Origin of the sequence: Microbacterium karelineae, assembly GCF_009745985.1 — a bacterium.
In the GTDB taxonomy this organism is placed as follows: domain Bacteria; phylum Actinomycetota; class Actinomycetes; order Actinomycetales; family Microbacteriaceae; genus Microbacterium; species Microbacterium karelineae.
The window spans coordinates 1-115,343 of sequence record NZ_WFIX01000171.1 but is presented as its reverse complement, the minus strand read 5'-3'; the positions used below and the strand labels follow the sequence as shown (position 1 = coordinate 115,343).

Sequence of the window (115,343 nt, the reverse complement as noted above, 5' to 3'; positions counted from 1 at the left end):
CTCGCCGCGGGGCGCGACGCCGCGTCGCCCGAGCAGACGCACGTGCTGTGCGCCCGCGTCACGGCTCGAGAGTGGGACGCGGCGGCGGAGATGGCCGACGGCGACACGTGCCTGTCGGTGCGCATCGACGGAGCCCATTGGTACGGCGCCGAGGTCGTGGGAGGCCGGATCCGCGCCCGCGCCGTCTCGGATCCCTTCGACGCGATCCTCGCCGAGTCCGAGCTGCCGGACGGCGCCCGCCCCGCGCTGCGCGCCCGCACGGCCGACGGGTTCCACGCGGGCGGCGTAGGCCCCGACACGATCGAGATCGGCTGGGACCTCGGGGGCGCCTTCACCTCGATCGCCGCGGTCGACGGCCGCTACGTCTCGACGGAGGTCGCCGGCGGCTTCACGGGGCGCATGATCGGCGTCGAGGCCCTCGGATCCGCGGCGCGCGTCGCGGAGGTGGCGTTCCGGCCACACGCCTGATCACATCGCGAACCGTGCGCGCCCTCGAGGTCCGCACGGGCGCGAGATGAGGCGAGATCGCCGACAGAAGGACGATTCCGCGCGGAGGTGCGAATCTCGGTGATTCTGCCTTGCGCCGGGACCCTGGCCGCACGACCGGCGCCGTTGCGCTCGGATCCGCAGCGCCCCTCAGCCCGAGGATCCCCGGATGACGAGCCGCGGCACCGCGACCGTCCGGGCGGGCGCGCCGCCGCGCAGCATCGCGAGAGCCAGGGTCGTCGCCTCCCCGCCCATGGCCGGGCGCGGCTGGTCGATGGTCGTGAGCCCCGGCCGCACGAGGTCGGCGAGCTCGGTGTTGTCGTAGCCCACGACGGCGAGATCGCCGGGCACGCGCAGCCCGCGGTCGCTCGCGTCCGCGACGATCTGCGCGGCGAGGCGGTCGTTCGCCGCGAACACCGCGCTCACGTCGCCGGCCGCGACGGCGTCGAGGAGATGCGCGATCCCGGAGGCGTCCGCGTCGAACTCCCGCGGATCCGCGACGAGCGAGCGGTAGGTGTCGCGGCGCGCGCGGGTGGCGGGCCGGGAGGATCCGTGCAGGAACGCGATCCGCTCGTGTCCGCGCTCGTGCAGATGCGCGAGGGCGAGGCGCGCCCCCTCCTCGTCGTCGTTGCGGATCCAGCCCGCCGCATCGGGCACGGATGAGGGGCGCCCGACGACCACGATGGGCAGCTGCGCCGCCGCGGCCTCCAGGTCGTCGGCGTCGAGGTGCCCCGTCACGGCGATCACGGCGTCGACGCCGAGGTCGATCAGCCCCTGCAGGCGCGCGCGGAGCAGGCCGCGGTCGCGCCGTCCGTGGCTGAGGATGACGTCGAAGCCCGCGTCGCGCGCCGCATCCTCGATGCCGTTGACGATGTCGGTCTGGTAGGCGTTGCGCAGGTCGGTCAGCAGCACGCCCACGAGGTCGCTGCGCCCGCTCACGAGCCGCTGCGCCCAGCCGTTGGTGCGGTAGCCGAGCTCATCGGCGGCCGCGAGGATCCGCTCGCGGCTGTCGGCGCCGACGCCCGCCTCGCCGCGCAGCGCGGCCGAGACGAGCGACTTCGAGACCCCGGCGGCGCGCGCGACGTCCACGATCGTCGGTCGGCGCGCGGTGCGGGTCATGGCTCCAGTCTCCCCCGCGCGCGGGGGAGAGGGCGGGATCCGGTCGGCGCGCCTGGAACGTTCCGGATATGTTCACCTTCGCGTCTCGTGGCGGCCACCGAGCCCCCATAGCGTCGACGCCGTGACTGACCATCTGACATCCGCTGCCGCCATCCGGAACGTTCCAGAAGCGCTCCTGCTCGACTTCGGCGGCGTGATCTTCGAGACCGAGAAGGATCCGGCGGGCAAGCGGGTCCTCGCCGAGCGATTCGCCGCGCGGATCCGCCGCATCGGGCTCGATCTGCCCGTCGACGCCCTCGAGCGCTCCGTCTCCTCCGGGCTGACGGCGCTCAAGCACTGGAAGCACGCGCAGAGCCGCCGCCCCGAGCCCGCCGAGCTCGCGCCGCGCGAGATCGTGGGCGAGTTCCTCGCCGCCGATCTGCCGGACGCCGCGCGGTCGCTCCTCGTCGCCGAGGCGAGCGATGTGCTCGTCGAGGTCACGACGACGCTCTCCCGGCACGTCGTGCGACCGGGCATCCCCGAGCTGCTCGACCTCGCCGACGCGCGCGGCATCCCCGTCGGGATCGTCTCGAACGCGCACTCGGGCCGCAGCCACCGGCAGGTGCTCGCCCGGCACGGCCTCGACGAGCGCTTCGTCGTGCAGTGCTACTCCGACGAGGTCGGCCTGCGCAAGCCGCACCCCGGCATCATCGCGCTCGCCGCCGAGGCGTGCGGCACGACGCCCGATCGGTGCTGGTACGTCGGCGACACGCAGGACCGCGACGTCGTGGCGGGCCGTCGCGCGGGCGTCGGCGCCGTGATCCTCACCCGCAGTCACCACACCGACGACCCGCCCTTCGCCGTCGCCGACCGCGCCGACGCCGTCTTCGACACGCCCGAGGGCCTCGTCGAGGCCCTGCGCGCCGCGGACGCCCCGGACACAACGACGCCAGAACTGCATTCAGACCCACGACACGCCGCAGATCCGGCCCCGAGCGACGGAATTGGCGTCGTCGTGCAGGGGGGAGGGCGGGCTCTGCTCATCGACCACGGGGGCGTCATCTCGTCGTCGACCCCGGATCCCGAACTCCTGCGCGCGTTCTGCGCCTGGCTCGCCCGCCTGCTCGCCCCGCCGCGCGCAGACTCGGCCGAGCCGACCCTCGACGCCGATGAGGTCGCCGTGCTCATCGAGCGCGCACGCGACGCGCACCGCGCATTCAAACGCGCCGTCGTCCTCCGGCACGCCGAGCGGGACGAGCCGCTCGCCGAAGCGGATCCCGTCGAATTCTGGCGCGACTGGTTCGGATCCGCGCTCGGCGCCCGCCGACGCGCCGTCCTCGCCGCCGAGGCGCACGACCTCATGGCCCGCTACGGCCGCGCGAAGTCGCGCCGCGTGCTGCGCGAGGGGGTACGCGAGCTGCTCGAGGCATGCCGCGACGAGGCCGTCCCCGTCGTCGTCGTGTCGAACACCGTCAGCGGCCTCGCTGTGCGCGCCGCGTGCGCCGAGCACGGCATCGCCCACCTCATCGCCGCGAGCGTCTGCTCCGACGAGGCGGGCGTGCGCAAGCCCGACGCCGCGCTCATCGACGAGGCGCTGCGCATCGCCGGCGCCGACCCTGCGCTGACCGTCTTCCTCGGCGACAAGCCGCAGAACGATGCCGCCGCGGCCCGCCGCGCGGGCGTCGCCGAACGCGTCCTCGTGCGCGGCGGATCCACCGCGGACGCCGAGCTCGAGGCGGCCGTCTCCTCCGGCCTCGCGACGCGCGTCGTCGACGAGCCGGGCGACCTCGTCGCCCTCGTCCGACCCCTTCCCGCAGTTCCCGCTCTCTGACCCGAAGGATCCCTCATGACCCTCCCCCAGATCGACGAGCGCCGCGGCGAGCTCCGCGGCGGCGGCTCGCCGTCCGCGTCCACGCCCCAGAACCTCATGGTCTTCGTGCTGTCGATGGCCCTCTTCGGGCTGTCGAACATCATCCTCGAGATCATCCCCGACATCACGATCGGGCCCGTCGACTTCTCCGTCAGCTACTTCGTGTTCGTGCCGCTCACGCTCGCGGCCCTCGTGAGCCCGTTCTGGGTCGCGCTCGGTGCGCCCCTCGGCGAGATCGTGTTCACCGACCTGCTCATGGGCGACTTCTCCGGCCTCGCCGAGGTGGAGGGCTTCATCCAGATGTTCCTCGCGATCTACATCGCCGGATCCGTCATCCGCAACCCGCTCAACCGCGTGCAGATCGTCCTCGGCTCGCTCCTCGTCGTGGGGATCGACAAGTTCCTCTCGGCCGCCGTCGACCTCGGCAAGGTGTGGGTCGGCGTCGAGGACGCGGAGTTCGTGCAGGGCCTCCCGGAGTCTGTGCTGCTGCTCGAGGGAATCGGCTTCGTCGTCGACCTGCTGATGTCGGGCATCCTCTTCGGCGCGATCCCCGCCCTGTGGCTCGTGCCCGCGCTGTACCGGAAGATCGAGCCGATGCTGGGCCTGCAGCCGCGCGAGCCCGGCAGGAAGATCCCCGGATCCGTGCCGAAGGCCGGCTGGTTCGTCGCCGTCGCGATCCTCGCGGCGATCGGATCCTTCTTCTTCGCCTTCCTCGAGGCGTGGGACGTGTCGATCGGCGCCGTCGAGGGCGAGTACCGGGAGCAGTTCGGCGACCAGTTCCTCTGGATCGGCGTCGGCGCGATCGTGGTCGTGCTCGCCCTCGCGAGCATCCTGTTCGCCGTCTGGCGCAAGAGGAAGCGAGACCGCTGATGACGGATCCGATCATCGAGGTCCGCGACCTCAGCTTCCGGTACCCCGGGGCGGATCGCGACACCCTCCGCAACGTGAACCTCACGATCGAGCGCGGCGACTTCGTGGCCGTCGTCGGCGGCAACGGATCCGGCAAGACGACGCTGTGCAAGACGTTCAACGGGCTCGTTCCCCACTACTGGTCGGGCGAGTTCGCCGGATCCGTGCGCGTCGCGGGCTCGGACACGTGGGATTCCTCGGTCGCGCGCCTGTCGTGGTCGGTCGGGTACGTGTACCAGGATTTCCCGAACCAGCTCGTGCGCCCGACCGTCCGCGACGAGGTCGCCTTCGGGCCGATCAACTTCGGCTTCGACGACCACGCCGAGCGGACGCAGGACGCGCTCGAGGCGGTCGGCATCGCCGATCTCGCCGACCGCTTCGTGTGGCAGCTGTCGGGAGGGCAGGCGCACCGGGTCGCGCTCGCGTCGGTGCTCGCGCTGCGGCCCGAGGTCATCGTCGTCGACGAGCCGGTCGCCGAGCTCGACCCTGCGGCCGCGCACGACGTGTACGAGCGGCTCACCCAGCTGAATCGAGAGCGCGGCATCACCGTGATCACGATCGAACACCACGCGGAGTTCATCGCGCAGTACGCCCGCTCCGTCGTCCTGATGAGCGACGGGGCGCCCGTCTGGCACCTCCATGCGGGCGAGGCCCTCGCTCGCGCGGGCGAACTCGCCGAGCACGGGATCCCCGCCCCGCAGGTCGTCGATGCGCTGCGGCGGATCGACATCGCGGGAACGCCCCGCTCGGTCGCCGACGCCGCGGCGCTCGTGCGCGCCGCGGACGCATCGCGGGCGTACTCCGGCGAGGCGGACGCCTGGTCCGATGGCGCGGCACACGCATCCATCGGCGAGGTGGACGAGCTGGCATCCGGCGCCGCGGCCGCCGACCTCCGGCCGATCGTCGCGCAGGCACGCGCCGTGAGCCACGGATTCCGCAGCGTCTCGGGTGAGATCGAGCCCGTCATCGACGACCTCGACCTGTCCCTGCGCGCGGGCGACCGCGTCGCCCTCATCGGCGGCAACGGATCCGGCAAGACGACGCTCATGCGGCTGCTCGCCGGGATCCACGTGCCGCGCTCGGGCGACATCGAGCTCGAGGGAGCGAACACGCGGAGCAAGCGCGCGGGCCGCCTCGCCGAGCGCGCGGCGTACCTGTATCAGCACCCCGAGCGCATGTTCCTCAAGGCCAGCGTGCGCGAGGATGTCGCCCTGTTCCCGGAGAGCCGGCGGGATCCCGTCGCCGAGGAGGTCGTCGACCGGATCCTCGAGCGCGTGCGGCTCACCGAGTTCGCGGGCCGCGACGGCCGCACCCTCTCGGGCGGTCAGCAGCGGCGCGCGACCCTCGCGATCGGGCTCGCGATGCGGCCCGGCCTGCTGCTGCTCGACGAGCCGACGGCGAGCCTCGACGTCGCGAGCCGCGACGACGTGATCGACATGCTCGCCGACCTGGACGGCGAGATCGCCTGCACCGTCATCGCGACCCACGACATGCACCTCGTCGCCGAATGGGCCACGCGCGTCATCGCGCTCGAGGCCGGCCGCGTGCTCGCCGACACGACACCGCGCGAGCTGTTCGCGGCGGACGAGATGCTGGAGGCGGCGCGCCTCGTGCCGCCGCAGGTCACGCAGCTCGGCCGTGCGCTCGGCATGGATCCGCCGCCCCTCACGGTCGACGAGTTCGCGGCCGCGCGCGCACGCACGGAGGCGGCCGCATGAGCGTCGCCCGAAAGCAGCGCGATGTGCTGAGCGTCGAGTGGGTCAAGCTCGAGCTCATCCGAACCGCGTATTCGACCCGCGGCGGGCTCTTCGCCGCGATGGATCCGCGCGCCGTGCTCGCCTGGTACGTGACGCTCGCGCTCGCGCCGTGGTTCACGCACAACCTCACGACGATCGGGTGCCTCTTCCTCGTCGGCACCCTGTCGGTCGCCTTCGCGCGGGTCGGTCCGCTCGTGCTGGGCCTGTTCGTCATCGGGCTCGGATTCGAGCTCGTGTACCTCGTGCTCGCCGCGACGGTGTTCGGGGGCGACTTCTCGACCTTCGTCGCTCTGACGGAGGTCACGGCGAAGATCGGTGTGGTGTCGCTCGCGAGCCTCGCGGCGTTCGTGTCGCTGGATCCCGAGAAGCTCTCCGATGCGCTGCTCGCGCTGCGCTGCCCGCCGACGCTCGCGTTCGCCGTGTCGTATGGGTACCGCATGATGCCGATCCTCGTCGAGGAGTTCTCGACCGTCATGGAGGGGTACCGCCTGCGGCAGGCGGGCCCGGCGAAACCCGGGCTGTTCGGCTGGCGCCACCTCGTCCACTGGGGGACGCTCGTCGTGAAGGCGTTCTACCCGATCTTCCTCAACACCGCGAAGTCGGTGCGCACGACCGTCGAGGCGCTCGAGGCGCGCGGCTTCACCTTCGCCACGATCGACGGCCGCGGGCGGCGGATCCGCATCGGCGGCCTGCGCTTCGGCTGGCTCGACCTCGGCGTCGTCGCAGCGACCGCGGGCCTCATCGTCGCGAGCTATCTCGCCGGGAGCCAGTGGCCCGTGCACCGGATGTGAGGCGGGGCCGCCCGCGGCGCCCCGAGGTCGCGATGTTCCGAGATGAGGCGATATCACCGAGAGAAGGCCGCTTCCGGCCAGGGACGCGATTCTCGGCGACATCGCCTTCTCTCGGCGCGGGTATGCGGGCGGTATGAGCCGCTCAGGCGCCGCAACGCGTGAGCGCATCCACTGCCAGGATCCGTCGCGCGGGGGAGGCGCGTCGTGACGCGGCGGCTTACCGTGGCGGCATGAGCGACGAGGAGAAGGGATCCCGCCAGCCCAATTGGGGCCTCGGCGTGGCGGTCGGCATGGGCGGCGGCGTCGCGCTGTCGGTGGCGCTCGACAACTGGGCGTTCCTCGCGATCGGAGCCGGTCTCATGGTCGCGTTCGCCTTCGCGTTCGGATCGTCCGAGGGGTCCGGCGGCGGCGAGGGCGCGGGGCCTGGCGCGGGCGGAGGGCCTGGCGAAGACGAGGACCCCGATGCGCCGGGCCGCCTGGGCTGACCCTGCGCCTGCCGTGAGGGCATGCGCGCCTATGGTGAGAGCATGACGGAGGGGAAGCGCGGACCGCGGAGGCGGTTCAACTGGGGCCTCGGCATCGGGCTCGGCGTCGCCGTGGGCGTCGGGATCTGGGTCGCCACCGACGACCCCATGTGGCTCGGGATCGGAGCGGTGTTCGCCGTGATGTTCGCGGTCGCGTTCTCGACCCGCGGCGATTGAGGCCCCGAAGGATCGGCGCGTCCGGCCCTGCGAAGGGGTGGTACCGAGGGAGGCGGCCTGCATACCGTGGGGACGTGAGCGGCGACGCAGAAGACGGCAGGCGCACCCCGAACCCGGGAGCGGCGGTCGGGCTCGGCGTCGGGCTCGCCCTCGCGTTCTCGGGTACCTTCGACGTCTTCGCCCTCGTCGCGATCGCCGTGGTGGTGGCCGTCGTGTTCGCCTACGCGCTCGCGGATCCGCCGGACGACCCCGACGACGCCGGCGCTCCATGATCATGCCGGTGTCGCGCTGGGCGTCTCGCTCCGCGCCGCCGCATCGCCCCGATCCTGAGAATCGCCTTGACGCGCCTGAAACGTCTCACTATGTTCAGGGATAGCGCTTTCCCCTGCGCGTGACCCGTGGTCACGACGGTGGTCGGCGTGCCCTCGCACGGGTGACGCATCGGCGACGACGTCGATGCGCAGCGATCAGAGAGGATCGGATGTCCAGCGCATTCTGGCGCGCCGGCGGCTCCCCACAGAGCCCGCGGCGCGCGACCACACGACTCATCAGCGGATCCGCGGCGGCGGCGCTCGTCGTCAGCGGACTCGTCGTCACGGGAGGCGCGGCGTCCGCCGGCGTCCCCGTGCGCCCCGCGGCGACCGAAGCCGCGCCCGAGGCGGTGCGGTTCGACTTCGGCTCCGGCGCGACCGCCGACGGCTACACCGCCGTCGCCGCCGACACCGCCTACACCCCCGAGGTCGGCTTCGGCTTCGTCGAGGGCGGATCCGTCACGGCGACCGATCGCGGCGGCGACGCCCTGCGCGGCGACTTCGTGACGCCGAAGGAGGCGAGCTTCGTCGTCGACCTCGAGAACGTCGACTACACCGTCTCGCTCATCGCGGGCGACACCGGCGGGCCCACCGACATCGCCATCGCGAGCGAGTTCATCCAGAAGGTGCAGCCGACGCAGCGCGCGACGGGTGAGTTCCTCGAGATGAGCTACGACATCGCGCTCGTCGACGGGCAGATGACCTTCACCTTCACGGGCGAGACGCCGAACATCGCCGCGCTCGAGATCACCCCGCAGCCCGCACGCGACGCGGCCACCGTGCCGACGGCGTACCTCACGGGCGACTCGACGATGCAGACCTACGACCCGTACTGGGAGCCGCAGGCCGGCTGGGGTCAGGTCTTCGACCGCTTCCTCACCGACGACGTCGCGGTCGACAACCAGTCGATCGGCGGCCGCAGCTCGCGCTCGTTCGTCGAGCAGGGCCGCCTCGACAGCGTGCTGCGCAGCGTGCGCCCCGGCGACTACGTCTTCACGCAGTTCGGCCACAACGACGCGACCGCGTCGGTGCCTGAGCGCTACACGAGCCCCGAGGACTTCCGCGACTACCTCAAGATCTACGTCGAGGGCACCCGGCAGCGCGGCGGCACCCCGGTGCTCGTCACGCCCGTCAACCGCCTCGACTACGACGGTGACGCAGGCGTGTTCAACGAGAGCTTCCCCGAGTACGTGCAGGCGACGAAGGACGTCGCGGCCGAGCTCGACGTGCCGCTCGTCGACCTGTCGGCCTCCAGCCGCGCGTACCTCGACGAGATCGGGGTGGAGGACGCGAAGTCGGTCTTCCTGCACGTCCCCGCCGGCGTCTACCCGAACCGCCCCGATGGGACGCAGGACAACACGCACTTCCAGGAGTACGGCGCGATCCAGGTGGCGCGCCTCGTCGCCCTCGACGTCGCCGAGCTCGGACTGCCGATCTCCGACGCCGTCGATGTGTCGACGCCCGACGCCGTCCCCGCCGCCCCGACGGGGCTGTCCGTCGCGGGCACGACCGGCGCCTCGGTGAACCTCGTCTGGGACGAGACCGCCGAAGCCGACATCTATCGCGTGTACCGCGCGTCGTCCGGATCCGACGACTTCACCCTCGCGGGCACGTCGACGATCCCGCAGGCTCCCATCACGGGCCTCGACGAGGGCGCGGCATACGACTTCCGCGTCGCGGCCGCCAACGGCCTCGGCGAGGGCGAGCCCAGCGCGGTCGTCACGGCGACGACGCGCGTCGCGCAGCACCGCTACGACTTCGGGCCGGTCGGATCCGTCGTCGCCGACGGCTTCGAGGAGGTCACGCGCGAGACGATCTACGACGCGGAGCGCGGCTTCGGCATCGTCGACGCGAGCGAGATGATCGACCGCGACCGCGGATCCGAGCTCGGCGACGTCGAGCGCGACTTCGTCGCGTACTTCGGCGGCTCGTACGACTTCGTCGTCGACGTTCCCAACGGCGACTACTCCGCGAGCGTCACGGTCGGCGACCTGCTCGGCACCGTCCGCACGAACGTCGAGATCGAGGGCCGCGACCACGGCGGCGTCTCGGTCAGCCGCGGCGCGACCGAGAAGGTCTTCGAGGGCATCGTCGTCGAGGACGGCCAGCTCACGCTGACGATCACGGGGCAGACGGGACACCTCAACGGCTTCGAGATCACGCCGATCCTCGTCGCGCCCGAGGCCCTGACGGTCGACGCCGTCGAGGTCGGCGGCGCGACGGGATCCGTCTCCCTCAGCTGGCGGGAATCGGCCGATGCCGACTCCTACCGCCTCTACCGCACGGCGCCCGATGGCACCGTCGAGCTCGTCGCCGAGACCGACGAGCTCACGGCGACCGACGATGAGGCCCAGGCCGGTACGACGTACTCGTACGCCGTCGCCGCCGTGTCGGGATCCGATGAGTCGGTGACATCGCAGGCCGTCGAGGTCGACGTGATCGACCCCGACGTCGCGGTTCCCGCGGCGCCCACGGGCCTCGTCGCCGACGACGTGCAGGCACGCGAGGTGAGCCTCTCGTGGGACGACACCGAGGGCGCGCTGTTCTACCTCGTGAGCCGCGCGGAGAGCGCGGACGGCGAGTTCGGGGTCATCGGCCGCACCGACGAGGCGGCGTTCGTCGACGGCGATGTGCTGACGACGGTGCCGTACTTCTATCGCGTGCAGGCGGTCAACGCCGGCGGCGCGGGCGAGGCGTCCGATGCGCTCGAGACGCCCGCCGACACCGTGCTCGCGCGCGACTCCGAGCGCATCGGCCGCCAGCCGGTCGCGGTCGCGCAGGACGGCGGCGTGTACCTGGGGTGGCGCATGAACGGCGACGACCCGGACGACGTGGCCTTCCACGTCTACCGCGACGGCGAGCGGCTCACCGCCGAGCCCGTCACGGGCAGCACGAACTTCGTCGACGCCGGCGGAACCGCCGAGTCGGCCTATCGCATCTCGCTCCTCGGCGACGACGGCGAAGTCTGGGCGACCGACGAGTTCGCGGTGTGGGGTGACCAGTTCCTGGACGTGCCGCTCGACAAGCCCGCGGGCGGCACCACGCCCGACGGCCAGCCGTTCGAGTACACGGCGAACGACGCGACCGTCGGCGATGTCGATGGCGACGGCGAGTACGAGATCGTGCTGCTGTGGAACCCGACCAACGCGCACGACAACTCGCACTCGGGCTACACGGGCAACGTGCTCTTCGATGCCTACGAGCTCGACGGCACGCGGCTGTGGCGCATCGACCTGGGCCGCAACATCCGCGCCGGCGCGCACTATTCGCAGCCGATGCTCGCCGACGTGAACGGCGACGGCCGCGCGGAGCTGTTCCTGAAGACGGCGGACGGCACGGTCGACGGCACGGGCGCCGTCATCGGGGATCCGGACGCCGACTGGCGCGCGTCGAACGGCTACATCCTGCAGGGTCCCGAGTACCTCACGGTGTTCGACGGATCCACGGGGGCCGCGGTCGACACGATCGACTACATCCCTGCGCGCGGCGACGTCGGATCCTGGGGCGACACGTACGGCAACCGGGTCGACCGCTTCCTCGCGTCCGTCGCGTACCTCGACGGAGAGCACCCGAGCGTCGTGTTCAGCCGCGGCTACTACACCCGCGCGGTCGTCGCGGCCTTCGACTTCGACGGAGAGAACCTCATCAGCCGCTGGGTGTTCGACTCCTCGGATCCTGGCAACGGCGACTACTACGGCCAGGGCAACCACAACATGAACGTGGCGGACGTCGACGGTGATCAGAAGGACGAGATCATCTTCGGATCCGCGACGATCGACGACGACGGCACCGGGCTGTACTCGACGGGCCTCGGCCACGGCGACGCGCTGCACGTGAGCGACTTCGACCCCTCGCGTCCGGGGCTGGAGCTGTTCGCCGCGCAGGAGGACATGGGGCGCTCCGATAACCGCGGCGCGACCTTCCGCGACGCCGCGACGGGCGAGATCCTGTGGGACATCCCCGCAGAGCGCGACACGGGCCGCGCGGCGATGGCCGACATCGACCCCCGCTACGAGGGTGCTGAAGGCTGGGCCGTCGGGGGCGACGCCGCATGGAACTCGCCCGTCGGGCAGCTGAAGAGCGTCTCCGGCGAGCTGATCTCCGAGTCGATTCCGGCGGCGAACTTCACCGGCCTCTGGGACGGTGACCTGCTCAGCGAGATCGTCGACCACGACTACGACAGCGAGGCCGGATCCGGTGCGCCCGTCGTGTCGAAGTGGGACTACGAGAACGGCGCGCAGGTGCCGATCTTCTCTCCGGAGGGCGTGCTGACCAACAACAGCACGAAGGGCAACCCCGCGCTGCAGGCCGACCTGTTCGGCGACTGGCGCGAGGAGATCATGTACCGAACGGCCGACTCGTCGGCGCTGCGCATCTTCACGACGGTCGACGAGACCGAGCACAAGCTGCGTACGCTCATGTCGGATCCGGCGTACCGGGTCGCGGTCGCGACGCAGCCGTCGGCCTACAACCAGCCCCCGCACACGAGCTACTTCCTCGGCGAGGGCATGGAGCAGCCGGCCGCGCCGTCCCTGCGCTACACGACGGAGGCTCCGGAGGTCGAGCCCGTCGAGGTCTCGCCCGTCACGGCCGAGGTCGGGTCGCGGAACGTCGGCGGGAACATCATGCTGACCATCTCGGTGACCAACGGATCGGACGGCTTCGTGACCGTCGTTGTCTCGTCGGAGTTCGGCGAGAAGACGATCCGGAGGCTCCGCGCGGACGGTACGCGATCGGTCGCGTTCCAGACGCGGGCGCCCGAGATCGAGGCCGGATCCGTGGAGATCACGGTGACGGACGCGAACGGCGACGTGACCACGTCGACCGTCGCCTACGACGCGGTCAGCGCCGAGTAGCGGTCTGGCGGAGGCGGGCGGCGCGATGCGCCGTCCGCCTCCGGCGTGCGCGGGGCGTGCGCAGGGGACGGTCTACAGCCGCTTGCGCAGGAAGGTCGCCACGTCGTCGATCTCCTGTGGGGAGACGGCGTGCGCGAGCCCGGGGTAGATGCTCCCCGCGAGCTCGCTGTGGCCCGGCAGCCAGTCGATCGTGTTCGCGACGGCGGCCTCGGGGATCACCTCGTCGGCGGATCCGCGGCCCCAGAACACGGGCGGGCGGGCCTCCTCGAGGGCCTCGTCGCCCGGCAGCTCGCCGCCGGGCGCATAGCCGGAGAGGTTGACGACGAACGCGACGCGCTCGGGATCCAGCCGCAGCGCCTGCAGCGCCACGGCGCCGCCCTGCGAGAAGCCGAGCAGGCCGATCGAGTCCGCGGCGGTCGCGGCGGTGTCGAGCCACTCGAGCACGCGCCGCGCGGCGTCCGTCACGCGCGCGGGGTCGCGTGAGTCGAGCCCCTCGATCGGGTACCAGGAGTACCCGCCCATCGGGAACGGCGGCTCGAGCGGCGCCCGGACAGCGGCGATCGCGAACTCGCTCGGCAGGTGCTCGCGGAGCGCGAACAGGTCGCGTTCGTCGGATCCGTAGCCGTGCAGGAGGACGAGGAGCGGGCGGCCCGCGGGCTCGCCCTGCCACAGCACGGCGTCGTCGTCGAGTTTCGGCGTCTGCATGGATCCATCATGACGCCCACGTCCGACATCGACGGAATCGGTCGCGCCAGGAATACCCCATGGGGGTATGCTGTTGTCGTCGGCGAGGAGAGGAACCCACATGTCAGATGACACGCACGCACACGGCTACATCGAGAGCAAGGACAAGGTGCTCGCGCGCCTCCGGCGCATCGAGGGCCAGGTGCGGGGGCTCCAGCGCATGGTCGATCAGGACACGTACTGCATCGACATCCTCACGCAGGTGTCGGCGGCCAAGAAGGCGCTCGAATCGGTCGCCCTCGGGCTGCTCGACGACCACCTCTCGCACTGCGTGGCCGACGCCGTCCGCGAGGGCGGCGCCGTGGCCGACGACAAGATCACCGAGGCGTCCGACGCGATCGCACGCCTGGTCCGTTCATAAGGAGAAGACGATGACCACGAAGACCTACACCGTCCAGGGGATGACCTGCCAGCACTGCGTCAGGAGCGTGACCGAGGAGGTGTCCGAGATCGCCGGCGTCGAGAAGGTCGACGTCGACCTCGCGTCGGGCCGCCTCGAGGTCACGGCGCCCGCGGTCGACGACGCGGCCGTGGCGTCCGCCGTGAAGGAGGCCGGCTACGCGCTCGCCGCCCGCGGCGACCTGGGGCTCTCCCCGGCCTGACCCGCGCATCCGTCCGCCGCCCACTCGCACGGGAGGGCGGCGGACATGCCCGACACACCACGACGAAGGAGGAACGCGAGATGAACACGACAGAGCTCGACCTCGACATCCGCGGCATGACGTGCGCCTCGTGCGCGAACCGCATCGAGCGCAGGCTCACGAAGCTCGACGGCGTCTCGGCGCAGGTCAACTATGCGACCGAGAAGGCGCACATCGCGTTTCCCGACACGACGACGCCCGACGAGCTGATCCGCGCGGTCGAGGCGGCGGGATACGGCGCCGCGCTGCCCGAGCCCGACGCCGACGACGACCGCGAGGCCCACCTGCGGCAGGTGCGCACGCGCCTCGTGTGGAGCACCGCGCTGAGCACCCCCGTCGTCGTCCTCGCCATGATCCCGCCGCTGCAGTTCCCCGGCTGGCAGTGGGTGTCGCTCGTCCTCGCCGTGCCCGTGGTGGTCTGGGGCGGGTGGGGCTTCCACCGCGCGGCCTGGGCGAACCTGCGCCACGGCGCCGCCACGATGGACACGCTCGTCTCCGTCGGCACGATCGCCGCGCTCGGCTGGAGCCTCTACGCCCTCGTGTTCGGCACGGCCGGTGAGATCGGCATGTCGCACGGCTGGTCGCTGCTCGCGCGGCACGCCGACGGATCCGGATCCATCTATCTCGAGGCCGCCGCCGGCGTGACGACGTTCATCCTCGCGGGGCGGTTCATCGAGGCGCGCAGCAAGCTGCGGGCGGGCGACGCGCTGCGGGCGCTGCTCGACGTCGGCGCGAAGGACGTCGCGGTGCGCGCATCCGACGGATCCGAATCGCGGATCCCGGTCGCGCGCCTGCGGGTCGACGACGCGTTCGTCGTGCGCCCCGGCGAGCGGATCGCGACCGACGGCGTCGTCATCGAGGGATCCAGTGCCGTCGACCAGTCGATGGTCACGGGCGAGCCGGTGCCGGCCGAGGTCGCGCCGGGCGACACCGTCGTGGGCGGCACGATCAACGCGGGCGGCCTGCTCGTCGTCCGCGCCACGCGGGTCGGATCCGACACGCAGCTCGCGCAGATGGCGAAGCTCGTCGAGGAGGCGCAGACGTCGAAGGCGGGCGCGCAGCGGCTCGCGGATCGCGTCGCCGGGATCTTCGTCCCCATCGTCTTCGTGATCGCGACCGGCACGCTCGCCGCGTGGCTGCTCCTCGGCCAGCCGGCGGCCGCTGCGTTCACGGCCGCCGTGGCGGTGCTCATCATCGCCTGCCCGTGCGCGCTCGGGCTCGCGACGCCGCTCGCGCTCATGATCGGCACGGGTCGCGGGGCGCAGCAGGGGATCCTCATCAAGGACTCCGATGCCCTTGAGCGCGCGCGCCGCATCGACACGATCGTCCTCGACAAGACGGGCACGGTCACGGCCGGTGAGATGACGCTGTCGCGCGTGATCCCCGGCTCGGGCGAGTCCGCGGACGAGGTGCTCCGCATCGCCGCCGCGCTCGAGAGCGGATCCGAGCACCCCATCGCCCGCGCGATCGCGGCCGCAGCGGCGAATGGGTCGCCACGACACGCCCCATCTCCCGACGACGGCAGGGCGCGTCATGGCGAGTCGCCCGGGGTGTCCGACTTCCGGAACCTCGAGGGGCTCGGGGCGCAGGGCATCGTCGACGGGCACGCCGTCGTGATCGGCCGCCCGCGCCTGCTGGATGAGTGGGGGGCGAGCCTGACGGACGAGCTGCGCGCGGCGTTCGACTGGGCCCACGCCGTGCGCACGGGGTCCCCGATCGACGCGTCAGCGGCGAGCGGGGCGCACAGCGGGGACGAGCAGAGCACCGGCGCGACCGTCGTCGCCGTCGCCTGGGACGGGAAGGCGCGCGGAGTGATCGCCGTCGCCGACACCGTGAAGCCGACGAGCGCCGAGGCCGTGGCCGCGCTGCGGGATCTCGGGCTCGAACCCGTCCTCGTCACGGGCGACGCCGAGGAGCCGGCGCGCGCCGTCGCCGCCGAGGTGGGGATCGACCGCGTCATCGCGGGCGTGCTCCCGCACGAGAAGGTGTCGGTCGTGAAGGACCTGCAGGCCGAGGGGCGCCGTGTCGCGATGGTCGGCGACGGCATCAACGACGCCGCGGCCCTCGCCCAGGCCGATCTCGGGATGGCGATGGGCACGGGGACCGACGTCGCGATCGAGGCGAGCGACCTCACCCTCGTGCGCGGCGACCTGCGCGTCGCGGCCGACGCGGTGCGTCTCTCGCGCCGCACGCTCGGCATCATCCGCGGCAACCTGTTCTGGGCCTTCGCGTACAACGTCGCGGCGATCCCCGTCGCGGCTCTGGGGCTGCTCGCACCCATGCTCGCGGGCGCCGCGATGGCGTTCAGCTCGGTCTTCGTCGTGCTGAACAGCCTGCGCCTGAAGCGGTCCCGGTAGCAGGGCACGGGGCGGTAGCGTGATGCCATGGCGGTACGCACACCTGATCCCGATCCGGACGACCTTCCCGAGCGCGACCTCGCGAGCGATCTCAGCGGGCTCGGCGGTGTGCCGGGCGGATCCGCGAATCCGGCCTGGCTGAGCGAGGTCGAGCTCGCCGAGGCGCGGCGCCGACTGCCGATCCTCTACGTCGAGGCCGTCCCCGTGCGCACCGACGGCACGGGCCAGGTCACCGAGGTGGGCATCCTCCTGCGCTCGACGAGCGTGGGCGAGCTGACCCGCACGATCGTGTCGGGGCGCGTGCGCCACGGCGAGACCGTGCGCGACGCGCTCTACCGGCACCTCGAGAACGACCTCGGGCCCATGGCGTTCCCGCAGGTGCCGCCGCAGCCCGTGCCGTTCACGGTCGCCGAGTACTTCCCGATCCCCGGCATCACCCCGTTCCATGACGACCGCCAGCACGCCGTCTCGCTCGCGTACGTCGTGCCCGTCACCGGCACGTGCGAGCCTCGGCAGGACGCCCTTGAGGTGACGTGGATGACACCGGACGAGGCGGCGACCGACGCTCTCTCGGCTGAGATGGAGGGCGGGCGCGGCTCGCTCATCCGCCAGGCGCTCGCGAGCGTCGGCGCCCTGCGCTGACGCGCACCGCGCGAATACACCTCCAGGGGGACGCGCCGCGCGGACGCATCTCCTACCGTGAGAGGGTGCCCCGCTCGACATTCCGCCGGATCGGGAAGGTCCGGCTCGCGATCGACATCGTCCTCGCGGTCATCTTCTTCGCTCTGACGAGCGTCATCGGCGCGTTCGATTTCGACTCTGTCGCGTTCGTTCCGCTCATCGCGGCGTTCATGTCGGCCGCCCTCGCCGTGCGTCGCCTCAACCCGGCGCTGTCGCTCGCGATCGCCTGGGCGGGCGCGATCCTGCAGATGGCGCTGGGCCTGTCGCCGCTCGCGACCAATGTTGCGATCTTCGGCGTGCTGTACGTCACGGCGGCATACGGATCCCGCCTCGTGATGTGGATCGGCCTCGCGTCCGCTGGCGTCGGATCCGTGACGATCGCGGTGTACGTCCTCGCCATCGGGTGGCTGTTCACCGAGCAGGAGTGGTGGCGCACGATCCTCATGCTCATCCCGATCTTCGGGACGGCGCTGTTCGGGCTCGCGCTGTCGTGGACGGCGGGCGCCCTCGTGCGCGCCCTGCGCCGCGCGCGGGAGAACCGCGAGGCGCAGTCGGTCGCCGAGGCCGAGGCGCGCGCCGAGCACGAGCGGGTGCGCATCGCGCGCGACATGCACGACGTCGTCGCCCACTCGCTCGCGGTCATCGTCGCGCAGGCCGATGGCGCCAGGTACGCCGCGGCCGCGGATCCGTCGATCGCGACCGATGCGCTCGGAACGATCGGGAGCACGGCGCGCTCCGCGCTCTCGGACGTGCGGATGCTCCTCGCGCAGCTGCGGCATCAGGAGGCGCAGGGGCCGCAGCCGACGATCGCCGACATCGACCCGCTGCTCGCGCAGGTGCGCCAGGCCGGGGTGGAGCTCGTCGTCGACATCGATCCGGCTCCGCAGGGCGATGTGCCCGCCGCCGTGCAGCTCGCGGTGTACCGGATCCTGCAGGAGGCCCTCACGAACGCGCTGCGGCACGGCGACGGCGGCGCCGTCGACGTGGCCCTCGCATGGCATCCGGGATCCGTGAACGTGATGATCCGCAACGGAACCGGCGCGCGCCGCGAGCAGGAGCACCAGGGACACGGCATCATCGGTATGCGCGAACGCGCACAGCTCGCCGGCGGAACCCTCGAGGTCGAGCACCTCGAACGCCAGTTCGTCGTGCGGGCGCACATCTCATGGGCGGACCTGCGCCGTGAGCAGGAGGTCCCCGGCCGGGGCGAACAGCGAGGGACATTCTCTTCATGACCGAGGCACCGGTGCGCGTCGCGCTCGTCGACGACCAGGAGCTGTTCCGCGCGGGCGTGCGCATGCTCATCAGCTCGCAGCCCGATATGGAGGTCGTCGGCGAGGCGGGCGACGGGCTGCAGGCCGTCGCCATGGTCGCGCAGACGAAGCCCGACCTCGTGCTCATGGACATCCGCATGCCCGTCTTGGACGGCCTCGAGGCGACGGCGGCGATCCTGCAGCGCGACGATCCGCCGCGCATCGTCATGCTGACGACGTTCGACCTGGACGAGGCGGCGGCGCGAGCGATCCGCAACGGGGCGAGCGGCTTCCTGCTCAAAGACGCGCACCCGGAGTTCCTCCTCGCGGCCGTGCGCGGCGTGCACGCCGGATCCTCTGTGATCGCGGCGGGGGCTACCCGCGAGCTCTTCGAACAGTTCACGGACGAGACGCGCCCCGTGCCTGCCGAATTCGAGCGCCTGACCGACCGCGAACGCGAGATCTTCGCCCTCGCGGCGCGGGGCCTGAACAACTCCGAGATCGCGGCGCGCGAGTTCCTCAGCGAGGCGACGGTGAAGACGCACGTCAGCCGGATCCTCGCGAAGCTCGCCCTGCGCGACCGCGTGCAGCTCGTCGTCTTCGCCTACGACCACGGCCTCGCGGGTTGAGATCGGGCCCGGCCCTCCGCCTGCTCCCACATAATGCAGTCGATCGCGGCCCGAGACCGCCGCCGAACCGGTCTCCTGGGTCGATGCCGCCAGAATCGACTGCATTGTGTTGGAGGGGAGGATCATCCCGGAGTCGTACGCGGATCAGCCTGCCGCCCGATGACGGGGGAGCCCTCCGGTCCATAGCGTCGGGGGTATGGAGATCAGCACCAGTGAGATGGGCCTCGCGGCCCGCGTCATGCACCTCACGAGGACGTACGGGTCCGGCGACGGATCCGTGCGCGCCCTCGACGACGTCAGCGTCGGGATCCGCCGCGGCGAGTTCACCGCGATCATGGGGCCGAGCGGATCGGGCAAGTCGACCCTCATGCACATCATGGCCGGCCTCGACGAGCCGACGAGCGGCCGCGCCTGGATCGGCGACACCGAGATCACCGGCCTCGGCGACCGCGAGCTCACGCTCCTGCGGCGCCGCCGCGTGGGCTTCGTATTCCAGGCCTTCAATCTCGTGCCGACGCTCGATGTGCGGGCGAACATCCTGCTGCCGTTCGACCTCGACGGGCGTCGCCCGACCGACGAGGAGAGCCAGCGGATCCGCGACCTCGTCGACGCGCTGGGCCTCGGCGACCGGCTCACGCACCGCCCGCACGAGCTGAGCGGCGGCCAGCAGCAGCGCGTTGCGATCGCGCGCGCCCTCGCGACGGGACCGGATCTCGTGTTCGCCGATGAGCCGACGGGCAACCTCGACTCGCGCACGGGCCGAGAGGTGCTCGACCTGCTGCGCCGCGCGAGCGCGGAGCGCGGCCAGAGCATCGCGATGGTCACGCACGACCCGATCGCGGCGAGCCACGCCGACCGCGTGCTGTTCCTCGGCGACGGTCGGGTCGTCGCCGACAAGCCGCGCCAGAGCGCGGACGAGATCTCGGCGCACATGCTGCGCACCGAGCAGGAGCAGGCGGGGGTCGCGGCATGACCGCCGCCCTCCTCGACGCGCCCGTGCGGCGCGTCTCGCTCGGCTTCCTGCGCGAGCGCGGGATGGGCGCGAGCGTGCTCGTCGCGGCGCTGTCGTCGGCGTTCGGCGTCGTCCTGCTCGCGGCGACGGGATACATCGGCTTCCTCGCCGAATCGACGCTCGCCGGTGACTCCGTCGCGCTCTACGTCGGCATCCTCACCATCCTGCTCATCGCCATCGCGATGTATGTGGGGGCGATCGTCACGGCGAACACGTTCTCCACGATCGTCGCGGGGCGCACTCGCCGGATCGCTCTCATGCGCCTCATCGGCGCGACGGCGCGCTCCGAACGCACGCGCGTCGCGAACCAGGGGCTCGTCGTCGGCCTCATCGGCGCCGCGATCGGATCCGCCATCGGCGTCGCGCTCGCGTTCGCAGGGACGGCGATCGCTGGGAACGTCCTCGATGCCCCCGGCTACGGCGCCGTCCTGCAGCCGTCGATGATCGCGCCGTTCGTCGCGGTCGTGCTGACGACGTGGGCGGCCGCGTGGGCGGGATCCCGCCGCGTCCTGACCGTGACGCCCAGCCAGGCGCTCGGCGGATCCGTCGAGCGCTCGCGCGAGGAGGTCACGCGCCGGTCGGCGCGCGGCGGCTTCGCGATCGTCTTCGCCCTGCTGGGGGTCCTGCTCCTGACGGGCGGGCTCATCGCGGGGCTCTTCACGCCGCTCGCGATCATGATCGGCTTCGTCGGCGGTCTGCTGTCGTTCACGGCGCTCGTGATGGGATCCACGGCCGTCATGCCGCCCGTGCTGCGGCTCGTCGGCCGTATGTTCGGCGGATCCGCGACGTCGCGCATGGCGGCGGAGAACGCGCTGCGCTACCCCGAGCGGTCCAGCCGCATGGCGATCGGCGTCGTCGTCGGCGTGACGCTCGTGACGATGTTCGCCGTCGCGTCGGAGTCGGCCCAGACGGTGATCTTCGAGGGCCTCACGCCGCAGCAGATCTCCGAGTACGGCTACGACGTGTTCTTCGACACCTTCACGGGCGTGATGATGGGGCTCGTGGCGATCTCGGCGGTGATCGCGGCGGTCGGGCTGGTGAATCTGCTGACGATCGGCGTCGTGCAGCGGCGCACGGAGCTCGGCCTGCTGCGCGCCCTCGGGCTGTCGTCGGGGCAGATCCGCCGCATGGTGCTGCTCGAGGCCGCGCACATCACGATCGCCGCGACCGCGCTCGGGCTCCTGCTCGGGATCGCGTACGGCTGGGTGGGGGCGCAGTCGCTCCTGGGATCGGTGCCCTCGGGCGGGATCCTCGTCGCGCCGGCCGTGCCGTGGGAGCCGGTGCTGATCGTCGTCGCGTCGATGGCGATCCTCACGCTGCTCGCGGCCGTCGCCCCCACACGCCTCGCTACCCGCGTCTCGCCCGTCGAGGCGCTCGCCGTGGCGTGAGGCGTGGGCGGGCCGAGGCGACGATACCTGCTCGCGTGTGGGTCGTCCGGTCTGTCCCGATCACGCTCGAGGTGCCAGCATGATCGTGTGAAGCGCATTCGACTGGGCAGCGGACTCACTGTCCTTGTCACGGCTGAGAAGCGGGGTCGAGGCGTCCGTGTCGTCGCCGTCGCCGAATCCAGCGCCATCACGGAGAAGTGCGACAGGGAGTATCGACGGGAACTGGCGACGTTCTTGAAGGACGTCGCGGTGGGCGACGCGCCCCGTGACGGGTTTCCACTCACCGGGGCCGAACGTCTGATGACCGGTCTGAAGCTGAGTGCCGAGGATGGTGGGCTTCCACCCCATGGTGTGATCAGGAGCGTCGGCGGTGACGGATCGGAATGGACCGTTGTGTGGCGCGCTGAACACTGGTCTCCCGTCGCTGTGCGCGTCGGGGAGTCTGATGGAGATTCTCTGGTTCTGCCCCTCGCCTGACGGCTGGTGAGACGCAATCCACGGAGCCCGGATCTGTGTTCTCTCGCTGCTCGGGCTGCCAGATCGGGCAGACGGCGAAGCCGGATCTGCCCAGAGAGGCAATTGAATCTTCTCGCCCCTCTGGCGAGAAGATCGGGCAGACGGCGAAGCCGGATCTGCCCAAAGGGGATATTGAATCTTTTCGCCCTATTGGCGGAAAGATTCAATCGATGTGCGGCATCGCGTTCGGATCCTCGAAGACGGCGGTGGCGTCGTGGAAGGCCTGGGCGAGGGCGTCGCGGACGGCGATGATGCCCTTGGCGTCGCTGGAGGACTCGCGGGCGGCGGTGAAGATCTCGCGGCTGGGGGATCCGGGGAGGTCGATGAGCCGTACGGGGCTCTCGTCGCCGGCGAGGAGCTGTTCGGGCAGCAGGCCGACGGCGTGGCCGGAGGAGATGAGGCGCACCTGTGCGAGGAGGTCGGCGGCGCTGTAGCGCACATCGGGTTCGAAGCCGACGTCGCGGCACTGCTGGACGGACCAGGTGCGCACGGCGGTGCCGATGGGCTCCATCACCCACGGCTCGTCGGCGGCGTCGGCGAGCGTGCGGATCGGCGAGTCGGGGCTGACGGCGAGGCGGATCGGATCCTTCCCGAGCGTGACGCGGTCGAGGCCTGCGCGGTGCTCGCGGGTGTGGCCGGGGTACTGCTCGGCGATGACGAGGTCGAAGCCGCGGGCCTCGACCTCGAAGAGCCCCTCTTCGGGCGGCAGCACCCATGCTTCGACGCGCATGCCGGGGTGGGTGACGGCGAGCATGTCGAGCATGCGGGGGAGCAGCGCGCGGGCGGAGGTCTGCAGGGCGGCGATCCGCACGGGGGCGGGCATGGGGTTGTCGACGTCGATGTCGGCGCGGGCGCGCTCTTCGAGGGCGAGGACGTTGGCGGCGTGTGCGGCGACGGTCTCGCCCTGCGCGGTGAGGCGCACGCGCCGTCCGTCGGCCTGCAGGAGCGGGGCGCCAACCTCGCGCTCGAGCTGGGCGAGCTGCTGGGAGACGGTCGATGGGGAGTAGCTGAGCGCGGTCGCGACGGCGGTGATCGTGCCGCGCAGCTGGAGCTCCCGCAGCAGCAGGAGCCGGTGGGTGCTCCAGCCCGTGCTCATCCTTCGACAGTAGCGAACGGATCCGTTCGACCTCAGGGGGTGTTTCCGGCGCGTCCGCGGGAGCACCATGGGTGCACCGCGTTCGCGAAGGAGGGAGCGCCATGAGGGGCTTCACGCATCACCGGCGTCCTCGCCCTGAGGGCCGCCGTAGCACCGCCGCGCAACCATTCGAAGTTTCCGAACGGATCCCTTCGAAACTGTCTGCTTTACCTGAAGGTTTCGAGCGCTCACGATGGAGAGACCGAGACCGGAAAGAGGTGAACTTCATGACCATCGAGCCGCGAAACCACGCGCAGTTCCAGGCCCCAGACACGACAGGAGCCGCCGTGCATACAGGCGTCGACCAGGCGCTCGCCGATCAGGCGATCGCACAGGTGCGCACGTGGCTCGAGGCCGCCCGCGGCGAGAAGGTCGACGCGGCCGCGAAGAACCTCGCCGGCGTGCTCAGCGACCCGAAGGGGCTCGACTTCGCGGTCGGCTTCGTCGACGGTGTCGTGCAGCCCGAGGACCTCCACGTGGCGGCCCGCAACTTCCGCCGCGTCTCGCAGTGCGTGCCCGCCTTCCTCCCCGCGCCGCTGCGCGGGCTCGTCCGCCTCGGCGGATCCGTCGCGACGACCTTCCCCCAGATCGTCGTCCCGATCGCCCGCCGCGTGCTGCGTGAGATGGTGCGCCACCTCATCGTCGACGCGAGCGAGACCAAGCTGGGTCCGGCGCTCGCGAAGATCGGCGGCGAGGGCACCCGCCTCAACGTCAACCTGCTCGGCGAGGCGATCCTCGGCCAGCGCGAGGCCGACAAGCGGGTCGCCGGCACGATCCGCCTGATCGAGCGCGACGACGTCGACTACGTCTCGATCAAGGTGTCGTCGACGGTCGCCCCCCACAGCCTGTGGGCGCACGACCAGGCCGTCGACGAGGCCGTCGAGGCGCTCGCCCCCGTGTACCGGGCCGCGCGCGAGCACGACACGTTCCTCAACCTCGACATGGAGGAGTACAAGGATCTCGACCTGACGCTCGACGTCTTCCAGCGGATCCTCGATCGCGACGAGTTCCAGGCGGTGCGCGCAGGCATCGTCCTGCAGGCGTACCTGCCCGACAGCCTCGGCGCCATGATTCGCCTGCAGGAGTGGGCGGCGGCGCGCGTCGCGAACGGCGGGGCCCCCATCAAGGTGCGCGTCGTCAAGGGCGCGAACCTGCCGATGGAGCAGGTCGACGCCGAGACCCACGACTGGCCGATGGCCACGTGGCCGACGAAGCAGCACACCGACGCCGGCTACAAGCAGGTGCTCGACTACGCCCTCACGCCCGAGCGCATCGCCAACGTCCACATCGGCATCGCGGGCCACAACCTCTTCGACATCGCGCTCGCCAAGCTCCTCTCGGAGAAGCGCGGCATCCGCATCGAGCCCGGCTCGGGAGTCGAGTTCGAGATGCTCCTCGGCATGGCGACGGCCCAGGCCGCCGTCGTGCGCCGCGACGTCGGCGAGCTCCTGCTCTACACGCCCGTCGTGCACCCCGACGAGTTCGACGTGGCGATCGCCTACCTGATCCGCCGCCTCGAGGAGGGAGCGAGCTCCGACAACTTCATGTCGGCCGTGTTCGACCTCGACCGCGACGAGCGCCTCTTCCAGCGCGAGAAGGAGCGCTTCCTCACGTCGATCGAGATGATGCCGACCGAGGTGCCGACGCCCAATCGCGTCATGGACCGCGCGCAGCCGCAGCCCGAGGGGCCGCGCGGCGAGTACCACGGTACGCCCGACACGGATCCGGCCGTGAGCGCGAACCGCGACTGGGCCGCGGGGATCCGCTCGCGCATGGAGGGCTCCGAGCTCGGGAAGAAGGCGCTCGAGGACGCGACGATCCGCGAGGCCGCCGAGCTCGACGCCCTCATCGACGGCGCGCTCGCCGCGGCCGACGCCTGGACGGCGCTGCCGCTCGCCGAGCGGGTCGAGATCCTGCACCGCGCGGGTGACGCGCTCGAGCGGCACCGCGCCGACCTGCTCGAGGTCATGGGATCCGAGTGCGGCAAGGTCGTCGAGCAGGGCGACCCCGAGGTGAGCGAGGCGATCGACTTCGCGCACTTCTACGCCCGCAGCGCCGAGCTCCTCGCGGAGGTCGACGGCGCACAGTACGCCTCCGCGAAGGTCACCGCCGTGATCCCGCCGTGGAACTTCCCCGCCGCGATCCCCGCCGGCGGCGTCCTCGCGGCGCTCGCCGCCGGATCCGCCGTCGTCTTCAAGCCCGCCCGCCAGGCGTCCCGCACGGGCGCCGTCGTCGCTGAGGCGCTCTGGGAGGCCGGCGTGCCGCGCGAGGTCCTGCGCCTCGTGAAGCTCGAGGGGCGCGAGCTCGGATCCCAGCTGCTCGCGCACTCGTCGGTCGACCAGGCGATCCTCACGGGCGCCTACGAGACGGCCGAGCTGTTCCGCTCGTTCCGCCCCGACCTGCCGCTGCTCGCGGAGACGAGCGGCAAGAACGCGCTCATCGTCACGCCGAGCGCCGACTTCGACCTCGCCGCGAAGGACGCCGCGTACTCGGCGTTCGGCCACGCCGGCCAGAAGTGCTCGGCCGCGTCGCTCATCGTGCTCGTCGGATCCGTCGCGAAGAGCAGGCGGTTCCGGCGCCAGCTGCTCGATGCGATCGAGGGCTACGAGGTCGGCATGCCCTGGACCGAGGGTGCGCGCATCGGCCCCGTGATCGCTCCTGCCGAGGGCAAGCTCCTCCGCGGCCTCACCGAGCTGGAGCCGGGCCAGAAGTGGATGCTCGAGCCGAAGCAGCTCGGCGAGGCGCTGTGGACGCCGGGCCTGCGTGAGGGCGTGAAGCCCGGATCGGAGTTCCACATGACCGAGTACTTCGGGCCCGTCGCCGGCATCATCGAGGCCGAGACGCTCGAGGAGGCCATCGAGATCGTGAACGCCGTCGAATACGGCCTCACCTCGGGCCTGCACTCGCTCGATGCCGGTGAGATCCAGCAGTGGCTCGGATCCATCCAGGCCGGCAACGCGTACGTCAACCGGGTCATCACGGGCGCCATCGTGCAGCGTCAGCCGTTCGGCGGCTGGAAGAAGTCGGCCGTGGGCGCCGGGACGAAGGCGGGCGGGCCGAGCTACCTCTTCGGCCTGGGCCGCTGGTCGGACGCTCCCGTCGCGGGCGAGAGCCGCTCCGACGCCGCGGCGCGCCGCGCCGCCAAGGCCGTGACCGCCGAGGACCGCGACTGGCTTGAGGCGGCCCTCGGAACCGACATCGCCGCGTGGCACGACGAGTTCGGCGTCGCGCGTGACGCGCAGGGCCTCGAGCTCGAGCAGAACGTGCTGCGCTATGTGCCGACGGCGGTGACGGTCCGTTACGAAGGATCCCGCATCGCGGAGCTCGTGCGCGTCGTCGCCGCGGGAGCGCGGATCGGCGCCCCGATCACGGTCTCGAGCATCGAGCGCCTGCCGCGCGAGGTGCGCGAGTACCTCACCGAGGTCGGCGCCGCCGCGCACGTCGAGGACGCCGAGGCGTGGGCCGCGCGCGCCGCGTCGTTCACGGAGACGGGCGCACGAATCCGCCTCGTCGGCGCGTCGGCGGATCCCATCATCCGGGCGACGAAGGGCGAGCCGAACATCGCGATCTACGCGGGCGAGGTCACGTCGGCGGGCCGCGTCGAGATGCTGCCGTTCGTGCGCGAGCAGGCCGTGTCGATCACGGCGCACCGCTTCGGCAACCCGCGCCGCTACGAGGTGCCCGTCGTCGCGGGAGGCGCGAGCGACCTCGTCGCGCGCTGAGGCCTCGGTCCCCCTCTCCGCAGATTCACCAACACAACGCAGTCGATCCGAGCGGATCGTGCCCGTAAGGGTGCGATCGAGCCATCCGGGCCCCGGATCGACTGCGTTGTGTTGGCGGGGCGGTAGGAATGCGCGGCCCGTGCAGGGGGCGACCACGTGAGCCTGGGAGCGGCAGCCGGAAGCGCCCGCGCAGCACGACGCAGTCAGATCGGCGGGCGAGCGGCCGGAAAGGGGCGAGTTGGGGTGTGATGCCGGTCGAATGACTGCGTTGTGATGGCGAGGCAGCGTGCTCACATTCGTCGAAAGTGCCGGATCTCTCCACAATCGGGGGTTCCACGCCCACCCGGATCGCTGAATTCGAGCACCCTTTCCGGGTATGACCGATTTCGAGATCCCCCGCAGCATGTCGTATCAGGACCTGCGTGCCGACGGGATGACACGTGAGTCCATCCGTGTGAGCGTCGGTGCCGGGCACCTGTTCCACGCGCGGCGCGATGTCTACGTGCGCGGCGACTGCTCCGACCGGGTCCTGCAGTCGGCACGTGTCGGTGGCCGGGCCGACTGCGTGTCGATGATGCGCGAACTCGGCGTCTACGTGCTCGCCGACGAGAACTCCCTTCACGTGCAGATCCCGCGCCATCGATCCCGACTGAGGTCGCCGAGATCGCGCGGCGCCCGGCTCGATGGGACCGCGCACCGCGTCGTGGTCCATTGGCGCGACGATCCGTCGGACGCCGACTCGCTGATCGCGGACCCGGTGCACGCCGTCGCCCAGGCCGTCCTCTGCCAGGAGGTTCGCCCGGCGATCGCGACCCTCGATTCCGCGCTGAACAAGGGTGTCATCGCGGAGCACCAGATCGACGCCTTGTTCGAGCTGATCCCGCTGAACCGTCACGCGATCCGGAGGGCCATCGACGGGAGGGCCGAGGCGGGCCCCGAGACCTTCGCCCGCCTGATCTGCCGCACATTCGGCGTCAGCGTCGAACTGCAGGTGCGGATCGCGGGTGTGGGGCGGGTGGATCTCGTCGTCGACGGATGGATCATCGTCGAATGCGACAGCCGCGCCTTCCACGGCGGGTGGGATCTGCAGGAGCGCGATCGGCGTCGTGACCTCGCAGCGGCAGAGCAGGGGTATACGACGCTCCGCCCGACCGCGAACCATCTCGTCTGGGAGCCCGGTCTCCTGCTCCGCGCGGTGGCTGGGCTCCTCGATCGAGGGCCTCGCCAGCACGACGCAGTCATTTCTCGCCGCAGACGGCGGGATCGAGGCCGATCCGCCATACGCGTGATGAATTGACTGCGTCGTGTTCGGCCCGTCGGACCGCAGCGCGTGGACTCCGCAGGAGGACCCGGAACACAACGCAGTCGATCCGCGGCAGAAACCGCGCAATGTGGTGCACAGAGCCTTCTTCGCCCCGGATCGACTGCGTTGTGTTTCGGTGGTCCCGGGTCAGTCCCGGATGACGGACCCGTCGGGCGCCATGACCCACCAGATCTCGCCCACGGCCTGGCCGGTCACGTCGCCGGGCGCGGCGTCGCCGGCGAAGTAGTACAGGGGCCAGCCGTCGAGGGTGAGCTGGGTGGATCCGTCGGTGCCGGTGATCGTGCCGACCTCACCCGTGACCCCCGCGACGTCGACATCGGTCGCGTCCGCGTCGGTCGTGACGGGCGGCCAGTTGTCGAGGCAGTCGCCCTCGCACGTGCTCTCACCCGAGCCCTGCACGTCCTGGTCGAACATGTACACCGTCAGGCCCTCGCCGTCGACGACGATCTCGCCGAGGTCGGTCTCGGCCGTCGCGAGGGACGTCGCCTGCGGATCCTCCATGGGCTCTTCCATGGGCTCCTCCTCCGCGGGCGCCCCATAGCCCCCGCCGGGGGTGCCCGACGTTCCCGATGCGTCGCCGCAGCCGGCGAGGCCGAGCGCCAGCGCGATCGCGGCGCCTGCGGCGGCGGTTCGTGCGATGGACATCATGATGTGCCTCCTCGTTCGAGACCGGATCCCGGTCACCGGGGACACGAGGCCGGGCACTGCCGGGTTCATCCCGTGCCGAGATCCGCCGGATCCCCGCGCAGCAGGACGGCGCCGCTCGCGGTCGAGCGCACCTCGATCGATGCGATCTCGTCGGCCGCGAGCTCGGTCCCCGCGCTGAGCTCGGCGGTGGATCCGGCGTACGCGCGCCATGTCGACAGCTCGCTCTCGGATCCGTCTGTCGCGACGACGACGAGTGCATACCCCCAGCCGTCGGTCGGTGCATCGGCGACCTGATCGTAGGTGCACGTCATGTCGATGCGCGTGCCCCACGGGACGCCGGTGACGTCCACCGACGCCGAGATCGGCACATCGACGACCGTCTCGAGCGCGAGCACGTCGCCCGGCGGATCCTCGGAGGTCAGAAGGGGGATCGCGATCACCGCCGCGATGCCGATGACGGCGGCCGCGCTCGAGACCGCCCAGACGAGCCGGCGGCGCCGCCGCACGCGCTCGTTCGCGAGATCGACGATCCGCGCGCGGGCGTCGGCGGAGCGCTCGCCTGGCGCCTCGGGTCCGCCCGCGTGGCTCGGCCGTGAGGCATGATCGCCCGCCGGTTCCGCGTTCGGGTACGAACGATCCGCGGGAACGTCATCTGCGTCCCCGGCCAGCAGCGCCTCGGCGCGCTCGCGGGGTACGCGCGAGAGCAGGCCGGGGACCGGGGCGAGGTCGGCGACCGATGCGCGGCAGGCGGCGCACTCATCGAGGTGCTCCTCGAAGCGCGCGCGGTCGGCGGGACTGAGGGACCCGAGGACGTATGCGGCGTCCCAGTCGGCGAGCTGATCGTGACTCATCGCGTCACTCCCTTCTCCTGCAGCGCGAGGCGGAGGGCGCGCAGTCCGTAGTGCAGCCGGGACTTGACGGTGCCGGCCGGCACGTCGAGCTCGGCAGAGATCTCCGCGACGGTGCGGCCGCCGTAGTAGGCGCGGATCACGACCCCGCGGTGCGCGTCGCTCAGCGAGCGGAGCGCCTCCTCGATCAGCATCGCGTCGAACACGGCGTCGGTCGCGTCGCGCACGGCGGTGTCGGGCGGATCCGCGACGGCGTTCTCGTGTCGCGCGTGGGCGCTGCGGGCCTCGTCGACGACGAGGTGCCGCGCGACCGTGTACATCCATGACCGCACGGAGTCGGGATCGTCGGCGAGGATCCGCGGCGTGCGCCACGCCCGCAGCAGGGTCTCCTGCACGATGTCGTCGGCGCCCGCGGCGTCGCCCGTGAGGTGCACGACATAGCGTCTGATCGGCCCCGCGTGGGCGTCGTAGAGGGCGCCGAGGCGCTCCGCGTCGTCGCTCGGCATCCGGCACCTCCCTGCGTCGTCCGGCCGCCCGGCGCGCTCACCGAGGCGGATCCCCTCCCGCGTGACACGAGACCCGGCGCCTCGAGGTTCATCTGAACCGCGCGGCGCGTCGCCCCGTGTCACGAGTATGGACCTCGAAGAGCTCACGGTCATGGGGTTGCCGCTGCATCCCCTCATCGTCCACGCCGTCGTCGTGCTGCTGCCGCTCGCGGCGCTCGCTCTCGTCGTGGGCACGCTCTGGCCGGCGGCGCGGCGGCGGCTCGGGATCGTCACGCCGGGGCTCGCGCTCGTCGTCCTCGTCCTGACGCCGATCACCATCCTGTCGGGCGAGGCGCTGATGGCGGATGTCGGCCCCGTGCCGTCGGTGCTCGCGCACGAGCGGCTCGCGCAGATGCTGCCGCCCTGGGTGATCGCGCTCGCCGTCGTCGCGGCGCTGCAGTGGGCCTGGTTCCGATGGCGTCCCGAACCGGAGGGTGAGCGGCGCCGGGCGTCGCACCGAGCGGTCACGCTCGCGCTCGCCGCGGCCGCCATCGTGGTCGCGGTCGGCGGCACGACCCTGGTGATCCTCATCGGCGAAGCCGGCGCCCGCTCCGTCTGGGGGTGAGCGGCTCCTCCCACACGATGCAGTCATTCTGAGCCGGCGGCGCCGGTTTCGGCTCGATTCTGTCCCTCCGCCGCCGAATCGACTGCGTTGTGATGGGCTGGCGCCGGTGGCGAGCCCTCAGAGCTCAGTGGTCAGGAACTGCTGGATGTGGCGGCGGGAGCCTTCGACCATGTCGACGTCGAACCCGTTGAGCCACATCACCTCGAGGCCTTCTGTCATTGCGAGGGCCGAGAGCGCGGCGGCGCGGGGGTCGAGATCGGCGGCGGCGTCGCCGTCCTCGACCGCTTCGCGGAACGCCTGCTCGATGCCGCGCGCGACCATCTGCTGTCGCTCGCGGAAGTGCGCGTGCGCCGGGTGATCGGGGTTGACGGCCTCTGTCGACAGCATCCGGTAGGCCTGGATCATCCCCCGCTTGTCGAGCTGGGATTCGGTGATCCGGGGCAGCGAGCGGAGGAGCTCGATGCCCCGCTTGTCGGCGAGGATCGCCTGCGCCTGCTCGTCGCGTCGGTCGAGCACGGCCTGCAGGAGAGCCGTCTTCCCGCCCTTGAAGTGATGGAGCACGCCGGTCTGCGTCATCCCCACCCGGCGCGCGATCTCGCTGACCGAGCCGGCGGTGTAGCCGAGCTCGGAGAACACGGCGAACGCCGCCTCGACGATCTGCTCGCGCCGCGCGGCGGATTTCCGGTACTCGCCGCGCCGGTACTCGACCTCTGAGCTGCTCATGTCAGCCGACGGTACCAGGCGCCGTGACGAAAATGTCGCCAAGTGCAGAAATTGAAAATGTTGATACCTATACATTTTGGTGCTACGGTCGCCTCAGCCGCGGATCACCGAGGCTCCCCTTCGACGGTGAAAGAGGAATGCGACGATGCGACGACGGATCACAGCAACGGCCGTGGCGGCAGCCGCGGCGCTCGCCCTGACGGCCTGCTCCGGCGGGACGGCGGATGGCGGCTCGAATGGATCGACCGGTGACGGATCGTCCGACGGCGGCGGTCGCCTGCGCCTCGGCGCCGTCGCGGACGTCTCGACCTGGGATCCCGCGGAGGCGGGCTGGGGCCCGGGCGAGGTCCTGCAGTACCAGGCGGTCTACGACACTCTGCTGCGCACGAGCGCTGACGGAACGGTCGAGCCGGGCCTCGCCGAGTCGTGGGAGTACGACGACAGTCGCACGACACTGACGCTCGACCTGCGCGGCGGCGTCACCTTCTCCGACGGCGAGGAGCTCACCGCCGAAGTCGCCGCCGGCGCCCTCCTCGCGTACCGTGACGGCGCGGCCGCGAACGCGAACCAGCTCGCCGATGTCGAGACCGTCGACGTCCTCGACGACGACACGATCGCGATCGTGCTGTCCCAGCCCGAGCCGGCGCTCGAGACCTACCTCAGCTACAGCGCCGGGCTCGTCGGCTCGCCCGCGATGACGGATCCGGAGACGACGCCCGTCGGATCCGGCCCGTATGTCCTCGACCTCGACGCGTCGATCCCCGGATCCCGGTACGAGTTCACGGCCCGCGAGGACTACTGGGACCCGTCCACCCAGGTCTACGACACGATCACCCTCAACATCTACGCCGACGCCACGGCGACGCAGAACGCGATCCGCGACAGCCAGATCGACTACGTCAACCTCAACAGCGCATCGCAGATCCCCGACGCCGAGGGCGCGGGCTACACGGTGCATCATGCCCCGCTGAACTGGAAGGGCTTCATCCTGTCCGACCGCGAGGGCACGGTGAACGAGGCGCTCGCCGAGGTGAAGGTGCGCCAGGCGATCAACTACGCGCTCGACCGCGAGGCGCTCCTCGAGGCGATCGAGAGCGGGCACGGCGAGCCGACGACGCAGATCTTCGGCATCGAGACCGAGGCCTATGACGAGGCTCTCGAGGATCGCTATCCATACGACCCCGAGAGGGCCAAGGAGCTGCTCGCCGAGGCCGGATACCCCGACGGGGTCGAGATCGTGCAGCCCAAGACGAGCTTCACCCCCGCGTCGGACTACGAGCTCGTCTCGGGAATGCTCGCCGAGTCGAACATCACCCTCGTCGCGGACGAGGTCGGATCCACCTTCATCGGCGACCTCCTCGGCGGCAAGTGGGGCGCCTTCCAGTTCGGCCTCAACCAGGAGCCGCTCGCCTGGCAGACCTATCAGCAGGCCGTCGCGCCCGGCGCGGCGTGGAACGTGCAGCATGTCGTCGACCCGACGATCGAGGAGCTCGCCGAGCGCATGCGCCACGACGGCGACGACGCCGATGCGGCGGCGAAGGAGATGAACGAGTACCTCGTGGAGCAGGCCTGGTTCGCGCCCATCTACCGGGTCGACGGCATCGTCGTCACGGCGCCCGGCACGACGGTCACGCAGAAGACCGGCCAGGCGATCCCGAACCTGTGGGACATCGTCCCCGAGTGATCCACCGAGTGGCGGGGAGCGCGCTCCCCGCCACCTCCGACGAAGGCTGAGACATGCTGAGCTTCCTCATCAAGCGGATCGCGTCCGGCGCGGTGCTGCTGGTCGTGCTCGCCGTCGCCGCGTACTTCCTGCTCCGGCTGGGAACCGCCGACATCGCGCAGCAGATCGCCGGTCAGACCGCCGGCCCCGAACAGGTCGCGATCATCGAAGAGCGCTTCGGGCTCGACCGCCCCCTGCTCGAGCAGTTCGGCGCGTGGGCGGCGGCGCTCGTCACGGGCGACATGGGGCGCTCATGGTTCACGGGCCAGCCTGTCGGCGCGACGGTGTTCGGGCGCACGAGCGTCACCGTGACGCTCGCGATCGGATCCGTCCTGCTGACGGGCATCTTCGGCGTCGTCCTCGGTGTCGTCGCGGCCACGAAGCGCGGCGCCCTCGACCGCATCGTGCAGATCCTCGCCGTCATCGGACAGGCGATCCCCGGCTTCCTCATCGCCGTCGCGCTCGTGCTGCTGTTCGCGGTGCGGCTCGACTGGTTCCCCGCGACGGGATACACGCCGTTCGGCGCCTCGCCGGCGGGATGGCTGCAGTCGGTGACGCTGCCGATCCTCGCCCTCGCCATCGGATCCCTCGGCGGCGTCGCGCAGCAGGTGCGCGGATCCGTCCTCGACGTCCTCGGCCGCGATCACGTGCGCACGCTCCGCAGCCGCGGCCTCCCCGAGAGGCGCGTCGTCTACCGCTACGTGCTGCGCAACGCGGGCGGCCCCGCCCTCAGCGTGCTCGGCCTGCAGTTCGTCATCATCCTCTCGGCGGCCGTCGTCGTCGAGCAGATCTTCTCGATCCCCGGCCTCGGCCCCATCACGCTCACGAGCACGACCCAGGGCGATGTGCCGCTCGTGATGGGCATCGTGCTCGTCATGGGCGCGATGGTCATCGCCGTCAACCTCATCGTCGACCTGCTGCAGGGCGTCATCAACCCGAAGGTGAGGCTGTCATGACCACGACCCTCGTCACCACGATCGCCCGCAGCGGCGCGCGCGATCACGTCTTCGCGCGCCTCGTGCGCCACCCGCTCGGCGCCCCGTCGATCGTGTTCCTCGCACTCGTGGTGCTCGTCGCGATCGCCGCGCCGTGGCTCGCCCCCATGGATCCCACCGCGACGGATGTGCGCAACGTGTTCGGCGGCCCCGGCGACGGGCACCTGCTCGGAACCGACAGCGCGGGCCGCGATGTGCTGTCGCGGCTCGTCATCGGCACGACCTACTCGCTCGCGGGCGGCCTGCTCGTCGCGATCGTCGCGGCCGTCGTCGGCGTGACGGGCGGGCTCATCGCCGGCTACTTCGGCGGCTGGACCGACACTGCCGCCTCCTGGCTGACCTCGCTCACGATGTCGCTTCCCGGGATGGTCGTCCTGCTGGCGGCCCGCGCCGCCTTCGGCCCCTCGATGTGGCTGACGATGGCGCTCTTCGGCGCGATCATCTCGCCCACCTACTTCCGCGTCGTCTACAACTCGGTGCGCGCCGTGCGGAACGAGCTGTTCATCGACGCCGCCCGCACGAGCGGCCTCACGACGCCCGCCATCATCGGCCGCCACGTGCTCACGGCGGTGCGCGCGCCGATCATCCTCCTCACCTCCGGGATCATCGCGGGCGGCATCGGCATGATGGCGGCCCTCGACTTCCTCGGCCTCGGATCGCCCGACACCCCGACGTGGGGCCAGATGCTCAGCGAGGGCTTCTACCAGCTGACGCGCGCGCCCCTCCTCGTGCTGTGGCCGTCGCTCGCGCTCGGTCTCACGATGATCGCGCTCGTGCTGCTCGGCACCGCGCTGCGCGACGAGCTCGAGGGATCCCACCGTGCGGCGAAGGGCGCCCGCGAGCCGTGGCGGGCCGACAGGGCTCCCGTGGCCGCGATCGCGCACGACGACGACGGATCCGCGGAGCCGCTCCTCGAGATCGACGGCCTCGCGGTCGCCTACCCGGGCGACGATGGCTGGACGACGGTCGTCCACGACGCGAACCTCACGGTGCGTCGCGGACAGGTGCATGGCCTCATCGGCGAATCCGGATCCGGGAAGTCGCAGACGGCCTTCGCGACGCTCGGCCTGCTCGCGACGGGCGGACGCGTCGTGAACGGAACCATCCGCTTCGACGGCCAGGACTTCGCGACGCTCTCGCGCCGCGACATGAACCGGCTCCGCGGATCCCGCATCGCGTACGTGCCGCAGGAGCCGATGTCGAACCTGGATCCCGCCTTCACCGTCGGCGACCAGTTCACGGATCCGCTGCGCGTCGTGCACGGCATGTCGAAGGCCGCCGCGAAGCGGAAGGCGCTCGACCTGCTCGCGACGGTGGGGATCCCGGATCCCGAGCGCACCTTCCGCGCCTACCCGCACCAGCTCTCGGGCGGCATGGCGCAGCGCGTGCTCATCGCGGCCGCCGTCGCCACGGAGCCCGATCTGCTGATCGCCGACGAGCCGACGACGGCGCTCGACGTGACGGTGCAGGCCGAGGTGCTCGACCTGCTGCGCGAACTGCGCGAGGAGATCGGCATGTCGGTCCTCATCGTCACGCACAGCTTCGGCGTCGTCGCGGATGTCTGCGACCACGTCTCCGTCATGCAGCACGGCGCGATCGTCGAGACCGGCCCCTGCCGCAGCGTCTTCGCGGATCCGCGGCACGAGTACACGAAGAGCCTGTTCCGATCGGTGCCGCGCGGCGAGCCGCGCGAGCCGCTCACAGAAGGGAGCGGCGCATGAGCCTCCTCACCGTCGACGACCTCGTCGTCGAATACCCCGGGCGCGGATTCCGCGCGAAGCCCTTCCGCGCCGTGAACGGCGTCTCGCTCGACATCCGCGCGGGCGAGACCGTCGGCCTCGTCGGCGAATCCGGATCCGGCAAGTCGACGATCGGCCGCGCGATCCTCGGGCTCGCGCCCGTCACCTCCGGAACCATCACCTACGCGGGCGAGGACATCAGCCACCCGACGCCCGCGCGGCGCCGCGAGCTGACGCGCGACCTGCAGGTCGTCTTCCAGGATCCGTACTCGTCTCTGGATCCGACCATGACGATCGGCGACATCCTCACGGAGCCCCTCATCGCGCGGAGGACGCCGAAGGCCGAGGCGACGACGCGCGTGCGCGAGCTGCTCGACGTCGTGCAGCTGCCGGGCGACGCGATCACGCGGCGGCCGCGCGACTTCTCCGGCGGGCAGCGGCAGCGCGTCGCGATCGCGCGCGCCCTCGCGCTGGATCCGAAGCTCATCGTCGCCGACGAGCCCGTCTCGGCGCTCGACCTGTCGACGCAGGCGCGCGTGCTCGAGCTGTTCCTCGAGATCCAGGAGCGCACCGGCGTCGCCTACCTCTTCGTCTCGCACGACCTCGCCGTGGTGCGCGAGATGGCGCACCGCGTCGCCGTCATGCGCCGCGGTGAGATCGTCGAATTCGGCGACGGCGACGCCGTGACGTCCCACCCCGACCACCCCTACACGCAGCGACTGCTGCTGTCGTCTCCCGTGCCCGACCCCGTGGCACAGGAGAAGCGCCGAGCCGAGCGCAGGGCACTTCAAGGAGAGAAATGAGCTTCCCGACCGACTTCTACTGGGGCGTGGCCAGCGCCGGTCACCAGAACGAGGGCGACAACATCCACAGCGACATCTGGACGCTCGAGCACACCGAGCCGACGATCTTCCGCGAGCCGAGCGGACCCGCGTGCCGCGCATACGACCTGTGGGAGACCGACCTCGACATCATCCGCGACATGGGGCTGAACGCCTACCGCTTCAGCGTCGAGTGGGCGCGGATCGAGCCGTCCCGCGGATCCGTCGACACCGCGGCGCTCGACCACTACGAGCAGGTCGTCGACGGGGCGCTCGAGCGGGGCATCGCGCCGCTCATCACGTTCTGCCACTTCGCGGCTCCGCACTGGTTCGCGGCGTCGGGATCCTGGATCGGCGCCGACGCGCCCGAGCTGTTCGCCGACCACTGCGACCGCGTCATGGCGCGCATCGGCGACCGCATCGGCGCGGGCATCACGCTCAACGAGCCGAACCTCGAGCAGGTCCTGCAGTCGATCGGCCACATGCCGCCCGAGATCGAGCAGGCCAAGCGCGAGATGCTCGCCGCGGCCGCGCGCGACGCCGGATCCGAGCGGTACTACGCGGCCAACATCATCCCGGCGACCGATCAGATCGAGCTGCGCGACGGGTTCCTGCGCGCCCACCGCGCGGGCAAGGCGGCCATCAAGGCCCGCCGCGCCGACCTGCCGGTCGGGGTCTCGATCGCGATCGGCGACGAGGTCGCGCTCGCGGGCGGCGAGGAGCGGCGCGACGCGAAGCGCGAGCAGGTGTACGACTTCTGGCTGCGCGAGGCGCGCAGCGACGACTTCATCGGCGTGCAGAACTACGAGCGGGTCTGGCACGGGCCGGACGGCGAGGTGTTCCCCGACGGGCCGCGCAACGGCATGGGCACCGTCATCGCGCCCGCATCGGTCGCGGGCGCCGCGCGCTACGCGCACGAGGTCTCGGGAGTGCCGGTGCTCGTGAGCGAGCACGGGATCCAGACCGACGACGACGCCGTGCGCGCCGACTTCATCCCCGCGGCGCTCGCGGAGCTGGCGCTCGAGGCCGAGCGGGGCACGCCGATCCTCGGCTACTGCCACTGGACTCTCATGGACAACTTCGAGTGGATCTTCGGATATCGCGCGAAGCTCGGCCTCGTCGAGGTCGACCGCGAGACGTTCGCGCGCTCGCCGAAGCCGAGCGCGGGCGTGTATGCCGACGCCGTGAAACGATACCGTTCGTGACATGAAGATCGAACGGATCCCCCTGCGCGGCCGGCGCGAAGACGTCACACTGACCACCTACGTGCTCGACGACTCGGCCGAGCTGCTCGACGGGGCCGCGCGCCCCGCCGTGCTGATCCTGCCGGGCGGCGGGTACCTCAGCTGCTCCGACCGCGAGGGCGAGCCCATCGCGATGGCGTTCGCCTCGCTCGGCTACCACGCGTTCGTGCTGCGGTACTCGGTGTACGGCGAGTCCGACTGGTCGAAGCCGATCGAGCCGCGCGAGCGCTCCCAGTACCCGCGCCCCCTCGTCGACGTGGGGCTCGCGATGCGCGAGATCCGCGAGCGTGCGGGGGAGTGGCGGGTCGACGTCGACAGGGTCGCCGTGTGCGGCTTCTCGGCGGGCGGCCACAATGCGGCGATGTACGCGACGAACTGGGACAAGCCGGTCATCACGGACGCGGTCGGCGAGGGCCTGCGGCCCGCGGCGCTCATCGCGGCCTATGCGGTGACCGACTACGTCGACGTCGTCGAGCGCGCCGGTGAGATGGCGGACAGGGAGCGCACGATGCGCCTGGCGATCGCCACGGCCTACCTCGGCACGAGCGCGCCGTCGCAGGAGGCCCTCATCGCGGCGAGCCCCGCGCTGATCGCCGACGAGAGCACGCCGCCGTCGTTCCTGTGGAGCACCGCGGGCGACACCCTCGTCCCCGCGCGGCACAGCATGAGGCTCGCCGCGCGCCTCGCCGACCTCGGCGTGCCCTACGAGCTGCACGTCTACGAGCAGGGCCGACATGGGCTGTCGCTCGCGACGCAGGCGACGGCCGGCTCCCACGGCGACCTCGAACCGCGCCCCGCCGACTGGCTCCGCCAGGCCGCGTCGTGGCTCGAGGCCCGCTTCGCCCTCGACGTCCCCGCGCTCTCCCACTGGGAGCGCTGACCTTCCTTGATGCACAACGACGCCAATTCTGCGGCCCGGCCTGCCGCGGCCCGCGGAGAACCGGGGTTTCTCCCCAGGCCAGATCCAGATTTGGCGTCGTTGTGCATCCGATGCAGCGGTCGCCCGCCCGATGCCGGCGCAAGCGGCCGCCTGCTTCCGGGCCACCCGGCACCGAACCTCCATCTGCACAACGACGCCAATTCTGTGGTGTGCTCTGCTGCCGTCCGCGGAAACACGGGGCTCCGGCACCCGGCCAACTCAATATTGGCGTCGTTGTGCATCCGACCCCTCCGAGAGGATCACCGATGATCGCCATCACCCGCCTGTCCGCCGAGCACCACACCGAGCCGCTCGGCATCGGCGAGGCAGCGCCGCGCCTGTCCTGGGTGACCGGCACCGACATCCCCGGCTGGCGGCAGGCGGCGTACGAGCTGGCCTCGGGCGAGGAGACGACGGGCCGCGTCGACTCGGCCGAGCAGGTGCTCGTCGACTGGCCGTTCGCGCCCCTCGCGAGCCGCGAACGCCGCGAGGTGCGCGTGCGGGTGTGGGGAGAGGACGGATCCGCGAGCGACTGGAGCACGCCCCTCGCGATCGAGGCGGGGCTGCTGGATCCGGCGCTGTGGGAGGCGTCGCTCGTCGCGCCGATCCTGCCCGAGGTCGGCGAGGGCGGCGAGCCCGCCGCGCTCCTGCGCGGCGAGGTCGACCTGCCGGACGGCGTCGTCTCGGCGCGGATCCGCGCGACGGCGCACGGCGTGATGACCCTCACGCTCAACGGATCCGCCGTCGGCGACGACGTGCTGCACCCGGGGTGGACGACGTATGAGAAGCGCCTGCGGTTCCGCACCTGGGACGTCACCTCGCAGGTGAGGTCGGGCGCCAACGCCATCGGGGTGCACCTCGCCGACGGCTGGTTCCGCGGCTACCTCGGCTTCGGCGGCAAGCGCGCGATCTACGGCGACGCCACAGCCGCGCTGGTGCAGCTCGAGGCGACCCTCGACGACGGCACCGTCGTCGTCCGCGGAACGGACGGATCCTGGCGGTCGACGCTCGGGCCCGTCACCCGCGCCGATCTCTATATGGGCGAGACCTACGACGCCCGCCGCGCGATCGCAGGCTGGGACGAGCCGGGCTTCGACGACTCGGACTGGAGCGCCGCGACGGCGGTGCCGTTCGATGCGCGCACTCTCGTGCACCCCGACGGGCCGCCCGTGCGCCGCACCGAGACCCTCGCGGTGGCCGAGGTGATCCGCACCCCGTCGGGCCGCGCGGTGCTCGACTTCGGGCAGAACCTCGTGGGCCGCGTGCGGGTGAGCGTGCCGGCGATGGATCCGGGATCCGTCGTCACCCTGCGCCACGCCGAGGTGCTCGAGAACGGCGAGCTCGGCACGCGCCCCCTGCGCGCCGCCCGCGCGACCGACGAGCTCGTCTCGGCCGGCGAGGCCTTCGCATACGAGCCGCAGTTCACCTTCCACGGATTCCGCTACGTCGAGGTCGACGGATGGCCCGGCGAGGTCGGGCCGTCGGCCTTCGAGGCCGTCGTCACCCACACGGACATGCGGCGCCTCGGCGCCTTCGAGGCGTCGGATCCGCTCCTCTCGCGCCTGCACGAGAACGTCGTGTGGGGGATGCGCGGCAACTTCCTCGACGTGCCGACCGACTGCCCGCAGCGCGACGAGCGGCTCGGCTGGACGGGCGATCTCGCGGTGTTCGCCCCGACCGCCTCGTTCCTCTACGACACCTCCGGGATGCTCGGCGGCTGGCTGCGCGACCTCGAGGCCGACCAGCGGGACGACGGCACCGTGCCGCTCTTCGTTCCCGACTTCCGCGCCTCGGATGTGCTGCCGCCGCTCGGCGCCGAGGCGGGATGGGGCGATGCCGCGACGATCGTGCCGTGGACGCTCTACGAGCGCACGGGTGATGCGGGGATCCTGAGCCGACAGTGGGCGTCGATGACCGCCTGGACCGACCGCTTCGCGGCGCGCGGCGGGGAGGATCTCGCGTTCGAGGGAGGTTTCGCGCTCGGCGACTGGCTCGACTCCGCGGCGCCGGACGATCAGCCCTGGGCGGCGCGCCTGCCCTGGCAGCCCGTCGCGGTCGCCTACCTCGCGCAGACGGCCCGGATCATGCGCGACACCGCCGCGGTCCTGGGCGAGACGGATGCGCAGGAGAGGTACGCGACGCTCCTCGAGAGGGCTGCGCGACGCTTCCGCGAGGAGTACGTCACGCCGACGGGACGCGCGGCGTTCCCGTCGCAGACGGCGTACGCGCTCGCGATCCGCTTCGGGCTCCTGGACGACGCGCAGCGCGCGCACGCCGGCGACCTCCTCGCGCGGCAGGTCGTCGCGGACGACTACCGCATCGGATCCGGCTTCCTCGGCACGCCGCACGTCGCCGACGCGCTCGCCGACACCGGAAGCGGCGCGACGGCGTGGGAGCTGCTCATGCAGAAGGAGTGCCCGTCGTGGCTGTACGCCGTGACGATGGGCGCGACGACGGTGTGGGAGCGGTGGAACTCGATGCTGCCCGACGGATCCATCAACCCCGGCGAGATGACCTCGTTCAACCACTATGCTCTGGGCGCCGTCGCCGACTTCCTGCATCGCCGCGTCGCGGGGCTCGCGCCCGCCGAGCCGGGCTACCGGCGCCTGCGGGTCGCTCCGCTGCCGTCACCGCACCTCGAGTGGGCGCGCGCGTCGCATGAGACGCCATACGGTCGCGCAGCCGTCAGCTGGACGCTCGACGGCGAGGACTTCGCGCTCGAGGTGACCGTACCGCCGTCGACGACCGCCGAGGTCCTGCTGCCCGACGATTCGGCTCCGGTCGAGGTCGCCTCAGGCACGCACCGCTTCGCCTGCCGCTTCGCGGCGGACGAGCCAGTCCGCCCGCTCGCGATGTTCGACGCCTGAGCAGCCTCCGCCCCAACACGACGCAGTCGATTCGGAGGGATCCGGCGGATCTGGTCCCGTTTCGGCCGGATCCGGCCCGGATCGACTGCATTGTGTTGGGGCAGGGCAGGGCAGGGGCGCATCGGCGGCCGTGCGAGAATACGCACGTGCAGAGGTCTCGCCGCGTTCACGTCATGCGTGGTGTCGTGGCGTCGTCCGTCGCGACGTTCGTCGCACTGCTCTCGCACGTCGCCGGCGGCGGGGCCGTCCCCGGCGTGCTCGGGATCCTCGTCCCGGCGATCCTCTCGCTCGCGGCCTGCACGCTGCTCGCGGGCCGCACCCTGTCGATCTGGCGCCTGGCGATCTCGGTCGCGATCAGCCAGATGCTGTTCCATGTGCTCTTCGTCCTCGGAACCGTCGACACGGCGGGCGCCGCGGCGACGGGCCATCAGCACGGCGCGATCGTTCTGCCGGCCGTCACGGCGTCTGCCGACACGGCCGTCGCGGCCGACGCGACGATGTGGGTGAGCCACGCGATCGCCGCCCTCGTCACGGTCGCGATCCTGCATCGCGGCGAGCGCGAGGTGCGGCGCGGCCTCGCGCTGATGCGCGACATCGTCCGGGTCCTCGCGCGCCGCGTGCGCGCCCTCGTGACCCCGCCCGTCGAGGTCGACCGGCTCTGCCTGCCCGCGCTGCCGCTCGTCCGCGACACCCGCCCGGACCAGGTGATCCTCGCCGCCGTCCGGCGACGCGGACCTCCCGCTCTCTCGATCTGATCCCCGCCGCGCACGGCCATCCCGCCGTGCGCGATGACGCCGCGCCGGGCACTCCTGGCCGCGCGCGGTGCACGACGCGTGCGACCGCGGCTCTGCCGCGCGCGCGATCAGACGAGGCGCGCCCTGCGCGCCATGAGAAGGGCAAGGACACACCCATGCGATGGATCATCCGATCCGTCGTGGGCGTCGTCGCGGTGCTCGCCGCCATCCTCGCGATGGCCGCGCCCGCGTCCGCTCACGACCGCCTCCTCGACAGCAGCCCCTCCAGCGGGGAGCGCCTGGAGGAGGCACCTGACGAGATCACCCTCATCTACTCGGGGGAGCTGCTGACCCTCGGCGACGGACAGAACGCCGCTGTCGTGCTCGTCGTCGACGACGACGGACACGACTGGGCGACGGGCGAGGTCCGCATCGACGGCGGCACCCTCACCGCACCGCTCGCGGGCGACATGCCGGAAGCCGGATACCAGGTCCGCTGGCAGGTCGTCTCGGAGGACGGACACCCCATCACGGGGACGGTCCCGTTCACGATCGGCGATGAGGATCCGTATGTCGGCCCGGCCGACGAGACGGCGGCGCCCGCAGGCGGCGAGCAGTCGGCCGACACCGGCGACGGGCGGATCGTGCTCGTCGCACTCGGAGGGGCGGTCGCCGCCGGCGGCCTCTTCGTCACCATCCAGCTTCTGCGGCGCCGCTCGGCGTCGCGCGGCGCGTCCGACGCGCCGCAGGACTCCTGACAGGAACACCACGATGAACACCACAGTCACACGCACCACCGCCCTCGCCGCTCTGCTCCTCGGCGGGCTCAGCCTCGCGGCCTGCGCCGGATCCGAGGCGCCGGCCGCGACCCCCGCCGGCGACGACGTCTGGATCGAGGACGCCTGGATCAAGGCCGCCGACGAGGGGATGAGCGCCGGGTTCGGCCTGCTCTTCAACTCCGGCGACGCCGACGCCACGGTCGTCTCGGCCACGACGGACGCCGCGGACCGCATGGAGTTGCACGAGACCGTCGAATCCGAGACGGGCGAGATGCTCATGCGGGAGATCGACGGCGGCTTCGCCATCCCCGCGGGGTCCGGCCTCGAACTCGCGCCCGGCGGCAGCCACCTCATGCTGATGGACCTCACGGGGCCGCTCGAGGCGGGGGACGAGGTGTCGATCACGCTCACGTTCGACGACGACTCGACCTACTCATTCGACGCACCCGTGAAGGACTACTCGGGCGCGAACGAGGAGTATGGCGACGGACACGATCACTCCGAGATGGATCACGGATGACGGCGCGCGAAGACGGCGCCCGTCGCCGCTCCGCGGGTGGTCCGAGCCGTCGGCAGTTCCTCCTCGGGGGAGCCGTCGCCGGCATCGGCGCCGCCGCGGCGGTCGGGATCGACGCCGCACTGCGCACACGCGACGACGCGCCCGTCTCCGCGGGGGACGAGGGGACGAGAGCGCAGACGGTCGCGTTCCACGGCGCGCACCAGGCGGGCATCGCCACCGAGCCGCAGGCGCATGGTGCATTCGTCGCGCTCGATCTGCGGGACGGAGTCGGGCGGGACGAGCTCGCGCGCCTCATGCGGATCCTCACCGACGACGCCGCGCGCCTCACACAGGGCGAGGCGGCGCTCGCCGACTCCGAGCCGGAGCTCGCGGAGCATCCCGCGCGCCTCACGGTCACCTTCGGCTTCGGCCCGCGACTCGTCGAGCGGGCGGGAGGCCGCGCCCCCGACTGGCTCGGCCCGCTGCCCGCCTTCGAGATCGATCGCCTGCGCCCCGAGTTCTCGGACGGTGACCTGCTGCTGCAGGTCGCGAGCGACGACGCCATGACCCTGGCGCACGCGTCGCGCATGCTGCTGAAGGACGCGCGCTCGTTCGCCACCGTCCGCTGGACGCAGCGCGGATTCCGCCGCGCCCGCGGTACGGTTCGGCCGGGATCCACGCAGCGCAATCTGTTCGGTCAGGTCGACGGCACGGTCAATCCCGTGCCGGGGACGGATGACTTCGATGGGGTCGTGTGGAGCGATGACGGCTGGCTGGCCGGCGGCACGAGTCTCGTGCTGCGGCGGATCCGGATGAACCTCGATAAGTGGGACGAGCTCGACCGGCCGGGCCGCGAGGCGTCCGTCGGGCGCACGCTGTCGAACGGCGCCCCGCTCACGGGATCCGACGAGTTCGACGAGCCCGACTTCGGGGCGACCTCGGCCATCGGATTCCCCGTGATCCCCACCTTCGCCCACATGCGCCGCGCGCGCGGCGACGGGAGCGAGCGGATCTTCCGGCGCGCCTACAACTACGAAGACGACGACGCGGGGCTGCTCTTCGCGTCCTATCAGGCCGATGTTGCGCGGCAGTTCACCCCCATCCAGCGACGACTCGACGAGATCGACCTCCTCAACGAGTGGACGACGCCGATAGGATCCGCCGTATTCGCTCTCCCGCCGGGATGCGATGAGGGCGGGTTCATCGGCGAGACCATCCTGGCGGGGGCGGGCGCGTGAGCGCGCCGGTCGGAGCCGCGCCGCCGTCGGCGAGGAGGCCCTGGCTCGTGCCGCTGCTGATGCGGCTGCACTTCTTCGCGGGGATCCTCGTCGGGCCGTTCATCCTCGTCGCCGCCATCAGCGGCGGGCTATACGCGATCGCGCCGCAGATCGAGCGCGCCGTCTACGCGGATGCGCTCGAGGTGCCGGCGTCCGACACGCAGCTGACGCTCGCGGAGCAGATCGAGATCGCGGAGGGCGAGATCGGCGACGGGGCGACGCTCTCGGCCGTGCGGCCGGCGCCGGAGCCGGGCGCCACGACCCGGGTGATGTTCGCGCAGGAGGGTCTCGGCGCCAGCGAGTCGCGAGCGATCTTCGTGGATCCAGGATCCGGCGCCGTCATGGGAGACATGACGGTGTACGGCACGAGCGGCGCGCTGCCCGTGCGCACGTGGATCTCGCAGCTGCACAGGCACCTGCACCTCGGCGAGCCGGGGCGCCTGTACAGCGAGCTCGCGGCGAGCTGGCTCGGGATCGTCGCCGCCGCGGGCGGCGCGCTGTGGATCGTGCGCCTCGTGCGGGCCCGCCGCAGGCGCGACCTCGTGCGTCCGAACCCGAAGCACCGCGGATACCGACGCCTGTTCGGCTGGCATGCGTCGATCGGCATATGGGTGCTCGTCGGGGCGCTGTTCCTCTCGGCGACGGGGATCACGTGGTCCACCTGCGCCGGCGCGAACGTCTCGGATCTGCGCGCGGCGCTGTCGTGGCAGACACCGAGTGCGAGCACATCGCTGACGGGCGATGGCGCGGATCCCCATGCGCATCACGGCGGTGCGGCTCACGGATCCGTCTCCGCGAACCCCGGGACCTTCGACGGCGTGCTCGCGATCGCGCAGCGCGAGAACGTGGACACAGGGCTCGTGGAGATCCGGCCGCCCGCGGCGGAGGGCGAGGCGTGGGTCGTGCAGGAGGTCCAGCGCTCGTTCCCCACGGAGGTCGATGAGGTGGCGATCGACGGGCGGACGATGCGGGTCGTCGACCGGGTCGACTTCGACGACTTCCCCCTCATGGCGAAGCTCGCGCGGTGGGGCGTCGACCTCCACATGGGCTCGATGTTCGGCCTCGCGAACCAGATCGCGCTGCTCCTGCTCGCGGCCGGGATCGCCGCGATGGTCGTGCTCGGCTACGCGATGTGGTGGCGCAGGCGACCCACGCATGGGCTCGCCAGCCCGCCCGCTCGGGGCGCCGTGCGCGCCGCACCGTGGTGGGGCATCGCCGCCGTGGCGATCGTCGCGGTGGTGGTCGGTCTGTTCCTGCCGCTCGTCGGCTGGACCCTCGTCGGCTTCCTCGCCGTCGACACCGTCCTGGCGCTCGTCGCGCGACGGCGGACGCGAGCATGACCCCCCCCAACACAATGCAGTCGATCCGGGCCGGATGCGGGCGGGGAACCGGATTCAGCCCCACTCGCCTCGGAATCGACTGCATTGTGTTGCCGGGGGCGGAGCTCAGCGGACCATGCGCAGCTCCTCCAGCACGACGGCGCCGCGGCCGCCGACCTCCTCGCCGGCGAGGATCCGCTCCCACCGCTCGGCGCGGGCCGCGACGTCGATCCCGTCGAGGAACTCCTGCGGCATGAGGCCGCGGTAGGCGTGCCGCCACGTGCGCACGTGCACGTCGGCGATGGTCGCGGCGTCGTCGGGGACGGCGGGTCCGACCTCGAGGTCCATGCCGCCATCCTGCCAGCGCCATCCCCTGCACAACGACGCCAGAATTGTGCGGACTCGTGCGACACGCCGGGGTTTCGGGGTGACCTGCGCAGAATCGGCGTCGTTGTGCAGGACGGGAGCCGCGCTCCTAGGCTGGCGGGATGACGGATCCGCGGTCTCAGGCGACGTATCAGGTGCGACTCGGGTGGGGCGCGGGCGCGCTCGACGCCCTCGCGCCGGCCGAGATCGTCGTGATCGTCGATGCGATCGGGGCGGATCCTCGACTCGAGGAAGCCGCGGCGGCGCGCGCCGACGCCGTGTTCGCCGGATCGCTGCGCAACGCGACGGCGACGGCGCGGGCCGTGCTCGACGAGCAGCTCTCCCGCGGCGAGCGCACCGGGATCGCGCTCGTGCTCGCCGGTGACGACGGCGGTTTCGCCGTCGAGGACTATCTCGCGGCGGGAGCGATCGGCGACGCTCTCTCGGCGCACGGCCTCGACCACTCGGCGCCCGACGTGGCCGTCGCGACGGAGGGATTCCGTGCGCTGCGGCGCGCTCTGAAGCACCTCCTCTCGGCGAGCGGGGCGGGCCTCGCGCTCGCCGCCGACGGCCGCCGCGACGAGGCGCGGGCGGCCGCGGAGGTCGACGCGGAGAGCGCGCCGCGCCGCATCACGGGCTGACGCCGACACGGAGGGCTTCGCGCCGGCGCGCCATACCGCCTGTCGGGCCTCGCGCCTGCCCGCCGAACACAATGCAGTCGATCTGACGCCGATCGGCCGGGAACGGCCGGTTCCGAGCCCTCATGGCCGACATCGACTGCATTGTGCTGCGCCGTCGGCGGGCGCGATGGACCGCTGAGTCGGATCCGCCGAGCACCGACGCTCACGCCCGTGCCCCCCTCCGCGCGAGGCGAGAGGGGGCACGGGAGGCAGACGGATCAGCGGCGGGAAGCGTCCTGCGTCGGGACGACCGTCGACAGGGGCGACGGGCCGCGGCCGTCGGCCGGCAGCTCGGGCACCTCGGTACCGCTCATCTCCTGCTCGTACTCGCCGAGCTCGTCGGCCGACGCGGATCCATGTCCGTCGCCCGTGAGCATCCGCTCGTCGAACGGCTGGGCGCCCGACAGCACCGACAGGGCTCGCTCGCGGTCGAACTCCTTCGTCCACGTGCCGATGACGACCGCCGCGACGGCGTTGCCCGTGAAGTTCGTCAGGGCGCGCGCCTCGGACATGAAGCGGTCGATGCCGGTGATCATGCCGACGCCGTCGACGAGGTCGGGGCGGTAGGTCTGCAGGCCGCCCGCGAGGGTCGCGAGCCCCGCACCCGAGACGCCGGCGGCGCCCTTCGAGGCGATGATCATGAAGACGAGCAGGCCGATCTGCTCGGGGATCGACAGCGGCATGCCCATCGCGCTCGCGATGAACAGCGAGGCCATCGTGAGGTAGATCGCCGTGCCGTCGAGGTTGAACGAGTAACCCGTCGGGATCGTGATCCCCGCGACGGGCTTCGAGACGCCGACGTGCTCCATCTTCGAGATGAGGCGGGGGAGGGCCGACTCGCTCGACGACGTCGAGACGATGAGCAGGTACTCGCGCGCCAGGTACTTCATGAGCGAGAAGATGTTGATCCGCGCCGTGAACCACAGCACGGCCGCGAGCACGACGCCGATGAACAGGATGCAGGTGACGTAGAACGCGATCATGAGCACGGCGAGCGCGCCGACGGCGTCCCAGCCGGTCTCGCCCACGACACCGGCGATGGCGCCGAATGCGCCGATCGGCGCGATCCAGAGCACCATAGTGAGCACGCGGAACACGACGGCCTGGATGTGGCGGATCCCCTGCAGGATCGGCTCGCCGCGCGGGCCGAGCTGCTGGATCGCGAAGCCGACGAGCAGGGCGACGAAGAGCACCTGCAGCACCGACTCGCCCGTCAGCGGCGAGAGCAGCGTCGTGGGGATGATGCCGAGCACGAAGTCGGTCGTGGACGACGCCTCACCCGACGCCTCATACGAGCTGCCGGCGATGTCGAGGCCCGCGCCGGGGTGGATGATGTTGCCGACGACGAGCCCGAGGACGAGCGCGAAGGTCGACATCACGAGGAAGTAGGCGAGGGCGAGCCCGCCGACCTTCCCGACGGTCGCGGCCTTCGCGATGGATCCGATCCCCAGCACGATCGTGCAGAAGATGACGGGCGCGATCATCATCTTGATGAGGGCGACGAAGCCCTTCCCGATCCAGGCGAGCGAGGCACCGAACTCGGGCGCAAGGAGCCCGACGGCGACTCCCGCGATCACCGCGATGATGACGGCGATGTACAGCCAGTGCTCCTTGCCCACGCCCTTCCTGCGGGCGGTGGTGGTCGGCGTCTTTGCCATGATGTTCCTCTCGATGGGGCACATTCGTCGTGCGGCCGACGCGCGTGGTCGGCTCCTTCCTCCTCAGAGTCGCGTGCGCGGGATCCCTCGCCGAGTTGTGTGCATATTGGTCGCGAGCGGGTGCGTGCACAATGGAGCGCATGCCCGTCCGATCTCCTGCCCCGACGCGGCCGCGGTCGCGCGGCATGACGATCGCTCGCACCTATCTCGTGGCGCACACGGTCGTGCTCGTGGTCGCCGGCATCGCGGTGTTCGCCCTGCTCGCGGTCGATGCGCGCCTCACCGCGCGGCACGAGGCGGAGGCGACGAGCGGAGTGCTCGTCGAGACGCTGGCGCGGGATCCGCACGTCGTCGCCGCCGCGGATCGGGCGCATGACGGGATCGAGTCCGATCGCGCGGGCGCCGTCGCGGATGCCTCCGGCGCGCTGCAGCCCTATGTCGAGTCGATCATGGCGGCGACCGGCGTCGACTACATCACGATCATGCACACCGACCGCACGCGCTACACCCACGCGAATCGCGACCGCATCGGCGGATCCTTCGTCGGCACGATCGCGCCCGCGCTCGAGGGCGAATCGTTCACGGAGGTCTACGAGGGCACCCTCGGCCATTCGATGCGCACAGTGACGCCGATCGTCGCGGACGGCGAGATCGTCGGCCTCGTCTCGGCGGGGGTGCTGCTGCGCGACATCTCGGCCGTCGAGGTGTCGCGGCTCGTCGTCGTCGGCGGCGTCACGCTGGCGTTCGTGATCGCGGGCGGGATCGCGATGGCCGTCATGTTCCGGCGGCTCGACCGCGCGACCGACAGCCGCGCCGAGGGGGATCTCCGCGTCGCGTTCGACGCCCAGCGCGAACTGACGGACGTGCAGACGATCGCCGATGCGCTGCGGTCGCAGGTGCACGAGTTCGACAACCGGCTGCACACGATCGCGTCGCTCATCGAGCTGGGACGCTCCGACGAGGCGCTCGCGCTCGCGACGGACCGCCTGGGGGCGGGGCAGCGCCTCACCGACCGGCTCGTGGGGGCGACGGATCAGCCCGTCATCGCCGCGCTCATGCTCGGCAAGTCGGCGCAGGCCCACGAGCTCGGGGTCGAGATGCACTTCGAGACGCACCTCGAGCCGGGCACGCAGGGGCTGGACGCGGGCGACCTCGTGACGATCCTCGGCAACCTCGTCGACAACGCCGTCGACGCCGCCCTCGCGCGCCGTGCCCGCGCGGGCGAGGCGGAGGCGTGGGTCGAGGCGTACCTCGCGACCGACGAGGCCGGGGCGCTGACGATCCAGGTGAGCGACAGCGGCGACGGCGTGCCGGACGAGCTGCGCGAGCGGATCTTCGCGCGCGGCTTCTCGTCGAAGGCCGATGGGGACCGCGCTCACGGGTACGGACTGTCGCTCGTCTCGCGCACGGTCTCGCGCCTTGGCGGCGTGATCGAGGTGGGGCGGTCGGCAGGCGGCGGCGCAGAGGTCACTGTGACGATCCCGCTGCCCGGAAGGGACGCGCGATGAGCGAGATCCGGGTGCTCGTCGTCGAGGACGATCCGCGCACGGCCGAGGCGCACAGCGCCTACGTCGAGCGCCTGCCGGGGTTCGGGCTCGCCGGCGTCGCGCACACGGTCGCCGAGGCGCGCCGCCGGCTGCGTGACGCGGTCGCGAGCGGCGAGCGGATCCACCTCCTGCTGCTCGACTTCTCGCTCCCCGACGGCGACGGGCTGAGCCTGTGCGGTGAGCTGCGCGCGTCCGGCCTCGTCGTCGACGTCGTCGCGGTGACGGCCGAGCGCGCGCTCGACGCGGTGCGCCGCGCCGTCGCGGTCGGCGTGGTGCAGTACCTCATCAAGCCGTTCACGTTCGCGGCGTTCGCGGAGAAGCTGCAGGCGTATGCCGCGTACGCCGAGCGGATGAACCAGCCCGTCTCGGCGATGAGCCAGTCGGAGGTCGACACGGCGTTCTCGACGCTGCGCACCTCCAACGCGGCGGGCCTGCCGAAGGGCCTGTCGCGCGAGACGCTCGAGGGCGTGCAGGCGCTGCTGTCGCACGAGGGCGCGCCGATGTCGGCGACGGAGGTGGCGGGGCGGCTCGGGATGTCGCGCGTGACGGCTCGGCGCTACCTGGAGTTCCTCGCCGAGGGCGGCGTCGCGACGCGCGCCCAGCGGCACGGCGGCAAGGGGCGCCCCGAGGTCGAGTACGCGCGCACCTGATGCAGATCAGTCGCGCGGGGTCTGCGCGGCGAGCCGGTCGGCCCGGGTGATCTCGCGGCGGCGCCACGAGAACGTGAACCGCGGGTCGAAGCTCCGCGCGCACTTCACGCACGACGACGGGCGAGCCGGGCGCCGGTGGCGGAAGACCGTGTGGCCGTTCGGGCACGTGCCGACCCACGGCGCGAGCTCGGTGGCCGTCTCGAGGCTGTGGGTCGCGCCGCCGACATAGCCGATCTCGCGCGCGATGCGCTTCCACTCGGGTCCGTGGCCCGCGGCGGGGCCGGACATCGCGTGTGCGACCTCGTGCAGCAGGGTCTGGTGGGTGTCGTCGTCGCTGAAGCGGGCCGCGAGGTAGCGCGACAGCGAGATCCGCCGCTTCGTGAAGTTGCACAGCCCCGCGCGGCGCTTCGCGTTGTCGAACGCGAACGACCAGCTGTCGTCGAGGTGTATGCGGATGAGGGCATCCGCCCACACCCTCACGCGATCCAGATCCGACACGGGTCCAGGCTAATCCGCACCCCCGACAGGCGGCGTCAGCTCGCGAAGAGGCCCCGCGGCGCGGAGCGCTTGCGCTCGGCCGCCTCGATGAACGTCATCGTCTGCTCGAGCTGCTCGTCGTCGGCGCCCAGCTCCTGGCGCAGGAACAGCTCGCGCTTGAAGTCGGCGCGCGCGCCGTCGTAGTCACCCGCGTCGTAACGGGTCTTGCCGCGGTGCGAATGGGCGAGGGCGCTGATCCGCGTCCACCCCTGGCCGTCGGCCTCCTCGATGCACGACGTCAGCTCGGCCTCCGCGCGCGCGTGCACGCCGCGCACCTGGTTGACGGAGGCGTGCAGGATCCGCGCGTGCAGGAGATCCTTCCGCGTCCCCGACATACGGGCCAGGCGCACGGTGTGCTCGGAGACCTGCAGCGCCTCGTCGAACTCGCCGAGCACCTTGAGGAGCCAGACCTGTTCGAGCTGCGCGGGGAAGCTGCGCTGGCGGCGCACTTCGGCCAGGCGTTCGTACACGCCCGAGCGGTCGACGATCTCCTGCAGGGTCTCCGCGTCGTATCCCTGAATGAAGCCCACGCCCGATCCCTTCCTCCGCGTCGTGCGATGCGGTCTCCTATCCTGCCTGGTCACAGCCCGGTAACGAACTCGGCGCGCGGATCATCCCTCGAACAGCCGCATCGACGGCTTCGGCGAGGCGGTCGCATCGGCGTCCGTGGCGGGGATCGCGCCTCCGATGAAGGCGTCGACCTCGCGTCCCTCGGCGACCTTCGCGGGGTGCGGACCCGCTGCCATGAGGCGCGGCAGCCAGTCGGTCGGCAGCGGGCGCCCGGAGGCCGCGAACACGAGATTGCCGAATCTGCGCCCCTTGAGCACCTGCACCTCGGCGAGGATCGCGAGGTGCGGCAGCACGGCGCGCACCGTCGCCGCCTGGCGCCGCGCGAACGCGAGCCCCGCGCCGTCGGCCACGTTCACGAGGAGGATCCCGCCGGGCGCCAGGAGCGCGGCGGCGGAGCGATAGAACTCGACGGTCGTGAGGTGCGCCGGCGTCTGCGCGCCCGAGTACACATCGCTCACGAGGAGGTCGACGGATCCGCTGAGCGCGGGAGGCATCCGACCGAGCCCCTCGCGCGCATCGCTGAATCGCATCCGGATCCGCGCATCGCGGGGGAGGGGAAGGTGCTCGCGCACGAGGTCGACGAGGGGCTGCTCGAGCTCGACGACCTGCTGGCGGGAGCCGGGCCGCGTGTGCGCGATGTAGCGCGGCAGCGTGAGGCCGCCCGCGCCGAGGTGCACGGCCGTCACGGGCCCGTCCGGCAGCTGATCGATGACGGCGCCCATGCGGGCGACGTACTCGAAGGCGAGATAGGTCGGATCCGCGAGATCGACGTGCGACTGGGGCGTGCCGTCGACGATCACCTCGTGTCCGCCGCCGAACTCGGCGGGCCGGATCTCCGCGATCCCGCCGCCCGCCAGGCGCGCCTGCGGGACATCGGTGTCCTTGCGGCGCTGGCGTCCCATGGATCCATTCTCTCGCGCCGCCGCGCCGCGCCCGAGAGCGGGGGCGAGCTCGGCGCGCCACCCCATAGCCTGACAGGATGCGCGCGCCTTCGACGACCCTCGCCGGGATCACAGCGGCGCTCGCCGGCTTCGCGAGCTCCTCCGCCGTCGTGCTCGCGGGGCTGACCGCCGTCGGCGCGACGCCGCTGCAGGCCGCGTCGGGGCTCGTCGCCCTCTGCATCGCGCAGGCGCTCGCGATGCTGTGGCTGTCGGCGCGCACGCGGATCCCCGTGCTCATCGCGTGGTCGACGCCCGGCGCCGCGCTCCTCGCATCGAGCTCGGTCCCGGAGGGTGGGTTCGCCGCCGCCGTCGGGGCGTTCCTCGTCACGGCCGCGCTCATCCTCATCACGGGGCTGTCGCCGCTGCTGTCGCGCGCCGTGGCGGCGATCCCGCCGTCGATCGCGCAGGCCATGCTCGCGGGCGTTCTCGTCGGCCTCTGCCTCGCTCCCGTGCGCGGCCTCGTCGACGATCCGCTGCGGATCCTCCCCATCGTCATCGTGTGGCTCGCCCTCATGAGGTTCGCCCCGACATGGGCGGCCCCGGCCGCGTTCGCCGTGGGGCTCGTCCTCCTCGGGGCCGAGGCCGCGCGCGCTGGCGGGCTCGAGGGGCGGATCCTCCCTGTGCTGGAGATCGTGCCGCCCACGTTCACCTGGGGTGCGATCGTCGGCATCGCGCTGCCGCTGTACGTCGTGACGATGGCGTCGCAGAACGTGCCGGGATCCGCGATCCTCGCCTCGTACGGGTATCGCGTCCCCTGGCGCCATGCGATGACCGTCACGGGGATCGGATCCGCCCTCTCGGCGCCGCTCGGGGGTCACGCGATCAACCTCGGGGCGATCACGGCGGCGATCACGGCGTCGCCCGACGCGCACCCGGATCCGGACGCGCGCTGGACCGGCGTCCGCACGGTCGGCGTGGGCTACCTCGTGCTCGCGGTGCTCGCCACGGCGCTGACGAGCCTCACGGCGGTGTCGCCGGGCGTGCTGGCCGCGGTCGCGGGCCTCGCGCTCGTCCCCACCCTCGCCTCGTCGATCGCGGGCGCCGTCGCGTCGCCCGAGCCCGGGCGCCGCGCCGCCGCCGTCGTGACGTTCCTCGTCGGGGCGAGCGGCATCACGATCTGGGGCGTGGGCTCCGCGTTCTGGGCGCTCGCCGCGGGCCTCGTCGCCCACGCCGCGCTCGCCTGGCGACGCTGATGCGGGCGCACCCCGCAACCCTTCATTTCTGGCACATCTCCGTATGGGAATCGGCGCAGGGATGTGCCAGAAATGAAGGTTTGGTCAGCTGGCGCGAACGCGGCCCGCGACGGTCAGCCGGCCATCGGCCGCGTCGACCGCGAGGTCCTCGACCGCGAGCGCCTCGTCGCTGAGGTGCGCCGTCTTCCCGGCCAGCTCGCGCAGCTGCGGGCGCAGGGGGAGGAGCAGCAGCTTCGTGAGGAGACTGCGGCTCGCGGCCGTCGCGCGGTGGATCGTGATCGTGCCATCGGGGCGCACCTCGACGTCGAAGCCCACGCGGGCCGACATCGGCAGGAAGAACACCTTGCCCGCGCCGCCCGCCGTCACGACGAATCGCCCCTCGCCCTTCGGGACGACGGCGAGCTTGAGCGCCGTGAGCGCGGCGGTCCACCGCGAGGCGTCCTTCATGCGCGAGCGCGCGATCGACAGGGCCAGTTCGGCGATGTCGTCCTGCGCCATCGAGACCCGGAAGGATCCGCTCGCGCGCTTCTCGGCGTCGCTGCCCTCGTCCACGGTGCCGTAGAGGCGACCGTCCTTCCGCACGACGACCCACTCGACGGGCGTGTGCTCGAGGGCGAGCTCGGCGCGCAGCTCGAGGCCGTTGATCGTCACGGGATCCGCGCGGAGGCGCAGGTCGTCGACGCTTCCCGGCGTGCGCGAGACCACCTCGTCGCGGGTCGGATCCGGGATCCACTGCCCGTCGTCGTGCGCGAGCCGACCGCCGTCGATCGTGACCTCCGCGCCCGTCAGGTCGGCGGTGAGCGCCTCGACGTGCGCGCGGCGCGTGAAGGCCGAGGAGCTGACGCGCACGCCCGGCGCGTCGTTCCACCGCACCTCGATGCCGGACGCGGCCGCGCGTGCGATCAGCTGCGTGAGGCCGGTCTTGAGGGTCGTGCCCGAGGCGGGCCACGCCTTCGCGTTCGACAGGTGCCAGGGCCAACGATCCATGTGCTCCAGCGTATGGGACGCGCCGTCGGCGGAACGAGGATCCGGGCGGTTATACCTGAGAGGAAAATCTGAGTCAACTACCCCGGTGGACATCGCGTGTCCACTGGGGTAGCGTGAGTCGTTGCGCCCATTGCTTCTTCCATGCCTTCATATGGTGGTCGGCTGGACAATTCGCGTGATCCCCGCAGATAGCGGCGCGGGTCACGAGCGGATCTCGACGGATGGGCGCGCCTCACACCCTGTCGGCAAGGAATCTAGAGGCCCTTCTCGGGTCCACGGAGGTCATCCCCTTGGCTGCTTCGCGCAACGCATCCACTCCCACCACCAAGAACGGACGCGACGCACAGCGTCTCTCGTTCGCCAAAGTCACCGACGCCCTGACGGTCCCCGACCTCCTGGCGCTTCAGAAGGACTCGTTCGACTGGCTCGTCGGCAACGACGACTGGAAGGCGCAGATCGCCGCCGGCCGCTCCGACATCTCCGATCGCAGCGGACTCGAGGAGATCTTCGAGGAGATCTCGCCCATCGAGGACCTCGCCGAGACGATGCAGCTGTCGTTCGCGAACCCGTACCTCGAGCCCGAGAAGTACTCGATCGAAGAGTGCAAGGACCGCGGCAAGACCTACGCGGCCCCGCTCTACGTCGAGGCCGAGTTCATGAACCACCAGACGGGCGAGATCAAGACCCAGACGGTCTTCATGGGCGACTTCCCGCTGCAGACGCGCGAGGGCACGTTCATCATCAACGGCACCGAGCGCGTCGTCGTGTCGCAGCTCGTCCGCTCGCCCGGCGTCTACTTCGACAAGACGCCCGACAAGACGAGCGACAAGGACGTCGTCTCGGCGCGCGTCATCCCCAGCCGCGGCGCATGGCTCGAGTTCGAGATCGACAAGCGCGACCAGGTCGGCGTGCGCATCGACCGCAAGCGCAAGCAGCCCGTCACCGTGTTCCTCAAGGCGCTCGGCATGACGAGCGAGCAGATCCTCGAGGAGTTCGCCGGCATCGCCTCGATCGAGGAGACCCTCGCGAAGGACACCGTCCTCACGCAGGAAGACGCGCTGCGCGACATCTACCGCAAGCTGCGCCCGGGCGAGCAGGTGGCCGCCGAGGCCGCGCGCTCGCTGCTCGACAACTTCTACTTCAACTCGAAGCGCTACGACCTCGCGAAGGTCGGCCGCTTCAAGCTGAACCAGAAGCTCGGCCTCGACCGCCCGCTGTCCGACTCGGTCCTCACGATCGAGGACATCGTCGAGACGATCAAGTACATGGTGCGCCTGCACCGCGGCGACACGACCTTCGACGGCGTCGCCAAGGGCGGCGAGATCGTCGAGAAGCGGATCGCGACCGACGACATCGACAACTTCGGCAACCGCCGCATCCGCGCGGTCGGCGAGCTGATCCAGAACCAGGTCCGCACGGGCCTGTCGCGCATGGAGCGCGTCGTCCGCGAGCGCATGACGACGCAGGACATCGAGGCGATCACGCCGCAGACCCTGATCAACGTCCGCCCCGTCGTGGCGGCGATCAAGGAGTTCTTCGGCACGAGCCAGCTGTCGCAGTTCATGGACCAGAACAACCCGCTCGCGGGCATCACCCACAAGCGCACGCTGTCGGCGCTCGGCCCGGGTGGCCTCTCGCGTGAGCGCGCTGGTGTCGAGGTCCGAGACGTCCACCCGTCGCACTACGGCCGCATGTGCCCCATCGAGACGCCGGAAGGCCCGAACATCGGCCTCATCGGCCGTCTCGCGACGTACGGGCGAATCAACTCGTTCGGCTTCATCGAGACCCCGTACCGCCGCGTCATCGACGGCAAGGTGTCCGAGCAGATCGACTACCTGTCGGCCGCCGAGGAGCAGTCGTTCAACGTGGCGCCCGCCAACACGCGCCTGAACGCCGACGGCTCCTTCGCCGAGGACCGCGTCCTCGCGCGCAAGCACGGCGACGAGGTCGACCTGATCCCGTCCGACGAGGTCGGCTACATGGACGTCTCGCCGCGCCAGATGGTGTCGGTCGGAACGGCCCTGATCCCCTTCCTCGAGCACGACGACGCGAACCGCGCGCTCATGGGCGCGAACATGCAGCGCCAGGCGGTGCCGCTGATCGAGACCGAGGCCCCGGTCGTCGGAACGGGCATGGAGAAGTTCGCGGCGATCGACTCGGGCGACTCGATCATCGCCGACAAGGCCGGTGTCGTCACCGACGTCACGGCCGACTACGTCACGCTGCAGCTCGACGAGGGCGGCACGCAGGACTTCTTCCTGCGCAAGTTCGACCGCTCGAACCAGGGCAACACGTACAACCAGCAGACGGTGGTGCGCACGGGCGACCGGGTCGAGATCGGCGAGGTCATCGCCGATGGTCCCTCGACCGACGACGGCGAGCTCGCGCTGGGCAAGAACCTCCTCATCGGCTTCATGTCGTGGGAGGGCTACAACTTCGAGGACGCGATCATCCTCAACCAGCGCCTGGTGAAGGACGACACCCTCACCTCGATCCACATCGAGGAGTACGAGGTCGACGCCCGCGACACCAAGCTCGGCAAGGAGGAGGTCACCCGCGACCTCCCCAACGTGAGCCCCGAGCTGCTGAAGGACCTCGACGAGCGCGGCATCATCCGCATCGGCGCCGAGGTGCGACCCGGCGACATCCTCGTGGGCAAGGTCACGCCCAAGGGCGAGACCGAGCTGAGCGCCGAGGAGCGCCTGCTCCGCGCGATCTTCAACGAGAAGAGCCGCGAGGTGCGCGACACGTCGCTGAAGGTTCCCCACGGTGAGCAGGGGACCGTCATCGCGGTCAAGGAATTCGACGCCGAGGAGGGCGACGACGAGCTCGGCTCGGGCGTCAACCGCCGCGTCGTGGTCTACATCGCCCAGAAGCGCAAGATCACCGAAGGTGACAAGCTCGCCGGCCGCCACGGCAACAAGGGCGTCATCGCCCGCATCCTGCCGGAGGAGGACATGCCGTTCCTCGAGGACGGCACGCCGCTCGACGTGATCCTCAACCCGCTCGGCATCCCTGGTCGAATGAACTTCGGCCAGGTCCTCGAGGTGCACCTCGGCTGGATCGCCCAGCAGGGCTGGAAGATCGAGGGCGACCCCGAGTGGGCCGTGAACCTGCCCGAGGAGTTCCGCGAGGTCGCCGCAGGCACGCGCGTCGCCACCCCGGTGTTCGACGGCGCCGAGGAGGCGCAGGTCCGCGGCCTGCTCGAGTCGACCACCCCGACTCGCGACGGCGACCGTCTCGTCGACGGCACAGGCAAGGCGCGTCTGCTCGACGGCCGCACGGGCGAGCCGTACCCGTACCCGATCTCGGTCGGCTACATGTACATCCTGAAGCTGCACCACCTCGTCGACGACAAGATCCACGCACGCTCCACGGGCCCGTACTCGATGATCACCCAGCAGCCGCTCGGTGGTAAGGCGCAGTTCGGTGGCCAGCGCTTCGGTGAGATGGAGGTGTGGGCCCTCGAGGCCTACGGTGCGGCCTACGCGCTGCAGGAGCTGCTCACGGTCAAGTCCGACGACATCCTGGGCCGCGTCAAGGTCTACGAGTCGATCGTCAAGGGTGAGAACATCCCGGAGCCCGGCATCCCCGAGTCCTTCAAGGTGCTCATGAAGGAGATGCAGTCGCTCTGCCTGAACGTCGAGGTCCTCGGTGCCGACGGTGAACCCGTCAGCCTCCGAGACACCGACGACGAGGCCTTCCGCGCAGCGGAGGAGCTCGGCATCAACATCTCCAGTCGATTCGAGTCCGCCTCGATCGACGAGATCTGATCCGCCCGGCCGATACACAGATTTCCCACACAGGAGAGTCAATTGCTCGACGCAACTTCTTTCGATGAGCTTCGCATCGGTCTGGCCACCGCCGACGACATCCGTCGCTGGTCCTACGGCGAGGTCAAGAAGCCCGAGACGATCAACTACCGCACCCTGAAGCCCGAGAAGGACGGTCTGTTCGGTGAGCAGATCTTCGGGCCGAGCCGCGACTGGGAGTGCGCCTGCGGCAAGTACAAGCGCGTGCGCTTCAAGGGCATCATCTGCGAGCGCTGCGGTGTCGAGGTCACGAAGAGCTCGGTGCGCCGTGAGCGCATGGGCCACCTCGAGCTCGCCGCGCCCGTCACGCACATCTGGTACTTCAAGGGCGTCCCCTCGCGCCTCGGCTACCTGCTCGACATGGCGCCGAAGGACCTCGAGAAGGTCATCTACTTCGCCGCCTACATGGTGATCTCGGTCGACGCCGACGCGCGTCACCGCGACATGCCGACCCACGAGAACAACCTCCGTCTCGAGATCAAGGCGGTCTCCGACCGCCGCGACTCGCGCGTCGCCGCCCGCCTCCAGAAGCTGGAGGAGGAGCTCGCCGCGCTCGAGGAGGAGGGTGCCAAGGCCGACCAGAAGAAGAAGGTCAAGGACGCCGCCGAGAAGGAGATGGCCACGATCCGCAAGCGCGCGGACGAGCAGGTCTCCAAGCTCGAGCGCATGTGGGAGGAGTTCCGCACGCTCGAGGTCGGTCAGCTGAAGCCGGAGGACGACGTCTTCCAGGAGCTGCAGGACCGCTTCGGCCAGTACTTCGACGCACGCATGGGCGCCGAGGCGCTGCAGGTGCGCCTGGCGAACTTCGACCTGGCCGCCGAGGCGGATGCGCTCCGCCTCCAGATCTCCGAGGGCAAGGGCCAGCGCAAGATCCGCGCGATCAAGCGCCTCAAGGTCGTCAACTCGTTCCTCTCGACCGGCATGTCGCCGGCCGCGATGGTGCTCGACGTCGTTCCCGTGATCCCGCCGGAGCTGCGCCCGATGGTGCAGCTCGACGGCGGCCGTTTCGCGACGAGCGACCTCAACGACCTGTACCGCCGCGTGATCAACCGCAACAACCGCCTGCGTCGTCTGATCGACCTCGGTGCCCCCGAGATCATCGTGAACAACGAGAAGCGCATGCTGCAGGAGGCCGTCGACGCGCTGTTCGACAACGGCCGCCGCGGTCGTCCCGTCACCGGCACCGGCAACCGCGCCCTGAAGTCCCTCAGCGACATGCTGAAGGGCAAGCAGGGTCGCTTCCGCCAGAACCTGCTCGGCAAGCGCGTCGACTACTCGGGCCGTTCGGTCATCGTCGTCGGCCCGCAGCTCAAGCTCCACCAGTGCGGTCTGCCGAAGCAGATGGCGCTCGAGCTGTTCAAGCCGTTCGTCATCAAGCGCCTGATCGACCTCGGGCACTCGCAGAACATCAAGGCCGCGAAGCGCGCCGTGGAGCGCACGCGCCCCGAGGTGTGGGACGTCCTCGACGAGGTCATCCGCGAGCGTCCGGTTCTGCTGAACCGTGCGCCCACGCTGCACCGTCTCGGCATCCAGGCGTTCGAGCCGCAGCTCGTCGAGGGCAAGGCGATCCAGCTGCACCCGCTCGTCTGCACGGCGTTCAACGCCGACTTCGACGGCGACCAGATGGCCGTGCACCTTCCCCTCTCGGTGGAGGCGCAGGCCGAGGCGCGCGTGCTCATGCTCGCGTCGAACAACATCCTCAAGCCGTCCGACGGCCGCCCCGTGACCCTGCCGTCGCAGGACATGATCATCGGTCTGCACCACATCACGACCGTGATCGATGGCGCGACCGGCGAGGGGCGCGTGTTCGGCTCGGTGAGCGAGGCGCAGATGGCGTACGAGGAGGGCACGCTCCACCTCCAGGCCAAGGCGAAGATCCGCCAGCCCGGTCTCACGTTCCTCGAGGGTGACGCCCCCGAGGGCTACGACGAGAGCGGTCTCGTCGACGCGTCGCTCGGCCAGATGATCTTCAACGACCAGCTGCCGAAGGGCTACCCGTTCGTGCGCGAGCAGGCCGACAAGGGCAAGCTCTCGCAGATCGTCAACAAGCTGGCGGAGGAGTACCCGAAGGTCACGACGGCGGAGACGCTCGACAAGATCAAGGACACCGGATACCACTGGGCCACGCGCTCGGGCATCACGGTCGCGATGAGCGACGTCCTCACGCCCGCGAAGAAGGGCGAGATCATCGCGGGCTACGAGAAGAAGGCCGCGAAGATCACCTCGCAGTACGAGAAGGGCCTCACGACCGACGACGAGCGTCGTCAGGAGCTGACGACCCTCTGGACGGAGGCGACCGACGTCCTCCAGCAGGAGATGAAGGACTCGTTCCCGACCGACAACACCATCTACCGCATGGTGTCGTCGGGCGCCCGAGGCAACTGGCTGCAGATCCGGAACATCGCCGCGATCCGCGGTCTCGTGAACAACCCCAAGGGCGAGATCATCCCCCGCCCGATCCTGTCGTCCTTCCGCGAGGGCCTCACGGTCGCCGAGTACTTCATCGCCACCCACGGTGCGCGCAAGGGTCTCGCCGACACAGCTCTCCGTACGGCCGACTCGGGGTACCTCACGCGTCGTCTCGTCGACGTCTCGCAGGATGTCATCATCCGCGAGGAGGACTGCGGCACGTCGAAGGGCCTCGTGTACCCGATCGCCGAGGTCGGCGCCGACGGCGTGCTCGTCAAGGACTCGAACGTCGAGAACTCCGTGTTCGCGCGCAGCCTCGCGGTCGACGTCGTGGCGGAGGACGGCACGGTCGTCGCCGAGGCGGGCCAGGACGTGGGCGACCCGCTCATCGACAAGCTCGTCGCCGCCGGCGTCACCGAGATCAAGGTGCGCTCCGTGCTCACCTGCGACTCGGCGGTCGGCGTCTGCGCCAGCTGCTACGGCCGTTCGCTCGCGACCGGCAACCTGGTCGACATCGGCGAGGCCGTGGGCATCATCGCGGCGCAGTCGATCGGCGAGCCCGGCACGCAGCTCACGATGCGCACGTTCCACACCGGTGGATCCGCGTCGGCGGACGACATCACGCAGGGTCTTCCCCGCGTGCAGGAGCTGTTCGAGGCGCGCACGCCGAAGGGCGCGTCGCCGATCGCCGAGTCGGCCGGTCGGATCACCATCGAGGAGACCGACAAGGGCAAGAAGGTCATCGTCACGCCCGACAGCGGCGACGAGCCTCACGTCTACCCGGTGCTCAAGCGCGCGACGCTGCTCGTCGAGGACGGCCAGCACGTCGACGTCGGTCAGGCGCTTCAGGTCGGCACGCTCGACCCGAAGGAGATCATGCGCGTGCAGGGCGCCCGCGAGGTGCAGAAGTACCTCGTCGACGGCGTGCAGGGCGTGTACCGCTCGCAGGGTGTGCCGATCCACGACAAGCACATCGAGGTCATCGTGCGGCAGATGCTGCGCAAGGTCACCGTCGTCGACCACGGCGAGACCGACCTCCTGCCCGGTGAGATGGTCGACATGCGTCGCTACCAGGACGTCAACCGCGCGGCGGTCTCCGAGTCGAAGCGTCCGGCATCGGGTCGTCCCGAGCTGATGGGAATCACGAAGGCGTCGCTCGCGACGGAGTCGTGGCTGTCGGCCGCGTCGTTCCAGGAGACGACCCGCGTCCTCACGGAGGCGGCGCTCCAGGGCAAGCGCGACCCGCTGATCGGTCTCAAGGAGAACGTCATCATCGGAAAGCTGATCCCGGCCGGTACGGGCCTCGCCAAGTACCGCGATGTCGAGGTCGAGGCGACCGAGGAGGCGAAGAGCGAGCGGTACCCCAACCGCATCTTCGCGTCGGACGGCGGCTTCGCCGAGGGCGAGTACAGCTACGTCGACTTCGACGCCTTCTCGACCGACGACTTCACGCCCGGGTCATACAACTGACCTGACGCGAGTCGCTGACACAGGCCCCCGGATCCTCGGATCCGGGGGCCTGTGTGTTGCTTCAGCCGCGCCGCGCCCGTCCACTAGCCTGGATGCATGGCGATCGGGGGACGCAGCAAGGTGGCGACGGCGATCGGCACGATTCTGATCGTGGCCGTGCTCGCCCTGCTCATCTGGGCCGCGTGGCCGTTCTGGCCGATCGTGGGCGAGTGGCTCGCGGGTCTGTTCTTCGGGTTCTTCGACTGGCTGCGGTCGATCACACCGTAGGCGGCGTGTTCCCCGGCGAGGCGCGCGGATCTGCGGGGGGCGGCGCGTTAATCTTCCGCAGGAGGGGAGAGGCCCCGTCCGTGAGGAGTGCGTGCGATGAGTGACGCCCAGGGTTCGAGGAACGACGGCGGCGAGCCGGTCGAGGAGCAGGCCGACGGTGCCGCTTCGGTCGCCGACGAGCGAGACGCGCCCGAGCAGGCGCCCGTCGCGGAGCAGTCCGACGAGATGACAGACGCGGGTGCGCCGGACGACGCCGGCGAGGCGAGCGGATCCGGCGACGCGTCGGATGCCGAGCCGAGCGGCGACGCGCCGACCGAGGCGAATGCGGCCGCATCCGACGAGGGATCCACGGCGGAGGCCTCGCCCGCCGAGGAGACCGACACTCGGGCCGCTGATGACGAGGGCGGCGCCCCCACCGATTCCGCCGATGAGCCCGACTATGAGGCGCTCGCGGCCGAGCTCGACCGCCTCGAGTCGGAGACCGCGACGGCCGCTCCCGTCGCACCGGGGGCGCGAGAGCCCGAGGGCGTGCGGAAGCCCGGCGACCCGTGGTTCGAGCCGGCGACGAACGAGACCTTCATGGCGACCGAGCCGCAGCCGGGCGCGACGACGCCGATCGACGAGCCGGAGACGGTCGCGGTCACGGCGAGCGAGCCGGCGCCCCACGTGGCGCCCGCGCCGGGGCCGATCTTCGTGCAGGCTCCTGAGCCTCCCCGACGGCGGGGCAACCGCGGCGCATCGGGCCTCATCGGCCTGCTCGCCGCCGTCGTCTTCGCGGCGCTGTACGCGGCCGTCACCTACGGCTGGAACCTGTTCGAGTCGTTCGCGGAGACGCGCGAGAGCGTCGTCGACCCGCTGACCTTCGTCACCGACGTGCTCCTGCAGCCGCCGTTCTGGTTCACGGTCGTCGCGTTCTGGCTGGCCTTCTGGCTGCTCGGCGTCTTCGTCAACCGCGCCCGCTGGTGGTCGTGGGTCGTGCTCGGACTCTTCGTCGCGCTGCTGACCTACGCCGGCTACATCGGCGGGGTCTTCCTCGACCAGCCGTTCTGGGTGCTCACGGCCGACGAGGGCTTCCTGCTGCTCGTCCACTCGGTGTTCGCGGTGCCCGCGCTGCTCGCCTTCATCGTCGCGCGCGAGGTGACGATCTGGTTCGGCGGCTGGGTGTCGCGCCGCGGCGCGCGCATCACAAAGCAGAACGCCGCGGAGCGCGAGGAGTACGACCGCCTCATGGCGGAGGGCCCGCAGGCCCCCGCGAAGAGCGCCTGAGCCGCGTCCGCTCACCACGAGTCCACACGTCTTCGTCGAGTTCGCAGCCAGCAGCTGCGGACTCGACGAAGACGTGTGGACTTCTGTCTCGGTGCGCCTTCTGCGGCGGGACAATGGAGGGGTGACCTCCCGCGAGCAGCTGCCCGATGCCGCGCTCGTCGCCTTCGCGAGCGTGGGATACCTCGCCCTGCTCGTCGCGGGTCTCGGGGTCGCGAGCCTCGCGACCGACTCCGACGTGATCTCGACCCGCGGGGTCGGCATCGTCCCCGCCTACGTCGCGGCCGGCGCCGCGATCGCCGCCTTCGCGCTGCTCGTGCGCGGCGCGATCGCGGCGGAGCGGCCGAGCTATTTCGCCGCGCTCGGCACGGCCATCGGATCCGCCGCGGCGCACCTCGTCGTGATCGCGTTCGGCGCGCTGTTCGAGACGGGAGACCTCGGCATCGTCCTCGGCGTCACGCGCGAGGTCCTGATCGGCTGGGTCGCGCCGGTCGTCGCGGGCGCCGCGCTCGTCGCCGCGTGGGCCGCGATCGCGGTCCGACGCACGGGCGCCGAGCGCCCGCGCTGGCCATGGGAGCGCCGGCCGTAGCGCGGTTCTCGGCGGGGATCCGTCGCGAGCGAGATCGCGAGGGCGCCCCGGATCAGCTGCCGAGGTCGCGCGGGTCGAAGGGGGCGTCGAGCGACGTCGTGAGCTCCTTCATCATCGCGTCGATCTGCGGATCCACATACTCGCTGACGGCCGAGCGGATCCGCGCGCTGTGTGCCGCGAGCAGGCGGCACACCTCGTGCCCGATGTCGTTCGCGTGCTCGTCGGCGAGCGCGACCTCGCGCCGCAGCGCCCGCTTCGCGTCGTCGGAGAGGGGAGGAAGGGGCGGCGTCTCCTGCGCGGCCTCCTCTTCGAAGCCGGCGATCGTGAACAGGAACGGCGCGCCCGGATCCGGCTCGGGGTCGAGCGGCATGCCGTCGAACTCGGGATCCAGGTCCTCGCGCGGCCGGTAGCTGCGCGCGCGATTGCGTGCGGCCTGCTGGTCGAGCTCGGCCTGCAGCATCGGCAGGTTCTGCGCCGTGTACTGCGCGACCTGCTGATCGATGATCGTCTTCACGCGTGTGGAGAGCCCATGCTGCACGCCGTGCGGCGTGTCGTGGCCGATGCCGGCGGCCTCGAGGATCGGGGATCCGAAGCAGCGACGGCAGGGGGAGCGGCGCCCGCGGTGGGTGGCGGGCTCCCAGCGGGGCAGCCAGCGCAGCCAGGCGTCGACCGCCTGGTTCACCCGCGTCTCCAGCGACCGCTCCATACACTCAGGGTAGTGATCCTCGGGCGTTTGCGGGGCGCGTGTCGCGCGCGTATGATGGATCAGTCTGCGTGTGCGCGTCTGACGCGTGCGCGTGCGCAATAAGGGTCAAGGCCTGCGAACAGGTCCACCCCCACGGCATACCCATCGAAGGCACCCGGGCACTCGCCCGCGTGGATGGGTCGACGTGAAACATCACGCCTTGCTGTCACCGTGCAGCATCGAATCAAGGAGAAACGTGCCAACTATCCAGCAGTTGGTTCGCAAGGGACGCAAGCCCAAGGTCACCAAGACCAAGGCGCCCGCCCTGAAGGCGAACCCGCAGCAGGCCGGTGTCTGCACCCGTGTGTACACCACCACGCCCAAGAAGCCGAACTCGGCGATGCGCAAGGTCGCTCGTGTGAAGCTCCGCAACGGCACCGAGGTCACGGCCTACATCCCCGGTGAGGGCCACAACCTGCAGGAGCACTCGCTCGTGCTCGTCCGCGGTGGTCGTGTGAAGGACCTCCCCGGTGTGCGTTACCGCATCGTGCGCGGCGCTCTCGACACGCAGGCCGTCAAGAACCGCAAGCAGGCCCGTAGCCACTACGGCGCGAAGAAGGGTTGAGTTAGATGCCTCGTAAGGGTCCGGCCCCCAAGCGCCCCGTCGTCAACGATCCCGTCTACGGCGCGCCGATCGTCACGCAGCTCGTCAACAAGATCCTCGTCGACGGCAAGAAGTCGATCGCCGAGCACATCGTCTACGACGCCCTCGCGGGTGTCGAGTCGAAGACCGACGGCGACGCCGTGGCGACGCTCAAGAAGGCGCTCGACAACGTGCGCCCCACGCTCGAGGTCCGCAGCCGCCGCGTCGGCGGCTCGACGTACCAGGTTCCGGTCGAGGTCAAGCCTCACCGTGCCAACACGCTCGCCCTCCGCTGGCTCGTCAGCTACGCGAAGGGCCGTCGTGAGAAGACGATGACCGAGCGCCTCATGAACGAGATCCTCGACGCGTCGAACGGTCTCGGCGCCGCGGTCAAGCGTCGCGAGGACACGCACAAGATGGCCGAGTCGAACCGGGCCTTCGCGCACTACCGCTGGTAAGACGACAGCGACACCCGTCGGCCCCGGACCGCTCTCCGGGGCGACTCCGGGGCCGACGTTCCTGTTTCATCCCTTTCTCACGTAAGGAAACTCGAAGTGGCACAAGACGTGCTCACCGACCTCAAGAAGGTCCGCAACATCGGCATCATGGCTCACATCGATGCCGGTAAGACCACCACGACCGAGCGCATCCTGTACTACACGGGCGTCAACCACAAGATCGGTGAGACGCACGACGGTGGAGCGACGACGGACTGGATGGAGCAGGAGCAGGAGCGTGGCATCACGATCACGTCGGCTGCTGTGACCAGTTTCTGGAACGGCACCCAGATCAACATCATCGACACCCCCGGCCACGTCGACTTCACGGTCGAGGTCGAGCGCTCGCTTCGCGTGCTCGACGGCGCCGTCGCCGTCTTCGACGGCAAGGAGGGCGTCGAGCCGCAGTCGGAGACGGTGTGGCGTCAGGCTGACAAGTACAACGTGCCCCGCATCTGCTTCGTCAACAAGATGGACAAGCTGGGCGCCGACTTCTACTTCACGATCGACACGATCGTGAACCGCCTCAAGGCGAAGCCGCTCGTGATGCAGCTTCCGATCGGCGCCGAGAACGACTTCGTCGGCGTCGTGGACCTCCTCACGATGAAGGCGTTCGTCTGGCCCGGCGACGCCAAGGGCGACGTGACGATGGGCGCCGAGTACGAGACGCAGGAGATCCCGGCTGACCTCCAGGCACGGGCTGAGGAGTACCGCGAGAAGCTCGTCGAGGCGGCCGCTGAGGCCGATGACGAGCTCCTCGAGAAGTTCTTCGGCGGCGAGGCGCTCTCGATCGACGAGATCAAGGCGGGCATCCGCAAGCTGACGATCTCGGGCGACGCGTTCCCCGTGTTCTGCGGCTCGGCGTTCAAGAACCGCGGTGTGCAGCCGATGCTCGACGCGGTCGTCGACTTCCTGCCGGCCCCCATCGACGTGCCCGCCATCGAGGCGCACGACCCGAAGGACGAGTCGGTCGTCATCGAGCGCCACTCCGACGCCGAGGAGCCCTTCACGGCCCTCGCGTTCAAGGTCGTCACGCACCCGTTCTTCGGTCGCCTGACCTATATCCGGGTGTACTCGGGTCACCTCGACTCGGGCTCGCAGGTCATCAACTCGACCAAGGGCAAGAAGGAGCGCATCGGGAAGATCTTCCAGATGCACGCCAACAAGGAGAACCCCGTCGAGTCGGTCACCGCCGGCCACATCTATGCGGTCATCGGCCTCAAGGACACGACGACGGGTGACACGCTGTGCGACCCCGCCAAGCAGGTCGTCCTCGAGTCGATGACGTTCCCCGAGCCCGTCATCGAGGTCGCGATCGAGCCGAAGACGAAGGCCGACCAGGAGAAGCTGGGTCTCGCGATCCAGAAGCTCGCTGAGGAGGACCCGACCTTCCGCGTCGAGAACAACGCCGAGACCGGACAGACCACGGTCAAGGGCATGGGCGAGCTGCACCTCGACATCCTCGTCGACCGCATGAAGCGCGAGTTCAAGGTCGAGGCCAACGTCGGCAAGCCCCAGGTGGCGTACCGCGAGACCATCCGCAAGGCGGTCGAGCGTCACGACTACACCCACAAGAAGCAGACGGGTGGATCGGGTCAGTTCGCGAAGATCCAGTTCCGCCTCGAGCCGATCGACGTCGAGGGCGACAAGGTCTACGAGTTCGGCAACGAGGTCACGGGTGGCCGCGTTCCGCGCGAGTACATCCCCTCGGTCGACGCGGGCTTCCAGGATGCGATGAACGTCGGCGTGCTCGCGGGCTACCCGATGGTCGGCGTCAAGGCGACGCTCACCGACGGCGCCTCCCACGACGTCGACTCCTCGGAGATGGCGTTCAAGATCGCCGGTTCGATGGGCTTCAAGGAGGCCGTCCAGAAGGCGAGCCCCGCGCTGCTCGAGCCGCTCATGAGCGTCGAGGTGCGCACGCCCGAGGAGTATATGGGCGACGTCATCGGCGACCTGAACTCGCGCCGCGGTCAGGTGCAGTCGATGGAGGACGCCCAGGGCGTCAAGGTCGTCCGCGCCCTCGTGCCGCTGTCGAGCATGTTCGGCTACATCGGCGACCTGCGTTCGCGCACGTCGGGCCGCGCCGTCTACTCGATGGAGTTCGACAGCTACGCTGAGGTTCCCAAGGCTGTCGCCGACGAGATCATCCAGAAGGGCAAGGGCGAGTAAGACACTCGCCGCCCTGCTGGCTCTCGGGCGGGGCCGAGACACTCGGCCCCGCCCACCCCGCATAACTTCACACAGACTGTCTCTACTAGACTGAAACAAACCCCGGAGAGGTCCGGTCGCAATCCAGCGCCCGGCCCCGCTCCCTGACGTCCTGAGGAGGACACAGTGGCTAAGGCCAAGTTCGAGCGCACCAAGCCGCACGTGAACATCGGAACGATCGGTCACGTCGACCACGGTAAGACCACGCTGACCGCCGCCATCTCGAAGGTGCTGGCGGAGAAGTACCCGTCCGACGTGAACGTCCAGCGCGACTTCAGCTCGATCGACTCGGCTCCCGAGGAGCGCGACCGCGGCATCACGATCAACGTCTCGCACGTCGAGTACGAGACGCCGAGCCGTCACTACGCTCACGTCGACGCCCCGGGTCACGCCGACTACGTCAAGAACATGATCACCGGTGCCGCCCAGATGGACGGCGCGATCCTCGTGGTCGCCGCGACCGACGGTCCCATGGCGCAGACGCGTGAGCACGTTCTGCTCGCCAAGCAGGTCGGCGTTCCCTACCTGCTCGTCGCGCTGAACAAGTCGGACATGGTCGACGACGAGGAGATCCTGGAGCTCGTCGAGCTCGAGGTTCGCGAGCTGCTCTCGTCGCAGGGCTTCGACGGCGACAACGCTCCCGTCGTGCAGGTCTCGGGCCTCAAGGCTCTCGAGGGCGACGAGAAGTGGACGCAGGCGATCGTCGACCTCATGGAGGCCGTCGACAACTCGATCCCCGAGCCCGAGCGTGACCGCGACAAGCCGTTCCTCATGCCGATCGAGGACGTCTTCACGATCACCGGTCGTGGCACGGTCGTCACGGGTCGCGCCGAGCGCGGCACCCTCGCGATCAACTCCGAGGTCGAGATCGTCGGCATCCGCGACACCCAGAAGACCACGGTCACGGGTATCGAGATGTTCCACAAGCAGCTCGACGAGGCGTGGGCCGGCGAGAACTGCGGCCTCCTGCTTCGCGGTCTGAAGCGTGAGGACGTCGAGCGCGGCCAGGTCGTCGTGAAGCCGGGTTCGGTCACGCCCCACACGAACTTCGAGGGTACGGCGTACATCCTCTCGAAGGACGAGGGCGGCCGTCACAACCCCTTCTACACGAACTACCGCCCGCAGTTCTACTTCCGCACCACGGACGTCACCGGCGTCATCTCGCTGCCCGAGGGCACCGAGATGGTCATGCCCGGTGACACCACCGACATGACGGTCGAGCTGATCCAGCCGATCGCCATGGAAGAGGGCCTCGGCTTCGCGATCCGTGAGGGTGGCCGCACGGTCGGCGCCGGCACGGTGACGAGCATCATCAAGTAAGACCTTCGGGCCTGCGTGACAGAGCGGGGCGGATCCTTCGGGATCCGCCCCGCTTCTCTGTGCGTTCACAGCGCGGTTCCCAGGGTGCAGCAGAGATGGACCGTCTAACCTGCCCCCTATGACCTACGCTGACGACGACCGCAGGCCTCCCCGCAGCCGGATGCGCGTGGGACTCGCGACCGCGCTCTTCTTCGTCTACCTCGCCTTCGTCATGTGGGTGACGATGACGCCGAGCCTCGACGGCGTCGGCGTCGACTCGGTCGCCGACCGTGTGCTGCGCGTGCTGCACCGCCTCGGCATGCCCGAGGCTTTCGGGTACATGGAGCTCGAGTTCACCGCGAACATCGGGATGTTCATCCCGCTCGGATTCCTCCTCGGGCTCGCTTTGCCGGGCTGGGGCTGGTGGCTCGCCCTGATCATCCTGCCGGCCTACTCGGGCGCGATCGAGTGGACGCAGGGAGAGTTCCTCAGCGACCGCGTGAGCGATCTGCGCGACATCGTGTCCAACTCGCTCGGCGCCTGGATCGGCACCTTCATCGCCGCGACGCTGCGCGGCATGGTGCACGCCCGTGACGCGAAGGTGCTCGAACGCGCTCGCTGGGAGGAGCGTCGGGCGCGCGGCAACGGCCGCGGCCGGCCCGCCCCGCAGGATCCGAACCGCACGGCGGTTCTCGAGGATCTCGGCGTCATGAGCGACCGCACGCCGACGGCCCCCACGCGCCAGCTGCCGTACTGACGCCGCGACGCGTCGGGCGGGCGCGGCCCGGAGGCGCGTCGTGTCGGGGGTGCCGTGTGGTCGTTATGCGGGGCGCAGGTGACCATTCGGCACCGGTAGCGGGCGTCGCGTCGTGCCGGGGGTGCCGTGTGGTCGTTATGCGGGGCGCTGGTGACCATTCGGCACCGATAGTGCGCGGCGCGTGGTGTCAGGCGCCCCGCACGGCGCCTACTCGCCGCAGGCGGTGACGGTGCCCGTCGTGGCGTTGACCATGGGCGTCGACCAGAGGGCGGCCGGGCCGAAGTCGCCCTCGCCCGAGAACGTCGCCGTGACCTTCGCGAGCTCCGTCGGGGCGAGGTAGGTCCAGAAGAACGCGACGGGGCGACCGAGGTCGTCGATCTCGTCGCTCTTCAACTCGACCTCGCGGCCCTCCATCTCGACCGACTCGACCGTCGTGCCGGGAGGGCCGTAGACATACACCGCCGTGCGGAAGCGCGTTGACCCCCAGCCGGAGGTGTTGCTCTGCACGTAGAGCGGCAGCACGTCGGCGGACGCCTGGTCGATGTCAAGGTGCAGTGTCGTGTCGACCTGGAACTCGCTGCCGCCCGCCGAGCAGGTCTGCGTGAGGTCGATGTTCGACTTCATGTAGTAGTCGATCTTCGACGCCGACTCGTCGCGGAAGTACACCCCGACGGTGCTCTGCTCCTCATTCGAGGTCGGCAGGATGCCCGAGACGCGCTCGTCCGCGATGAACGCCTGCGTCTCGTCGTCGAAGCTGTGGAACAGCACCGATCCCTGGTCGATGCCGCGGCGCATGGAGTTCAGCATCGTCGGCATGTCGAAGTCGGCGGTCGCGATCTTCTCGAAGACCTTGCCCGCGACGCTCGCAAAGAACGCGTCGGCCGCCGCGGGATCGGTCGTGCTGTCGTACATGCTGTACACGTCGCTCAGGAGGAGCTGCGCGGCGTTCGTGCTCGAGAGGGTCTCGCCCGTGTCGAGCTGGATCGGACCGGTCGCCTCGAGGATGTACCCGAGCGCGATCGGGTCGATGCTCACGACGCCGTCGATCTGCTGATCGCCGATATCGCGATTCCAGAACGCCGTCGTGAGCTCGGACATCGTCGGGAAGTCGGGCCGGCTGGCGGTCGTGTTGACGTGTGTGCGGAGATAGTCGGTGTACAGCTGGATCGCGCTGTCCGCGACCTCGACGTCGACCGGCTGACCCTCGACGTAGCTCGCGCTGCTCGCCTGCGCCGCGATCTCGAGCTTGCCCTGATCGACGCTGATGAGCGTCTGCGACGCCGCGGATCCGCCGAGGCCGACGGACTCGGCGTTGTTCATGAACACGAGCAGGTAGTTGCGCGGCTCGTCGGCGCCGAGGAGGCCCGGCGCGACGCCGATCGCGGGCGCGGCCGCCTGCATCACGCCGTCGACCATGTCGACGCCGTTGCGGACGGGGCCGATCAGCGCGCCCGAGCCAGCAACGCCGTGGATGCCGTCGGCGAGTGAGGTGATGTCGGGCTGCACCTCGTCGAGGATGGGCAGGAGGCGCTGCAGGACCGGCGTCTCGCTCTCGGAGCGCATCGCGTCGAGCGCAGGCACCGCGAGGTCGTTGACGCCGACATCGAGCGACTGCGCCGCGAGGCGCACGCCCCGGAGGTTGTCGCCCGCCCACGGGAGGAACTCGGCGACGCGCCAGATCGGATCCCAGCCGACGCTCGCCGCCGAGCCGGCGTATTCGCCGAGCACGGGCAGCGACGCGTCGAGGCTGTCGGGATCCTGCTGGACGTGGGCCACGACGCGCTGCGCCGCCTCGAGGTCGCCCTTCACCATGAGGGCGCGCACGCCGAGCCAGACCGCGCAGACGATGAGCACGATGACCGCGATGATGATCGTGCGCTTCGTGTGGCGCTTCGTCCAGCGGCGGCCGGAGCCCTCGACATCGCCCGAGGGCGCGCCGCCGTCGGCGCCGCCGGATCCGCCTGCCGCGCCGGGTGCGACCGCGGGCGTGCCCAGCGCGGGCGTCGGCGCGTCGTCGGCCTGAGCGATCGGCGTGCCCGGCGCGGCCCCTGCCGCCGCGGCGTTCGATTCGGAGGTTCCTGTGCCCTGCGCGGGGAGCATCGTCGTCTCGGCGCCTTGCGCGGGCGTGCCCGTCATGTCGGCCGGCGCATCGGCGGCCGGGGCCGCCTGCGTGGAATCCGCGCCATGCGTCGGCAGGAGGGTCGTCTCCGTCTCCGGCGGTGCCGTCGCGTCGCGACCCCGCTCATCGCCGCCCTGCCCGGGCAGCACGGTCGTCTCGGCGCCGTGCGCATCGGATCCGCCCTGCGCGGGCAGGGCCGTCGTCGACGCGTCGTCCCCCTCATCGCCCGCCCTCGCGGCCTCAGCAGCGTCGAGCCGCGCGCGCATGTCGCGCAGCTGCTTGCGGGTCAGGCCGGCGAAGGGATCGTTCTCGTCTGTCACTTACTTGTCCTCGATGAACACGGGGGAGCTGCCCACCGTCACGGTGACCTCGCCGTTCTTCGGCTTGATCGTCTTCGTCGTACCCCACATGGTCGTCATCTCGACGGGACCGGACACCTCGAAGGTCGCCTCGCGCTCGCCCTCGATCGACCAGGCGGCGCGGATCATGTCGCCGTCCTCGCCGAAGACGGCGGTCTTCACGCCGTCGCCCGCGTCGACGCGCTGGGGCTCGCCGCGCCCCGCGAGCTCGTTGATGAGCAGCGCCTGGGCGAACGCGGCGGGCTTGGGCGGCTGCGCTGCGACGCCGGAGCGCTTCTGCTCGAACATGCCGAAGTTGCCCTCGTGCGCGTTGCCGTCGGTGCTGTCGTTGATGAGGTCGTACCAGTAGTACTTCTCGACGCCGTAGCTCAGGGCCGTCAGCTCGGCGCGCATGAGGCGCTCGGCCTGCGTGCCGTATGTGACGTTCTGGCCCATCTCGGCGCCCGTCGTCCACCCGAACTCGGTGATCCAGATCGGGAGCTTCGAGCCCGTGATGTCGTTCATGTTCTGGTTCGCGTCCTGGATGACGCTCGACAGGCTCTCGGGCACGTCGTAGATGTACTTGTTGTACGGGTGGAAGCTCATGACGTCGGAGTTCTCGATGGCGCCCGTGTGCCACAGCCCCTGGAACCACTCGCCGTCGTAGTTGGCCGTGCCGCCGACGACGACGGGGATCTCGGGATCGACCTCGGCCACGTGGCGCTCGACCGATTGGATGAGCGGGGTGTAGCACTCGGGCGCGGATCCGCAGCCGCCCGGCGCGAAGCGCTCGTGGTTGAACTCGTTGAACACCTGCACGCCCGCGACGTCGAACGACTTCGCGATCTCGGCCGCGTACCGGCCGAACGCCTCGACGGCCTCCGGGGAGTTGGGGCGTGCGCCGCCGTCGTAGAGCGGGTTCGTGTAGTTGACGATGCCGAGCAGGTCGATGCCGTGGGCCGAGAACTTGCCGAACTCGCTCGTGTAGTGCGACGAGAAGGCGTACTGGCCGGGCGAGGTCTCGTTCTGATCCCACAGCACGTCGTTGCGCGCGATGCCGAAGCCGACGGCGCGCATCGCGTCCGCCGCGTCGACGTACCAGCTCTGGTCGACGTGCGTCGCGACGCCGAAGCGGTCGTCGGCGGCGACGTAGGCGCCGGCGTAGTCGACGACGCCGAACGGCGTCGACACCTGGCGGCCGTCGGACGCGGTGACGGAGAAGGTGTAGAAGCCCTGGCCGACGCCCTCGAGCGGGATGCGCGCGACGCCGTTCTTCACCTCGCGCGATCCGCTGGCGACCTCGCTGCCGTCGGTCGTCGTGACCGACCAGCGCGCGTCGCCGTCGGCGAGCGAGACGCCCATCGAGGCGCCGTCCTCGCGCAGGATGAGGGAGTCGTTGAGGATTCCCCACTCGCCGGTGACGTTCTCGAACGACGAGTTCGGCACGACGTTGTCGCCGCCCGACGCGGGCGTGAGGGTGATGTCGTCGAGACCGAGTGCGCGCACGGGCCCGCCCACGCGGACCTCGAGGGTCGCCGTGTCCTGCCCCTCGGGGGCCGTGAACTCGCCCGTGACCTCGGACCAGTCGGCGTTGATCTCGCCGACCTCCACGCGGGTCTCGCCGATGCGGATGACGGCGGGGACCTCGCTCGGCTTGTACGTGCCGGCGCGCACCTGCGCGGACAGCTCGTATGTCTCGCCCGGCTCGACGGTCACCTCGGCGCTGAGAGCGGTCGTCGCCCCATCGACGCGCGGCGCGTCGATGAACGCCGACATGCGCCCGGAGGCCGCACCGCCGATCTGCGGCATGATGTCGGCGACGCGGGACGTGTCGGCCCCGGCCCAGCCATCGAGCATGGCGTGCATCACGGTCGACGTCGGCAGCGACTCGGCACGGGGATCCGGCGTCGGAGTCGGCGTGGGCGTCGGAGTCGGCGTGACGGTCGGCGTCGGGGTGGTCGCCGCCGGTTCGGGCTCGTCGCCCCCGAAGATCGCGGCGAGCGCGATGCCTCCTCCTCCGAGCACGACGACGAGAGCGCCGGCGACGATGAACAGCGTGTTCCTGCTGCGTGTTGTCAGAGCCAAGATCCGTCATTCCCTCCGGGTGGCGAACGGGGTTCATCATCCCACGGGGGACTGACAAACGACGTCTTTGCGGGCAGGATCGGCCCCTTCGGTCAGCGCCGTGCAGAGACCGTCAGACGAATAGGATGAAGCCCATGCCCGAATCCCGGCCGCGCAGCGTGACGATCGACGCCATCGTGCCGGTGTACGGCGGGTGGGAGCATGTCGAGCCCTGTCTCGCGGCCCTCGTCTCCCAGACGCGTCCTGTGAATGTGATCATCGTCGACGACTGCGGCCCCGACGACACCGCGGATCGCGTCGCGGCCGCGTTCCCCGACCTGACCCTGCTCCGCAACGAGGTCAATCGCGGGTTCGCCGCGACGTGCAACGTCGGCGTCCGGCACGGATCCGCCGACGTCGTCGTGCTCGTCAACAGCGACGTGATCGCCGAGCCGACGCTCATGGCCGACATCGCGGACGCGTTCGACGGCGCCCCGGCGTCGATCGCGAGCGTCTGCCCGCTCCTCACGACGCCCGACGGGCGCGTCGACTCGCAGGGCATCACAGCGGATCCGACGTGCGCCGGCTTCGTGCGCTTCCACGGCGCCGACATCGCGCGCTCCGACGCGGTGGATCCGCCCGTGCTCGGCCCATACGGCGCCGTCGCCGCGTACCGTCGCCGCGCGCTCGACGAGGTCGGCCTGCTCGACGAGGGCATCTTCATGTACGGCGAGGAGCTCGACCTCGCGCTGCGACTGCGCGCGGGCGGGTACGACACGCTCGCCCTCACCGAGCCGGGCGGCGTGCACATCGGCGGTGCGTCGGCGGGCGAGGGATCCCCGCGCCAGACGCGCCTGGCAGGCTTCGGCCGCGGCTACCTGCTGCGGGCGTGGGGCGTCCTGCGCACGCGCCACGCGGCCATGGCCCTCGCGATCGAGGCGCTCGTGTGCGCGCGCCGCCTCGTGCTGCAGCGCGACGCGTCGGCGCTCGCGGGCCGGATCGCGGGGTGGCGCGCCGCGAAGGGCGTCGAGCGCCCGCAGATCCCCGCCGCCGGCATCGACCGCACGATCGGACTGCTGCGCGCCGTGCAGATGCGACGCGCCGGATTCTGGGAGGGCTGAGCGTGCGCTCTCGGATCCGTCGCGCCTTCGTCGCACGCCGCAGCTCTGCGAGCGGGGCGGCCTGACATGTCGCTCACCCGCCGGCTGCTGAGCTTCTCGACGATCCCCGCCTTCTCGGCGCTCATCCCGTTCCTGATCCTGCCGCTGCTCGCCCGCGCGGCCGGCGAGCAGGCCTGGGTCGCGATCGCCGTCGGGCAGTCGGTCGGGGGATTCCTCGCCCTCGCCGTCGGCCTCGGCCTGAACGTGCAGGGCCCGACGCTCGTCGCGCTCGCCGCGGAAGAGGAGCGCCCCGAGCTGTTCGCCCGTGGCACTCGGGCGCGGCTGATGCTCGTGATCCCCGCGCTCGTCATCGGATCCGCCGTCGCCTGGATCCTCGCGCCCGCGGGCGCCGCGGGGGATGCGGCGCTCATGGCCGTCGCGATCACCCTCGGCGGCCTCACGTCGAGCTGGTACCTCATCGGCCTCGGCAGGCCCCTGCCGCTCATCGGCTACGAGCTGCTGCCCCGCGCCATCGCGACGCTCATCGGAGCCGTGCTCGTCGTCGTCGGCGGCGCCGCGTGGGTGTGGACATACCCGACTCTGCTCATCACGGCGATCCTCGGCGGAGTCGGCGCCTACGCACTGCGCGTCGTGCCGGTGCGCGAGCTCATGACCGGCTGGGCCTCGTCGATGCGGTTCGCGCGCCGGCAGCTGTCGGCCGCCGCGACCGAGACCGTCAGCGGCGCCTACACGGCCCTCGCGGTGTCGCTCGTCACGGCCGGCGCTTCGACGGCGCAGGCCGCGACATATGTCTCGGGCGACAAGCTGTGGCGCATGGGGCAGACCGTCACCGGCGCCCAGGGCAACGCCCTGCAGGGGTGGGTCGTCGAGGAGGATCGCGCGCACTTCGGGTGGCGCGCCCGGCGGGCGCTCGCCCTGCATATCGCGCTCGGCGTCGCCGGCTTCCTGATGTTCGCGCTCCTCGGCCCGTGGCTGACGGCCGTCGCGTTCGGATCCGACGTCGCGATCGACCAGCCCACGGCGATCCTGTTCGGCGTCGCCGTGCTGTGCATGTCGATGTCGACCGCGACGGGCCGCCACGTGCTCATCGCGCTCGGCCACCCCAAGCGGGTGTTCGCGAGCGTCGTCGCCGGCGCGGTCGTGGGCATCCCCACGACGCTGGCGCTCGCGTCGGCGTTCGGCGCGGTCGGAGGCGCGGCGGGGCTGGCGACGGCGGAGACGGTCGTGCTCGTCGTCCAGGTCGCGATGATCGTGCCGCTCTGGAGCGCACGGCGGGCGCGCGCATGACCCGCACTCCTCCTCGTGAGCGATCGCTCCTCCGGCGCGCGAGCACGTGCTCGCGAGAACGATGCTCGCTCGCGAGCGGCGAAGGGAACCCCTCCTGATGCGGATCCTCGTGGTGGTGCTCAACTGGAACGGCGCCGACGATACGCTCGCCTGCCTCGGCGCCCTCGAGGAGCAGACCCACGACGCCTTCGACGTGCTCGTGATCGACAACGGATCCGCGGGCGACGACGTCGACCGGATCCGCGCGTGGATGGTGGGGGATGTGGCGCGCCCGCGCATGATCCTCCACGAGGAGCCGGAGAACCTCGGCTTCGCGGGCGGGGTCAACGTGGGGATCCGCCGAGCGCTCGACGAGGGATACGACGCCGTCGCGCTGCTGAACAACGATGCCGTGCCCGAGCCCGGCTGGCTCGCGGCGCTCGATCAGGCGCTCGAGCGCACGGGCGCGTCGGTCGCGGCGGGGCTCATGCTGCGTGAGTCCGACGACCCGGCCCTGCGCGGCACGATCGACACGGCCGGCGATGCGATGAGCATCTGGGGCATGCCGTTTCCGCGCGGTCGGGGATCCGCGGGCCATGCGGCGCCCGAGACCGGCGCCGTGTTCTCGGCCTCGGGCGGGTCGTCGCTGTACCGGGCCGAGCTGTTCCGCGGCATCGGCCTGTTCGACGAGACGTTCTTCGCGTACTTCGAGGACGTCGACATCGGGTTCCGCGCCCGCCTCGCCGGGCACGCGATCGTCTACGACCCCGCGGCGGTCGTTCACCACCGGATCGGGGCGACGAGCGGCAGGATCCCCGGATTCACGGTGCGCCAGACGTTCCAGAACCTGCCCGTGCTGCTGACGAAGAACGTCCCGCGCGGGCTGCGGCACCGCATCGTCCCACGCTTCGCGCTGCTGCTGGCGATGATGCTCGCGAAGGCGACGCTCACCGGATCCGCCCGCCCCGCGTGGTCGGGCCTGGCACGGGGGATCCGCCTCGCGGCAGGTCACGGACGCCGCGAGCGCGCCCGGATCCAGTCCGCGCGCCGCGCCCGCACGGCGGACATCGACGCGATGCTCTGGCACGACCTGCCGCCCGAGCAGTCGGGCATGCGCCGCCTGCTGCGCCCCTTCCGGCGCTGAGGCCCGCCGCACGCCCGAATCCTCCTCCAGCCCCCGCCCCAACACAATGCAGTCAATCGGGTCGGATCGTGCCCCCACGAGGCCGAACCGGCCGCTTCGGTACAGGATTGACTGCGTTGTGTTCGGGGGCGGTGGGGGAGGAGGCCGCGCGTCAGTTGGCACGTCGCCTGCCACGCGCCGTGCTGGCCGTGCCGTACGCCCGAATCTTCCAGCGCCCGCCCCAACACAATGCAGTCAATAGGGTCGGATCGTGCCCGGACGAGGCCGAACCGGCCGGTTCGGCGCGGGATCGACTGCGTTGTGTTCGGGGGCGGTGCCAGGTGCCCGGCGTCCCGGGCCCTACGCGACCGGCCGGGCCCCGTCGCCGCCGAGCTCGCCGTGGAGGAAGATCGCGGCGACCTCGTCGTCGAACACCGCGCGTTCGTGGGCGATGCGGGCGCGGTAGTGGGCCTGCGCGGCGAGGGCGGCGGAGGGATCCGCGAACACGGCGTCGAGGGCGCGCTTCGCGTTCGCGACGACGTCAGGGAGGACATCGACCTTGTGGCCGCGGGGGATCGGCACATCGACGCCGTTCGCCGCGGCGCCGCGGTTCGCGACGAGCACGACGGATCCCATCGCCGCGGCCTCGCGCGGCATCCGGTCCTTGCCGGGGTGCGCGCCGAGATCGAGGTACACGAGCGATGTGCGCAGGGCGGTGGCGACCTCATCGCCCGTCATGTTCTGCAGGGGGAGGAGCTCGATCCCTGGCCAGCGGCGCGCGAACTCCGCCATGAGCGGGCGCGACTTCGCCGGGTTGTATGCGATGCGCGGAATGCGACCCTCGGTGCTCACCTCGCGCTCGGCGAGCGGGGTGATGGGCGTGTAGTCGCTGAGGATCGATCCGGCGCGGCCGAGGTGCGCGAACACGTGGCTCCACGCATAGTGCGACTGCGCCAGGTGACCGGCGCCCGCGAGGATCCGGTCCTCGCCGGTGACGACGCCCCGGAACGCCCGCTTCACGGCCCGCACCTGCAGCAGCGGCGCGCGCGTCGTGCGGGTGCGCTCAAGGGGCAGGGCGGAGACCGCGTCGCGCTCGATGACGAAGCGCGGCGCGTAGTCGATCGACAGCCACCACACGAAGCCGCGCGCGCGGCGCAGCCCCTTCAGCAGCAGGGCCTGCGTCTCGGGGACGACGACGTCGGATCCGCGGGCGTCGTCGACGGCGGGCGCCTCGGGGGCGTCGTAGTGCGCATAGCGCTCGGCGCGCGGCGCGCCCTCGGTGCCGGGGATCGGTACGAGGTATGCCTCATGCCCCTGCCTCCGCAGAGAGTCGACGAGCTGGTGCAGCGCCTCGGGCCCACCTGTCGCCAGGCCGCGCGGGTAGTAGACGTAGGTCGTCATGCGGATCCTCTCGGAGCGGGCGGGTGGGCGCGGGCGGGCGCGCCGTCACCGCACACTAGCGCGGTCGGTGCGCGCGAAGGCCAGGGCCATGAGCACGGCGACGAACGGCAGCGTGTGGTTGTCTCCGACGAAGCGCGTCGTGTCGGCCATGCCGTGCAGCAGGACCCAGACGAGTCCGATCACGACGACGCCGCTCTGCAGCGTGGCGGATCCGAGCAGCGGCTCGCCGCGGGCCTCGCTCACGCGCCGCAGACCGCCCACGAGCGGCATCGCGACGAGCACGAGGGTGAGGAGCAGGGCGACGAGCCCCGCGTCGACCCATGCCTGCAGGAGCATATTGTGCGGCGGCCAGACCTGCGTCGCGACGTCGGGGAAGTACCGCGGCCAGACTGCGACGATGTGCTCGCGCCAGTGGCCGAAGCCGAAGCCCGTGAACCAGCGCGCGGGGAAGGCCTCGGCGACCATGCGCCACAGCGTGAAACGGTCGCCGATCGTGCCCGAGCCGATCGCGTCGGGACGTATCGTCGCGACGGCTGCCGCGCCGCCGGCCGCGACGAGCACGGCGATGGATCCGACGACGGCGCCCAAGCGCGGGCGCCGCACTGCGAACGCGATGAACAGCGCGAGGACCGGGAGGGCGATGAGAAGGAGCACGGCCGTCTTCGAGCCGGTCGCGACGATCGCGGCGAGCGAGGCGATGACGGCGGCGGCGTGCGCCCCGCGGTGGCGCCTGCCGACGAATGCCCACGCGGCCGCACAGGCCGTGATGGCGAAGAACAGGGATGCCGTGTTGCCGTTGAGGAAGAATCCGCCTGCCTTCTCCGGGTCGAGCACGTTCTGGAATCCGGTCGGGATGTTCGAGTCGAACATGCCCTCGAACATGCCTCCGGCCGCTCCGGGAGGGCCGGCGACGCCGGCGAAGACGCCGAGGGTCGAGATGGGGTCGAGGGCGATCGCGATCTCGGAGCTCGTGACGAGGATCACGTCGGGCTCAGAGAGGAGGCGCGCGATCGGGGAGAGCAGGTAGGCGCCCTCGAGCCCCGGCCAGAGGCGGAACGCGACGACGGCGAGCGCCGAGATGATGACGAGTGGTGAGGCGACCGCGATGGCGGCCGAGACGCCGTGCGGATCGCGGCGCACGACGTCGCGCGCGAGGAGGAAGGCGGTGAGGAGCGCGACGCTGAACACGACGCCGTAGCCCGCGGATCCGAGCTTCGCCGACCAGAGGACCGACACCGCCTGCCAGCAGGCGAGGGCCGCGAGGAGGATCGTCCAGATCGTCGCGGGCGATCGCAGGTCGCGCAGGCTCTCCCGCGCCCGCCAGAACGCGGCGGGTAGCAGTGTGCAGGTCGCCAGGAGGGCGACCGACGTGAAGCCGAACGGCCCGAAGAGCTGCGCGACGCCGAGCGCGAGGACGGCCGCGAGCAGCCAGCGCGAGCGGATCCGGAACGCGAGCGCGGCGACGGCGAGGGCCGCCACGGCGACAGTGCCGAGGATGAGGATGATCTCGAGGGTCGAGTGGGAATCGAGGAACGACGGGTCGGCCTGAAGTCTCCGCACACCTCTCCCCTCAGCGAGACCGTTTCGTGACATTCTACGGGCGGCCCCTCACTCGTTCGATCACCCGCCCCGGGGTGGGTGAGTGGCTCCCCGGAGGGTACCCGGGGGTGCCGGCGAGCGGGGGACGACGCGACGCGCGAACTCACGCTCGCGCGGAGGCGGTGGCCCTGTGGCAAGAACGGCGGCCGAGCGGGCCGCGGACATACCGACCCCTACTCCGCGTCGATCTCCGCGAGCTTCGCGAGGATCCGGTCGACGGCGTCGTCGGGTTCGACGACCGAGGCGTCGATCGTGAGGTCGGCGCCTTCCGGGATCTGGTACGGGTCGCTGATGCCGGTGAAGGAGCCGATCTCGCCCGCGCGCGCCTTCGCGTAGAGGCCCTTGCGGTCGCGCTGCTCGCACACCTCGAGCGGCGTGGAGACGTGCACGAGCAGGAAGCGCCCGACCTCCTCGACGCGGCGTCGCATCTCGACGCGCATCGCCTCGAAGGGGGCGATCGGCGCGCACACTGCGATGCCGCCATGGCGGGCGATCGTCGCGCCGACCCAGCCGATGCGGCGCACGTTGAGCATGCGGTCCTCGAGCGAGAAGCCGAGGCCGGCCGAGAGGATCAGGCGCACCTCGTCGCCGTCGAGGAGCGTCGTGGTGCGTTCGTCGACCTCGGCGAGCTTCTGGACGAGCAGCTTCGAGATCGTCGACTTGCCGGATCCCGACAGCCCCGTCAGGAGGATCACGCGCCCGGGAGATGCGGGGATGTGCGTCTCCCACACGTCGATCTCGTCGGCGATGAGCTGCTCGGCGGCCCGCGCGTCGGCGTGCGTGGATCCCGCGTGGGGGAGGACGATCGCGCGCCGGCCGGCGGCCTCGACACTCGTGATCGCGCCCGCGAGGGCGGCGGGGTCGCCGCGGTCGACGACGACGACGGGGCCGGGGCGCGATGCCCACTCGGGGGAGTCGAAGGCAGGCGCGGATCCCGTGACGAGCACCGCGCGGGGCACGCGCTCGAAGCCGGCGGCGACGCGCAGATCCGTCCGGTCGCGGTGGCCGAGCGGGCGGCGGGCGGCGACGGATCCGCTGACGATCGTGGATCCGGGAAGCTCGGGCGCCGTGCCCGTGCCGAGCTGTGCGACATCGGCGGCGCGCGGCGGGATCTGCGACACGGCCGCATCTGGGATCTCGGCGATGTCGGTGCTCTCCGCATCGTGCAGGACGAGGGTGTCGCCGGGCGCGATGTCGACCTGATCGATGTCGAGCTCGAGTGCGCCGCCGGATGCGCCGGCCAGTGCGAGCTCGACGCGGCGCAGCTGCGCGGAGGTGAGGGTCACATGCACGTCGGTCACGGCGTTCCGTCCTGATGGGTCGGGGGCCCGGAGGCCTGGCGTTCCTTGGCGAAGGTCGCGGGGAGGCCGTGCACGCGGCGCAGCCCCATCCAGCCGACCGTTCCGGCGACGAAGGCGAGCGAGACGGCGGCGATCGTCCAGGTGATGTCGACATGCAGCATGCGCAGGCCGGCGGCGAGCAGCACGAGCGCGAGCGCGCGGCGCACGATGCCGCTCGGCAGCGTCGAGGACAGCCGTGCGCCGATGATCGCGCCGGGCACGCTGCCGATGATGAGGGGGATCACGATGCTCCAGTCGACGTCGCCGAAGAGCAGGTGGCCGATCGCTGCGGCGATCACGAGCGGCACGGCCTGCACGAGGTCGGTGCCGACGAGGCGGTTCATCGAGAGCAGGGGATACATCAGCATGAGCGCGATGATGATGAACGAGCCGGATCCGACCGAGGTGAGGCCCACCATGAGTCCGCCGACGATGCCGACGAGGAGCGTCGGCAGCACCTTGACCTTCACCTCGGCGGTCTCGCTGCGCTTCGTGTGCGTGCCGTCCTGGCGTTCGCGGGCGCGGTTGCGCATGCCGACGAAGGCGCGGAAGCCGAGGAGCAGCGCCGCCAGCAGGAGCACGGCGCCGAGCGTGGACTTGACGAACTCCTGCACGCCGGTCAGCTCGCCCACGGCCGAGATGATGAGCGCGCCGCAGAAGGCGGTCGGCACGGATCCGATCATCAGCCAGATGACGAGCTTCCAGTGCACCGTGCCCTTGCGGGCGTGCACGAGGGATCCCGCAGGCTTCATGACGGCCGATGTGATGAGGTCGCTCGACACGGCGGTGAGAGGGCTCACGCCGAAGCCGAGGACGAGCACGGGTGTCATGAGCGCCCCGCCGCCCATCCCCGTCAGGCCCACCACGACCCCGACGCCGAGAGCGGCGATGACCATAGCCCAGTCCATGAGGCGAAACGGTATCAGGGCGCGGTGTGACAGGGCCGCGCGTGACGCTCGGTGTCGTGCCGTGGGCTGCGTTTCCGTCTCCGGAAGCGGCCTGGGGTAAAGTCGGCTCGTCACCCAACCGTTATGCGGGTGGCGACGCGAACCATCTGGGGGATCTGGAATCCGTGACTGACGCAGAAGACGCACGTCTCGCCCGCGAACTCGCGACGGCCGCCGCGCGCCGGCTTCTCGAGATCCGCGCCGAGAACCCCGGCGTGGAAGGCAAGGCGCTCAAGGATCTCGGCGATCAGGGCGCGCAGGCGGTTCTCGCCGCTCGTCTCGCCGAGCTCGCGCCGGGCGACGCCGTGCTGAGCGAGGAGGCCGCCGACAGCGAGGTGCGTCTGAACGCCGACCGCGTCTGGATCATCGACCCGCTCGACGGCACCCGCGAGTACAGCGAGGGCCGCGACGACTGGGCCGTGCACATCGCGCTCGTCGTGAAGGGCGAGCTCGCGCTCGGCGCCGTCGCGCTCGGCGGCCCCGATGAGGTGCTCGTCTCGAGCGAGCTCGACGGCCACGCGCCCGCCCGCGGCGGCCGGGTCCGCATCGCCGTCAGCCGCAGCCGCGCGCCGGAGCTCGTGCAGAGCGTGTCGGCCTCCCTCGACGCCGAGCTGGTCCCGATGGGATCCGCCGGCGTGAAGATCTGCTCGGTCGTGCGCGGCGAGGCCGACGCCTACGTGCACGGCGGCGGCCAGTACGAGTGGGACAGCGCAGCCCCCGTCGCCGTGGCCCGCGCCGCCGGCCTCTACACCTCGCGCCTCGACGGCAGCGAGCTCGTCTACAACCAGCCCAATCCGTATCTTCCCGACCTGGTGGTCTGCCGCCCGGAGCTTCGGGACGAAGTGATGACGTCGATCCGCGCGGCCCTCGCGTCGCAGGCGGACTGAAAGGAGCACGGTGTCTGCTGAGACCCATTACTCGCTCTCGCAGCTGAGGCAGCTCGAGGCCGAGTCGATCCACATCATCCGCGAGGTGGTGGCGCAGCTCGAGAAGCCCGCGCTCATGTTCTCGGGTGGCAAGGACTCGCTCGTGATGCTGCACCTCGCGCTGAAGGCGTTCGCTCCGGCGAAGCTCCCCTTCCCCGTGGTGCACGTCGACACGGGCCACAACTTCCCCGAGATCCTCGAGTTCCGCGACCAGTACGTCGCGAAGCACGACCTGCGCCTCATCGTCGGCTCCGTGCAGGAGGCGATCGACCGCGGCGTCGTCAAGGAGGAGCCGAACGGATCCCGCAACCGGATCCAGACGCCCGTCCTGCTCGACACGGTCGAGAAGAACGGCTTCAACGCAATGCTCGGCGGCGCGCGCCGCGACGAGGAGAAGGCGCGCGCCAAGGAGCGTGTGTTCAGCTTCCGCGACGACTTCGGTCAGTGGGATCCGAAGAACCAGCGCCCCGAGATCTGGAACCTGTACAACGGCCGCGTGCACCCGGGCGAGTCGATCCGCGTGTTCCCGCTGTCGAACTGGACCGAGCTCGACATCTGGCAGTACATCAAGGAAGACGGCGTCGAGATCCCCCGGATCTACTTCGCGAGCGAGCGCCAGACGTTCGTGCGCGACGGCATGGTGTTCGAGGCCAACGAGTTCGCGCAGCCGAAGGAGGGCGAGGAGGTCTCGACCCGCCTGGTGCGCTACCGCACCGTGGGCGACGCGACGCTCACGGCGGCGGTCGAGTCGGACGCCGACACGCTCGACAAGATCATCGACGAGGTCGCCGCGACCCGCATCACGGAGCGCGGCGCGACACGCGGCGACGACAAGGTGAGCGAGGCCGCGATGGAAGACCGGAAGAAGCAGGGGTACTTCTAAAATGGACATGCTGCGATTCGCGACCGCTGGTTCGGTCGACGACGGCAAGAGCACGCTCATCGGCCGGCTGCTGTTCGACTCGAAGTCGATCTTCGAGGATCAGCTGGAGAGCGTCGAGGCCACGAGCCGGGGCCGTGGCAACGACTACGTCGACCTGTCGCTCCTGACGGACGGGCTGCGTTCGGAGCGCGAGCAGGGCATCACGATCGATGTCGCGTACCGCTACTTCGCGACCCCGAAGCGCAAGTTCATCATCGCCGACACTCCGGGCCACGCGCAGTACACGCGCAACATGGTCACGGGCGCGTCGACGGCCGACCTCGCGATCGTCCTCGTCGACGCCCGCAAGGGCGTCATCGAGCAGAGCCGACGTCACGCGACGATCGCGTCGCTGCTGCGGGTGCCGCACGTGGTGCTGGCCGTCAACAAGATGGACCTGGTCGATTTCGACGAGCAGCGGTTCAACGAGATCCGCGAGGAGTTCCTCGACTTCTGCTCGAAGCTCAACGTCACCGACATCACGACGATCCCGATCTCGGCTCTGCAGGGCGACAACGTCGTCACGCGCAGCGAGAACACCCCGTGGTACGACGGCCCGTCGCTGCTGCACCACCTCGAGACGGTGTACATCGGCGCCGACCGCAACCTGCAGGACGTGCGCTTCCCCGTGCAGTACGTGATCCGCCCGCAGCAGGCCGACGTCATCGACTATCGCGGCTTCGCGGGCCAGGTGGCGAGCGGGCACATGCGCAAGGGCGACGAGGTCATCGTGCTGCCCTCGGGCCTGACGTCGAAGATCAAGGCGATCGACACGGCTGATGGCGAGATCGACGAGGCGTTCCCGCCGATGTCGGTCACGATCCGCCTCGAGGACGAGATCGACATCTCGCGCGGCGACGTGATCGCGCGGCCGAAGAACCAGCCGCATGTCTCGCAGGACGTCGACGCGACGATCTGCTGGATGGACGAGACGCCTCTCGTGCCGGGCAAGAAGTACGCCGTGCTGCACAACGCGCGCGAGGCGCGCTGCATCGTCAAGGAGATCCAGTACGAGCTCGACGTCAACTCGCTGCACCGCAAGGAGGACGCGACCGAGCTGCCGCTCAACGCGATCGGCCGTGTCACGCTGCGCATGACGACGCCGCTCGTGGCCGACTCGTACAAGCTGAACCCGTCGATGGGCTCGTTCATCATGATCGACGAGTCGACCAACGCGACGGTCGCGGCCTGCACGATCAACGTCGCGGAGTGACACACCAGGCGGCGTCCCCGATACGGGGCGCCGTCTCAGTGTGTTGACGGGCGCGCACGAGGGCTACGGGCGGATAGAGAGAGGGACGGCAGAGCATATGGTCTTGCCAAACGCGTTCATCGTCGGCGTACCGAAGAGCGGTACGACGACCGTGTTCAGCGCGCTGAGCGCCCAGCCGGGCGTGTGCCCGTCGCAGACGAAGGAAGCGCACTTCTTCGATCCGCTCAAGTTCGGCGAGCCGCTGCCACCTCTCTCGGAGTACGAGGCGCTCTTCGCGCCGCGGCCTGAAGACACGGTGCTGCTCGAGGCGACGCCCGGATACTTCCATGGGGGTGCCGCGATCGCGGAGAAGATCCGTGAGATCTCACCCGAGGGGCGCGTCGCGATCATCCTGCGCGAACCGGGAGCGCGGGCATTCTCCTGGTATCGCTTCCAGCGCACGCGCCTGAAGCTCGACCAGGGCCTGTCGTTCGAGGAGTACATCTCGAAGTGCGAGGCTCTCGGCCTCGAGCCCGAGAGCACGCGCGGCGAAGGCGCCTGGACGGGGCTGTCCGGGGGCCTGTACGCGACGTGGCTGCCCGAGTGGCAGCGTGTGTTCGGGGACGACCTGCTCGTGATGTTCAGCGACGAGTTCCGCGAGGCTCCAGACAAGGCGCTGCGGCGGATCGGGGCGCACCTGCGGATCGATGTGGCACAGACGGAGACGGACGACAAGAACGTGTCGGTCGACATCTCGAACCCGAGGCTCCAGAAAGTCGCCTTGAAGATCAACAACGCGGGCGAGCGCCTCTGGCGTCGGTTCCCCGGTCTCAAGCGGCGCCTGATGGGTGCCTACTACAAGCTCAACGCCAAGAAGGCGCAGGACAAGCGGATGTCGCCGGAGGCGCGGGAGCGACTGGACCGGTACTTCGCGGACTCCATCGACGAGCTGCGAATGCTGCTCCCGAATGTGCCCGAGAAGTGGGGAACTCGATGACGGAATCCAACGAGTGGCTGTTCGTCAGCTGGATCGGATACCACGGACGCAGCGATGACCTCGCGGCTCAGCTTCCCGCGCGCGAGGAATACGTCACAGGCGGCGAAGGCAATCGGCTGGTGCGGTACGTGAGGCAGTGGGTCGAGACCCGCCGGCTCGTGAAGCAGACGCGGCCGTCGGCCATCTTCGTCATGCAGCCGCCGGTGCTCGCCCTCTGGAGTGTGCTGTCGGCTGCTCCGAATGAGACGTTCATCGTCGGCGATCTGCACACGGGTGTCTTCACGGACCGCAAGTGGTCGTGGGCTGCGCGCGGACTTCTTCGTTCGCTTCGCCGGCGCCAGGGCGCGGTCATCGTGACGAACGAGTCGCTTGCGGATCGCTGCCGCACGATCGGCACGACGACCTTCGTGCTGGACGACGCCGTTCCACGCCGCGTCGGCACAGCGCCGGCCTCGCCGGAATCGACGAACCTGAGTGATCTCACCGTTGACGAGTACGTCCTCGTGCCGCTCGCGTACGCGTCCGATGAGCCGTTGGATGAGATCCTCGCGGCGGCCGCGGAGGATTCGACGCGCGCGTGGGTGCTCACGGGGCGCGCGCCCGAGGCCGTTCGTCGCGCCGCGTCGCCGAACGTGCGATTCAGCGGATTCGTGTCGAACGATGACTACAACTGGCTCGCCGCGAACGCGGGAGTCGTGCTCGCATGTACCGATGAAGAGGACACGATGCAGCGGGCCGGCTACGAGGCCGTGAGCTGGGAGCGGCCTCTCGTGACGTCGAGGATGCGAGTTCTCAAGGACTATTTCGGCGACGCCGCCGAGTTCGCCGACCCCACGTCCGCCTCGATTCTGCTGGCGATTCAGCGTGCGGTGTCAGACCGCGAGGGGCTGATCTCGCGGATTGCTGCGCTCGGCGAGCGCAAGCGGGAGGAGCATGCGCTCGGGCTTGCGAAGGTGCGTGACTTCACAGCGGGTCGCGAGCGCTGAGCGCGCAGTTCGGGAGATCGTGAGAGGACCCCGGATACGATCGACTCTGTGCGTGAGTGAGGAATCGCTCGGCGGAACGGGAGAGCTGTGATGCCACAACTGTACGTCTGGATGCGTCAGGCCGCGTCGACGCCGGTCGGAATCGTCTACCCGCTCGCCGTCATGCTCCCGCTGACTCTCGGGTTCTCGACATACGCACTGCTCCCGGGCGGTGTGGGCGGAGCGACAATCCAGAAGGCGTTGATCCTGTTCGCCTTCCTGATCGTTGCTGCACTTCTTGGCGTGCGAATGCCGCCGATGCCGGTGTGGGTCATCGGCGGGGTCATCGTCGCGGCATATGTGCTCGGCCTCATCACGCAGGCCCGGGAGATCTCGGGCATCGATACGGAGATGCTGCTCGGAGCGGCGGGACTCCTCTATCCGTGGCTTGCGTTCTTCATCGACTGGCGACGCGTCGCGCCCGAGTGGCGCGCAATGTCTCTTGCCGTGATGCCCGCTGGCGCCGTCGTCGTATCGGTGCTGCTCGGAGGGACGGGCGTCGTCGACATGACTATCATCCGGGAGGAGTACACCGGAGCGTTCCGACTCTCCGCCGGCATGCCATCTGCCTACCTGGCGGGCCTCGCGTTGATCGGGGTGATGGGCGCCGCTTGGCTGTGGGCGCGCGGTCGTTGGGTCGGGCCGTATCTCGCGTTGCTGAATTGTGCGATCGTCGCGCTCACCGGGACGCGCGTTGCCACTCTCGCCGCGGGCCTTGTTCTCGCCGGGGCGCTGGTGCTCGCCCTCATACGGAAGCTTCCCCAGCGGATCCCCGCACTGGCGCTTTCCGTCGTCGGCCTGATCGGTGCGCTCGTCGTCCTGCTTCCGAACTTCCTCCAGCGCACCCGTGAGAGTGGGCGCGGCGGCCTCTTCGACGGGTCCGGTCGCGACCAGGCCTGGTCATACTTCTGGTCTCGGCTGCTTGAGCATCCGTGGGCGGGGTTCGGCCCCGGCAGCAGTCCTCTTCTTGCGGGTGAGTCCTCGAACCATGTTGTGCGGGAGAGCTTCCTCTCTCCGCACAACACCTACCTCACGATGGCCGCCGACATGGGGATTCCGCTGGCGATCGTCTTCTTCTTCGCTCTGGGGTGGACGGTGTGGGGCGTTTGGCGCCGTGCGGGCGGCTCGGAGCGATGGGTGGTTCTGCTCGCCTGTTCCGCCGCGCTGATATACGCCTACTTCGACAACCTGCTGACAGCGCCGCAGTCGGCCGTCGCGTTCGTGATGTTCCTGGCGATGATGGGAGCGGGGGCGCGCGTCGGAACGCCAGATCAGGACAGCGAGGGGGACGCATCCGTTCTGTCTCCCGGCTCACGACGTGAGGAGTCTCGGGACCTCCTCGCCGGTCGAAAGGGTTCACCACGGCGGGAATGGCGTGATCGGCGAGAAGCCGAAGGAACGACCGCCGAGTGAGCGTCCGGGATCAGAGATCAGATGGAAGCGCCTCGGCGGCGACCGCGATCCTCTGAACGAGGTAGGGACTGAGGGTGCGCATCCATGTTGCCGATGTGTGCCCGTTCCCATCGCGGTACGCGATGATGTTGCCGATGATGGTCGGACAGAAGTCGTCCGTGCAGTACACGTCTCGCGTCTCCACCACGCGGTGACCTTCGGCCGCCGCAGCCGCGGCGAGCTGATCGGGCGACCGAAGCGCCACTTCCCGTGCCGTTCCGCATCCATCTTCTGCGCGCGTACCGTTGCGCAGGGCGCATGCGACGGCATCGATGTCGAGGGCGGGGACGTCCTCGACGATGACGATGTTCGCGCCGCTCGAGGCGATGTCCCGCATGATCTGACGTACCGCGCCGCGTGACGCGGGCGCCGGGTTCTGCCTGCTCTCGCTGGCGATGACGAGGTCGTAGTCGCCCGACGTCAGCCTCGCGTTGATCTCCGGGCGTGGGCCAGCGCAGTTGTCCGTGCCATCGTGCACAGCCGCGAGGACGCACCCCCTGCCGACGAACGTGTCGACGCGCCACCCGATCGCATCGAGTTGTGGCGTGAGCGCAGGCAGCAACGAGGCCGCATGGCTGTCGCCCACGAGCGCGACTCGATACGCGCTCGATGACTGAACGCCGTACGAGCAGCTTCGGAACGGTCGGTCTCTGTTGATGAAGCAGTCGAACGCGTTCCCTCGATCCTCGGCGAACGCCCATGGCGTCGGGCGGGGGACGCCGAGGTCCGCCTCGGAGCACTGCTCCGGGTAGAAGGCCATAGTCGCGCCCCAGCACGCCGCCGGGTCAGACGGTGCGGCCTCTGCAACGCCGTCGAGGACACGCACGGCTCCGATCGACGGGTGATTGCTCATGTCGGGTCGGGCGCTGGCCACGGCGAGCTGGCCGCTGGCACCCGCTGCGACGGTGACCAGCAGAATCGCGCAGACGCGCATGGACGCGATTCGTGATTCGTCCTTCACCCAAGACCACGAGACGTCTCGCATCGGGGACTCGACGAAGCGAAAGCACGTGATCGCGAGTGCGACGGTGACGAGAAGCGCGACGACGGTATACGAAGCGGATCCTGCGGGCAGCGCGTAGACGAGCATGACCGCGACGGGAAGGTGCCAGAGGTAGAGGCTGTAGGAGATATCGCCGAGGTATGTCATCGGGCGTGTGACAAGGAGACGAGGGCCCGCGTACGCGGGATCTGAGCCCGCGACGATGATCAGGGCGGTGCTGGCGACGGGAAGGAGTGCGAGAGGCGCCGGCCACAGGGCCGAGCTCCCGGTGACCGCGACCGCTGAGGTCACGATGCCCGTGAGTCCGACCCATGCAACCGCTCTCCGCATACCTGTCGCTACAGTGAAGGTGGGAAGGAACGCGAGGAGCGCGCCCGCACCGAGTTCCCAGGCCCGAGAGAACGTGGAGAAGTAGGCGATCTCGGGAGCCGTCTGCGTCTCGTATGCGGACCAGGCGAAGGATGCGATCGTGGTGAGCGCTATCACCGCGGCCGTGACGGCGCGAGTTCGACGTGCGACCCACCGAGCTCGTCGCGCGAGCAGGCCTGCGACGACGAGGACGATCCACGGCCAGACGAGATAGAACTGCTCCTCGACGCCGAGCGACCAGAAGTGCATGAAGGGAGAGGGGAGTGTTCCCTGCTGGAAGTAGTCGGCTCCCTGAACTGCGAAGCGCCAGTTTCCGACGAACAGTGCACTGAAGACGGCATCTCCTGCGGTCTCTCGCAGGTCATTCGCATTCATCAGAGCCCACGCGGCGGCCGAAGTGGCCACGATCGTCGTCGCAGCGGCAGGCAGCAGCCGCTTGACTCGCCGACCATAGAATCGCGTCAGAGAGATGCCGCCTCCGGAGGTCTCGGCCTCGCGCAGGAGCAGCGAGGTGATCAGGAAACCGGAGATGACGAAGAAGACGTCGACGCCGACGAAGCCTCCGTGCGGCCACCCGACGACGTGGTCGGCGATCACGGCGATCACCGCGATCGCGCGGAGCCCTTGGATGTCACGCCGTCGTGGACGTGCTCCTCCGCGCTGACCAGGCGTGGTTCGACTGATGGATTCGGGCATCGTCTGCGAGTGCATAGAGTTCCGTCCTTGTGGTGCAGGAGACACCACCGGGCGCACCGGGGGGCGATCGCCGCGCGGCGCACCTTCGTCGATGCGGCGGATGTCGCCGGTGCAGCCCTGTCAGTTCAGGGGGCGATGGGTGGCAGCTCGCGGCGTCGTACGCGTCGCCTCGCACAGATCGTCCCACGTGAGATCACCCGCGTCACGCATGATCGCAAGGCCTCGGCTGGACATCTCCTCCGCGATCTGGAGCTGATGATCATCGACATGTTCGTCGAATGCGGCCCGGCGAGGAACCACGACCGTCGAGGCTCCCGCGCTCATCGCGCCCAGGATGTTCCCGACACCCGCGTGCGTCACCACGACGTCCGCCCAGGCCAGGGAGTCGGCGAAATCCGATGAATCGAGCATCGACACGGCTCCGGAGATTCCGGGACGCATGCTGTCGCCGAGTTGCCACCGGATCTCGACGCCTTCGGGCACGATCGACAGAACACGGTCGACGAGGCGGTCGAACGTGTAGGGGCTGATCGTTCCCACCGTGACGAAGATCCGACGGGGTGTGAATCTCTCGCGGCGCTCGGCGTGCCAGGAATCGATGATCGACAGCTCGTAGGGCCACGCCTTGCTCGCCCAGTTCGGGTGCTGCGTGTAGGTCTGCACACCGGGAATCCGGGCAACGAGGCTCCCGGTCATCGATGGCCCATCGAGCCGAGCGAGAGTCTCGACGTACGCCGCATCGATCCGGTGGATCCGCGCCGCGAGCATTGCGCTCACTCCGACGGCGGCACCGGTACTGAGGACACCATCGAAACGGGTCTCGCGTGCGAGCCGCCAGATCGCGCAGTATGCCCGCGCGGCACCTCTGACATCTCGCGGCGCGACGTAGGGGACGAATGTGTGGGGGCGTCGCTCGAGCAGTGAGCGGCTCTGTTCGTTATCGAATGACACCCAATGCGATGTATCCGACGGGCGGAGCATCGAGGTGAGCTTGTCGAGCTCCGCCAGGTGGCCGCCCGTGGACGCGACGAGCAGGAGCCGGCGACCTTCCGCGAAAGCGCGCAGCCGGCGACCGGTCGACGTGGCTGACATGATTCTCTCGCTCTCAGTCGTTTCGCTGCGGTGAGTACCCGAAGGCGGTGAAGTCGGCGGCGAAGCGGTCCGCGAGGAACTCGCGATCGGCATCCGTCACCTCGACGCGCCTGGGGGACGGCGTGGATGACGACGCATTCTGATGAGGAAGAGGCACGCGCGGATCGATCCCGATTTCATCCTGCACCTCGGCGAACTCCTCGGCGAGCCGCTCCATCGCGATGACGCGCGTGACGATCCGACCATCCTGTGGGTCGTCGACCATGTCGACCTGTGGCTGAAAACCTGGGTCGACGAGCGCCTCCGGGTGCCGGATGAACTCGGAGAACGAGGTGGTCGCCTTGAGGGCTCGGATCCCCGACCAGCTCGCAGGGTCCGCGGACCTGCCGAGCGGCGTGGCATACCAGGCTCGCCGCGACAGAGAGGACGCCGCGAGGTCGCGCACCATGTGCAAGTAGCGGTACAACGAGACAGCACGTCGGATCGGATCGCGCACCACGGCGAATGAGTAGAGGGCGTCCCATTCCTCGGTGCCCAGGAAAGCGCGCATCGCGGTGGCGGAGCTGTGCTTGTCCAGGCGGCTCGCGACGCGGTAGCGCGGGACGAGGCGGCGGCGCATCGCGTTCCGTGGCCCACCGTCGATGAGAAGGTCCGGCGCGGAGAGCAGCGGCGCGAGTGCCGCGCTCACGGACTCCCCTGCGGTCTTGTGTACGTGGACGAACGCGAATCGACGCGAGGGAGAGATGATCATGTGAAACCGTTGGCCTTCGTCGACTGGCGTGGTGGCGAACAGACGCGTCGAGGTGAGTTCGCCCGCACCATCATATGTCGGGCGGAGAGGTTCTCCGGCGCGGCACGGTAAGGTCGGCGGGTGCTCACGAACCCCCCCCCGAGGCCGCAGCAGGGAGCGCGGATCGCTTGGATCGACGCGGCGCGCGCGGTCGCCGTTCTCGCGGTGATCCTCATGCATTACAAGGGATACACCGTGAACCCGCTCGGTGACTATCCGTCGACGGAACGACGCGTGTGGCGCGAGATCACTGAGGCTCTCACGCCGATCAGGATGCCCCTACTGCTCTTCATCTCGGGGATGCTCGCGTCGTCGAAGCTTCTGGGCAGCACCGCGGCGGCCGCGCGACGTGGCATCTCGTCGCTCTACCTCAACGGCGTGTGGACGACCATCTACTTCTTAGCGAGCTTCCTCCTCGTCGTGCCCAGTCCGGGCCAGCTCGATTCGGTCTGGCAGTGGCTCAGACAACTCGTGCTTCCCGGCTCCAATCTGTGGTTCGTCTGGGCGCTTGCCGCGTGGGCGTTCGCCTTCATTCTTCTGAAACGTCTTCCGATGTGGCTCGTCCTCGGAGGATTCCTCGTGCTCAGCATGGTCGGCCTCCTCATGCGCGATAGCCTGCCCGGGGCGCTGCCCTCGACGTTCCGCTATGGCCTGTTCTTTGCGCTCGGCGTATATGGGAGCAGGTACGCGGTTGGCTTCTTCTCGTCGGCCGTGGCAACGAAGGCAGTTGTCCTTCTGGGGATACACGTCGCGGCCGGACGGCTCGCCTACGTCGATGGCGTCGACCGGTTCGGCCGCGTCCTCCTCATCGAGGTGCAGTCCCTCGCCGGTCTCGCCGCGGTCTCGGCGGTTCTCGTCCTACTCTGTCGATGGGGCGCCTTCGCCCGCGTCAGCGGTTTCATCGGGAAGCGGACGCTCCCGCTGTTCGTCTGTCATCTCCCACTGCTCTGGATCGTGCTCAACGTCGACCAGGTTCGCGCGGCGCTGAGCCCTGCGGGCTTCGAGTGGGCGTGGCCGATACTCGGCACCGTCACCCTCGCGGCTGGATCGCTGCTTATCGATTTCCTGGCACGGCGGCTGGGCGCCCGGCACCTGTTCGACGTCCCCGAGGCGCTTCTGCCGGGCGTTCGAGCAGGAGGTAAGCGATAGGTTGAAGTGTCCTCGCCTGAATGAGGACCGCGAAGTTCCTCGTTGCGCACGAATCAGCGCGGAGCAAGAGCCGAGCTGTGCTGTGCTGCGGAAGGATCCAGATGGCGAAGAAGATCAAGCGACTGTTGGCGGTTGCTGCCGCGCACCGCGCGATGTCGGTGTATCGACAGGACAAGCGCTTCCGCGGTGGGGGGCCTGCCCTCGTGTTCGCACCCGCTGCGCACGGTTCCTTCGGCGACGAGGCGCTCGTGCTCGGGACGGGCGCCGTCCTGGGGCAGATGGGGAGCGACTGGTCTCTGGTCGCGCCAGGTGATCTCGACCCTTGGCGCGAGCTGGGCGTTCCGGATGCCGTGAGCTTCGAGGACGGTCTGGCCGGGAGCGGCGCCATGTGGAGTCCGCCGGCGGCGGACGACCCGTTCAGCCGGGCTGTCGTCATCGGGGCGGATGGAGCGGATTTCTCCTACGGCATTCGCCACGTGAGCGCGAAGCTCAGCACGCTCAATCTCGCCGCCGCGTCGGGGGCGCCGGCGACGCTCTTCAACTTCAGTCTGCGCAAGAGCATTTCGCGGGAGGGGGCTCATCTGCTTCGACGTCTCAACCCTGCTGTCCGCATCTGCGCGCGAGATCCGTTCTCCCAGGAGCGTGCGCGAGAGGTGTTCGGGCGTGAGGATGTGTCAGCCGCACCCGATGTCGGCATCTTTCTCACTCCCGCATTCACCGAGGCAAGCTCGCGAATCGCGGAATGGGCCGATGGACGGCGTACGGCCGCGCTCACGATCAACAACCACCTGGGTGTCAACTTCTCGTCTCAGGACATGCTCGGGTATTTCCGTCGCATCGGCGAGAGGCTTCAGAGCGCCGGGTTCGATGTCCTCGTGCTGGCGCACGACATCAGAGCCAGGCAGGGCGATCCTGATCTCGCTCGCGCTGTGTCCACCGCGCTCGGGGCAGGAGCGATATCGGCGGTTCCGGGGTCCGCGCGAGAAGCAAAGGCGATCCTCGCCGCGGTCGATCTCCATGTCACGAGCCGAATGCATGCGGGTGTTGCGAGTCTGAGTCAGGCGGTGCCGACGATCGGGCTCGACTACGTCGACAAATTCCGTGGGCAGTTTACCTGGTACGGCGCCGGCGACAGCGTGGTGCCGTGGGACGCCGATGACGTCGTCGACCAGGTGGCTGAGCTCGTCGACCGACTCAGTCGTGATGACGGAGTTCGAGCGTCCCTTGCGGCGAAGACTCAGGCGTGGAAGTCGCAGCCCGAGGCCTGGAGGATGTCCTGATTCGGATCATGCATCGGAAGCGCGCTTCGCGCCGCGAAGCGCGAAGGGGAGTCCTCCGAGCATGAGCGTCAGGTAGCCAAAGGTCGCGGCAGTCGCTGCGCCGACGGCGCCCCAGGGCGCGAGGAAGGGAATGAGGCCGAGGTTGACGATGACGGCGGCCCAGGTGATCACGAAGCGCGTTCGCACCTGGTGGGTGCGCCCGAGGGTGCCGTTCAGAAGAAATCCTGTCCCCTTCGCGACACCGCCGACGACCATCACGTAACAGGCGCCGACCGCGGGAGCGTACTCGTCTCCGAATATGAGCGGGACTCCGAACCACATGACCGCGGCGGCCAATGCACTCATGCCCGACAGGGCGAGGATGCAGGACACGATCGTCTTCCTGATCCGCGTGACGTCGGCAGAGGCCAGGGCCGAGTCACGGAACGGTTTGGCGGCGGCGGTGTACACCTCGGCGATCGTGACAGCGATCGCGTAGTAGCCGAGTTCGGTCGCTCCGATGAACGGTAGAAGGATCGCCTGGTCCACGTTGACGAGCAGGACGCTCGCGGTGGCGCCGCCGATCATCCACGCGAGCGCCCGTCGATTCACCGGGCGCGCCGCTTCGGCTGTCTCGCGTCGCCGTGCCGATGCGATGATAAGCATGATCGCACCCGCGAACTGCGGGAGGATGATCGTCGCAAGCGCTGTCTCGACGGTGAGTGCTCCGGCGAAGGCGAGTGCGACCGTGAGCACGAGGCGCCCGATCGCCGTGATCCATTTCTCGATGCCGACCGCAGCGATCATCTTGTGGCTGAGCGAGATGCCTCGGGCATGCTTCGCGAGAGCCAACGTGCATCCGCCGAGGACGATCAGAGCGATCTCCCATGCGGATGCGTCTCTTGTGGTGAACGCGAACGCCGCCAGCAGCGACCCGAGGAGGGTGCCGCCGACGAGATTGAGCGAGAAGATGGTCCTGCGAGACCCGCGCCCCCAGGTCGCCCAGTGAACGGCTGAGCTGTCGGACACGCCGAGGGCGAAGATCGAGGAGGCGATCATGATGAGCGCCTGATCGTTCGAGAAGATCCCCCGTTCGAAGGGACCCAGCGCGCGGGCGAGGATCGGTGCGACCAGCAGGGCACTCGCCGGGATGAGGAGTGATCCGGAAGCGTTGATCAGGTGTGCGCGTCGTGTACTCATGTGCTCCTCTGTGCGTCGGGGGCCGCGAGGCCGCCCCGCAACTAGATGAAACCCTATAGCGCTGGTCCAAGCCGCTACTGAGTGGACGTTGGCGCCGACAACGCTCCGGATGGCCCTGCGCGTCGTGAGACTCGCTCTGCTGTGACACAGCGTCGAGCAGTCACGAGAAGCAGGCGGTCGCCACACGCTGTGGAAGAACCGCCCCAGGCATAGTGGAATTCCGGTTCATGCGGTAGCCTCACCATGTCCCACGCCCGACCACGCAGCACACTAGGGAACCACATGCCTATCACCCGCAAACGTCTCGCAGGCGCTGCCTGCCTGACGGCCGGCGCCCTCGTTGGCGTCATCGCCGTGCCGTCTGCGGCCATCGCCGAGCCCGGTGAGGCCGCATCGTACGCGCACGCACAGTTCATCGGAATCCCGGATTCCTTGCTCGAAGGCCTGAGTACAGCCGATCTCGCGACACTCGATGGCGCGACGCTCGAGCACAACCCGAACTACACGTCGGCTGACTGGGCCGACGGAGCCACGCAGATCGCCGGGGGCAACGGCCTGATCCTGAGTGAGGATATCGATGCCACCCTCCTCGGCAGCCTCGAGCTCGGAGACATCGGCCTCGACCTCGGTGGCTCACTCGGCGACATCCTCCAGATCGGCGCGGTCACGGAGTGGACTAAGGCTTCGCGGTTCGGAGGGTCGGTCGCGTTCGCGGGCACGGCTTCCGCGATGGACGGTGCTGTGAAGGCACTGCCCGATGGCGGCGGCTACGTCCTCGACGCCCCGGCGATCGATGAGGCGCCTGCCGCGGCTCTGAACCTCGACCTGGGCGCCGTGAGCGTCTCGGCTGAGATCGGTGCTCTTTACGCGGCGGCTGGCGACAACCGCAATCCGATCAAGGCGCGCAAGGGCGTACCGGGTGGCTGGTACGCACACCAGACCGACTACGGTATCGCGGGCGTCGACATCGCCGTCGGCGGAAGTGTCATCGAGCCGACGCTCGAGACGCTCGAGAGTCTTCTCTCGGTTCTCGGTCTGAGCCTTGAGGATGCCGGACTGCTCAATGAGCACGGACAGGTCGTCGTCAGCGTCGACACGCTGCTCGAGCAGCATGGCGTGACGAGCATCAACGACCTGCCCGAGGGAACGAACCTTCTCGAATACCTCCCGGGCGCTGTCATCACGACGATCGAGAACACAGTCTCCGATCTCCTCGGAAGCCAGCTGCAGGATGACCTTCTCGGCAACCTCGCCGACGCGGTCGAGAGCGGGCTTCTGGAGAGCGTGCTTGACACGCTTGACCTCGACCTGCTTGACCAGCTCGGCCTCGGCGGTCTGGTCGACACACTTGACGGTCTGCTCGGTGGTCTGCTCGGCGGCCTGCTCGGAGGAGTCCTCGATTCGGCTGACGTCGGAGAGCTTCTCGGTGCTATCACCGATGGCATCTTTGACTTGCTCGGCGGACTCAACGATTCACTGCTTGCTCCGCTGACTGCGGAACTCAGCGCCGCGCTTGCGCTCAACGTGAACAACGTCACGGATGAGGGCAGCCTGGACGCGGGTGGAATGCTCTCGATCTCGGCGCTTGAGGTGAACATCCTCGACGGTCAGCTCGTTCTCCCGCTCGCGACCGCGACTGTCGGTCCGAACACCTGGCAGGGCTTCGACCGTGGCGAGCTCGCGGTGTCCGGATCGGCCGACGCCGTCGGCGACGTCGTCACGGTCGAGGCGATCGACGATACGTTCCTTCCCGGAGTGGTCCACAACATCGAGCGGACGATGTTCCACTATCGCTGGTTCGTGAATGGCACTCCGGTACAGCAGGACTGGAGCCAGACAGGTGAGGTCTCGCTGGAGCTCACGAAGCCCTGGATGGTGAACGGCGAGATCACTGTCAAGGTCTCGCCCAAGCTCTGGAAGCTCTGGGAAGAGACCGGGCCTTTCGAGTACACGATCGAGGAAGGCACGACGCTCAGCGCAAACTGAGAGCCTGACGCCGAGTCGCGCCAGTCGCGGCATGCGCAACGAAGGAGGAGCGGAGCGATCCGCTCCTCCTTCGGCGTCGAACGCCGGACTTGCCGCGGGACGAGCGGAGTATCAGGCGAGTCGGACCGCTCTCTGCAACACGCTGTACAGGATGCATCCGAGAACGGGGTGATTCCAGTTGGCCGACACGCACGGCGCGGCGGGTCCGCCGGTGGATCCCGGACTCGATCTCATACCGTAGACGTGTTCCTGTCCGCTTCTTTCGAACGAGGCTATGTTCGGACGCACTGCTTTCGCGCTCGTCGCCGCCACGGTGGCGTTGACCAGCGCGCTCACAGCGTCAGGAGCGGCAGCGGAGGACGAGGCATCGACCTACACGACGATGGCGCTCTCCTCCGGGGGTGTCGCCATCACGGGCTACAGTGGTGGGGCCGACGGCGCGGACCTCGTCATTCCGGACGTGATTCGCGGCGAGCGCGTGAGAGCGATCAGCGATAGTGCGTTCGCTGGTGCCGGCCTGTCGTCGGTCGTGATTCCGCCATCGGTGGGCGAGATCGGTTCGGGTGCATTCAGAGGCAATGGCCTCACTGCCGTGACTTTGGGTAACCCGTCGACAGCCAGGCCCGTCGATGAGCATGGCGGACTGAGCGTTTCAGGGCGATCCATCGTCGACGCTGACGGCCAGGACGTTCAGCTGCGGGGCATCAGCTTGTTCCATAGCAATTGGGGAGGCTCCTTCTTCACGCCGGGCGTCGTGGACGAACTCGTCGATGAGTTCGAAGTCAGCGTCATTCGCGCGCCAGCGAACGTGGAGGCTGAAGGCGGGTACCTCGATGACCCAGAAGCGAACTATGCGCGCGTCGCGGCGGTTGTCGACCAGGCGATCGAGCGAGGCGTGTACGTCGTCGTCGACTGGCATTCACATGAGGCTCAGAAGCATGTGACGGAGGCGCGGGAGTTCTTCGACCGATTCTCGTCCGACTACGCGGATGTGCAGAACGTGATCTACGAGGTCTACAACGAGCCGCGTGAAGGGACAAGCTGGTCGGTCGTGAAGCGCTATGCATCTCAGATGACGCGAGTGATCAGGGAGAACTCTCCGGATTCCCTCATTATCGTCGGCACTCCGAATTACTCAGGTCATGTCGACATTGCGGCAGATGATCCGCTCGACCTGTCGAACATCGCATATGCACTTCACTTTTATGCAGATGGCGGTGGGCAGTCCTATGTCCGCGCGCGCGTCGCTGCCGCATATGAGGATGGCCTGCCGATGTTCGTCTCCGAGTGGGGCGTCGGAGACTACAGCGGTCGCGGCAGAATGAACGAGACGCAGGCGCGAATCTGGACGGACTTCCTTGACGCCCGCGGAATCAGTTCGATCATGTGGTCGGTGTCTCGCACATCGACGCCGAACACCGTGGTCACACCGAGGGCGGGTGACGATGGAGGCTGGCAGGCTGGTCATCTCACACCGACTGGGCTGTTCATACGTGGGTATCTCCGGCGGGCGAACGCAACCACCGTCGCTCCCGATGCGTTTGCGGAGAATAAGTTGCGTCGCATCGAGGTTCGTGGTCGAGTGTATGGGTTGGAAGATGCGCTCACGTATTCGTCATTGGATTCGTCAGTCTATGCGCGGCTCGTCACTGTGCCGTCCAGCAACCCGTTCGGCCACGTGGACATCCCCGGCGCCGTGATCGTCAATCCAGCGTTGCTCGTCCTCGACGTGAGATCTGCTGTGAGCGGCGCACCTGCGGCAACGGTGCGGTTCACTGGTGATGGCCTCAGTACCTACAGTCGGGCCGAGAATCCGATGTCGGATTTCGCCCGATATTATCGCGTCGGTGAGACTCGAGACAGCGAGCCGATGAGTGTGTCGCGCTTGGGCAGGTTAGGGTCGGATGCCGTCACCTTCGATCATCAGGTTGTCCGTCGAGACGTCACCTACGATCCTAGTGCGACCCATTATCTTCGTCGCGAAGCTCCGGGGGGTCGAGGTGTTCTCACGACCGTAGCGTCTTTCGTTGATCGGTCAGTCCCTGTGGGGGTGGTCGGGGGCGTCGCCGTCATCTTCCTTGTGCTGACAGCCGTCATCTCGATATCACGCGCGTTCGTGACCCGTCGACGACATTCTCGATCGAAGCTCCCGGTCGAACAGCGGCCGACGTCATCCAGTTCGCGCGGTCACGGGGCTCAGAATCTGGACAAGCGTGAAGCTCGGCGAGTTACTGTCGCGTCACATGCATCTCATGGCCTCGTGGCGGCGATCTCGGCGCAGAACGGTCGCGAGTGACGGCAGTAAGCGACACCGCGAGAGATCTGCGGAGCGCGATTCGTCAAGGGGAGCGACCAGTCGTGCGATATTTCTTCTCAATTGACCGTTTATCGCGAGGGTCGGCCAGGCTCTATATCCTCAAGCGTGATGAGTAGATTATGTGCCCATTGTGTGCACGATCTTGGGTCACGAGCGTGCTCCCAACCATGGAAAATTGAGGGAGGTGCTTCGAATGATCGAATGCGAAAGTTTGATTGAGATTAACGATGTGCTCGCCAAGATTGTTCTTGCGTCAGCAACAGCGTTGTGTTTGATCGTGGGATGAACGTGATCTCGCGGTCGCACATCGTCGCGCAGGTAGGCGCCGCGGACCTCACCTGGCTTCTTGCCTGTGCCGAACTGCAAGGACAGCCCCTGCGATACCCATTGTGATGCCGACAACGGAGACGATTGCAATTGCCTGCCGGTCGGTGCCAGTTGCGGCGAGTGAGTCAGGTTCGTCGGGACCAGGGGCACTTCTTGGCTCGGGGATGCCGTCTGCTCCGGGCTCCGGAGTTGGTATCGGAGTCAAACCTTGATCATCCTGGGGCTCCACGACATGCGTGACGGTTGTCGATTCTGAACTCGCGAAGTTACCATCACCGCGATAGACGACGCGGAGATCATAGGTCCCCCTGTCGAGACCTGTGACGCGGAACTGAACGTTCCCGAATTTGTCTGGCCGTTCGGGTGTCCCTTGGGCTGTGTACATCCCAGCGCCGACGAGCCGGGTCTCGAGGACTGCTACACCGTGCGGGGACCCAGCGCCCGGTTCGATGACGACGACCGTGCCCGTTGTGGAGAAAGGCTCGCCGAATGTGCTTCTCTCTGGGGTGTTGATTGATACTGCGGTCTCGGCAGCAGCGATCACTCCCTCGAACTCAGCTTCCGAGGAGGAGAACTCGGGGGGCGCAGCGTATCGGGCGCGTACAGCGTGGACTCCAGCGGTACGTCCGTCGAAGGAGAACGTCACGACGCCGTCTGCATTGAGCGGACCTGTCTGTTCCTCCCTGTCGACCCTGACCGTCACGTCACCATGGGGCGTGACTATGCTCGGTGCATCGGCAGCGACCTCGACGACGATGTCGAACTTCTGGCCGGTCACGGGCGATGTAGGTCGTATTGAGATGTCCGTCGTGGTGGTTGCGGCAACGACATCTATCGGGACCGAGGACGAAGTGGCTGTGGCTACACCTTCTGGGGTCGTATACTGCACGCTGACGTTATGGATGCCGATCGGAAGCCCAACGACCGAGATGGTAGTGCGGCCGTCCTCGCTCAGTGCGACAGCATCTCCGAGGGGGACGCCGTCGTTGTCGATGACCTGGATTTCGCCGTCGTGTACGGGCCCAACGCGATCTGCAACGGCAACCTTCAGCCGGGCTGGTGTGCCGTACGGCGTCTCCGCTGTCTGTGTGGTTGCAGTCACCTGTGCGGCATACGGTTCCGAGGGGTATCCTTGCCATTCAGGGGACGTGTAGCCATCGTCGACATGGTTGCTCCCATGCTCAGCTGGATACCACACCGTGAATTCCGGGTACGGGGGGCCGAAAGGGGCTGTCCCGTCTCGAGGGTCCATTGCCATCGCCGGTGCCGGGCCGGTGAACGTCGCAGTCGTGAGTGAGGAGTTTTGGCCGAAAGCGGCTATGCCAATCTCAGTTACGCTCGCGCCAATTACGACCGATGTGAGTTCATTCGACTCGAATGCGTACTCTTCGATGATGTCGACGTTGTCGGGAATTGTTATGGATCTCAATCGATTGTTTGCGAATGTGCCGCCTGAAATCGTCGTGAGCCCAGCGCCGATGTCGATGGAGGAGAGGTGATTGGATCCGAACGATCCCCAGCCGATACTCGAGACGGAATCAGGAATGTTGAGATCGACTAGATGGTTGTTGTGGAATGCATCAAGTCCGATTGTGGTCATGGTGTCAGGGATCGAGAAGGACGTTAGTTCGTTGTTTGCGAACGCACCATCCCCGATCGTCGTGACGCTGTCGGGAACTGTCGCAGAGACTAGATCACGATTGTAGAAGGCTCCCTCACCAATTGCGGTTACCGGATAGTCGGCATCGCCCACCGTGCTCGGCACATCGATGGCCGTTGCGGCTCCCGTGTATCCCGTGACTGTGGCTGTTCCGTCTGAGACCGAGTAGCTGAAGTCGCCTTCGGTCGCGGCCTGGCTCGGGAACGACAAGAGCAGCGTCGTTCCTGTCGCGAGCGCAAGGACGGAGATCGAGCCTGCGGCCTTGCGTGTGTTTGTCGTCCTCATGGACACGAAGACGCCCTCCCTCTCGAATACGTCCGACTCTGACTTGTGTGAGTCCTGAGCATACGCAACGACGTTGAGTACAACCAGGGGTGTCGAAGCTGGGGCCATAGGCGCGTTCGATCGAGGAATCGAGACTATTCGCGATCCGCGGGGTCCCCGGTTGCGCGGGAGAGCACCTCGTCAACCCGCACCGCGGTCGTGTCCCAATCGTAGGTACGGATCGGCGGTTCGACCTGGCGTGCCAATGCGAGCGCATCCGTGATGCCGTCCGCCCACTCCTCGGCGTCATCGGCGCTGTCAAACGCCGTCTCTCGCAGCACCACCGTCTCGGCGACCGCTGCGCACCCCGCCCAGTACAGCACCGGCGTCCCCGTCATGATGCTCTCGAGCGCCGGGAGGCCGAAGCCCTCCAGCGTCGACGGCATCACAGTCGCGGCCGCGCCGCGGTACTGCGACGCGAGCTCGTCGTCCGTGAGCCCGGAGAGCAGAGTCACCCGATCGCCGATGCCGCGCGCCGCGAAACGCCGCCGAGCCTCCTCGTGCTCCCGGGATGGGATCAGCATCCGCAGATGCGCGTCGGGAACCCGCGACAGCGCATCGAGCACGACGTCCACGTTCTTGTGCGCGCGAAGATTGCCGACGTACATGAGGTACGGATCCGTCGATTCCGCTGGCGTCACGTCCGCGCGGAAGGCGGGGGAGGATCCGAGCCCCGCGTTCACGATCTCGACCGACGGATCGCCGAGCCACTCCGCGATCGCGCGGCGAGACGTCTCCGAGACCGTGATCACGACCCCCGCCCGGCGCACGACGGGGCGCACGATCGCGTTGTAGTAGGCGAGGTACTTCGCCCTGCCCGGCCACGGCGTCTGAAGGTGGATGAGGTCGTGCAGGGTGAGCACCTGGCGCTCGGCACGGCGGAAGGCGTTGTAGCCGGGGGAGTACACGAGCCCCGCGGGCACCCGCGCGAACGCACCGGCGGGCGACGCGGGAGACCCCGCGAGTTCGAGCGGCTTCCAGCCGACGGTGAGCCTGCTGAGCACCTCGCTCGCGTATCGCCCGATACCGTGCTGACCACGCCAGCGATCGTCGACCCAGACGCTGGTCATGGAGCCTCCTTCAGGATCCGGCGGCGCCACGGCGCCGGGAGCGCGAACAGCACGCGAATCGGCGTGCGGGTCGCGAATTCGTGAATCGCGATCGTGGCTGCCGCGATCGCGAACATGATCAGAGCAGGGGAGACGATGCTCAGCGCATCGCTCTTCTGAAGCGACGGCACCCACCAGCCTGGGAAGAGGATCATCACCTCGAGCAGCAGGCCGTGCATCACGTAGATGGGGAGCGTGCGGCGCCCCACCCACGCGAGGCCGCGTCCCACCAGCGGAATCCGAGCGACGAACACCGCGCAGGCCAGCACGACGCCCGCGCCCGCAAGATCCCGTGGAGCCGACAGCACATGCTCGACGTGCGTGTTGGCGCCGAACACGACGACGGCCGCGCACGCGGCGAACCCGGCCGATGCGGCGAGCAGGACGGATGCGGGCCGCCGCGACAGCTCCCCTCGCATCCACGCGGATCCGTACACGCCCACCGCGAAGAACAGTGCGTACCGGCAGATGTTCCGATACTGGTCGGATCCGTCGAGCACGGGGAGCGAGAAGCTCGCGACCGAGAGCACGGCGAGGACGACGAGCACCAGGGCGGGGTCGACGCGCCGAAGCGTGGTCAGAAGAGCAGTCCACACCGCGAGGGCGAGGACGTACCAGAGGATCGTGCGGGGCAGAACCAGCTGATTCGCGAATGCCTGCCAGGACTCGACGGCGGACCCGCCGCCGAGCGGCCCCGCCCAGAGGAAGGAGCCGACGGCAATCGCGAAGATGGTGAAGATCAGCAACCAGACGGCGTAGAGCCACCACGACATCGCCACGGACGCACGCACCGACCGGTCGGTCCAGCCTCGACGGATCCGATTCGACAGCAGCAGTCCGCTGAGCAGCGACAGCGCCGACATACGGAACGGGCCCAGAGCGTCGACGAGCCACCGCCAGCCGTCGATCTCGATGCCGAACGCCTGCACCGTCAGAACCGTGTGCATCGTCACCACCGCGAGCACGCAGAATGCCCGTGCGCCGTCGATCCACGCGAGACGGGGCGTCATCAGCTCGTGTTCCTCGCCACGAACTCGCGGATCCTCGCATCGAACACGTCGGCGCCGAATGCCCGAGCTCGATCGCGGCATGCATCTGCGTCGCAGGCCGCCGCCCGTTCGACTGCGGCACGCAGCTCCGCGTCGCTCGACCAGTCGTGCACGTGCGCCCCCGTCACGCCGTCGATCACCGATTCGACCGCGCCACCGGTCGCATTCACGAGCACGGGGGTGCCGGCCGCCATCGCCTCGACGGGGATGATCCCGAAGTCCTCGATCGGAGCGAACACGAGAGCCGTCGCGCGGCGGAGGATCGCCGAGAGCATGTCATCGCTCGGATTGAGCGCGAAGTGCACGTGCCCCGGATGCACGCGCTCGGCGTACTCGCGCAGCTCGCGCTCGCCGTCGCCGCCGCCCGCGAGGACGACGGGCAGGCGGGACACTCGGCCGGCATCGATCGCGGCGTCGAGGCGCTTGTACGGCACGAAGCGGCTGAATCCGAGGAGGAACTCATCGGGCAGGGCATCGAGGTCGCGCTGCTCCGCGGCGGTGAGCTCGGGCTCGGCGAAGATCCGCGCGACGTCGACGTTCGGGTAGATCACCTCCGCCTCGCGCTGCCACGTGTCGGCGATGCGCTGCGCGATGAAGCGGCTGTTCGCCGCGATCGCGACGGGCTCCTGGGCACGGCGCCGATCGAGGGGCTTGAGCGCCGTGGACGCGAGTCGCGCGGGAAGACTCCCGCCGCGGCCGTCGAGCTCGGGCACCCAGATATAGCGGGCCGGTGTGTGGGCGTAGACGAGCTTCGGGGCGTCGCGCGCCGGCCCGCCGAAGCGCGCGTGGTGCGCGAAGAGGTGGCTGCTGGTGAGGATCCAATCGGCGTCACGCGCAGGCATGCGCCGCCACACGACCGGCATGAACGGCAGCGCGAGGGCCTTGCGGCCGCGCAGGGGAGTGCGGGCGAGGAAGGTCTCGTGCACCGGATCGAACCGGTCCGAGTCGTTCCAGAGGCACCAGCGCTCCGCGTCGGGGAACGCCCGCGCCATCGCCGCGAACACATTCTCTGAGCCGCCCGCCGGTGCGAGCCACTCGTGCACGAGGATGCCGCTGCTCACGGGATCATCCTCACAGACGCGGTCACTGCGCGGCGCACCCGGGGGCATCGATCTCGACGGGGACGTCCTTGATCATCGGCGTGTGCGCGACGTCGAGGGGCCCATACTGCTCTCCTTCGACCCCACGGAACGTCACCTCGATCTCGTGTGAGGTCGCGGGCTGGTTCTCGATGAGGATCTTCACGGCCGCTCGGCCCTGGTCGTTCGTGCCGGCGACGGGGATGTACTCCTCGCCGTCGACCGTCGCCGAGACATAGGTGCTCCCGACCGGGCCGTAGAAGACGAGGTTCGTCGACTTGACCCCCTTGGGGAAGTAGCGCGCCGTCGAGACATACTGCGGGAGGTCGGCGACCTCCTCGGGCTGCAGGTTGTAGTCGTACGTCGCGGTCGCGATGAATGTCGGCGCCTCGTCGGCCTGGCACACGTCGCTCGACGCGACGACGCTCATCTCCGTGTAGTAGTCGAGCTTGCCCTCGGTGTTGTCGTTCACGAACACGCCCATCGTCGTCTTCTGTGCGTTGCTCGCGTCGTAGAGGGGGCCCTGGAAAAGCGTTCCGTCGATCGCCTTCACCTCGCGGGCATCGGTGGCGGCATAGAGGATCCGTCCCTCCTCGAAGCCCTTCGCGAGCTGCGGCAACAGGGCGGTGAGGCCGCCTTCGGCGCTCGTGACCTCGGTGAAGATCGTGGCGGCAGCGAGGCCGAAGAACTCGTCCTGCTTCCGCCCGTCTTCGTTTGTACCACCGGGGAAGCGCCAGTACACGCGGCTCAGGAGCTGCTCGACAACGTTGCCCGCGTTGAGGGTCTCGCCTGTGGGTAGCTCGACGGGGCCCGTGGCCTTGAGGAGGTAACTGAGCACGGTCGGGTCGATCGCGAGCACCGCGTCGCCCGGATCCCCGAGCGTCTCCGACCAGAAAGCGCGGGCGAGGTGGGCGGTCTGTGCGAAGTCGGGCGTCATCGTGATGTCCTGGAAGAACTTGCCGACCTTGTCCCCGTACAGCTCCTCGGTCCACGGATCGAGGGGCACGATCGGCGCATCGCGCCGGGTGTTCATGTTGAACCGGTTGCCCTGGTTCGTGATCGCCATGCGCCCGTCGTCGATCGTGAGCATGAGGAAGTTGCCCGGGTTGCCTCCGAGTGTGCGCATCTCGGCCGTATTCTGCACCAGCACGAGATAGTCGCGCGGCTCGTCGGCGCCGAGCATCGTCGGCAGCTGCGGCGAGAGGATCGCGAGGCGTCGCAGCACCTGCGCCGCGCCGTCGATCCCCTCGGTCACGGTCGTGACGGGATCCTGGAGCGGCTCGAGCAGCGTGCTCGCGTCGACGCCCTCGGCGATCAGGCGCACCTGCACGCCCTCTGCCACGGGAGCGACGTCCTCGATGATCGTGCCGAGCTCGGCGACGGCGTCGACGTTCAGCGCGCCGTCGGTGGGCCCGACCGACGCCAGATCGAACTCGAGCAGCGGGGCGGCGACGTCCGCGATGAGCTCGTCCGCCGCGCCCGCGAGCAGGCGCACGGCGCGCAGATCGTCGCCGACGATGGGGAGGATCTCGGTCGCGCGCCAGACCGGGTGGCTCGTCGCGATGTGCGCGGCCCGCGCGGATCCGATCATGCTGTCGACGTGGTCGGCCGTCGCCTCGGCGTCGCCGAGATCCTTCGCGAGCTGCCTCGATTCGGCCATCAGCGAGTCGACCGACAGCTTCGCCACGACGGCGCTCACGCCCATGACGACGATGCAGAAGGCGAGCACGCCGACGATCGTCCACGCGACAGCCTTCGCGCGGGGACGGCGCCGCCACCAGGGCCTCGTCGCGCTCGAGCCGGCGCCGTTCTCGTCGGGCTGCTGCATCCGCACATTCTATTCGGCGAGCCTCGGCCGACCCTGCGTGCGCGGCGAGACGCGCCGCGGCCATGGGCAGAACTGCCCGCGGGCCGCCCAGATATCAGTGCGCCCCTGCGATACACTGCATCGGGCCGTCACACGGTAACGCAGGGAGGACGGGCGGTTGACAACCGAGATCACGAGGGGCACTGGCGCAGGCGAGTCGGTGAGCGGGATCATGGAGACCGTGACCGCAGGAGCCGCGCGCGCATCGACCGCCGAGTTCCCCGTCGTCGTCCGAACCGCCACGGGCAGCGTTCCGACGCAGGGGGCGAAGCACCGCGGGATCCGCGACTGGCGCCAGCGCTACGCGCGCGCGTTGCGCATCACCGACTTCCTCATCATCGCGGGCGTCGTCTTCGGAACCCAGCTCAGCTGGCTCGGCTTCCACAAGCAGATCGCAATGCCCGTCTCCGCGTGGCCGGGGATCACCTCGTACACCGCGCTCTCGTGCCTCATCGTCGTGCTCTGGCTCATCGCCCTCGCAGTCGCCGACACGCGATCCGATCGTGTCATCGGCGTCGGGGCCGGCGAATATCAGCGGGTGTTCAACAGCAGCGTGATGCTGTTCGGCATCATCGCGATCGCGGCGTTCCTGCTGCGCGTCGAGGCCTCACGCGGATACCTCCTCATCACGCTGCCGGCGGGCGTCGGGCTGCTGCTCCTCAGCCGCTATCTTTGGCGCGTCTGGCTGCGACGGCAGCGCCGGAAGGGCGAGTACAGCGCGCGGGTGCTGCTCGTCGGATCCGAGGAGTCGGTCGCGCACATGGTGCGCGAACTGCGCCGCAGCAAGGGCGTCGGATACGTCGTCGCGGGTGCCTGCATCCCCGCGGGCCGATCGACCGGCCACATCGATGACGCCGAGATCCCCGTCATGGGCGGCGTGAACTCCGTCGAGAGCGCGCTGAAGATCACGGGCGCCGACACCGTCGTCATCACGAGCACCGACCAGCTCGGGCCGCAGCGGGTCAAGCAGATCTCGTGGGCGCTCGAGGCCGGTCGCCAGCACCTCGTGCTCGCGCCGAGCATCACCGACATCGCCGGCCCGCGCATCCACACGCGCCCCGTGTCGGGGCTGCCGCTGATGCACGTGGAGACACCGCGCTTCTCGCCCGCACAGCGCTTCGTGAAGCGCATGATGGACCTGTTCGGAGCGCTGTTCCTGCTGATCGTGCTCAGCCCCGCGCTCATCGTCTTCGCCCTGCTCGTCGTCTTCTCGTCGGGCCGCCCGATCATCTACAAGCAGGCGCGCATCGGCCGCCACGGCCGCGAGTTCCGGATGTGGAAGTTCCGCTCGATGGTGCCCGATGCCGAAGGCATGCTCACCTCGCTCCTCGACGACCAGGATCACGGCAACGCGGTGCAGTTCAAGATGAAGAACGACCCGCGCGTGACGCCCGTGGGGCGGGTCATGCGCAAGTACTCGCTCGACGAGCTGCCGCAGCTGTTCAACGTGCTCGGCGGATCCATGAGCCTCGTCGGCCCGCGACCGCCGATCCAGCGCGAGGTCGAGCAGTATGACGACCACGTGCACCGGCGCTTCCTCGTCAAGCCCGGCATCACGGGCCTCTGGCAGGTGTCCGGCCGCTCGTCGCTGTCGTGGGACGACACGGTGCGCCTCGACCTCTCGTACGTCGAGAACTGGAACGTCATGAGCGACGTCGTCATCCTCTTCAAGACGTTCAAGGCGGCCCTAGCGCCCGGCGATACGACGGGGTGAGGCGGCGCGGCGCACGTCGGTGCGCGTGAGCTACGCTTGCGGCCTGGGCTGAACAGGGATGCGGGGAGCGTGGCGAGTGCCGCGACTGTCGAGGCAAGGGGGCTTATGTATCGTGTCGCGATCGTCGAGGACCACCTGCTGCAACGCAGGTATGCGACAGGATTGGTCAATGCGCAGCCGGACATGACCGTCGTGCACGACGGCGAGGACCTGCCGTCGTTCATGACATGGCTGGAATCGACGGAACGGCAATCCAGGCCGCATCTCGTCCTGCTCGATCTCATGGTCGAACGAGGGCCGGACGCGTGCCCGTCGACGGTGGGTCGCTTGGTGGCGTCCGGAATACGTGTCGTTCTCTTCTCAGCACTGGCATCTCCGCCGCTTGCTCGGCAGATGATCCGGGCCGGGGCCAGCGGCGTGATCGGCAAGCGGGATGACGAGGCGACCGTCCTCGCCGCATTGCGTGCGGTCCTCGCTGGTCAACGGTGGGTGTCGCCGGAACTCGCCGTGCTGATCGCGCATGATCCCCAGCAACCCAAGCTCAGCGATCAGGAAGAGCGTGCGCTCGTCCTCTATGCCTCCGGGCTGTCGATCGACTCCGTGGCGGCGTCGATCGGCGTCAAGCCCGGCACCGCGAAGAAGTATCTGCACCGAGTGCGGGAGAAGTACTCCGCGGTCGATCGTCCAGTCACGTCCCGCCAAGATCTGATCAGAGCTGCCGCTCGAGACGGATACCTCCCACGACACCACTAGAGCATGACCTCCGTGAGTGGTCATTTTGAGATGTTCTGACCACGCATGGTGGTCAAACGCCATTCGACCGATGTCGTCGAGCCGGCCGCGCACTTAGCTCGATTGTGAGGGGGCCGCGCGAGCTCCTGCCCTCATGTCAGGGCGATCTCGCGTGCTGTTGGCGCGTCGATGAAACCCGTTCGGCGTGCCCTGCGTCGTCATGCCCGTGGCGCGCGCATGTCCCTCGCAACGATCGACGTCACGAGGCTCGGGGGAGTCGCGTGATCAGGCGAGAGGAATCACGTGCGAGAAAAGAACGGCAGGAGCCTTCGCGGCTCAGATCGCCCCGAGGGGGTGACGACCGGTAGAGGCAGGCGCATGGTCCGCAGTCGGGGGAAGAAGTCTCTCGCTGCCGCGATCGTCGCCTCGCTGATGACATTCGGCGTCGCAGGCGCTGCGAACGCCGTGGTGTCGTCGACGCCTCCGGCCTCGAACCCGCCGATGCCCGCGCAGTGCGAGCTGGATCTGGCCATGAGCCTGGATCTGTCCAACTCCGTCGATGACACGCAGCTGCAGCAGATGCGTGATGGCGTTGCGGAGCTGGCCGAGTCGCTGAGCGAATACCCGGTCCGTCTGGCGCTGCACAACTTCGCGTCGAATGCGCCCGCGACGACGGCCGGCAGCAACGCGCCGCTCTCTCTGACGGCTCTGGACGACGCCGGTATCGCCACCGTCACAGATTGGGTGCAGGGTATCCAGCGCCCGGCTGCTGCTCAAGGCGGAACGAACTGGGATCGCGCATTCAGCGCCGTCGAGTCCGCGCCGGAGGACTACGACGCGCTCCTGTTCGTCACCGACGGCAACCCGACGCAGTACGGCAGCCCGGTTCAGGGCCCCGGAAACTCCACGGACGCCGCGACCATCACGGCAGCCGTCGAGTCGGCGAACTCACTCAAGGCGACGGGCTCGCGGATCGTCGGCGTCGGTCTCACCGACAACATCTCGAACATGGACGAGTTCCGCGAGCACATGTCGCAGATCTCAGGACCTGCTGAAGGCAGCGACTATCTGGCGACCAGCTTCGAGGGGCTGTCGGACGTCCTGCACGAGCTCGTCGAGGCGAACTGCGATCTCGTCACTCCTCCGTTCGAGTCGACCACACCCCCGGAGCCGAACCCGCCCCTGCCTCCGACGTGCGCGCTGGACCTTGCGATCACCCTGGACCTGTCCAACTCGATCGGCGATGGTCAGGTGCAGGCGATGCGGGATGGCGTCGCATACCTGGGCGAGGCGCTGAGCGACTACCCGGTGAGGCTGGCCCTTCACAACTTCGCGTCATTCGCGCCGGCGACAGACAGCGCCGCCAACGCGCCGCTCCTGCTCACCGAGTTGGATGACGTCGGCGTACAGGCCGTCGCCGATTGGGCGATGGGCATCGAACGCCCAGACTCGACGTTCGGAAACACGAACTGGGATCAGGCCTTCGTCGCGGTCAACGAGGCACCTGACGCCTATGACGCGCTGCTGTTCGTCACGGACGGCAACCCCACAGCTCTGGGGAACCCGCCGGTGAACAACTACACGGTTGAGTCCCTGACAGCCGCCGTCGAGTCGGCGAACGCGCTGAAGGGCGAGGGCACCCGAGTCGTGGGTGTCGGCCTGGTGGAGAACCTGACATCGGATCTGGACATCTTCCGTTCGCACATCTCGCAGGTCTCCGGGCCTGTCGAGGGTGACGACTACATGCTGACCAACTTCAGCGCGCTGGCGGACACCATCATCGCGCTCGTGGAGGAGAACTGCGCGGATGCGCCGTCGATCGAGCTGATCAAGACGGCGAACCTCGAGGACGGTTCCACCGGTCAGGTGGGCGACACCGTCGAGTACACGTTCACCGCGACCAACACGGGCGGCCAGACGCTCACGGACGTCGTGATCGACGACCCGAAGGCAGGCCTTTCGGCCCTGGAGTACTCGTGGCCCGGTGAGCCGGGCGTTCTCGAGCCGGGACAGTCGGTCACGGCAACGGCGACCTACCAGGTCACCGAATCCGACCGCGACGTCCGGGTCATTCAGAACTCGGCCACGGTGTCGGGAAATCCGCCGACTGGTCCTCCCGTCACCGACGAGGACGATGCCGACGTGACGCTTCCGGATGACCCGGCGATCGAGCTGGTCAAGACCGGCGCGCTCGCGGACGGCGACACCGGCGCCGCAGGTGACGTCATCGAGTACACCTTCACGGCGACCAACACGGGCAACGTGACGCTGACCGATGTGTCGGTCAGCGATGAGCTGGAGGGTCTTTCGGACATCGCCTATGGCGCATGGC

Annotated in this window: 92 protein-coding genes (1 of these 92 running past the window's edge); 63 read left to right on the top strand and 29 right to left on the bottom strand. The window is 69.6% G+C overall.

Annotated features, from left to right (window positions below):
- Window positions 1–468, top strand: partial view of a glycoside hydrolase family 43 protein gene (locus GB932_RS01945; protein WP_156759040.1) — the 3' portion only. It extends 984 nt beyond the left edge of the window; only the last 468 of its 1,452 coding nucleotides appear in the window; the start codon falls outside the window, past its left edge; it ends in the stop codon at window positions 466–468.
- Between the two features lie 168 nt (window positions 469–636).
- Here the strand turns inward: GB932_RS01945 and GB932_RS01940 are convergent, their stop codons facing one another.
- Window positions 637–1,605 carry a LacI family DNA-binding transcriptional regulator gene (locus GB932_RS01940; protein ID WP_156759039.1) on the bottom strand — a complete coding sequence of 323 codons (969 nt, stop codon included), beginning with the start codon at window positions 1,603–1,605 and terminating at the stop codon, window positions 637–639.
- Between the two features lie 121 nt (window positions 1,606–1,726).
- Here GB932_RS01940 and GB932_RS01935 point away from each other — a divergent pair, with 121 nt between their 5' ends.
- The 8 genes from GB932_RS01935 (at window position 1,727) to GB932_RS01900 (ending at window position 12,779) form a co-directional block, all read left to right on the top strand.
- Entirely contained in the window at window positions 1,727–3,415 is a 1,689-nt protein-coding gene (locus tag GB932_RS01935; protein WP_197517249.1) for an HAD family hydrolase, read from the top strand.
- Between the two features lie 15 nt (window positions 3,416–3,430).
- Window positions 3,431–4,324 carry a DUF8171 family membrane protein gene (locus tag GB932_RS01930; protein ID WP_156759037.1) on the top strand — a complete coding sequence of 298 codons (894 nt, stop codon included), beginning with the start codon at window positions 3,431–3,433 and terminating at the stop codon, window positions 4,322–4,324.
- A complete protein-coding gene (locus GB932_RS01925; RefSeq protein WP_156759036.1) occupies window positions 4,324–6,081 on the top strand; it encodes an ABC transporter ATP-binding protein in 1,758 nt (585 codons plus the stop codon). Before GB932_RS01930 ends, GB932_RS01925 begins: the two co-directional genes overlap by 1 nt.
- Window positions 6,078–6,911 carry an energy-coupling factor transporter transmembrane component T family protein gene (locus GB932_RS01920; RefSeq protein WP_156759035.1) on the top strand — a complete coding sequence of 278 codons (834 nt, stop codon included), beginning with the start codon at window positions 6,078–6,080 and terminating at the stop codon, window positions 6,909–6,911. Before GB932_RS01925 ends, GB932_RS01920 begins: the two co-directional genes overlap by 4 nt.
- A gap of 230 nt (window positions 6,912–7,141) precedes the next feature.
- Entirely contained in the window at window positions 7,142–7,396 is a 255-nt protein-coding gene (locus GB932_RS01915) for a hypothetical protein (protein WP_156759034.1), read from the top strand.
- A 42-nt stretch (window positions 7,397–7,438) separates the two neighbouring features.
- Window positions 7,439–7,612 carry a hypothetical protein gene (locus tag GB932_RS01910; RefSeq protein ID WP_156759033.1) on the top strand — a complete coding sequence of 58 codons (174 nt, stop codon included), beginning with the start codon at window positions 7,439–7,441 and terminating at the stop codon, window positions 7,610–7,612.
- 74 nt (window positions 7,613–7,686) lie between these two features.
- The gene (locus GB932_RS01905) at window positions 7,687–7,884 is read left to right on the top strand and encodes a hypothetical protein (RefSeq protein ID WP_156759032.1); all 198 of its coding nucleotides are present in this window, start codon (window positions 7,687–7,689) and stop codon (window positions 7,882–7,884) included.
- A 209-nt stretch (window positions 7,885–8,093) separates the two neighbouring features.
- On the top strand, window positions 8,094–12,779 hold the full coding sequence (locus GB932_RS01900; RefSeq protein WP_156759031.1) for a rhamnogalacturonan lyase family protein: 4,686 nt from the start codon (window positions 8,094–8,096) through the stop codon (window positions 12,777–12,779).
- Window positions 12,780–12,851: 72 nt separating this feature from the next.
- On the opposite strand, the gene GB932_RS01895 is transcribed toward GB932_RS01900, so the two are convergent.
- Window positions 12,852–13,484: an alpha/beta hydrolase gene (locus tag GB932_RS01895; RefSeq protein ID WP_156759030.1), complete on the bottom strand. Its 633-nt coding sequence runs from the start codon at window positions 13,482–13,484 to the stop codon at window positions 12,852–12,854.
- A 100-nt stretch (window positions 13,485–13,584) separates the two neighbouring features.
- On the opposite strand from GB932_RS01895, the gene GB932_RS01890 reads away from it, so the two are divergent.
- The 9 genes from GB932_RS01890 (at window position 13,585) to GB932_RS01850 (ending at window position 21,961) form a co-directional block, all read left to right on the top strand.
- On the top strand, window positions 13,585–13,884 hold the full coding sequence (locus tag GB932_RS01890) for a metal-sensitive transcriptional regulator (RefSeq protein WP_156759029.1): 300 nt from the start codon (window positions 13,585–13,587) through the stop codon (window positions 13,882–13,884).
- A 10-nt stretch (window positions 13,885–13,894) separates the two neighbouring features.
- The gene (locus GB932_RS01885; RefSeq protein WP_156759028.1) at window positions 13,895–14,125 is read left to right on the top strand and encodes a heavy-metal-associated domain-containing protein; all 231 of its coding nucleotides are present in this window, start codon (window positions 13,895–13,897) and stop codon (window positions 14,123–14,125) included.
- Window positions 14,126–14,205: 80 nt separating this feature from the next.
- Window positions 14,206–16,521 (top strand): heavy metal translocating P-type ATPase, encoded by a 2,316-nt coding sequence (locus tag GB932_RS01880; protein WP_156759027.1) that lies wholly within the window; start codon window positions 14,206–14,208, stop codon window positions 16,519–16,521.
- A 27-nt stretch (window positions 16,522–16,548) separates the two neighbouring features.
- Window positions 16,549–17,163 (top strand): DUF4916 domain-containing protein, encoded by a 615-nt coding sequence (locus GB932_RS01875; RefSeq protein WP_156759026.1) that lies wholly within the window; start codon window positions 16,549–16,551, stop codon window positions 17,161–17,163.
- A 65-nt stretch (window positions 17,164–17,228) separates the two neighbouring features.
- Window positions 17,229–18,437 carry a sensor histidine kinase gene (locus tag GB932_RS01870; RefSeq protein ID WP_231915957.1) on the top strand — a complete coding sequence of 403 codons (1,209 nt, stop codon included), beginning with the start codon at window positions 17,229–17,231 and terminating at the stop codon, window positions 18,435–18,437.
- Window positions 18,434–19,084: a response regulator gene (locus GB932_RS01865; protein ID WP_156759024.1), complete on the top strand. Its 651-nt coding sequence runs from the start codon at window positions 18,434–18,436 to the stop codon at window positions 19,082–19,084. The genes GB932_RS01870 and GB932_RS01865 overlap by 4 nt, the downstream gene beginning before the upstream one ends.
- Window positions 19,085–19,280: 196 nt before the next feature.
- A complete protein-coding gene (locus GB932_RS01860; RefSeq protein WP_156759023.1) occupies window positions 19,281–20,057 on the top strand; it encodes an ABC transporter ATP-binding protein in 777 nt (258 codons plus the stop codon).
- Window positions 20,054–21,484: an ABC transporter permease gene (locus GB932_RS01855; RefSeq protein WP_231915956.1), complete on the top strand. Its 1,431-nt coding sequence runs from the start codon at window positions 20,054–20,056 to the stop codon at window positions 21,482–21,484. The genes GB932_RS01860 and GB932_RS01855 overlap by 4 nt, the downstream gene beginning before the upstream one ends.
- Before the next feature lie 87 nt (window positions 21,485–21,571).
- On the top strand, window positions 21,572–21,961 hold the full coding sequence (locus tag GB932_RS01850) for a hypothetical protein (protein ID WP_156759022.1): 390 nt from the start codon (window positions 21,572–21,574) through the stop codon (window positions 21,959–21,961).
- A 202-nt stretch (window positions 21,962–22,163) separates the two neighbouring features.
- Here GB932_RS01850 and GB932_RS01845 read toward each other — a convergent pair whose 3' ends face one another.
- Window positions 22,164–23,096 (bottom strand): LysR family transcriptional regulator, encoded by a 933-nt coding sequence (locus tag GB932_RS01845; protein ID WP_156759021.1) that lies wholly within the window; start codon window positions 23,094–23,096, stop codon window positions 22,164–22,166.
- Between the two features lie 266 nt (window positions 23,097–23,362).
- On the opposite strand from GB932_RS01845, the gene GB932_RS01840 reads away from it, so the two are divergent.
- Window positions 23,363–26,857 (top strand): bifunctional proline dehydrogenase/L-glutamate gamma-semialdehyde dehydrogenase, encoded by a 3,495-nt coding sequence (locus GB932_RS01840; protein ID WP_156759020.1) that lies wholly within the window; start codon window positions 23,363–23,365, stop codon window positions 26,855–26,857.
- Window positions 26,858–27,233: 376 nt separating this feature from the next.
- Window positions 27,234–28,154, top strand: coding sequence for a putative endonuclease domain-containing protein (locus GB932_RS01835; protein ID WP_156759019.1), 921 nt, complete (start codon window positions 27,234–27,236; stop codon window positions 28,152–28,154).
- Between the two features lie 153 nt (window positions 28,155–28,307).
- Here GB932_RS01835 and GB932_RS01830 read toward each other — a convergent pair whose 3' ends face one another.
- The 3 genes from GB932_RS01830 to GB932_RS01820 all read right to left on the bottom strand — a co-directional run bounded on the left by GB932_RS01830 (window position 28,308) and on the right by GB932_RS01820 (window position 30,183).
- Complete coding sequence (locus GB932_RS01830) at window positions 28,308–28,829, bottom strand: COG4315 family predicted lipoprotein (RefSeq protein WP_231915955.1); 522 nt, start codon at window positions 28,827–28,829, stop codon at window positions 28,308–28,310.
- A gap of 65 nt (window positions 28,830–28,894) precedes the next feature.
- Entirely contained in the window at window positions 28,895–29,680 is a 786-nt protein-coding gene (locus GB932_RS01825; RefSeq protein ID WP_156759018.1) for an anti-sigma factor family protein, read from the bottom strand.
- The gene (locus tag GB932_RS01820) at window positions 29,677–30,183 is read right to left on the bottom strand and encodes a sigma-70 family RNA polymerase sigma factor (RefSeq protein WP_156759017.1); all 507 of its coding nucleotides are present in this window, start codon (window positions 30,181–30,183) and stop codon (window positions 29,677–29,679) included. Before GB932_RS01820 ends, GB932_RS01825 begins: the two co-directional genes overlap by 4 nt.
- Window positions 30,184–30,310: 127 nt before the next feature.
- Here GB932_RS01820 and GB932_RS01815 point away from each other — a divergent pair, with 127 nt between their 5' ends.
- A complete protein-coding gene (locus tag GB932_RS01815; protein ID WP_156759016.1) occupies window positions 30,311–30,787 on the top strand; it encodes a DUF2231 domain-containing protein in 477 nt (158 codons plus the stop codon).
- Window positions 30,788–30,904: 117 nt separating this feature from the next.
- On the opposite strand, the gene GB932_RS01810 is transcribed toward GB932_RS01815, so the two are convergent.
- Window positions 30,905–31,510 carry a TetR/AcrR family transcriptional regulator gene (locus tag GB932_RS01810; protein WP_197517248.1) on the bottom strand — a complete coding sequence of 202 codons (606 nt, stop codon included), beginning with the start codon at window positions 31,508–31,510 and terminating at the stop codon, window positions 30,905–30,907.
- 145 nt (window positions 31,511–31,655) lie between these two features.
- Here GB932_RS01810 and GB932_RS01805 point away from each other — a divergent pair, with 145 nt between their 5' ends.
- From GB932_RS01805 to GB932_RS01750, 12 genes are all read left to right on the top strand, one after another.
- Window positions 31,656–33,194: an ABC transporter substrate-binding protein gene (locus GB932_RS01805; protein ID WP_156759014.1), complete on the top strand. Its 1,539-nt coding sequence runs from the start codon at window positions 31,656–31,658 to the stop codon at window positions 33,192–33,194.
- A gap of 53 nt (window positions 33,195–33,247) precedes the next feature.
- A complete protein-coding gene (locus tag GB932_RS01800) occupies window positions 33,248–34,189 on the top strand; it encodes an ABC transporter permease (protein ID WP_156759013.1) in 942 nt (313 codons plus the stop codon).
- Window positions 34,186–35,949, top strand: a complete 1,764-nt coding sequence (locus tag GB932_RS01795) for a dipeptide/oligopeptide/nickel ABC transporter permease/ATP-binding protein (RefSeq protein WP_156759012.1) — start codon at window positions 34,186–34,188, stop codon at window positions 35,947–35,949. Before GB932_RS01800 ends, GB932_RS01795 begins: the two co-directional genes overlap by 4 nt.
- Window positions 35,946–36,770 carry an ATP-binding cassette domain-containing protein gene (locus GB932_RS01790; RefSeq protein ID WP_156759011.1) on the top strand — a complete coding sequence of 275 codons (825 nt, stop codon included), beginning with the start codon at window positions 35,946–35,948 and terminating at the stop codon, window positions 36,768–36,770. Before GB932_RS01795 ends, GB932_RS01790 begins: the two co-directional genes overlap by 4 nt.
- Complete coding sequence (locus GB932_RS01785) at window positions 36,767–37,993, top strand: family 1 glycosylhydrolase (protein WP_156759010.1); 1,227 nt, start codon at window positions 36,767–36,769, stop codon at window positions 37,991–37,993. Before GB932_RS01790 ends, GB932_RS01785 begins: the two co-directional genes overlap by 4 nt.
- 1 nt (window position 37,994) lies before the next feature.
- Window positions 37,995–38,912 carry an alpha/beta hydrolase gene (locus tag GB932_RS01780; RefSeq protein WP_156759009.1) on the top strand — a complete coding sequence of 306 codons (918 nt, stop codon included), beginning with the start codon at window positions 37,995–37,997 and terminating at the stop codon, window positions 38,910–38,912.
- Window positions 38,913–39,217: 305 nt separating this feature from the next.
- On the top strand, window positions 39,218–41,818 hold the full coding sequence (locus tag GB932_RS01775; protein WP_156759008.1) for a glycoside hydrolase family 78 protein: 2,601 nt from the start codon (window positions 39,218–39,220) through the stop codon (window positions 41,816–41,818).
- 146 nt (window positions 41,819–41,964) lie between these two features.
- Window positions 41,965–42,573 carry a hypothetical protein gene (locus tag GB932_RS01770; protein WP_156759007.1) on the top strand — a complete coding sequence of 203 codons (609 nt, stop codon included), beginning with the start codon at window positions 41,965–41,967 and terminating at the stop codon, window positions 42,571–42,573.
- A gap of 155 nt (window positions 42,574–42,728) precedes the next feature.
- A complete protein-coding gene (locus GB932_RS01765) occupies window positions 42,729–43,310 on the top strand; it encodes a copper resistance CopC family protein (RefSeq protein WP_156759006.1) in 582 nt (193 codons plus the stop codon).
- A 13-nt stretch (window positions 43,311–43,323) separates the two neighbouring features.
- Window positions 43,324–43,851 (top strand): copper chaperone PCu(A)C, encoded by a 528-nt coding sequence (locus GB932_RS01760; protein WP_156759005.1) that lies wholly within the window; start codon window positions 43,324–43,326, stop codon window positions 43,849–43,851.
- The gene (locus GB932_RS01755) at window positions 43,848–45,068 is read left to right on the top strand and encodes a Dyp-type peroxidase (protein WP_156759004.1); all 1,221 of its coding nucleotides are present in this window, start codon (window positions 43,848–43,850) and stop codon (window positions 45,066–45,068) included. The genes GB932_RS01760 and GB932_RS01755 overlap by 4 nt, the downstream gene beginning before the upstream one ends.
- Before the next feature lie 59 nt (window positions 45,069–45,127).
- Window positions 45,128–46,447, top strand: a complete 1,320-nt coding sequence (locus tag GB932_RS01750; protein WP_156759244.1) for a PepSY-associated TM helix domain-containing protein — start codon at window positions 45,128–45,130, stop codon at window positions 46,445–46,447.
- 105 nt (window positions 46,448–46,552) lie between these two features.
- On the opposite strand, the gene GB932_RS01745 is transcribed toward GB932_RS01750, so the two are convergent.
- The gene (locus GB932_RS01745) at window positions 46,553–46,774 is read right to left on the bottom strand and encodes a hypothetical protein (RefSeq protein ID WP_156759003.1); all 222 of its coding nucleotides are present in this window, start codon (window positions 46,772–46,774) and stop codon (window positions 46,553–46,555) included.
- Window positions 46,775–46,914: 140 nt separating this feature from the next.
- Between GB932_RS01745 and GB932_RS01740 the strand changes: the two genes are divergently transcribed.
- Window positions 46,915–47,433 (top strand): 2-phosphosulfolactate phosphatase, encoded by a 519-nt coding sequence (locus tag GB932_RS01740; RefSeq protein WP_156759002.1) that lies wholly within the window; start codon window positions 46,915–46,917, stop codon window positions 47,431–47,433.
- Between the two features lie 257 nt (window positions 47,434–47,690).
- On the opposite strand, the gene GB932_RS01735 is transcribed toward GB932_RS01740, so the two are convergent.
- Entirely contained in the window at window positions 47,691–49,130 is a 1,440-nt protein-coding gene (locus GB932_RS01735) for a cation:dicarboxylate symporter family transporter (protein WP_156759001.1), read from the bottom strand.
- A gap of 140 nt (window positions 49,131–49,270) precedes the next feature.
- On the opposite strand from GB932_RS01735, the gene GB932_RS01730 reads away from it, so the two are divergent.
- Together GB932_RS01730 and GB932_RS01725 are read left to right on the top strand one after the other, a co-directional pair.
- Window positions 49,271–50,638, top strand: coding sequence for an ATP-binding protein (locus GB932_RS01730; protein WP_197517247.1), 1,368 nt, complete (start codon window positions 49,271–49,273; stop codon window positions 50,636–50,638).
- Entirely contained in the window at window positions 50,635–51,327 is a 693-nt protein-coding gene (locus tag GB932_RS01725; protein WP_156758999.1) for a response regulator, read from the top strand. The genes GB932_RS01730 and GB932_RS01725 overlap by 4 nt, the downstream gene beginning before the upstream one ends.
- 6 nt (window positions 51,328–51,333) lie before the next feature.
- Here GB932_RS01725 and GB932_RS01720 read toward each other — a convergent pair whose 3' ends face one another.
- The 3 genes from GB932_RS01720 to GB932_RS01710 all read right to left on the bottom strand — a co-directional run bounded on the left by GB932_RS01720 (window position 51,334) and on the right by GB932_RS01710 (window position 53,336).
- The gene (locus GB932_RS01720; protein ID WP_156758998.1) at window positions 51,334–51,825 is read right to left on the bottom strand and encodes a SprT-like domain-containing protein; all 492 of its coding nucleotides are present in this window, start codon (window positions 51,823–51,825) and stop codon (window positions 51,334–51,336) included.
- A gap of 35 nt (window positions 51,826–51,860) precedes the next feature.
- On the bottom strand, window positions 51,861–52,394 hold the full coding sequence (locus GB932_RS01715) for a hypothetical protein (RefSeq protein WP_156758997.1): 534 nt from the start codon (window positions 52,392–52,394) through the stop codon (window positions 51,861–51,863).
- An 81-nt stretch (window positions 52,395–52,475) separates the two neighbouring features.
- Window positions 52,476–53,336 (bottom strand): spermidine synthase, encoded by an 861-nt coding sequence (locus tag GB932_RS01710; RefSeq protein WP_156758996.1) that lies wholly within the window; start codon window positions 53,334–53,336, stop codon window positions 52,476–52,478.
- Window positions 53,337–53,413: 77 nt separating this feature from the next.
- Between GB932_RS01710 and GB932_RS01705 the strand changes: the two genes are divergently transcribed.
- Entirely contained in the window at window positions 53,414–54,568 is a 1,155-nt protein-coding gene (locus GB932_RS01705) for a benzoate/H(+) symporter BenE family transporter (protein ID WP_156758995.1), read from the top strand.
- A gap of 84 nt (window positions 54,569–54,652) precedes the next feature.
- Here the strand turns inward: GB932_RS01705 and GB932_RS01700 are convergent, their stop codons facing one another.
- Complete coding sequence (locus tag GB932_RS01700; protein WP_156758994.1) at window positions 54,653–55,555, bottom strand: hypothetical protein; 903 nt, start codon at window positions 55,553–55,555, stop codon at window positions 54,653–54,655.
- 290 nt (window positions 55,556–55,845) lie between these two features.
- Between GB932_RS01700 and rpoB the strand changes: the two genes are divergently transcribed.
- From rpoB to GB932_RS01675, 5 genes are all read left to right on the top strand, one after another.
- Entirely contained in the window at window positions 55,846–59,328 is a 3,483-nt protein-coding gene (gene rpoB, locus GB932_RS01695) for a DNA-directed RNA polymerase subunit beta (protein ID WP_156758993.1), read from the top strand.
- 42 nt (window positions 59,329–59,370) lie between these two features.
- Window positions 59,371–63,246, top strand: coding sequence for a DNA-directed RNA polymerase subunit beta' (gene rpoC / locus GB932_RS01690; RefSeq protein WP_156758992.1), 3,876 nt, complete (start codon window positions 59,371–59,373; stop codon window positions 63,244–63,246).
- Between the two features lie 96 nt (window positions 63,247–63,342).
- Window positions 63,343–63,513: a hypothetical protein gene (locus GB932_RS01685; protein WP_156758991.1), complete on the top strand. Its 171-nt coding sequence runs from the start codon at window positions 63,343–63,345 to the stop codon at window positions 63,511–63,513.
- Between the two features lie 96 nt (window positions 63,514–63,609).
- Entirely contained in the window at window positions 63,610–64,779 is a 1,170-nt protein-coding gene (locus GB932_RS01680; RefSeq protein ID WP_156758990.1) for a hypothetical protein, read from the top strand.
- Between the two features lie 121 nt (window positions 64,780–64,900).
- Window positions 64,901–65,365 (top strand): DUF6121 family protein, encoded by a 465-nt coding sequence (locus tag GB932_RS01675; RefSeq protein WP_156758989.1) that lies wholly within the window; start codon window positions 64,901–64,903, stop codon window positions 65,363–65,365.
- Window positions 65,366–65,417: 52 nt separating this feature from the next.
- On the opposite strand, the gene GB932_RS01670 is transcribed toward GB932_RS01675, so the two are convergent.
- Window positions 65,418–66,071 carry a spermidine/putrescine ABC transporter substrate-binding protein gene (locus GB932_RS01670; protein WP_156758988.1) on the bottom strand — a complete coding sequence of 218 codons (654 nt, stop codon included), beginning with the start codon at window positions 66,069–66,071 and terminating at the stop codon, window positions 65,418–65,420.
- A gap of 235 nt (window positions 66,072–66,306) precedes the next feature.
- Between GB932_RS01670 and rpsL the strand changes: the two genes are divergently transcribed.
- The 5 genes from rpsL to GB932_RS01645 all read left to right on the top strand — a co-directional run bounded on the left by rpsL (window position 66,307) and on the right by GB932_RS01645 (window position 71,457).
- Window positions 66,307–66,675, top strand: coding sequence for a 30S ribosomal protein S12 (gene rpsL, locus GB932_RS01665; RefSeq protein WP_156758987.1), 369 nt, complete (start codon window positions 66,307–66,309; stop codon window positions 66,673–66,675).
- A 5-nt stretch (window positions 66,676–66,680) separates the two neighbouring features.
- Window positions 66,681–67,151, top strand: coding sequence for a 30S ribosomal protein S7 (gene rpsG, locus GB932_RS01660; protein ID WP_156758986.1), 471 nt, complete (start codon window positions 66,681–66,683; stop codon window positions 67,149–67,151).
- Between the two features lie 96 nt (window positions 67,152–67,247).
- Window positions 67,248–69,362: an elongation factor G gene (gene fusA / locus GB932_RS01655; RefSeq protein ID WP_156758985.1), complete on the top strand. Its 2,115-nt coding sequence runs from the start codon at window positions 67,248–67,250 to the stop codon at window positions 69,360–69,362.
- A gap of 165 nt (window positions 69,363–69,527) precedes the next feature.
- Window positions 69,528–70,721 carry an elongation factor Tu gene (tuf, locus tag GB932_RS01650; RefSeq protein ID WP_156758984.1) on the top strand — a complete coding sequence of 398 codons (1,194 nt, stop codon included), beginning with the start codon at window positions 69,528–69,530 and terminating at the stop codon, window positions 70,719–70,721.
- A gap of 118 nt (window positions 70,722–70,839) precedes the next feature.
- A complete protein-coding gene (locus GB932_RS01645; protein WP_156758983.1) occupies window positions 70,840–71,457 on the top strand; it encodes a VanZ family protein in 618 nt (205 codons plus the stop codon).
- A 207-nt stretch (window positions 71,458–71,664) separates the two neighbouring features.
- Here the strand turns inward: GB932_RS01645 and GB932_RS01640 are convergent, their stop codons facing one another.
- Both GB932_RS01640 and GB932_RS01635 read right to left on the bottom strand, forming a co-directional pair.
- Entirely contained in the window at window positions 71,665–73,896 is a 2,232-nt protein-coding gene (locus GB932_RS01640) for a DUF4012 domain-containing protein (protein ID WP_156758982.1), read from the bottom strand.
- Window positions 73,897–75,999 (bottom strand): glycosyl hydrolase, encoded by a 2,103-nt coding sequence (locus GB932_RS01635; RefSeq protein WP_156758981.1) that lies wholly within the window; start codon window positions 75,997–75,999, stop codon window positions 73,897–73,899.
- A 134-nt stretch (window positions 76,000–76,133) separates the two neighbouring features.
- Here GB932_RS01635 and GB932_RS01630 point away from each other — a divergent pair, with 134 nt between their 5' ends.
- From GB932_RS01630 to GB932_RS01620, 3 genes are all read left to right on the top strand, one after another.
- Complete coding sequence (locus GB932_RS01630) at window positions 76,134–77,099, top strand: glycosyltransferase family 2 protein (RefSeq protein ID WP_197517246.1); 966 nt, start codon at window positions 76,134–76,136, stop codon at window positions 77,097–77,099.
- Window positions 77,100–77,165: 66 nt separating this feature from the next.
- Entirely contained in the window at window positions 77,166–78,386 is a 1,221-nt protein-coding gene (locus tag GB932_RS01625; RefSeq protein WP_156758979.1) for a polysaccharide biosynthesis protein, read from the top strand.
- A gap of 97 nt (window positions 78,387–78,483) precedes the next feature.
- On the top strand, window positions 78,484–79,509 hold the full coding sequence (locus GB932_RS01620; protein ID WP_197517245.1) for a glycosyltransferase family 2 protein: 1,026 nt from the start codon (window positions 78,484–78,486) through the stop codon (window positions 79,507–79,509).
- A gap of 339 nt (window positions 79,510–79,848) precedes the next feature.
- Here the strand turns inward: GB932_RS01620 and GB932_RS01615 are convergent, their stop codons facing one another.
- The 4 genes from GB932_RS01615 to GB932_RS01600 form a co-directional block, all read right to left on the bottom strand.
- On the bottom strand, window positions 79,849–80,889 hold the full coding sequence (locus tag GB932_RS01615; protein WP_156758977.1) for a hypothetical protein: 1,041 nt from the start codon (window positions 80,887–80,889) through the stop codon (window positions 79,849–79,851).
- A gap of 45 nt (window positions 80,890–80,934) precedes the next feature.
- Window positions 80,935–82,449, bottom strand: a complete 1,515-nt coding sequence (locus GB932_RS01610) for an O-antigen ligase family protein (protein ID WP_156758976.1) — start codon at window positions 82,447–82,449, stop codon at window positions 80,935–80,937.
- A gap of 212 nt (window positions 82,450–82,661) precedes the next feature.
- Window positions 82,662–83,789: an adenylyl-sulfate kinase gene (gene cysC / locus GB932_RS19115; protein WP_231915954.1), complete on the bottom strand. Its 1,128-nt coding sequence runs from the start codon at window positions 83,787–83,789 to the stop codon at window positions 82,662–82,664.
- The gene (locus GB932_RS01600) at window positions 83,786–84,736 is read right to left on the bottom strand and encodes a sulfite exporter TauE/SafE family protein (RefSeq protein ID WP_231915953.1); all 951 of its coding nucleotides are present in this window, start codon (window positions 84,734–84,736) and stop codon (window positions 83,786–83,788) included. The genes cysC and GB932_RS01600 overlap by 4 nt, the downstream gene beginning before the upstream one ends.
- A gap of 164 nt (window positions 84,737–84,900) precedes the next feature.
- Here GB932_RS01600 and GB932_RS01595 point away from each other — a divergent pair, with 164 nt between their 5' ends.
- From GB932_RS01595 to GB932_RS01570, 6 genes are all read left to right on the top strand, one after another.
- Window positions 84,901–85,662, top strand: a complete 762-nt coding sequence (locus GB932_RS01595; protein WP_156758975.1) for a 3'(2'),5'-bisphosphate nucleotidase CysQ — start codon at window positions 84,901–84,903, stop codon at window positions 85,660–85,662.
- A 10-nt stretch (window positions 85,663–85,672) separates the two neighbouring features.
- The gene (gene cysD / locus GB932_RS01590) at window positions 85,673–86,584 is read left to right on the top strand and encodes a sulfate adenylyltransferase subunit CysD (RefSeq protein ID WP_156758974.1); all 912 of its coding nucleotides are present in this window, start codon (window positions 85,673–85,675) and stop codon (window positions 86,582–86,584) included.
- A gap of 1 nt (window position 86,585) precedes the next feature.
- Complete coding sequence (gene cysN, locus GB932_RS01585; protein WP_156758973.1) at window positions 86,586–87,836, top strand: sulfate adenylyltransferase subunit CysN; 1,251 nt, start codon at window positions 86,586–86,588, stop codon at window positions 87,834–87,836.
- A gap of 103 nt (window positions 87,837–87,939) precedes the next feature.
- Window positions 87,940–88,812: a sulfotransferase family protein gene (locus tag GB932_RS01580; RefSeq protein WP_156758972.1), complete on the top strand. Its 873-nt coding sequence runs from the start codon at window positions 87,940–87,942 to the stop codon at window positions 88,810–88,812.
- The gene (locus GB932_RS01575; RefSeq protein WP_156758971.1) at window positions 88,809–89,798 is read left to right on the top strand and encodes a glycosyltransferase family protein; all 990 of its coding nucleotides are present in this window, start codon (window positions 88,809–88,811) and stop codon (window positions 89,796–89,798) included. The genes GB932_RS01580 and GB932_RS01575 overlap by 4 nt, the downstream gene beginning before the upstream one ends.
- Window positions 89,799–89,909: 111 nt before the next feature.
- Window positions 89,910–91,250, top strand: coding sequence for an O-antigen ligase family protein (locus GB932_RS01570; protein WP_197517244.1), 1,341 nt, complete (start codon window positions 89,910–89,912; stop codon window positions 91,248–91,250).
- Window positions 91,251–91,260: 10 nt separating this feature from the next.
- On the opposite strand, the gene GB932_RS01565 is transcribed toward GB932_RS01570, so the two are convergent.
- The 3 genes from GB932_RS01565 to GB932_RS01555 all read right to left on the bottom strand — a co-directional run bounded on the left by GB932_RS01565 (window position 91,261) and on the right by GB932_RS01555 (window position 95,200).
- The gene (locus tag GB932_RS01565; RefSeq protein ID WP_306769926.1) at window positions 91,261–93,357 is read right to left on the bottom strand and encodes an acyltransferase family protein; all 2,097 of its coding nucleotides are present in this window, start codon (window positions 93,355–93,357) and stop codon (window positions 91,261–91,263) included.
- A 120-nt stretch (window positions 93,358–93,477) separates the two neighbouring features.
- Window positions 93,478–94,542, bottom strand: coding sequence for a glycosyltransferase (locus GB932_RS01560; protein ID WP_156758968.1), 1,065 nt, complete (start codon window positions 94,540–94,542; stop codon window positions 93,478–93,480).
- Window positions 94,463–95,200, bottom strand: coding sequence for a sulfotransferase family 2 domain-containing protein (locus GB932_RS01555; RefSeq protein WP_197517242.1), 738 nt, complete (start codon window positions 95,198–95,200; stop codon window positions 94,463–94,465). Before GB932_RS01555 ends, GB932_RS01560 begins: the two co-directional genes overlap by 80 nt.
- A 120-nt stretch (window positions 95,201–95,320) precedes the next feature.
- Between GB932_RS01555 and GB932_RS01550 the strand changes: the two genes are divergently transcribed.
- Entirely contained in the window at window positions 95,321–96,388 is a 1,068-nt protein-coding gene (locus GB932_RS01550) for an acyltransferase family protein (RefSeq protein WP_156758966.1), read from the top strand.
- Between the two features lie 101 nt (window positions 96,389–96,489).
- Window positions 96,490–97,668 carry a polysaccharide pyruvyl transferase family protein gene (locus GB932_RS01545; protein ID WP_197517241.1) on the top strand — a complete coding sequence of 393 codons (1,179 nt, stop codon included), beginning with the start codon at window positions 96,490–96,492 and terminating at the stop codon, window positions 97,666–97,668.
- Between the two features lie 6 nt (window positions 97,669–97,674).
- Here the strand turns inward: GB932_RS01545 and GB932_RS01540 are convergent, their stop codons facing one another.
- Window positions 97,675–98,847: an oligosaccharide flippase family protein gene (locus GB932_RS01540; RefSeq protein ID WP_156758964.1), complete on the bottom strand. Its 1,173-nt coding sequence runs from the start codon at window positions 98,845–98,847 to the stop codon at window positions 97,675–97,677.
- Window positions 98,848–99,129: 282 nt separating this feature from the next.
- Between GB932_RS01540 and GB932_RS01535 the strand changes: the two genes are divergently transcribed.
- On the top strand, window positions 99,130–100,833 hold the full coding sequence (locus tag GB932_RS01535; protein WP_156758963.1) for a hypothetical protein: 1,704 nt from the start codon (window positions 99,130–99,132) through the stop codon (window positions 100,831–100,833).
- Window positions 100,834–101,107: 274 nt separating this feature from the next.
- Entirely contained in the window at window positions 101,108–103,129 is a 2,022-nt protein-coding gene (locus tag GB932_RS01530; RefSeq protein ID WP_156758962.1) for a cellulase family glycosylhydrolase, read from the top strand.
- 355 nt (window positions 103,130–103,484) lie between these two features.
- Here the strand turns inward: GB932_RS01530 and GB932_RS01525 are convergent, their stop codons facing one another.
- The 5 genes from GB932_RS01525 to GB932_RS01505 form a co-directional block, all read right to left on the bottom strand.
- Window positions 103,485–105,422 carry a leucine-rich repeat protein gene (locus GB932_RS01525; protein ID WP_197517240.1) on the bottom strand — a complete coding sequence of 646 codons (1,938 nt, stop codon included), beginning with the start codon at window positions 105,420–105,422 and terminating at the stop codon, window positions 103,485–103,487.
- A 134-nt stretch (window positions 105,423–105,556) separates the two neighbouring features.
- Window positions 105,557–106,531 carry a glycosyltransferase family 4 protein gene (locus tag GB932_RS01520; protein WP_156758960.1) on the bottom strand — a complete coding sequence of 325 codons (975 nt, stop codon included), beginning with the start codon at window positions 106,529–106,531 and terminating at the stop codon, window positions 105,557–105,559.
- Window positions 106,528–107,580 carry an acyltransferase family protein gene (locus GB932_RS01515; protein WP_156758959.1) on the bottom strand — a complete coding sequence of 351 codons (1,053 nt, stop codon included), beginning with the start codon at window positions 107,578–107,580 and terminating at the stop codon, window positions 106,528–106,530. Before GB932_RS01515 ends, GB932_RS01520 begins: the two co-directional genes overlap by 4 nt.
- On the bottom strand, window positions 107,580–108,680 hold the full coding sequence (locus GB932_RS01510) for a glycosyltransferase (RefSeq protein WP_231915952.1): 1,101 nt from the start codon (window positions 108,678–108,680) through the stop codon (window positions 107,580–107,582). Before GB932_RS01510 ends, GB932_RS01515 begins: the two co-directional genes overlap by 1 nt.
- Window positions 108,681–108,702: 22 nt before the next feature.
- On the bottom strand, window positions 108,703–110,526 hold the full coding sequence (locus tag GB932_RS01505; RefSeq protein ID WP_156758957.1) for a DUF4012 domain-containing protein: 1,824 nt from the start codon (window positions 110,524–110,526) through the stop codon (window positions 108,703–108,705).
- 211 nt (window positions 110,527–110,737) lie between these two features.
- On the opposite strand from GB932_RS01505, the gene GB932_RS01500 reads away from it, so the two are divergent.
- The 3 genes from GB932_RS01500 to GB932_RS01490 all read left to right on the top strand — a co-directional run.
- Window positions 110,738–112,279, top strand: coding sequence for a sugar transferase (locus GB932_RS01500; protein WP_156759241.1), 1,542 nt, complete (start codon window positions 110,738–110,740; stop codon window positions 112,277–112,279).
- Window positions 112,280–112,384: 105 nt separating this feature from the next.
- Window positions 112,385–113,032, top strand: a complete 648-nt coding sequence (locus GB932_RS01495; protein WP_156758956.1) for a response regulator transcription factor — start codon at window positions 112,385–112,387, stop codon at window positions 113,030–113,032.
- Window positions 113,033–113,476: 444 nt separating this feature from the next.
- On the top strand, window positions 113,477–115,343 hold a 1,867-nt coding region (locus GB932_RS01490), incomplete at its 3' end, for a CLIPPER-2 domain-containing protein (RefSeq protein WP_197517239.1).

Bases quoted from the DNA above. Each gene is read 5' to 3' on its own strand.
- GB932_RS01940 (WP_156759039.1), bottom strand. From the start codon at position 1,605: ATGACCCGCACCGCGCGCCGACCGACGATCGTGGACGTCGCGCGCGCC.
- GB932_RS01930 (WP_156759037.1), top strand. From the start codon at position 3,431: ATGACCCTCCCCCAGATCGACGAGCGCCGCGGCGAGCTCCGCGGCGGC.
- GB932_RS01925 (WP_156759036.1), top strand. From the start codon at position 4,324: ATGACGGATCCGATCATCGAGGTCCGCGACCTCAGCTTCCGGTACCCC.
- GB932_RS01920 (WP_156759035.1), top strand. From the start codon at position 6,078: ATGAGCGTCGCCCGAAAGCAGCGCGATGTGCTGAGCGTCGAGTGGGTC.
- GB932_RS01915 (WP_156759034.1), top strand. From the start codon at position 7,142: ATGAGCGACGAGGAGAAGGGATCCCGCCAGCCCAATTGGGGCCTCGGC.
- GB932_RS01910 (WP_156759033.1), top strand. From the start codon at position 7,439: ATGACGGAGGGGAAGCGCGGACCGCGGAGGCGGTTCAACTGGGGCCTC.
- GB932_RS01900 (WP_156759031.1), top strand. From the start codon at position 8,094: ATGTCCAGCGCATTCTGGCGCGCCGGCGGCTCCCCACAGAGCCCGCGG.
- GB932_RS01895 (WP_156759030.1), bottom strand. From the start codon at position 13,484: ATGCAGACGCCGAAACTCGACGACGACGCCGTGCTGTGGCAGGGCGAG.
- GB932_RS01890 (WP_156759029.1), top strand. From the start codon at position 13,585: ATGTCAGATGACACGCACGCACACGGCTACATCGAGAGCAAGGACAAG.
- GB932_RS01885 (WP_156759028.1), top strand. From the start codon at position 13,895: ATGACCACGAAGACCTACACCGTCCAGGGGATGACCTGCCAGCACTGC.
- GB932_RS01880 (WP_156759027.1), top strand. From the start codon at position 14,206: ATGAACACGACAGAGCTCGACCTCGACATCCGCGGCATGACGTGCGCC.
- GB932_RS01875 (WP_156759026.1), top strand. From the start codon at position 16,549: ATGGCGGTACGCACACCTGATCCCGATCCGGACGACCTTCCCGAGCGC.
- GB932_RS01865 (WP_156759024.1), top strand. From the start codon at position 18,434: ATGACCGAGGCACCGGTGCGCGTCGCGCTCGTCGACGACCAGGAGCTG.
- GB932_RS01860 (WP_156759023.1), top strand. From the start codon at position 19,281: ATGGAGATCAGCACCAGTGAGATGGGCCTCGCGGCCCGCGTCATGCAC.
- GB932_RS01855 (WP_231915956.1), top strand. From the start codon at position 20,054: ATGACCGCCGCCCTCCTCGACGCGCCCGTGCGGCGCGTCTCGCTCGGC.
- GB932_RS01845 (WP_156759021.1), bottom strand. From the start codon at position 23,096: ATGAGCACGGGCTGGAGCACCCACCGGCTCCTGCTGCTGCGGGAGCTC.
- GB932_RS01840 (WP_156759020.1), top strand. From the start codon at position 23,363: ATGACCATCGAGCCGCGAAACCACGCGCAGTTCCAGGCCCCAGACACG.
- GB932_RS01835 (WP_156759019.1), top strand. From the start codon at position 27,234: ATGACCGATTTCGAGATCCCCCGCAGCATGTCGTATCAGGACCTGCGT.
- GB932_RS01830 (WP_231915955.1), bottom strand. From the start codon at position 28,829: ATGATGTCCATCGCACGAACCGCCGCCGCAGGCGCCGCGATCGCGCTG.
- GB932_RS01825 (WP_156759018.1), bottom strand. From the start codon at position 29,680: ATGAGTCACGATCAGCTCGCCGACTGGGACGCCGCATACGTCCTCGGG.
- GB932_RS01820 (WP_156759017.1), bottom strand. From the start codon at position 30,183: ATGCCGAGCGACGACGCGGAGCGCCTCGGCGCCCTCTACGACGCCCAC.
- GB932_RS01815 (WP_156759016.1), top strand. From the start codon at position 30,311: ATGGACCTCGAAGAGCTCACGGTCATGGGGTTGCCGCTGCATCCCCTC.
- GB932_RS01810 (WP_197517248.1), bottom strand. From the start codon at position 31,510: ATGAGCAGCTCAGAGGTCGAGTACCGGCGCGGCGAGTACCGGAAATCC.
- GB932_RS01805 (WP_156759014.1), top strand. From the start codon at position 31,656: ATGCGACGACGGATCACAGCAACGGCCGTGGCGGCAGCCGCGGCGCTC.
- GB932_RS01800 (WP_156759013.1), top strand. From the start codon at position 33,248: ATGCTGAGCTTCCTCATCAAGCGGATCGCGTCCGGCGCGGTGCTGCTG.
- GB932_RS01795 (WP_156759012.1), top strand. From the start codon at position 34,186: ATGACCACGACCCTCGTCACCACGATCGCCCGCAGCGGCGCGCGCGAT.
- GB932_RS01790 (WP_156759011.1), top strand. From the start codon at position 35,946: ATGAGCCTCCTCACCGTCGACGACCTCGTCGTCGAATACCCCGGGCGC.
- GB932_RS01785 (WP_156759010.1), top strand. From the start codon at position 36,767: ATGAGCTTCCCGACCGACTTCTACTGGGGCGTGGCCAGCGCCGGTCAC.
- GB932_RS01780 (WP_156759009.1), top strand. From the start codon at position 37,995: ATGAAGATCGAACGGATCCCCCTGCGCGGCCGGCGCGAAGACGTCACA.
- GB932_RS01775 (WP_156759008.1), top strand. From the start codon at position 39,218: ATGATCGCCATCACCCGCCTGTCCGCCGAGCACCACACCGAGCCGCTC.
- GB932_RS01765 (WP_156759006.1), top strand. From the start codon at position 42,729: ATGCGATGGATCATCCGATCCGTCGTGGGCGTCGTCGCGGTGCTCGCC.
- GB932_RS01760 (WP_156759005.1), top strand. From the start codon at position 43,324: ATGAACACCACAGTCACACGCACCACCGCCCTCGCCGCTCTGCTCCTC.
- GB932_RS01755 (WP_156759004.1), top strand. From the start codon at position 43,848: ATGACGGCGCGCGAAGACGGCGCCCGTCGCCGCTCCGCGGGTGGTCCG.
- GB932_RS01750 (WP_156759244.1), top strand. From the start codon at position 45,128: ATGCGGCTGCACTTCTTCGCGGGGATCCTCGTCGGGCCGTTCATCCTC.
- GB932_RS01745 (WP_156759003.1), bottom strand. From the start codon at position 46,774: ATGGACCTCGAGGTCGGACCCGCCGTCCCCGACGACGCCGCGACCATC.
- GB932_RS01740 (WP_156759002.1), top strand. From the start codon at position 46,915: ATGACGGATCCGCGGTCTCAGGCGACGTATCAGGTGCGACTCGGGTGG.
- GB932_RS01735 (WP_156759001.1), bottom strand. From the start codon at position 49,130: ATGGCAAAGACGCCGACCACCACCGCCCGCAGGAAGGGCGTGGGCAAG.
- GB932_RS01730 (WP_197517247.1), top strand. From the start codon at position 49,271: ATGCCCGTCCGATCTCCTGCCCCGACGCGGCCGCGGTCGCGCGGCATG.
- GB932_RS01725 (WP_156758999.1), top strand. From the start codon at position 50,635: ATGAGCGAGATCCGGGTGCTCGTCGTCGAGGACGATCCGCGCACGGCC.
- GB932_RS01710 (WP_156758996.1), bottom strand. From the start codon at position 53,336: ATGGGACGCCAGCGCCGCAAGGACACCGATGTCCCGCAGGCGCGCCTG.
- GB932_RS01705 (WP_156758995.1), top strand. From the start codon at position 53,414: ATGCGCGCGCCTTCGACGACCCTCGCCGGGATCACAGCGGCGCTCGCC.
- GB932_RS01700 (WP_156758994.1), bottom strand. From the start codon at position 55,555: ATGGATCGTTGGCCCTGGCACCTGTCGAACGCGAAGGCGTGGCCCGCC.
- GB932_RS01685 (WP_156758991.1), top strand. From the start codon at position 63,343: ATGGCGATCGGGGGACGCAGCAAGGTGGCGACGGCGATCGGCACGATT.
- GB932_RS01680 (WP_156758990.1), top strand. From the start codon at position 63,610: ATGAGTGACGCCCAGGGTTCGAGGAACGACGGCGGCGAGCCGGTCGAG.
- GB932_RS01670 (WP_156758988.1), bottom strand. From the start codon at position 66,071: ATGGAGCGGTCGCTGGAGACGCGGGTGAACCAGGCGGTCGACGCCTGG.
- rpsG (WP_156758986.1), top strand. From the start codon at position 66,681: ATGCCTCGTAAGGGTCCGGCCCCCAAGCGCCCCGTCGTCAACGATCCC.
- GB932_RS01645 (WP_156758983.1), top strand. From the start codon at position 70,840: ATGACCTACGCTGACGACGACCGCAGGCCTCCCCGCAGCCGGATGCGC.
- GB932_RS01630 (WP_197517246.1), top strand. From the start codon at position 76,134: ATGCCCGAATCCCGGCCGCGCAGCGTGACGATCGACGCCATCGTGCCG.
- GB932_RS01625 (WP_156758979.1), top strand. From the start codon at position 77,166: ATGTCGCTCACCCGCCGGCTGCTGAGCTTCTCGACGATCCCCGCCTTC.
- GB932_RS01620 (WP_197517245.1), top strand. From the start codon at position 78,484: ATGCGGATCCTCGTGGTGGTGCTCAACTGGAACGGCGCCGACGATACG.
- GB932_RS01615 (WP_156758977.1), bottom strand. From the start codon at position 80,889: ATGACGACCTACGTCTACTACCCGCGCGGCCTGGCGACAGGTGGGCCC.
- GB932_RS01600 (WP_231915953.1), bottom strand. From the start codon at position 84,736: ATGGACTGGGCTATGGTCATCGCCGCTCTCGGCGTCGGGGTCGTGGTG.
- cysN (WP_156758973.1), top strand. From the start codon at position 86,586: ATGGACATGCTGCGATTCGCGACCGCTGGTTCGGTCGACGACGGCAAG.
- GB932_RS01575 (WP_156758971.1), top strand. From the start codon at position 88,809: ATGACGGAATCCAACGAGTGGCTGTTCGTCAGCTGGATCGGATACCAC.
- GB932_RS01570 (WP_197517244.1), top strand. From the start codon at position 89,910: ATGCGTCAGGCCGCGTCGACGCCGGTCGGAATCGTCTACCCGCTCGCC.
- GB932_RS01565 (WP_306769926.1), bottom strand. From the start codon at position 93,357: ATGCCCGAATCCATCAGTCGAACCACGCCTGGTCAGCGCGGAGGAGCA.
- GB932_RS01560 (WP_156758968.1), bottom strand. From the start codon at position 94,542: ATGCCGATCGCGAGTTCCTCGCGGACCGCTTCGCCGCCGACTTCACCG.
- GB932_RS01555 (WP_197517242.1), bottom strand. From the start codon at position 95,200: ATGATCATCTCTCCCTCGCGTCGATTCGCGTTCGTCCACGTACACAAG.
- GB932_RS01545 (WP_197517241.1), top strand. From the start codon at position 96,490: ATGGCGAAGAAGATCAAGCGACTGTTGGCGGTTGCTGCCGCGCACCGC.
- GB932_RS01540 (WP_156758964.1), bottom strand. From the start codon at position 98,847: ATGAGTACACGACGCGCACACCTGATCAACGCTTCCGGATCACTCCTC.
- GB932_RS01535 (WP_156758963.1), top strand. From the start codon at position 99,130: ATGCCTATCACCCGCAAACGTCTCGCAGGCGCTGCCTGCCTGACGGCC.
- GB932_RS01530 (WP_156758962.1), top strand. From the start codon at position 101,108: ATGTTCGGACGCACTGCTTTCGCGCTCGTCGCCGCCACGGTGGCGTTG.
- GB932_RS01525 (WP_197517240.1), bottom strand. From the start codon at position 105,422: ATGAGGACGACAAACACACGCAAGGCCGCAGGCTCGATCTCCGTCCTT.
- GB932_RS01520 (WP_156758960.1), bottom strand. From the start codon at position 106,531: ATGACCAGCGTCTGGGTCGACGATCGCTGGCGTGGTCAGCACGGTATC.
- GB932_RS01515 (WP_156758959.1), bottom strand. From the start codon at position 107,580: ATGACGCCCCGTCTCGCGTGGATCGACGGCGCACGGGCATTCTGCGTG.
- GB932_RS01505 (WP_156758957.1), bottom strand. From the start codon at position 110,526: ATGCAGCAGCCCGACGAGAACGGCGCCGGCTCGAGCGCGACGAGGCCC.
- GB932_RS01500 (WP_156759241.1), top strand. From the start codon at position 110,738: ATGGAGACCGTGACCGCAGGAGCCGCGCGCGCATCGACCGCCGAGTTC.
- GB932_RS01495 (WP_156758956.1), top strand. From the start codon at position 112,385: ATGTATCGTGTCGCGATCGTCGAGGACCACCTGCTGCAACGCAGGTAT.